Consider the following 114,793-nt stretch of genomic DNA (forward strand, 5'->3'; position numbering starts at 1 on the left):
CACCGCGGCCTCTCCCGCACCGCGGCCGACGACGCCGAGGACGCGCTCGGCCAACTGGGGCGCGTCGCCATGCTCCTGGAGGCCCACCTCCCGGAACGCGGCGCGACCCCGGTCCCGGCCGCCGCCCGCTTCGCCGACGCCCTGCGCGAGTCCACACAGCAGGGCGCGAAGGCCATCCGCGAGCGCCGGATCCCCACGTGGGACGCGGTAAGCGAGGCACTGAAGGCCTGGGAGACGGAGAAGGCGGAAGAGACAGGGAAGACAGGGAAGACGGAGAAGACAGGGAAGACGGAGAAGACGGAGAAGACGGAGAAGACGGAGGGAGTGGAGGCGGTCGAAGACGTCGTACGCAACACCGCCACCCTCATCATCGATGCCCTCACCGAACTCTCCGAGGCCCTCGACACGGCCGTACCACCGATGACGCTCGACGGAACGGCCCGCCCGCAGGAGACCCCCGAAAAGCCGGACGGGCCGCAGAACCCAAGGGATTCCGCGACCCGTTGACGCGAACCGGCGCGAGCCGACGCGACACGACTCGACGTGAATCCGGTGCCGCTGCCGGCACCGGGGCTGGGACCTCAGGACCCCAGACTCGCCGTAGGCATCCCGGACGGCAGCTTCCCGCCCTCCGCCTTCGTATACGTTTCCTCGCCGAGGCCCTCCCACGTGACCTTCAGGTTCGTGGCGTTGACGGAGTCGACCATGCCCTCGGCCCGGTCCTTGTTCCCGTCGGAACACTTCAGCTCGATCATGCGCATGCCCGAGGTCTCACCGGCGGTGCCGCTGCACACGGACCCGCCCGTCGAGAACAGCCCGGCCTCCTCACCGGTGATCACCAGCGCCACGGCCTTGCCGCCCGTGGTGGCCAGCCAACTGCCCTCCAGTGCCCCGACCTTGCCCTTGCTCTTGTCGGACCCGCCCGTGCCGTCGCCGGTGCTGTCGCCCGTACCGCCGCCGGTGTCGGCCGACGCGGACGGTGTCGAGCCGGTCGAGGAGGGGGAGTCGTCGCTCCCGCCGTCGCCGCTGCAGCCGGTCGTCAGGACGAGCGCGGCCGCCAGCCCCGCCGCCGCGGCCGCGATCCGCGCCTGTCCGCGCGAGAAGGTCGCCGAAGTCGCCGAAGTCACTGAAGCCCCCAAGGGTCTGGCCGGACGAGTCGCCGGTGCCCGCCGGGTACCGCCGATGGCGCCGATGTCACCGGGCACGACCGCAGCAAGCTACCAGGCGCCCCCTCCGGCACCCCTCCAGCGCCCCTCCACTACTTCGGGCAGGGCTTTGGGGGAGCGCTGCCGCCCTCGTCGGACACCGTTACCGGTGCGAGTGGGAGATGGAGTTGCCGAAGCGCGGCTGGGCCCCGGTCAGCATGCAGTGCGCGGACATGTGAGTGACGTACCTCTCCACTTTCGCGTTACCGATAATGGGATCCGTTTTCATATACTGGCCACATGGCACGCAACGAACTCCGTCCGGTCATCAAACTCCGGTCCACGGCCGGGACCGGCTACACGTACGTCACCCGCAAGAACCGCCGCAACGACCCCGACCGGATGACCCTGCGCAAGTACGACCCCGTCGCCGGCCGGCATGTCGACTTCCGAGAGGAGCGCTGAACGTCATGCGCGAGGGAATCCACCCGTCGTACGGTCCCGTCGTCTTCCGGGACCGGGCCGCGAACCACGCTTTCCTGACCCGCTCGACCCTCGTCGCTCCGGCGAGCGGGAAGGCGATCGAGTGGGAGGACGGCAACACCTACCCGGTCGTCGACGTCGAGATCTCGAACGTGAGCCACCCCTTCTGCACGGGGACGGCCCGCGTCATGGATACGGCAGGCCGCGTGGAGCGCTTTGAGCGACGATTCGGCAGGCGCGACGGCGAGCGCGACGACCAGCGTCGGAACCAGCGCGAAGACCAGCGTGATGACCATCGCGGGGAGCGCTGATGCTGTCCGTAGGAAGTTCATCTCCGACCGCGGCAAGATCCGCAGCCGCCGGGTCACCCGCGTGAGCGCCCAGCAACAGCGCCTGCTGGCCTGCGCGATCAAGAACGCCCGCGAGATGGCTCTCCTGCCGCACTCGTCGCGATAGGACCAGCGGCCCAGTCCCGCCAATCCCGGTGGTCCCATCAGCCCCACCAGGCCCACCAGTTCCACTGGTCTCGTCAGTCCCAGCAACCTCACGATTCACATCAGACCTTCACGACCCCGTCCGTCTCATTCATTTTGTGGGCGAGACGGGGTCGTTCTGGAACACAAAGGGCCCGGTACGCGTCTCTTACCCATATGAGGGCACCCGTTGGAACGATTCGACTCGCCGGACCGTCCAAACGTGTAATCGCAGAACCACCCCCCGTGCACGTGCATCTGCTCATGCAACTGCATATGAAGACGGCTATGATCCGGGCAGTTGACCATCACTGCATCACTGGCAACAGACGCCAATGCACCACCGGGGAGCGACCTGTGGACCACGACGTGTACAACGGCATGGCTGCCACGGAGCTGCGCGGAGCGGCCTGGCAGAAGAGTCTGCACAGCAACTCGCAGGGCTCCTGCGTGGAGTTCGCGCGGCTGCCCGGCGGCGAGGTGGCGGTGCGCAACTCGCGCTTCCCCGACGGCCCGGCTCTCGTCTACACGCGCGCCGAGATCGAGGCCATGCTCCTGGGCATCAAGGACGGCGAGTTCGACCACCTGATCGCGGGCTGACGGCGGGCCGACGCCGCCGACCCGCCTCACTCAGGGAAGTTCACGGACCGTAGACGCGCGGTAACGCGCGTAGAACCGCGGCGCGAAAAAAAGCGCCACGGTTCGTCACGCGGAGGGCAGCCGGAACAGGGCCCACACGACCTTGCCGTTGAGCGTGCCGGCCAGCGGGTGCCAACCCCAGCTGTCGGCGAAGGAGTCGACCAGGAACAGACCGCGGCCCGACTCCGCCGAGAAGTCCTCGGAGTCGCCCGCGATCGGGCTGTCGTGACTGGGATCGCGCACCGCGCACACGAGTCTCTCGGTCCACCGCATCAGGTGCAGCCGCACGGGCGCGTCCTGATCGCAGGGCCGTGGAGTGTCCGCGGGCAGCGCGTGCCGCAGCGCGTTGGTGACGAGTTCCGAGACCACCAGACAGACGTCGTCGAAGCGGTTGCCGATGTCCCACTGGTCCAGCGTGCGGCGGGTGAACTGCCGTGCGTCGCGCACCGCTTCGTAGCGGGGTGGCAGGGCGCAGGAGGCGGCGTTGGACACGGCCGCGGGGTCCAGTGGCGGAAGCCCCTGCCTTAACGGCTCGAGCATGGTCGATCCATTCGTCCCCATGCGAGGCACTCCCGGGGTTCGCGGTCGTTGCGATGCAGCGGTGGCGCGAGACCATCGTTCCGAATGCGTTCGGCAGATGCAAGGGCAGATGCACGTGCACGCGCCCGAATTGGACCTTCCCGTACCGCTTCTTGGTCATTTTTTCCGGGGTCGGCAGGCCAACTTTCTCGTGTCTGGCCTGTCTTCCTCTTGTCGATTCCCGTGTATCGCCGCCGAAACCTTGCCGTTTCCGTAATCGAACGAGTACAGCTTGGAGTGTTTTAATGGCAGACTGCGGCCCCTGAGGGACGGGTTGGGGAGGCGGACGAACGTGAGCGTGCAGGAGTCGGGATCGGTGGTACGACGCATGCTGCTCGGCTCGCACCTGAGGCGGCTGCGCGAGTCGCGCGGCATCACCAGGGAGAAGGCCGGTTACTCGATCCGCGCCTCCGAGTCGAAGATCAGCCGTATGGAGTTGGGCCGGGTGAGCTTCAAGACGAGAGACGTCGAGGATCTGCTGACGCTCTACGGGATCGCCGACGAGGCGGAGCGCAACTCGCTGCTCTCCCTCGCCAAGGAGGCGAACGTCGCGGGCTGGTGGCACAGTTACTCGGACGTCCTGCCCAGCTGGTTCCCGACGTACGTCGGCCTGGAGGGCGCCGCGTCCCTGATCCGCTCGTACGAGGTCCAGTTCGTGCACGGCCTGCTGCAGACCGAGGCGTACGCGCACGCGGTCGTGGCCCGGGGCATGAAGGGCGCGAGCCAGGCGGACATCGAGCGACGCGTGGCGCTGCGCCTGGAGCGCCAGAAGTACCTGGTGTCGGAGAACGCCCCGGACTTCCACGTCGTCCTCGACGAGGCCGCCCTGCGACGCCCGTACGGCGACCGCGAGGTGATGCGGGGACAGCTCCAGCATCTCATCGACATCTCCCAGCGCTCGAACGTGCGGCTTCAGGTCATGCCGTTCAGCTTCGGCGGGCACTCGGGCGAGAGCGGGGCCTTCACGGTGCTCAGCTTCCCCGAGTCCGACCTCTCCGACGTCGTATACCTGGAGCAGCTCACCAGTGCGCTGTATCTGGACAAGCGCGAGGACGTCACGCAGTACGAGAAGGCGATGAAGGAACTCCAGCAGGACAGCCCGGGTCCCGACGAGAGCCGCGACGTGCTCAGGGGTCTGCTGCAACTCTCCTGAGGTCTCTCCGAAACTCTCCCGAGGGTCTCTCCGACTCCCCGCTTCAACTCCCTTGACTCACCAGTACGATGACTTGTGATCAGACCGTGAAGACGATCGATCGGGTGTCTGCTTCGGCAGCAAGGGATTGTCGGCAGCAAGGGATTGAGGGATCACATGTCGTCCTACTTCACCGACCTGGCTCAGCAGTACATCGACGGCGAGTGGCGCCCGGGTACCGGCTCCTGGGACATCATCGACTTCAACCCGTACGACGGTGAGAAGCTCGCCTCGATCACGATAGCCACGGTCGACGAGGTGGATCAGGCCTACCAGGCCGCCGCCCGTGCCCAGAAGGAATGGGCCAAGACGAATCCGTACACGCGCCGTGCCGTGTTCGAGAAGGCCCTGCGGGTCATCGAGGAGCGCGAGCAGGAGATCACCGAGGTGATCATCGCGGAGCTCGGCGGTACGCATCTGAAGGCCGGCTTCGAACTGCACCTCGTCAAGGAGTTCCTGCGCGAGTCGGTCCAGCTGGCGCTGCGGCCCGAGGGCAAGATCCTCCCCTCGCCGATCGACGGCAAGGAGAACCGCGTCTACCTCGTCCCGGTCGGCGTCGTCGGTGTGATCAGCCCCTTCAACTTCCCGTTGCTGCTGTCGCTGAAGTCCGTCGCGCCCGCTCTGGCCCTCGGCAACGGCGTGGTCCTCAAGCCGCACCAGAACACCCCGATCGTGGGCGGTTCCCTGATCGCGAAGATCTTCGAGGAGGCGGGCCTGCCGGCCGGTCTGCTCAACGTCGTGATCACCGACATCGCGGAGATCGGCGACGCCTTCATCGAGCACCCGATCCCGAAGGTCATCTCCTTCACCGGCTCCGACAAGGTCGGCCGCCACGTCGCCACCGTCTGCGCCTCGAACTTCAAGCGCGCCGTCCTCGAACTCGGCGGCAACAGCGCGCTGGTGGTCCTGGACGACGCGGACATCGACTACGCCGTGGACGCCGCGGTCTTCAGCCGGTACGTGCACCAGGGCCAGGTCTGCATGGCCGCGAACCGCGTCCTCGTGGACCGCTCGATCGAGGCGGAGTTCACCGAGAAGTTCGTCGCCAAGGTGAAGACGCTGAAGGTCGGCGACCCGAGCGACCCGCAGACGATCGTCGGCCCGCTCATCAACTCCTCGCAGGCGGACGCCGTTTCGGCCGTCGTGGAGCAGGCGATCGCCGAGGGCGCCACCGCCCTCGTGCACGGCTCCACCACCGACAACCTCGTCGAGCCGAGCGTCCTGACCGGCCTGCCCGCCGACTCGGCCATCCTCCAGCAGGAGATCTTCGGCCCCGTCGCGCTCCTCGTCCCGTTCGACGGCGAGGAGGAGGCCGTACGGATCGTCAACGACACCCCGTACGGGCTGAGCGGCGCCGTGCACACCGCCGACGTCGAGCGTGGTGTCTCCTTCGCCAAGCAGATCGACACGGGCATGTTCCACGTGAACGACGGCACCGTGCACGACGAGCCACTGGTCGCCTTCGGCGGCGAGAAGTCCTCGGGCCTCGGCCGGCTGAACGGCGAGGCGACGGTCGGCGCGTTCACCACCCAGAAGTGGATCTCGGTGCAGCACGGCCGCAGCTTCTTCCCGTTCTGACCCGCTGACTCTCCGGCCTGCTGCTTTCCGGCCTGCTGCTTTCCGGCCTGTCGGCTCACCGATTCTCCGGCCGCGGGACCTGCCGACTCCTGTACGGGGCGCCCCTGCCGACTGCGGTGCGGGCGCCCCGTACCGCGTCCGGGGTGTCCTGGGCGTGCGAGGCGCGCAGGGCGGCACGGCGCGGGGCTCAGCGGCTGAGCAGGAAGGCGTCCGGCCCGTACGCGGCGGCGATGTCCTGCGCAGGGATGCCGAGCATCGTGGAGAACGCCGTCACCACCGGGAGATGGGCCGCGCCGGGCTCGTCACCGGTGAGCAGGTCCCCGACCGCGTCGCGGAGCGCGGGGCTCAGGCGCAGCTGGTCGACGGCCATCCTCGCCGTCTGCGCGGTGCCCGGCTCCTGACGGCTCAGCAGGCGGTAGAGCGCCATCGCCACCCGCCCGGTCGCCGCTCCCGCGCCCGCGTGCTCCCGCGCGTACGCCTCGGCGGAGCCGTGCGCGGCGAGGCTCAGCGCGTCCTGGATGCCGAGGGTCGTGCCGGCCGCGAGGATCGGGTGGATGTGTCCGACCGCGTCGCCGACCAGCGCGAGCCTGCCCTGCCCGTAGTGCACGCGCGGGCGGAAACCGGTCGCCGACCACGTCAGACGGCCCGCCGCCAGTGCGTCGGCCAGCGGCCGGCGCAGCAGCTCCGGCATCAGCGGGACGAAGTGACGGTGCAGATACGCGTGCAGCGCCGGCGGGCGCGGATGGGTCGGGGGCACGTCAAGGACCACCCGGATCGTGCCGGGCGCGATGGAGTAGACGGCGACGCCGTGTCCGGGCACCTCGCTCGCGACCTGGAACATGTCGTAGTCCGGCAGCCCGGGGCCGTCGAGCACGACACCGGCCGAGTGCGACACGACGGTCTGCGGGGTGTGTCCGAACAGCGCGCGGCGGACCCCGGAGGAGCGGCCGTCCGCGGCCACCACCAGATCGGCGCGCAGCCGCGTCTCGTGCCCGTCGCGGGTCAGCCGTACCGTGCCGTCCGGTGTGGCGGCGGTGACCCGGGCGCCCGTGAGCACCTCCACCCCGGGCCGCTCCACGACACTGTCCCGCAGCGCGTCCACCAGCTCCGCGTGGGGCATGGACACGGCCCGCATGCCTCGCCGGTACGGCACCACGACCGGCTCGTGCCCCTCGTCGGTCAGGTGCATGCTGACGCCCATGCCCCGCAGGTGGCCGCCCGCCGGCAGCGCGAGGCCCCAGCGCAGCAGCACGTCGGCCGCGGTCGGATGCAGCCACTCCACGGCGAACGGGGAGGTGGGCCCGCGTTCCATGCGCTCGATCACCATCACCCGGGCACCGCGGTCGGCCAGCGCGTGCGCGGCGGCGCAACCGACCGGGCCCGCCCCGATGACGATCGCGTCCACGAGCACCTGGAGGCGATGCCCGCCTTCCTCGACGGCCTCTATCTCACCGACACCCTCACCGACCTGGCGTCCGACCTCGGCCGCGGCATCCTGACACTCCCCGAGGAAGCCCTCGCGGCCCACCGGCTCTCCGAGGCCGACCTCCTCGCCTGCCGCTGGACACCGCAGGCCGAGGCACTGATCGCCGATCTGACGGAGCGGGCCCACGACTGGCTGGACCAGCCCGCGCTGCAACGGGGAGTGCACCCGGGGATGGCCGTCCTGCTCCGTACCTCCACCGACCTGTTCCGGGCCCGCGTCCGCACCGCCCGACGGCTCGGCCCCGCGCTGCTGCACCGCACCGCCGAACTCTCCCCGGCCGTACGGTTCCGGCTGTTCGCCCCCGCCCGCGTCCGTGCCGTACGCGCCTGGCGCCGGGCCGCGCTGGCCCAGCCGGCGGCCGAGCCCATGGCGACTCTGCCCGAGCCCAGGCGCGAGGCCGACCCGGCCTTCCTCCCGCCGGTCCCGCCCCGCCCCCACCCGAGCGGGGAGCGCGCGCCGGACATCCCCGCGGAGCGTCTACCGCGGCACGTGGGCATCATCATGGACGGCAACGGCCGCTGGGCCGCCCAGCAGGAACTGCCCCGCAGCGAGGGCCACCGCGTCGGCTCCGACGCCACCCGCGACGTCGTCCACGGGGCGCTGGAGCTCGGTCTGAGCCACCTGACGCTCTACGCGTTCTCCACCGAGAACTGGCGGCGCGACGCGAGCGAGGTCGCCCGGCTGTTCCGTACCATGCACGACACCCTGCGGGACGGGGACCTGCGCTCCCTCGACGTCCGGCTGCGCTGGGCGGGCAGTCCCGAGGGGCTCCCGGTGGACCTGACCGAGGCGCTCCGGCAGAGCGCGCGCGACAGCCGGCACCGGACCGGCCTGACGCTCACGCTCTGCGTCAACTACGGAGGCCGCGCAGAACTCGTCCAGGCCGCGGCGGGGTTGGCCCGCGCGGCCGTGGCAGGCGAGTTGGACCCGGACCACATCGACGAACGCCTCCTCGCCGCCCACCTGCCGCACCCCCACCTCCCGGAGGTCGACCTGCTGTGGCGCACCGGCGGTGAACACCGGATCTCCAACTTCCTTCCCTGGCACCTCAGTTACAGCGAACTCCACTTCACCGACACGCTGTGGCCCGATGTCGACCGGCGCGACCTGTGGCGGGCGGTCACCGCGTACACGCACCGCGGGCGGCGGCACGGGGCGGCTCGGACGGTCGAGGGCGCGTCCGCGTGGAAGGGTGCGGCCGTCTGAAATCCCGGCCGCGCTGACATTCCGGTCCCGCTGTAATCCCAGCGCCGCTGAAATCCTGGCGTCGCTGAAATCCCGGTCCCAATTGAGGACAGAAGCTGACCGCAAGGGTCCGTAACTTGGTTGGTGTCAGGCAGAGAGCCCCACCGCGAAAGGCGGCCCGTCATGGTCACTCACGTATCCCTGGAAGCGCACGACGACGAGCGCGGGGCGCTGCTGGCGTTCCTGGCCGAGCAGCGCGGCGGCATCCGCCGCACCCTGCTGGGCCTCACCGAGGAGCAGGCCGCGAGCCGGCCGAGCGCGAGTGAACTGTCCCTGTCCGGGCTGCTCAAGCATGTCGCCGAGGTCGAGCAGGGCTGGGTCGCGCGGGCCAAGGGCGAGCCTCCCGCCGTCGCGCGGGACGAGTCGAACTGGCACGAGTGCTTCGCCCTCGTCGACGGCGAGAGCGTCGAGTCGCAGCTCGCGTACTGGGAGAAGGTGGCCGCCGACACCGAGTCGTTCATCCGCTCGGTGCCCAGTCTCGACGACACCTTCCCGCTGCCGCCCGCCCCGTGGTTCCCGCCGGAGGGCCGGGTCTCGATGCGCTGGCTGGCCCTCCACCTGATCCGCGAGACGGCCCGGCACGCCGGCCACGCCGACATCATCCGTGAGTCCCTGGACGGGAAGACTGCCTTCGAGTTGGTTGCGCAGGAGCAGGGCGCCTCCTGGGAGTGAGTCCGGGGGTCGTCCGGGGAGGCATACCTTGGGGTGAGGCGCCACCCGGCGCCGGGGAGACGGGTCATACGCTGGCTCCATGTCAGCGATCCGTCTCCTCGTGCTCGGCGCGGTGCGCCAGCACGGCCGGGCCCACGGCTACCAGGTGCGCAACGACCTGGAGTTCTGGGGCGCGCACGAGTGGTCCAACGCCAAGCCGGGCTCGATCTACCACGCCCTCAAGCAGATGGCGAAGCAGGGACTGCTGCTCGCCCACGAGGTCGCGCCCTCCACGGCCGGTGGCCCGCCGCGTACGGAGTACGAGGTCACGGAGGCGGGCACCGAGGAGTACCTCACGCTGCTGCGCCACTACCTCACCGCGTACGACCAGAAGCCGGACGTGCTCACCGCCGCGCTCGGTTTCATGGTCGACCTGGACCGCGAGGAGGTCCTCGAACTGCTGGAGGAGCGGGTGCGGGCCATAGAAGAGTGGCGCAAGGGCGTCACCGAGTACTACACGCCTGAGGAAGGCCCCGAACAGCTGGGCCACATCGGCGAGATCATGAACTTCTGGGTCACTTCGGCGGACACCGGCGCCCAGTGGACCCGCGGCCTGATCGCACGGATCAGGGGCGGCGCATACGTCTTCTCCGGCGAGGGGGATCCGTTCGTGGGGGTGCTCGCGGAGGACGACGAGAACCCGTACGCGACGGGGGAGTCCCATCCGGGGGACGCGCGCTGAGCGAGGCACGGGCGCTCGGCGAGGGCACGCGCGCTCGGCGGGCTCGGCGGGCTCGGAGAATCTTCGCTAATCAAGTTTGACTAAATGCTCGGACGGGCATACGGTTCACCGGCGCATTAGTAGTCAAGTTTGATTACCCTGAAGTGAAGGGAGCCCGATGACCGACGTGATCGTCGTCGAGGGCGTACGGAAGCGGTACGGAGACAAGCACGCGCTGGACGGGCTCGACCTGAGTGTCGGGCGCGGCACGGTGCACGGAGTGCTCGGGCCGAACGGCGCGGGGAAGACGACTCTGGTCCGCATCCTGGCCACCCTGCTGCGGCCGGACGAGGGCCGTGTCGAGGTGGCGGGGCACGACGTGATGACCCACGCGCGCGAGGTGCGCGTCCGCATCGGACTGCTCGGCCAGCACGCGGCGCTCGACGAGGAGCTCGGCGGACGGCAGAACCTGGAGATGTTCGGCCGCCTCTACCACCTGGGCGCCCGGCACGCGCGCGTGCGTGCCGACGCCCTCCTGGAGCGCTTCGGCCTCGTGGACACGGGCCGCAAGGCGGTCAAGCAGTACAGCGGCGGCATGCGGCGCCGACTCGACCTCGCCGCCTCCCTCATCACGGAACCGGAGGTGCTCTTCCTGGACGAGCCGACGACGGGCCTCGACCCGCGCGGTCGCGCGGAGGTGTGGGCCGCGGTGCGTTCCCTGGTCGGCGGCGGCACGACCGTGCTGCTCACCACGCAGTACCTGGAGGAGGCGGACCAGCTCGCCGACCGCATCTCGGTCGTCGACCGGGGCCAGATCATCGCGGACGGTACGGCGGACGAGCTGAAGGCGAAGACGGGCGGCGACCGGATCGACATAGTCCTGCACGACGCTGGCCAACTGGGCGCCGCCGTCGCCCTGTTGCCGTTCGACAAGGCCGCCCTCCACGTGGACGCCGACCGCCGCCTCCTCAGCGCCCCGGTCACCGACCGCATGACGGCGCTCGCCGGGGCCGTACGCGCCCTGGAGGAGGCCGGGATCGAGCCGGAGGACATCGCGCTGCGACGGCCGACGCTGGACGAGGTCTTCCTGCACCTGACCGGCAAGCCCGAGGAGGCCGCGTGAGTACGTCGATGAGCTGGGCCGTCACCGACTCCTGGACCATGACCTGGCGTGAACTCGCCCACTGGGTACGGCACCCCGTACAGGTCGTCGTGGGGCTGGCGTTCCCCGTGATGCTCCTGCTGATGTTCGGCTACCTGATGGGCGGGGGCAGCGGCATCGCGGGCGACTACCGCGAGTATCTGGTGCCGGGCATGTTCGCGCTGACCATGGCCTTCGGCCTGGACGCCACCATGGTCGCGGTCACCCAGGACCTCAACAAGGGAGTGATCGACCGGTTCCGCTCGATGCCGATGGTGAGCGGCGCCGTACTCGTGGGCCGCTCGGCCGCGGACATGCTCCAGTCTGCGGTCTCCCTGGTGGTCCTGGTCGGCGTCGGGCGCGCGGTCGGCTGGGCCTGGCACGGTTCGTTCGCGGCCTTCCTGGGCGCGCTCGGCCTGCTGCTCCTGCTGCGGTTCGCGATGCTGTGGATGGGCATCTACCTGTCCATGGTCGCGGGCAAGCCCGAGCTGGTGACCACCGTGCAGATCCTGGTCTGGCCGGTGAGCTTCCTGTCCAACGCCTTCGCCACCCCCGAGTCCATGCCGGGCTGGCTGGGGGCGACCGTCGAGTGGAACCCCATGTCGGCGACGGCCACGGCGGTACGCGACCTGTTCGGCAACGAGGGCGGCGCGGTCAGCACGTCCTGGGCGGCGCAGCACGCCGAACTACTGGCGGTGGCCTGGCCACTGGCCCTGCTCACGGTGTTCTTTCCGCTGGCGGTACGGAGGTTCGGGGCGCTGAGCAAGTAGGAGCTCCAGCGGGTGCCGGCAGGAGGTGGGTGCCGGTACGAGGCGGGTGCCGGTACGAGGCGGGTTCCGGTTCGAGATGGACGGCCGGTACGGGGTTGGGCGCCGGTACGAGTCTGAAGCACGGGAGGCATGGGAGGCCCGGGAGGTACGGGAGGCACCCCCACGGCGAAGTCGTCGGGGCGAAGTGGGAACCCGATCGCGGCGAGCGGTGTACCAGAAGCAGACGCTGCGCGGGGAGCGCGGCGGGCGTCGGTTCGTCGGCTCGTCGCTGATCGGGGGATTCCATGGGGTGGTTGGGGCTGAGGAGGAGGGCCGCGGCGGTTCTGGCCGCGCTGCTCGGGGTGGCGGCGTTGATCGGGGTGGCGGCGTTCCTGGGGGCGTGCGCCCAGGCGGATCCGGGAGGGGGGCGGCGGTTCCCCGGCGGGCCCCGCGAGATCCTCGTCCGCAGGGCCTGCCGGGGTAGTGCCTCCTCGGGCGACGGGAGGAGCGTCGGAAGGGCCGATGACGGAACGGCCGGTGACGGAGAGGCTGGTAACGAAAGGGCCGGTGGCGGGACGGCAGACTCAGTGATGAAAGCCGGTAGCCGTCCCCTTGTCCCGGATCAGCGGATGCGACTGCTGGCGCAGTTCGGGCAGCAGACTGCCCAGGTCCTCCACGAACAGCTCGGCGAGGTCGGACGAGAACCCGTTGCGGCACACCACCCGCAGCACGGACAGGTCCTCACGGTTCTCGGGGAAGGTGTACGCGGGCAGCAGCCAGCCACGCTCCCGCATGCGCCGGGACACGTCGAAGACGTCGTACGCGGTGATGTCCGGAGCCGTGGTGAAGGCGAACACCGGCAAGTGATCGCCCCGGGTGATCAGACGGAAGTCGTCGAGCGCCTCGACCTGCTCGGCGAGCCCCTGCGCGACGTCCCGCGTCGTCTGCTGCACGGCCCGATAGCCGTCGCGGCCCAGCCGCAGGAACGTGTAGTACTGGGCCACGACCTGCGCCCCCGGCCGGGAGAAGTTGAGCGCGAAGGTCGGCATGTCACCGCCCAGGTAGTTGACCCGGAAGACCAGCTCCTCGGGCAGCTCGGCGGCCGAGCGCCACAGTGCCCAGCCGACACCCGGGTAGACGAGGCCGTACTTGTGTCCCGAGGTGTTGATGGAGGAGACCCGCGGCAGCCGGAAGTCCCAGACCAGGTCCTCGTCGAGGAAGGGAGCGACCATCGCGCCGGACGCGCCGTCGACGTGGACGGGGATGTCCAGACCCGTGCGCGACTGCAACTCGTCCAGGGCGGCGCAGAGTTCGGCGATCGGCTCGTACGACCCGTCGAAGGTGGAGCCGAGGATGCCGACGACGCCGATGGTGTTCTCGTCGCACAGCTCGGCGGCGGCCTGCGGATCGAGGTGGAACCGGTCGCCCTCCATGGGTACCAGGCGCGGCTCGACCTCCCAGAAATTGCAGAACTTGTCCCAGCAGACCTGGACGTTGATGCCCATGACGAGATTGGGGCGGGCACCCGGATACCGGTCCGCGTTCCGTTTGGCCCAGCGGCGCTTGAGCGCCATGCCGGCGAGCATGCACGCCTCGCTGGACCCCGTCGTCGAACAGCCCACGGCGGCGGACGGATCGGGCGCGTTCCACAGATCGGCGAGCATCGCCACACACCGCCGCTCCAGTTCGGCCGTGCGCGGGTACTCGTCCTTGTCGATCATGTTCTTGTCGCTGCACTCGGCCATCAGCACCCTGGCCTGGGGTTCCATCCAGGTGGTGACGAAGGTGGCGAGGTTGAGGCGGGAGTTGCCGTCCAGCATCAGCTCGTCGTGCACCAGCTGATACGCGGTGGAGGGTGGCAGCGGCCCGTCCGGCAGCCGGTGCTGGGGAGGAGCCTCGGTCATGCCGCCGACCGGATTCGCCTCCCCGTAGAAGGGGTTGACGGTCGCGGGACGCTTGTCGGGCTGCTCGGGGCCTTTGTGCAGCGGCATGGGTCCTCCGGTCGGTGGGGTCGGGCCTCCATGGTGGGCCACCACTCCGCCATAAGCGGGTAAAACCGGCATGGCGCCCGGTGGATTCGCGTCCGGTTGGATTCGGCCGGTGGATTCCGGCTTGCACCTCACGTGACGTGAGGCCTCAGCCTGGGACGCGTACCGAAAAGGAGGGAGCGGAGACGATGAGCTACTCCGTTGGACAGGTCGCCGGTTTCGCCGGGGTGACGGTGCGGACGCTGCACCACTACGACGAGATCGGGCTGCTCGTACCGAGCGAGCGCAGCCACGCGGGTCACCGGCGCTACAGCGACGTCGACCTCGACCGGCTGCAGCAGATCCTGTTCTACCGGGAGTTGGGCTTTCCGCTCGACGAGGTCGCGGCCCTGCTCGACGACCCGGAGGCGGACCCGCGCGCGCATCTGCGCCGCCAGCACGAATTGCTGACCGCCCGGATCGAGAAGCTGCAGAAGATGGCCGCGGCCGTGGAGCACGCCATGGAGGCACGCACGATGGGCATCAATCTCACACCCGAGGAGAAGTTCGAGGTCTTCGGCGACAAGGACCCCGAGGAACACGCGGAGGAGGCCGAGCGCCGCTGGGGCGGCACGGAGGCGTACGCGGAATCGCAGCGCCGCGCCGCCCGCTACACCAAGGACGACTGGAAGCGCATGCAGGCCGAGGTCGCCTCCTGGGGCGAGCGCTACGACGCCCTCATGGAGGCCGGCGAGCCCGCCACGGGGGAGCGGGCCATGGACATGGCCGAGGAACACCGGCAGCACATCAGCCAGTGGTTCTACGACTGCTCGTACGAGACCCACCGGGGACTCGGCGAGATGTACATGTCGGACGAGCGGTTCAAGGCGTTCTACGACTCCATGCGCCCCGGGCTCGCCGAGCACCTGAGGGACGCGATCGAAGCGAACGCGGCACGCCACGAGGCCTGACGGCGGGCGGCGCCGAGCCCGAGGTGATCGTCGCGAAGCCCGGGCGACCCGGCGAGTGCCTGCCAGTAGAGGGCTGTAAGGGGCGTTCGCAGTGGCGGGCGCCCCTTACCCCCGTACCGCCGTCGCCCTACTCCTTGACCATCACCACGGCCGTGCCGTACGCGCACACCTCCGTCCCGACATCCGACGCCTCGGTCACGTCGAAGCGGAACGCCAGCACACCGTTGGCGCCCCGCGCGCGTGCCTGCTCGACGAGCCGTTCCATCGCCTGGTTACGGGTCTCCACCAGAGTCTTCGTGAGGCCCTTCAGCTCGCCGCCGATCATCGACTTCAGACCCGCGCCGATCTGGCTGCCCAGGTGCCTGGAGCGCACGGTCAGCCCGAAGACCTCACCGATGACCTGTTCGACCCGGTAGCCGGGCACGTCGTTCGTCGTCACGACCAGCACATCGGGCTGGGGGTCCTGGCCGCCGCCGTACTCTTCGATTCCCATGGCTCACAGCTTTGTCCCAGTCGGGGCACAGTGCATCCTGTAAGAGTCGGTGGAACCTGGTCACGTCATGCTGCGTTGATAACTTTGGCCGGCCAGACCCTCGCCTGCCGCATATCCACCACCTTCAGGAGTCCGGAATCGTGACGACGACGCTTGCCATCGGCCCAAGCTGGTTGGATCCGGACTACCTTCTCGACTCGTTCGGCATCTGGGGCCTGCTCCTCATCGTCTTCGCCGAGTCCGGCCTGCTCATCGGCTTCTTCCTGCCGGGTGACTCCCTGCTGTTCACGGCGGGTCTGCTGATCACGTCGAACCAACTGGACTTCCCGCTGTGGGCGGCCATCGTCCTGATCTGCGTCGCAGCGATCCTCGGCGACCAGGCGGGTTACATGTTCGGCAAGAAGGTCGGCCCGGCGCTCTTCACCCGACCGGACTCCCGCCTCTTCAAACAGGAGAACGTGGTCAAGGCCCACGACTTCTTCGAGAAGTACGGGCCCAAGTCCCTGGTCCTGGCCCGCTTCGTGCCCATCGTGCGTACGTTCACGCCGATCATCGCCGGCGTCAGCGGTATGAAGTACCGCTCGTTCCTGATCTTCAACGTGATCGGCGGCATCCTCTGGGGCGCGGGCGTCACGCTGCTCGGCTCCTGGCTGGGCCAGATCGACTTCGTGAAGAAGAACATCGAGCCGATCCTGCTCCTGATCGTCTTCATCTCGGTGGTCCCGATCGTCATCGAGTTCATGCGGGCCCGCAGTAAGTCCAAGAAGACCCCGCAGCAGCCCCCGGCGGCCCACATGCCCCCGACGGCCCCCACGATGGACGACCAGACGACCCAGCTCCGCCAAGTCCCCCCGACCCACCAGAACGGCCAGAACGACTACTACTACGGCAACAACGGCAACAACGGCAACGGCGGCAACGGCGGCCAGAACCAGCAGTACCAACAGCAGCCCTACACCCCGAACCAGGGCTACGACGGCTACCCCCAGACCCAGACCCAGGACCAGTACGCCCAGCAGTACCCCCAGGGTTACCCGCCCCAGAACCAGCAGCAGTACCCCCAGGATCCGTATCCCCAGGACCCGTATCCCCAGAGCCAGCCCTACCCGTACGACCAGAACTACCCACAGAACTGAGCAACTGGGTCCGACTGAAACGCGCCCCATAAGGGGCGCGGGGAACTGCGCGACCAGCCACAACCAACCGGCACCCGGCCACGATCAAGGCCACCCACGATCAAGGCCACCCACGATCAAGGCCGCACCCGCCGGAGGCACCCGCACCCGCGGCTCAGAACCCCCGGGTCCTCTTCGCAGCCCTCCGCGCCCCCGCGGAAGCCCCCGGCACACGCAGGAACAGCCTGGAAATCTCAGACCCCAGATTCACCCCGATCGCGATGGCCATCGCAAGGGCGGCAGCCTTCGTCAGCGACACCAACCCCTCATCAACATCGTTCTGAGCGATCGCCAGCAGCCCGAAATACGTGGCCGACCCTGGCAACAGGGGCCCGATTGCCGCGGTGGTGTACGGCAACGCCGACGCGAACCGATACCGCGACATCAGCTGCCCGAACAGCCCCACGAGCCCGGCCGCCGCGGCCGTGGAGGCGACGGGCGAGATCCCGCCCGCGTAGTGCATCGACCCGTACACGCTCCACGCCACACCCCCGTTGAGCGTCACGATCAGCACGGTGGATCGTTCCTGCTGGAGCAGCACGGCGAAGGTGAGCGTCAGGAGCATCGACGCGGCGATCTGCCAGTACGGCCGCTCGGCGGACTGCAGGGCGGTGTCCGGATTGAGTTCGGCGCCCAGTGTCACGCCGAAGTACAGGATCACGAGGACACCGATGACGATGCCGACGTAGAAGTACATGACCTCCAGGAGCCGGGCCGCCGCGGTGATGTAGTAGCCGGTCAGCCCGTCCTGTACGCCCGCCACCAGCGCCCGCCCGGGCAGCAGCGCGAACAGCCCACCGGTGATCACCGCGGACGCCCGCACGTCGACGTGCGCGATCGTGAGCGCGGCACCCATCGCGGCGGCCGGCATCGCGGCCACCGTGAACTGGTAGAACTCCGGCAGCCCGCGCCCCGCGCACAGCCACGCCAGCCGGTCGCCCAGCATCGCGCCGATGGCAGCCGCGACGAACACGATCGCGTCGCCGCCGACGAGCACGGAGGCCGCGCCCGCGAGCAGCCCGGTCGCGAGGGTCAGCACCCAGCCGCTGTACGGGTGCCGGTTGCGGCGGATCTCCGCGAGCCGCCGGTAGGACTCCTCCAGGGAGACCTCGGTCTGGTCGTCGCTGATGTCGTCGACGAGTTGGTAGACGGCCGCCAGGCGCGTGTAGTCGGTTCCCCGGCGCCGTACGGTCCGCGAGGCGGTCACCGGATCGTCGACCAGCGACGGCTGGTACGAGATGGACAGCAGCGTGAAGGTGACGCCCGGCTCGCAGCGGTCCAGCCCGTAGGAACGGCAGACGGCGAACATCGCTGCCTCCACGTCCTCGGCGCCCTCCCCGCCCGCGAGCAGCAACTCGCCGATGCGCAGGGTCAGGTCGAGCACGCGCGGGACAGCCGGACCCTCGTCCTCGGCCTTCTGCACGGTCTCGGGCAGGGGCCGCTCGGCGACCGGCATGCGCAGCATCGTGCGCATCCGGTCCTGCCAGGGCACGTTCTGGGCGGCGAGCTCGACCCGCGGTATGCCGGTCGGCGGAGTGAAGGCGGACGGTGGGAACTTGGCGCTGTACGTCCTCGGCGTGCTGAACGCCGACCCCTCCGACTCGACGACGGGCACCTGCGGGACGCCGAGCCCCTTGGGAACCGCGAACTCGGAGGTCGTCGAGGACTCCTCCTCGACCACCGATGTCTGCGCCACCACACCGGCCGGCGGGGCGAACGCACTCCTCGCCTCGTCCGACTGCGGCTTACGGTCCTCCGCCTCCGGCTCCCTCACCCACGACTCCCGAATCGCATCTCCCAGTACGCCTCAGTATGCGCACGGGGCAGACAAAGGGGCCGCGCGACCCCGTCGGGGTCACGCGGCCCGCAGGTCACAGGGGAGATCAGTGACCGCCCTGCTCCTCGGCACGCTTGTACGACCGCTCGATCTCGGCCTCGGCGTCCGTACGGCCCACCCAGTTGGCGCCCTCGACGGACTTGCCGGGCTCCAGGTCCTTGTAGACCTCGAAGAAGTGCTGGATCTCCAGACGGTCGAACTCCGACACGTGGTGGATGTCGCGCAGGTGCTCCACACGCGGGTCGTGCGCGGGCACGCACAGCAGCTTGTCGTCGCCGCCGGCCTCGTCCGTCATACGGAACATGCCGATCGTGCGGCACTGGATGAGGCAGCCGGGGAAGGTCGGCTCGTCCAGGATGACCAGCGCGTCCAGCGGGTCGCCGTCCTCGCCGAGGGTGTTCTCGACGAAGCCGTAGTCGGCCGGGTAGCTGGTCGAGGTGAACAGGCGACGGTCCAGGCGGATCCGACCGGTCTCGTGGTCCACCTCGTACTTGTTCCGTGAACCCTTCGGAATCTCGATCGTGACGTCGAACTCCACCGGTGGCTCCTCCATGATCAACACATAGTTCTGGTGGTTAAGTGTCCCTCACGCAGGTGTGTGATCGCGAAAGGGGCTGGTGGTCGTGCCAGAGCTGAAGGCTTGGCGGGCCGCGAGACCGCATGTGGTGCGGGTCGCGCGATCCGTGAGACCTCAACTCGTACGGGCCGTGGGAGCCGTGAAGCCACCGCTCGTACGAGCCGCGGGAACCGTGAAACCGCAACTTGTCCGCGCCGCGGAAACGGTGAAACCGCTGGTCACACGGCCGTCGACCGTGCAGCTCACGGCGGGCTCCGCCACCCTCGGACTCGTCGTGGCGGCCACCGTGGTCACCGCGGCCGGACCCTGGGACTCCACCGGTCAGCGTACGGCGGAGCGCGACTGGGCCGCATCGCGGGAGCGCTCAGGTGGCGCAGATCACGGTCATGTGTCCGGTACGTCCGGAAAGGCGCCGGCGCCCGCCCCCAGCGCCGCGTCCGTGCTCAGCGCACTCGGCGGACTCGGCGGCTCCGTCGGCGCCGGGCCGTCCCCCACGGAGAAGGCCCTCGCCGACGTCCTCGGCCCGCTCCTCAACGAAGCCGCGCTGGGCCCCGAACGTGCGGCCGCCGTCGTCGACATGGCCACCGGCAAACGCCTGTACGGCCGGGCCGCGGGCACCGCGCTGACCCCGGCGTCCACCACGAAGATCGCCACAGCTGTCGCGGCCCTCAGCGCGGCGGGCGCCGACCACCGCATCGCGACCCGCACGGTCCTCGAACCCGACACCACCGAACTCGTCCTGGTCGGCGGCGGCGACCCCACGCTGACCGCCCGCAAGGACGCGGAGGGCAACGCGAGTCTGCGCACCCTCGCCGACGCCACCGCCCGCGCCCTCAAGGACCGTAAGACCAAAGACGTGACGCTCTCGTACGACACCTCGCTGTACGAGGGCCCCGGCGCGCACCCGATCGGGGCCGACAACACCAACCTCGCCCCGGTCAGCGCCCTGATGGCCGACGAGGGCCGACTCGACGACTCCTCCAGCGGCATCGCCGACCGCAGTAGGAACCCGGCGGCCGACGCGACGAAGAAGTTCGCGGACCTGCTGAAGGAGCGCGGCATCAAGGCCACGGCCCCCGGCCCCTCCAAGGCGACCGACCGCGCCAAGGCCCTCGCCACCGTGCAGTCCCCGCCCCTGTCCGCCCTGGTCGAGCGCATGCTGACCACCAGCGACAACGACATCGCGGAGGCCCTGGCCCGCCAGACGGCCCTCGCCGCGGGCGAACCGGCGAGCTTCAAGGGCGGCGGCACCGCCATCCGCAAGCAGCTGAAGAAGCTCGAACTGCCCCTCAAGGGCACGACATTCGCCGACGGCAGCGGCCTGGACCGCGCCGACCGGCTCACCGCGGACCTGCTTACCGCCCTGCTGGCCAAGGCCGCCGACCCCGCCCACCCCGAGCTCCGCGCCACCCTCACGGGGCTTCCCGTGGCCGGCTTCACCGGCACCCTGAGCACGCGTTACGCGGGCCGGCCCGGCACCGGCCTCGTACGAGCCAAGACGGGCACCCTGACCGGCGTACACGCCCTCGCGGGCACGGTCGTCGACACCGACGGCCACCTCCTCGCCTTCGCCTTCCTGACCTCGTCCGACCGACCCACGGACCGCACGGCCACCCAGCAGACCCTGGACCGCCTGGCGTCAACCCTGGCGACCTGCGGCTGCAGCTGAGATTTCGACCGGCGACCGTTGTCGGCGCGCCCCGTCAGGGGCCGCCGCCAGGGGCGCGGGGCTGTGTCGATTTGCGGCTCCTCCCCCACTCTCGGCTCCTCCCCCACTCTCGGCTTCTTCCCCACTCTCGGCTTCGCTCGAGCGGGGGGACCCCCATGAGCGGGGGGACCCCCATCGTGGGCGCGCTCAGCCACAGCCGACCCGCACGGTCTCCACAAGGGGCACCCCTACGGTCCACTCCCTGCCCCAAGCGGCAGCGCTCACGTACGGTTGACTGCATGACGAGCATCCGTGGTGCGGAGATGGTCGACTGGAATCTCGCGGTGGCGACCGCGACCCGGCTCGTACGGCCGGGCCCAGAGGTGAGCCGCGACGAGGCCAGGGCCGTCGTCGCAGAGCTGCGCCGGCATGCAAAGGCGTCGGAGGAGCATGTCCGCGGCTTCACGCGGATGGGCGGCGACGACCTCCATGACACTCCCATCCTCGTCGTCGACCGTCCGGGCTGGGTCCGGGCGAACGTCGCCGGGTTCCGGGAACTCCTCAAACCGCTGCTCGACAAGATGCAGGAACGTCGCGGCAGCACTCCAGGCGGAGCCGTCCTCGGCGCCGTCGGCGGCAAGGTCACCGGCGTCGAGCTGGGCATGCTGCTGTCCTTCCTCTCCTCCCGGGTCCTCGGCCAGTACGAGACCTTCGCCCCGGCCACCCGCGAACTCCCGGCGGGTGAGAACGGCGGCGGACGCCTCCTCCTGGTGGCGCCCAACATCGTGCACGTGGAGCGGGAACTCGACGTCCAGCCCCACGACTTCCGGCTCTGGGTCTGCCTCCACGAGGAGACCCACCGCACGCAGTTCACGGCGGTGCCCTGGCTGCGCGATCACCTTGAGGGTGAAATCCAGTCTTTCTTGGGCGAGACCGAGGTCGACCCCATGACCGTCCTGGAACGCATCCGCGAGGCCGCCCAGTCCCTCGCGGGCGGCCGCCCCGAGGGCGAGGAGGGCGACGACCAGCGCTCCATCGTCGAAATCGTGCAGACCCCGGCCCAGCGCGAGATCCTCGGCCGGCTCACCGCCGTGATGTCCCTCCTGGAGGGCCACGCCGACTTCGTGATGGACGGCGTCGGCCCCGCCGTGGTCCCGTCCGTCGCCGAGATCCGCGAGAAGTTCCAGCAGCGGCGCGCCCGCGGCGCCTCCCGCCTCGACCTGGCCCTGCGCAAGCTGCTCGGCCTCGACGCCAAGCTGCGCCAGTACCGCGACGGGGAGCGATTCGTCCGCGCGGTCGTGGACGAGGTGGGCATGGACGGCTTCAACCGCGTGTGGACCTCTCCGAACACGCTCCCCACCAAGACAGAGATCGCCAAACCGGCGGACTGGGTCGCGCGGGTGCACCGTAAGGCAGAGTCGTGAAATGAATCCGGCCGACGGCAGGTGAACGCCCCTCCAATCACCCGTCCGAGGGACCGTGAGCGATGGGTAGGCGTGCAATGCTCGGGGAACGTCCCGGTTCTGTCACCATCTACACACTCTGAGTGACCGATCCCGGGCTCACCCCCCGACAATTTCATGAAGGGAACCGGACATGGGTCCCCATCCTGCGGTCGCGGCGATACGCCTGGCGGTCCGCCGCGTGCTCCACGACGTTCTCACCGACCACACACCCGCCGCTCACGCCAATTCCGTTCACGCCGATTCCACTCGCGTCAGTTCCGCCGCATCCGTCAGTTCCGCCACTTCGCACCAGCCGCCGCCCCCGCCGCTCGTGCTCGTGGCATGCTCCGGCGGCGCCGACTCCATGGCGCTCGCCTCCGCACTCGCCTTCGAAGCCCCCAAACTCGGCATCCGCGCCGGCGCCGTCACCGTGGACCACGGTCTGCAGTCCGGCTCCGATCTGCGCGCCGCCGAGGTGGTGCTGCGCCTCACCGAACTCGGCCTGGACCCTGTCGAGTCCGTCGCCGTCACCGTCGGCCGCGACGGCGGACCCGAGGCAGCCGCCCGCGACGCCCGCTACGGCGCCCTGGACGAAGCCGCCGAGCGTCATGGAGCCGCCTCGGTCCTGCTGGGCCACACCCGCGACGACCAAGCCGAAACCGTCCTGCTCGGCCTGGCCCGCGGCTCCGGAATCCGCTCCCTGTCCGGAATGGCCGCTGTCTCCGGTGGGCCGGGAGCCGCCCGCCGCTACCGCCGCCCCTTCCTGCACCTCGATCGGCAGACCGCCCGCAAGGCCTGCATGGCCCAGTCCCTGCCCGTCTGGGACGACCCCCACAACGCGGACCCGGCGTACACCCGCTCCCGGCTGCGCCACGAGGGTCTGCCCGCCCTGGAGAAGGCGCTCGGCAAGGGCGTCGTCGAAGCCCTTGCCCGTACGGCCCAGCTGTCGCGTGACGACGCCGACGCGCTCGACACATGGGCGGGCCAGGCCGAGGCCTCCGTGCGCGACGCCACGGGTCTCCTGGAGTGCGCCAAGCTGTACGCCCTGCCGCCCGCCGTGCGCCGACGCATCCTGCGCCGCGCAGCCATCGAGGCCGGGGCGCCCGCCGGTTCGCTGTTCGCTCGGCACATCGAAGAGGTCGACCGGCTGATCACCGGCTGGCGCGGTCAGGGAGCCATCAACCTCCCGGGCAAAGTCGTCGCCCAGCGGCAGGGTGGCAGACTGGTGATTCGGCAAGGCTGAAAAAGGGTTCCCCTTCGGGGAGCGACCCGCCCCGGAGGGCAACCCCTTCGGGGAGCGGCTCCTCTTCGGGGAGGGCCGGGAAGCAGCCGGTGGGACGACCGAAAGTGATGCGGGTGGACGCGAAAGACCTGGGCACCGACCTCAAGTCGGTGCTCATCACCAAGGAAGAGATCGACGCGAAGCTGGGCGAGCTGGCCGCGAAGATCGACGCGGAGTACGCGGGCAAGGACCTGCTGATCGTCGGTGTCCTGAAGGGCGCCGTGATGGTCATGGCGGACCTGGCGCGTGCCCTGTCCACCCCCGTCACCATGGACTGGATGGCCGTGTCCTCGTACGGGGCGGGCACCCAGTCCTCCGGCGTGGTGCGGATCCTCAAGGACCTCGACACCGACATCAAGGGCAAGCACGTCCTGATCGTCGAGGACATCATCGACTCGGGACTCACGCTGTCCTGGCTGATCTCCAACCTCGGCTCCCGCGAGCCCGCGTCCCTCAAGGTGTGCACGCTGCTGCGCAAGCCGGAGGCCGCGAAGGTCGCGATCGAAGTGGAGTGGGTCGGCTTCGACATTCCCAACGAGTTCGTCATCGGGTACGGCCTCGACTACGCGGAGAAGTACCGGAACCTGCCGTTCGTCGGTACGCTCGCGCCTCACGTCTACGGCGGCTGAGGCACCCTGGAGGGACGGCGTCCCACTGGCGGGGGACCAACCCCTGTAGGACGTCCGGGAACCCCAGCGGGTTTCGCGCCGTTGGAGCATGCGTAGACGGGTTTGTCAGCCGGGCCGTGCGACTTCGGGTGACAATGCTGAGGTACCGTCCGAAGAACAGTCTTATCAAACTCACTATGGCAGGAGGGACGGGGCGACACCGCTCCGTATGGATGGACGTGAAGCGATACTTCCGTGGGCCGGTCATGTGGATCGTGCTGGCCGTCCTTGCCGTGGTCGTGTTGATGCAGGTCGTCGGCTCGTCCGGCGGCTACAAGACGGTGGACACCGGCCAGGTCGTCCAGGCGATCAATGACAACAAGGTCCAACAGGCCAAGATCACCACCGGCGACGAGCAGATCGTCAAGATCGAGCTCAAGGACGGCGAAAAGGTCGAGGGCAGCTCGAAGATCCAGGCGAGCTACATCGGCGACCAGGGCGTTTCCCTGGCCACCACCCTTCAGGGCAAGTACCAGAACAAGGAGATCCCGGACGGCTACACGGTCTCGCCGACCAAGCAGAACGCTTTCGTCGGCATCCTGCTGTCCCTGCTCCCCTTCGTCCTCATCGTCGTCGTCTTCCTGTTCCTGATGAATCAGATGCAGGGCGGCGGCTCCCGGGTCATGAACTTCGGGAAGTCCAAGGCGAAGCTCATCACCAAGGACACCCCGAAGACGACGTTCGCCGACGTGGCGGGCTCGGACGAGGCCGTCGAGGAGCTCCACGAGATCAAGGAGTTCCTCCAGGAGCCGGCGAAGTTCCAGGCCGTCGGCGCGAAGATCCCCAAGGGCGTGCTCCTGTACGGGCCTCCCGGTACGGGTAAGACGCTGCTCGCGCGTGCTGTCGCGGGCGAGGCGGGCGTCCCCTTCTACTCGATCTCCGGTTCCGACTTCGTCGAGATGTTCGTCGGTGTCGGTGCCTCCCGGGTCCGCGACCTGTTCGAGCAGGCCAAGGCGAACGCCCCGGCGATCGTCTTCGTCGACGAGATCGACGCGGTCGGCCGCCATCGCGGCGCCGGCCTCGGCGGCGGTCACGACGAGCGCGAGCAGACGCTGAACCAGCTGCTCGTCGAGATGGACGGCTTCGACGTCAAGGGCGGTGTGATTCTCATCGCTGCCACGAACCGTCCTGACATCCTCGACCCGGCCCTCCTGCGGCCCGGCCGCTTCGACCGCCAGATCGCGGTCGACCGCCCGGACATGCAGGGCCGTCTGGAGATCCTCAAGGTCCACCAGAAGGGCAAGCCGGTCGCTCCGGACGTCGACCTGGGCGCGGTTGCCCGGCGTACGCCCGGCTTCACGGGCGCGGACCTGTCGAATGTGCTGAACGAAGCCGCGCTGCTCACCGCGCGCAGCAACCTGAAGCTCATCGACAACAACATGCTCGACGAGGCGATCGACCGTGTGGTCGCGGGCCCGCAGAAGCGGACCCGGATCATGTCGGACAAGGAGAAGAAGATCACCGCGTACCACGAGGGCGGACACGCCCTGGTCGCGGCGGCCTCTCCGAACTCCGACCCGGTCCACAAGATCACGATCCTCTCCCGAGGACGTGCTCTGGGCTACACGATGGTCCTGCCGGACGAGGACAAGTACTCCACGACCCGCAACGAAATGCTCGACCAGCTGGCATACATGCTGGGCGGGCGCGCGGCCGAGGAGCTCGTCTTCCACGACCCGACCACGGGTGCCGCGAACGACATCGAGAAGGCCACCGCCACGGCCCGCGCGATGGTCACGCAGTACGGCATGACCGAGCGCCTCGGCGCGATCAAGTTCGGCGGCGACAACACCGAGCCCTTCCTGGGCCGGGAGATGTCGCACCCGCGCGACTACTCGGAAGAGGTCGCCGCGCTCGTCGACGAAGAGGTCAAGAAGCTCATCGAGAACGCGCACAACGAGGCCTGGGAGATCCTGGTCGAGAACCGCGACGTCCTCGATGCGCTGGTCCTTCAGCTGCTGGAGAAGGAGACGCTGAGCAAGGAGCAGATCGCCGAGGTCTTCGCTCCCCTCGTCAAGCGTCCGGCCCGCCCCGCGTGGACCGGTTCCTCCCGGCGCACGCCGTCCACCCGCCCGCCGGTGCTCTCCCCCAGGGAGCTGTCACTGACGAACGGGACGAACGGCGCCAGCCCCGCGATCACCGCGAACACCAGTGCCTCCGCCGAGGCGCTCCCGGTGACCGAGTCGGCCCCCGAGGACCGTTCCGAGAGCTGATCCAGGCCCCGGTGAGGTACGCCTCACCAGGCCCGGAACGAATGCCGCGCCCCCCAGGTCTTAGCCTGGGGGGCGCGGCATCTTTGTATGCCGAACATGAGACGCGTGATCCGTATGCGTCGAAGGCTCAGGAACGAGGCACGAGATGACCGATCCCGTGACGCTGGACGGCGAGGGCACGATCGGCGAATTCGACGAGAAACGCGCCGAGCACGCCGTACGAGAACTGCTGATCGCGATCGGTGAGGACCCGGACCGGGAGGGACTGCGGGAGACGCCGGGGCGGGTGGCCAGGGCATACAAGGAGATCTTCGCGGGGTTGTGGCAGACGCCCGAGGAGGTCCTGACGACGACGTTCGATCTCGGCCACGACGAGATGATCCTGGTCAAGGACATCGAAGTGTTCTCGACATGTGAGCATCATCTGGTGCCGTTCAGGGGTGTCGCGCACGTCGGCTACATCCCGAGCACGAGCGGAAAGATCACCGGGCTGTCCAAGCTGGCCCGGCTCGTGGACGTCTATGCCAGGCGGCCGCAGGTGCAGGAACGACTCACCACGCAGATCGCCGAATCGCTGATGGAGATTCTGGAGCCGCGTGGCGTGATCGTCGTGGTCGAGTGCGAGCACATGTGCATGTCGATGCGGGGGATTCGTAAGCCGGGGGCCAAGACCATAACGTCGGCCGTTCGCGGGCAGCTGCGGGATGCTGCGACCCGGAATGAGGCCATGAGTCTGATCATGGCTCGGTAGCACGGATCGACCCCGGTCTGCCGGTCGCGTTTGCCGTTTGCGCCGCGGGAGGTGTGGTGCGTCGGCGGGTGCGGGCCGGTGAGGGCCTGTCGCGCAGTTCCCCGCGCCCCTGGACTACGGGCGGCGCCTCACTATGCCGCCCGGGCCGTGCCGCCGTTCGTGTCGTCGTCCTCCGGGAGTTTGCAGACGCGTTCCAGGAAGAAGGCGGCCGCTATGACGGCGATGCCCGCGAGGACCGAGAAGCCGGCGTAGATGGCCTGGTCGCGGCGGGCCGGGATGTCGAGGGACTCCAGGAGGAAGACGCCCGTGCCGCCGTACATACCGGCGACGAGGGCGGCGACCAGGGCGCTGGCCTGGCCGAAAACGACCGCTCGGGCCGCCATCAGCGGGTCGACGCCCTTGGCGCCGGGGCGGCGCTCGCGCTGGGCCTTCAGCCGCGCCCGGAGGGAGAGCGCCGTGGCCAGGAGCACCGCGGCGATCAGCGCGAGGACGATGGGGGCGGCCAGGGGGACCCGGGGGAGTGTCCCGACCGAGTTCCACAGGCGGGCACCCGCCCAGGACAGCACTCCGGCGATGAAGAACACCGCGGCCAGCGTCCTGATGCGCAGCTCTTTCACTCAGTTCCTCTCGCGATCGCGTGTCCTGGCTCACGGTGTCTCGGCCGGGCTCCTGGGAGTGTCCCCGGGGCAGACGCGGCCGCATCGCCCCTTCGGCCGACCCGCTTGTGTGCGTCTCGACCTTAACGACTACTCGGGTAGCTGGAGTTCCAGGTCGGCGCGGGGCGCGACACCTTCCTGGGGGACCTCGGCGAGCAGGTGCGCCACGGGGCCGCGGCCGGGGAGCTGGGCCTCGGGCTCCACGTCGTACCAGGGAGCCAGGACGAAGGCGCGTTCGTGGGCCCGGGGGTGGGGGAGGGTCAGGACCGGGTCGTCGGAGACCATGTCCGCGTACGCCACGATGTCCACGTCGATCGTGCGCGGACCCCAGCGCTCGTCCCGTACGCGGTGGAAGGCCTCCTCGACCGCGTGGGCCCGCTCCAGGAGCGAGGAGGGCGGGAGGGTCGTCTTCAGCACGATCACCGCGTTGAAGTACGTCGGCTGGCTGCCCGGGTCCACGCCCCACGGCTCCGTCTCGTACACCGGAGAGACCAGTTTGACGCGGACGCCCGGGGTGTCCTCCAGGGCGTCGATGGCGCCCTGGATGGTCTCCAGGCGGTTGCCGAGGTTCGAGCCGAGGGAGAGCACGGCGCGCCTGGGGTTCTGCAGGGTCGTGTCCGCGGCGTCGACGCGCTCCACCACGGAGGCGGGCACCGGCTGTACGGTCGGGTCGCTCTGGCCCTCGGTGAACGCGGTCATACTCGGCTCCGGGTGATGGTGACGGTCACGTCGTCGAAGGGGACCGTGATCGGGGCGTCCGGCTTGTGGACGCACACCTCGACCTCCTGGACCCCGTCGTGCTTGAGGCACGTCCGGGCGATGCGCTCGGCGAGCGTCTCGATGAGGTTCACCGGCTCGCCCTCGACGACGGCCACGACCTCCTCCGCCACGATGCCGTAGTGCACGGTCTTCGTGAGGTCGTCGTCAGCTGCGGCCGGCCGGGTGTCCAGGCCCAGCGTGAGGTCCACGATGAAGGTCTGGCCCTCTTCGCGTTCCCTGGGAAAGACACCGTGGTGCCCACGGGCCCTGAGGCCGCGCAGCGCGACACGATCCACGCGAATCACTCCTGCAGTCGTCGGTAACGGCGGGTTCGTCCCGCGTGCGGTCGGCACACCGGCCTCAACCGAATCTACCTGCGAGCACTGACAAGGCTCGCCCACCGGGGGCTCGCCCCGCGCGGGGGCGAGCAGGGTTCATCGAGTGTTTTCCTGGGGGAATGCGACGGCTCACGGGCTGGTAGCCGCGCATACCCAGGGCCTGGTGATCTCAATCTCTAACGGGCCCCTACCCACTCAAGCGGGTGACTCGTCGTCTTCTTCCTCGCCGGATTCGGCCAGTACGGGAGAGGCGTGGTGCGACCAGAGTTTCCAGCCCTCGGGTGTGCGGCGGAACACGTTCGTGGCGACGACGAGCTGGCCGACGAGCGGCCCGAGTTCATCGCTGTTCTCGGGCGCCGGGCCGCCGCTGAGGATGTTCTCCGTACAGGTCACCAGGGCGGTGTCGCCGGTGACCGAAACATGCACGTCGGTCAGGAAGAACTGGATGTACTCGGTGTTCGCCATGATCAGCGCGTACGACCTCAGGACCTCGCCGCGGCCGTTGAGAACCGGCCAGCCGGGGTGGACGCAGGAGACCTCGCCGGCCTGTGCGGGGTCGTGGTACTCCTCGTCGTGGCCCAGGTCGGACGGGGTCAGCCAGATCGACGACAGTTCCTCGAAGTCGCCCCGCTCCATCGCCTCGTAGAAGGCGGTGTTGGCCAGTTCGACCTGCTCGACGTCCGTGTGGGGGGCGCTCACCGGTCTCCCTCTGCGGTCCGGTCTCCCCCTGCGGTCCGGGCACCCTCCACGGCCCGGGCACCCTCCACGGCCCGGGCGACCCGGACGGCGTCGGCGGTGGCCCGTACCTCGTGGACACGGACGGCCCACGCGCCCTGATGGGCGGCGAGCGCGGAGACGGCCGCGGTGGCGGCGTCCCGCTCCCGGGCGGGCGGCGGGGCACCCTCGGGGCCCGCCAGCACGCGGCCCAGGAACCGCTTGCGGGAGGCGGCCACCAGCACGGGGTGCCCGAGCTCCCGGAGACGGTCGAGGTGGGCGAGCAGGATCAGGTCGTGCTCGGCCTCCTTGGAGAAGCCGAGGCCCGGGTCGACGACTATGCGGTCCGCGGCGACGCCGCCCGCCAGAACGGCCTCCACGCGCGCGTGGAGCTCGTCGACGACTTCGGAGACGACGTCCTCGTACGTCCCTCGTACGGTGCTGCCCTGGAGGAAGCCGCGCCAGTGCATGACCACGAAGGGGGCGCCCGCGGCCGCGACGGCCGGGATCATCGCGGGGTCGGCGAGGCCGCCGCTGACGTCGTTGACGAGAGCGGCGCCCGCGGCGAGCGAGCGCTCGGCGACGGAGGCGCGCATCGTGTCCACGGAGACGGTGACGCCTTCGGAGACGAGGCCCCGCACGACCGGGATGACGCGCTTGAGCTCCTCCGCCTCGTCGACGCGGGCGGCGCCGGGGCGGGTGGACTCGCCGCCCACGTCGACCAGGTCCGCGCCTTCCGCGACCAGGTCGAGGCCGTGTTTGACCGCCGCGGTGGTGTCGAACCAGTGTCCGCCGTCCGAGAAGGAATCGGGGGTCACGTTCACGACGCCCATGACCGCGCAGCGGTCCCACACCGGGAGACCTGCGACTTGGCCGCGCCCGCTCTTCTTGCTCATGACCTCAAGCCTAGGCCCCCGGCGGTGAGCGGATGGTCGCCCTGGGTGGGTGGGGATGCTCCCGCACGTTCCGTTTTCGGGCGCGGGTTGTGTCGGGCTGGTCGCGCGCACGCGGCGGAGCCGCACATGTCACAGCCCCGCGCCCCTGACGGGGCACGCGAACCGGCCGCCGCGCGGCGCGGGGGTGGGCGTCGCGAGGCGGCCGGGGCTGTGGTGCGGGGACGGGAGTGCGGGGGCCTGAGTGCGGGGGCGGTTACGCCGCTCGTACGTCGCGTTGTTCCGCCACCGCGTGTGCGCAGGGGCGCGGAGCCCGTGCCCGGCGGCGTACGAGGCGCGGGAGGGCGACGTTCACGAAGCCCTCGGCCTGCATCGCGGCGAAGCCGATGCGGGGGAGGTCGCGGGAGGAGCGGTAGACGACGAAGCGGGGCTCCCAGTAGGGACGGAACTTCGCGTTGAACTTGTAGAGCGACTCGATCTGGAACCAGCGGGAGAGGAACACCAACAGGCCGCGCCAGGCCCGCAGGACCGGGCCCGCGCCGATCTTCTCGCCGCGGGCGAGGGCCGCGCGGAACATCGCGAAGTTCAGGGAGACGCGGGTGATGCCCAGGCGGGGGGCCGCCTGGAGGGAGGCCACGATGAGGAGTTCGTTCATACCGGGGTCCGCCGAGCGGTCGCGGCGCATGAGGTCCAGGGAGACCCCGTCCGTGCCCCAGGGGACGAAGTGGAGTACGGCCTTCAGGTCGCCGTACGGGCCCGGATCGGTGTCTTCCTTGTGGGCCGTCGCGATGAGGCAGTCGCCGTCGGCCGGGTCGCCGATGCGGCCGAGCGCCATGGAGAAGCCGCGCTCGGTGTCCGTGCCGCGCCAGTCCTCCGCGGCGAGCCGGATCCGGTCCAGCTCGCCCTCGCTCAGGTCACGGATGCGCCGTACGCGGGTCTCGTAGCCGGCTCGCTCGATGCGCTTCACCATCTGGCGCACGTTTCGCATCGCGCGCCCGGCAAGGGAGAAATCCGCGGTGTTCACCACCGCCTCGTCGCCCAGTTCGAGGGCGTCGAGGCCGGTCTCGCGGGTCCAGACCTCGCCGCCCGTCTCGGAGCAGCCCATCACGGCGGGCGTCCAGGAGTGGGCCTTCGCCTCGTCCATGAAGCGTTCGATCGCGCCGGGCCAGGCCTCGACGTCGCCGATCGGGTCGCCGCTGGCCAGCATCACCCCGGACACGACGCGGTACGTCACCGCCGCCTTGCCGCTCGGCGAGAAGACGACCGCCTTGTCGCGGCGGAGTGCGAAGTGGCCGAGCGAGTCGCGGCCGCCGTGCTTCTCCAGGAGGGCGCGCAGCCGTGCCTCGTCGTCCTCGGTCAGGCGTGCGGCCGGGTGTTCGGGGCGGAAGGCCAGATAGATCGTGGTCACGGCGGTCAGCAGGCCGAGCGCGCCGAGCGAGAAGGCCACCGTCCAGGACGTGTTGCCCTGGTATTCGATCGGGCCCTCGAAGCCGAACAGGCCGTACAGCACGTGGCTGATGCGGTCCGCGAGGCTCGGGTCGCCGACCAGCCGGTTCGGGTGGGCGCTGACGATGACCAGGCCGAGGAGGAGTGAACCCGCGCCCATAAGGACGAAGTTGGCGAGCGCGAGCCAGCGGCTGCGCGGGTCGGGCAGCGCCGCGAACTCCCTCCGGTGGCGCAGCAGCAGGGCGAGCAGCGCCAGTGAGATGAAGAAGCCGATGAGCGAGTGCCGGTAGGTGAACTGGGCGAGGGCGCCCGCCGGGAGCAGCACCACCGCGGCCCGCCATGCCCTCCGCTTGTGGCGGCGCAGACCGTGGGCGAGCAGCAGCAACAAGACGCCCGTGCTGAGCGACAGGGCGGCGGCGAACGGACCGAGCGCGCCCGGCAGCACCTCGGCGAGCGTGTGCATGCGGCTGTGGCGGAAGCGCGGAAAGACACCCGCGGCGATGTCCAGCAGCCCGACGAGCGTGCAGGCCCTGGCGACCAGGGCGGGAACGGCCTCCGGGCGCGGACCACGGAGTACGCCCCGCAGCCTGCTCGTTCGAGCCGCAACCTCGCCCGACATTTCCCCATCTATCCTGACAGACATCGCATCCCGTAGTTCCGCGAGAGACCGTGAATCCGGTGCCAATCCGGCATCCGGCGACATTGCGCCCTCTAGGACGGTGTCTTGAGGCAACAGGTTCACTCCTCATCGGAAAACAGCTTCAAAGGGCAGGGAAAGTCCGGGACAAGGTGCCGTGAAGGAAGCGGCGCCCGACACCGGCCGGAAAGCGCAGGCAGGAAGAGTCCATGGGTCTCACGAGCAACAAGGTGCTGGCGGTCGCGGTGCTCTTCGCGGTGCTGCTGTTCGTCGGCACGGTGTGGTGGTGGCCGCGGCTCGCGCGCCGCAACTGGCGCGCCGTTTCAGGGCGGATCGGTTTACTGCTGGCCACTCAGGTCGCGGTCTTCGTGTCGGTCGGCCTCGGCGCCAACCAGGCCTTCGGCTTCTACGCCACCTGGGCCGACCTCTTCGGTCAGGAGTCGGGCCAGGGAGTCGTGGTCGACCATGACGCGGGGGGTACGAGCGGTCCGCTCCAGGTGGTGGACAAGCGGCAGGTAAACGTTTCCGGCGGGGCTCGGCGGCAGATCGGCGGGCAGATCCAGAAGGTCGACATCGTGGGCCGGCAGACCCGTATCGCTTCTCCCGCGTACGTCTATCTGCCGCCGGAGTACTTCCAACCTCAGTACCGCACCCGTACGTTCCCGGCGACCGTCGTGCTGACCGGTTATCCGGGCACCGCCGAGGCGCTCATCAAGGGCCTGCACTTTCCGCAGACAGCTCACAAGCTGGCCAAGAACGGCACGATGCGGCCGATGATCCTGGTCATGATGCGCCCGACCGTCGCACCGCCGCGCGACACGGAGTGCGTGGACGTTCCCGGCGGCCCGCGGACCGAGTCGTTCTTCGCCAAGGACCTGCCCGACGCGGTATCGCACCACTACAGGGTGGGCAAAAAGCCCGGGAGCTGGGGAATCATCGGCGACTCGACGGGTGGCTACTGCGCGTTGAAGCTCGCGATCCACCACCCGAAGACATATGGCGCCGCGGCGGGACTGTCCCCCTACTACAAGGCGCCGACCGACCCCACGACGGGCGATCTCTTCCACGGGGACAAGGAGTTGGAGAACAGCGCCGATCTGTTCTGGTACCTGAAGCACAGGCCCGCGCCCGATACCTCGCTGCTCGTCACCAGCAGCAAACAGGGGGAGACCAACTACAAGAAGACGCTGCGGTTCATAGACCTGGTGGAGGCGAAGGAGCCGACCCGGATCTCGTCGATCATCCTCGACAGCGGCGGGCACAACTTCAACACCTGGCGGCGCGAGATCCCGGCGACCCTGCGGTGGATCAGCGGGCGGCTGGGCGGCCGTTGACGGGGCGGCAGGGCTGCAATCGCAGCCCTGCCCGAACAGACATCGCCGTTCTGCCCGAACAGGAGGCGATTGCCGCTGAATTTCGCGACCCGTGGGAGAACGGCCCGAACGCGAAGCAAGACCCTGATCGACTCCGAATTCCGAATGGGGATCTAATCGGAGGCGGGTACGTGGTCGATGCAGCGGCTGATGACGTGGCCGTTGTAGCGGTGATGTCGTGACGATGAAGTGGCTGGTGCGGCGCGAAGGTCTCGGTGTGGTTGTGTTTTTGCCACACGGGGCACCACGATTCGCCTACGCGCGGTAAGTTTCTGGCCATGCCACGAGGACGTCATCGCCATTCCCCACCTCTGCACCGGCTGTTGCCCCCCTCGGCGATCGCAGGCGTCTCCGCCGTCTGCGCCGCGGGGCCATGGCTGTTCTCCGAACCGTTGGTGCTCCGAGGGCTTGCCGCGGGTGCCGCGGCGACGGCTGTCATGGGCGCGGTCGTCATGCGCCGCTGGGACGCGGCGGCGGGCAAACGCGTCGCGGACCTCACGCGCGCGCGGGCGAGCGACGAGTGGCGTCACGAGGAGCGGGCCGCCGAACTGGAGACCGATCTCGAAGAGTCGCGCGAGCTGCGTACCAAGCTGGAGCACCGGCTCCGCTCGAAGCGGGCCGAGTTGCAGGGCCTGCGCAACGAACACGCCGCGCTGCTGCGGCGGTACGCCACGGCGGAGACCGAGCGTGCCACCGCGCTGGAGGGCCGTCGGCTCCTCGCGATAGAGGCGGCGGTTCCGGACCCGGCGGAGTTGGCCGCGGCGGATTCGATACCACCGGAGGGCGAGGAGACGGCATCCGCCGCTCCCGGATCCGCCCACGCGGCGTCCCAGGAAGAGGTTCCGGAGGCGACCGCGGCGACGGTCCAGGCCGCCCTCGCGGCCTCCGCGGCGGCCTCGGTCCTCTACGTGAAGGCGAACGCGGCGCTGGACCGGCTCGCGAAGGCCGGTGCACCCGGTGTACTTGGTGCGGCCGGTGCGGCCGATGCCGTACGTCCGGCCGACGCCGTCGATACGGCCGGTGCGGCCGGAGTGTCCGATGACACCGGTTCGGCGGGCGACTCCGCGGAGGACGCGTCCGAGGACGCTGAGTCTGTGAACGCTGCTCCTGCGGAGGGCGGTTCGGCGACAGGCCGTTCGGCGACGGACGGCTCCACGAAGGACGGCTCCACGAAGGACGGCTTCACGAAGGACGGCTTCACGGCGGACTCGGAGACGGACGGCTCGACAGCCGCCGAGGTCGAAGAGGCAGCTCCCGAAGTCGCAGCCCCCGAAAAGGCAGCCCCCAAAGACACGGCCCCGGGAGCGGCCGACTCCGTCTCCGCGTCCGCCGAGGACAGTTCGGCGCCGGGCGAGGTGGCGACGGCCGACTCCGTCCAGGAGGCTCCGGCGCCCATGGGCGGCCCCGTCGCAGGCGCGTCCGCGAAGGCCGGTGCCGCCAAGGGGGCCTCCGCGAAGGGCGGTGCCCCGAAGGGTTCGCCCTCGCCGGGTGGCCCCGGCAAGCGGGCGCCCCGGCCGAACGGTTCCCAGAACGGCTCCCCCAAGGGCGCGTCCGCGGCCGGCGGGACGACCGTGACGGATGCCCCCGCCAAGAGCGATGCCGGGCAGGAGGGCGAGACGCGGGGAAAGTCCCAGGCGGTCGGCGGTCACAAGCGCACGGCCGCCGCGACCACACCGAAATCCACTCAGCCCGCTCATGCCACACCTTCCGCTCAGTCCGCTCAGTCCGCGAAGAGCAGTGCGCGTCCGCGCGCGAGGTCCAAGGTCGCGACTGACGTGACGCCCGCGAAGTCCACCGTGACCGATGCGACGCCCCCGCGATCCACGGCGATCGACGTGACGTCCCTGCAGTCCACGGCGACCCGCACGGCACCCCTGCCCGAGCCCGTCACCACGCACACGTCGACGCCCGCGCCCGCCTCCGAGGCGTCGCCGGGCACCGCTCTCGCGCGGCCCACCCCGTCGGAAGTGGCCCGCGTACAGCGGCGGCCCGCGTCCGGAGCGACGGCACCCTCCCCGACGAGCGCGGCCGCACTCACCCCCGCCGCGCGGCCCGCAGGGCACTTCACCGTACCCACGGCCGTAGCCGTCGCGCCGACCTCGCCCGTGCTACGCCCCTCCGTAGAGGGCGGTTTCGACTTCTTCGGGACGCAGCAGGGCGAGGAAGCGCTGGAGGCCGTACAGAACGAGGACCTCGCCGACGTGGTGGGCCCGGAGGCGCTCGCGCTCCACAAGGCCGAGTCCGAGGCCGAGTTCAAGCCCGCGAGCGAGGAGTCCCGCGGTGCCGGCCAGGTCATCGACCTGACCGCGCACGACGAGACGGAGCAGATCAACCTGACGGAACTGCGGAGCGCGGCTTCGTAAGGGCCTCGACGGTTCACGTACGTGAGGGCAGTGGCAACCCGCCACTGCCCTCACGCCGTTCAGGCCCCACCTGCCCCGTGACTCTGCCTCACCGGAAGCCAGGCAGGCGAACCCCTCAGGCCATCCACCGGTCCGGCCGGGCCTCCCGCCGCCCCGTACGCGACCGGTCCGCCTGCCCGTACAGCAGCTCCGCCGCCTCTGAGGCGTCCCTCAGCCGGGCCGTCACGGTCTTGTTGGCCCCGGTGTCCACGCGGACGTCGGCCAGCCCCTGGTGGCGCTGCCACGGCCCCTGCTCCAGGCGCACGCTCTGCACCTTGGCGTGCGGCACGAGCGAGATGCTGCGGCGCAGCAGCCCGTGCCGGGCCACGAAGACGGTGTCGGTCACGGCGAGTCCGTACCCCCGCCACCAGAACGGCACGCACCAGCCCGCCCGCCGCGGCGGGCGCGCCAGCGAGGCGGGCACGGTCACCCCCGGCAGCACGCGCGCGATGACCGCGTCGGCGACCTCGCGCGGAGCGACCGGCACGAGCACGGAGTTGGACGATCCGGCCACGTCCAGCTCGACCCGGACCCACCCGCGCCGCCGCCAGAGCAGCGGCTCGACGATGCGTACGGTCTGGACGCGCCCGGGCGGCACCGTCTCGTGCGTACGGTCCAGCAGCCCGTGGTCGATACGGAGGCCGTCCGGGGACTCGCCCACGGTCCAGTCGTACTCGCCGACGAACCGTCCCACGCTGCTCGCGCCCGCCGCGCCGAGCAGCGGAAGCGCCGTCGCGAGGACCGTCCACACGCTGTGGGTGGCGAACCACAAGAGCGGCGGTACGACGAGCGCGGCGGCCAGCGTCCCCCAGGTGGCCGCGGTCAGGACCAGCGACACGGCGAGGACACGGGCGGGTACGTGGAGCAGCTGCCGGACCGGCGCCTCGCCCACCTCGTGCGCCGTCTCGGGCGCGAAACCGGCGGCCCGCGCGAGCAGTTCGGCCCGCAGTACCCGGGCCTCCTCCTGGCCCAGATAGGCCAGCTCGTCCTTCTTGTCCGTTCCGACGACGTCGAGTTTGAGCTTGGACACCCCGGCCACGCGGGCCAGCAGCGGCTGGGTGATGTCCACGGCCTGGAGGCGTTCGAGCCGGATGTGCGCGGTGCGCCGGAACACCAGGCCCGTACGGATGCGCAGTTCGGTGTCGGTCACCGCGAAGTGCGTGAACCACCAGCTCAGAAAGCCGTAGAGGGCGGCTCCCAGGACGGCTGCGGCAAAGGCGGCCAGCAGCGTGGTCGTCGCGAGCCGCGTCAGCTGCCGCTGGGCCTGGTCGGGGTCGTGAACGGCCCACCCGGCGATCACGGCGACGGGCGCCCACGCGCGCCGCAGCGGCGTCACGGGGTGCAGCCGCCGCTCGCGCGTCCCGGCCGGGTCCCGCGCTGCCCCGGCCGCGTCCCCTATGGCCTGCGGCTCGTCCCGTACGTCCTTGGCGTCGGCCTCCTCCGGTAGGGGTCCGGTGGCGTCCCGTACGTCCTTGGAGGCGCCCGGCGTTGTCACAGGCCCGCCGATCGGGCTTCGCCGAGTTCCGTGAGCCGGTCGCGCAAGCGTTCCGCCTCGGCCGGGTCCAGCCCCGGAATGCGCGCGTCCGTCGCCGCGGCGGCCGTGTGCAACTGCACGCTCGCCAGCCCGAAGTGACGTTCGACGGGGCCGGAGGTGACCTCGACCAGCTGCATGCGCCCGTACGGCACGACGGTCTCCTCGTGCCACAGCACGCCCCGGCTGATCAGCAGGTCGTCCGCGCGCTCGGCGTACCGCCAGGACCGCCAGTTGCGCCCCAGCATCGGCCAGCCCCAGAGCAGCACCGCGAGCGGCAGCAGGGCGAAGGCCGCCCAGCCGGGTCCCGCGAGCAGGCCCAGCAGCAGACCCGTACCAATGGTCAGCAGCCCCAGCCACACCACCAGCAACAGCCGTCGCATCCTCAGCAGCCCCGGCGGAAGCCCGATCCACACCGGCTCGCCCGCTGCCTGCCCCGCCGTCTGCCCCGCGTTTTCCGAGGTCCCCGTCTCCATGCCGCAAGCGTACGTACGCGACACTGTTCCCATGACTCCTACGACGGGTCCCACGGAAACCACAGTCGGTATCGGCGGCGCCGCGGAGAGCACCGACATGGTGCTCAACATCGGGCCCCAGCACCCGTCCACGCACGGTGTGCTGCGGCTGCGGCTCGTCCTCGACGGTGAGCGGATCCAGCACGCGGAGCCGGTGATCGGCTATATGCACCGCGGCGCCGAGAAGCTCTTCGAGGCGCGCGACTACCGCCAGATCATCATGCTCGCCAACCGCCACGACTGGCTCTCCGCCTTCTCGAACGAGCTGGGCGTGGTCCTCGGTGTCGAGCGGATGCTCGGCATGGAGGTCCCCGAGCGCGCGGTGTGGACGCGCACGCTGCTCGCGGAGCTGAACCGGGTCCTGAACCACCTGATGTTCCTGGGGTCGTACCCCCTGGAGCTGGGCGGGATCACGCCGATCTTCTACGCCTTCACGGAGCGCGAGGAACTCCAGCACGTCATGGAGGAGATCTCCGGCGGGCGCATGCACTACATGTTCAACCGGGTCGGCGGCCTCAAGGAGGACATGCCCGCAGGGTGGACCGCACGCGCGCGTGCGTCCGTTTCCGGAGTGCGCTCCCGCATGGACCGCTTCGACGACCTGGTGCTCGGCAACGAGATCTTCCGCGGACGTACGAGGGATGTCGGCGTCCTCTCCCCGGAGGCCGTGCACGCCTACGGAGTGAGCGGTCCCATCGCCCGCGCCTCCGGTGTCGACTTCGACCTGCGCCGGGACGAGCCGTACCTCGCGTACGCGGAACTCCAGGACACCCTGAAGGTCGTCACCCGCCAGGAGGGCGACTGCCTGGCCCGCTTCGAGTGCCTCCTGGAGCAGACCCACGTCGCGCTCGACCTCGCCGACGCCTGTCTGGACCGGCTGGCCGAGCTGCCCCCGGGCCCCGTCAACCAGCGGCTCCCGAAGGTCCTGAAGGCCCCGGAGGGCCACACGTACGCCTGGACCGAGAACCCCCTCGGCATCAACGGCTACTACCTCGTCAGCAAGGGCGAGAAGACCCCGTACCGGCTGAAGCTGCGCTCGGCCTCCTACAACAACATCCAGGCCCTGGCGGAACTGCTGCCGGGGACGCTGGTCGCGGACATGGTGGCGATTCTGGGGTCGCTGTTCTTCGTGGTCGGCGACATCGACAAGTAGGACCGAGGAACGGGAGGGCGGGTCGGCCCTCCAGGAAACCGGGCTCTACGGAACCGGGCTCTACGAAACCGGGCTCTACGTAGAGGGCTGTTCTCCGGCGGGGAGCGGGTTCGGAATTCCCACCGGCTGGGCCAGCCACCCGAAGTCGCCCAGCCCGCCCCGGGCGGTCAGCTCGGCGGCCTCACCCGCACCCGCGAGGGCCCGTACGTACGCCGCCGGATCCGTGGAGGCCAGGGTCAGTGACGGCCGTGCCCCGCTCACTCCCAGCGCGCCCAGCGCCTCCCGCTGGTTCAGCAGCCGCGCGCCGGGCAGGGCGCACGCGTCCAGTGCCACATGCGCGGTGATGTCGCAGGAGCCGTCGGGCACGGGTGTCGTCTCCCGGCCCTCCTTGAAACCGGTCAGCGTCCCGAAGGGCGGCCGTGCCCCCGCGAAGTGCGCGTAGTCGACGGCCACGGCGAGGCCCCGGCCGAGGGCGCCCACCGCGGCGGCCCACGCGGTGTCCCTGGGGAGCCCGATCTCGGCGCGGAGGCCCGCGGCGGCCTCGGTGGGGTGTCGGACGCCCTCGGCCGGCGGCGGGCCGTCCGGCGCTCCCGTGAGGGGCCACCACCGCGCCAGCCACTCCGCGTCCGGCCCCGCCACCGGCTCCCCGAGGGACTCCGTCCCGTCCTCCCGTACGAGAACGAGCCGTACCGTCCCCTCCGCGTCCACCTCGGCCACGTCCAGAGGCACGTTGTCGAGCCACTCGTTGGCGAACAGGAGGCCCGTGACGCCCGGCGGAGGCTCCGGGAGCCACTCGATACGGTGATCGAGTCCGATGGGGCGGGCGGCTCGTTCGACGGCGTACCCACGCGCGCGGGAGGCCACTTCGGCGGGGAGGGCCTTCAGGACACCGGTCACCAGCTCACCGCGGCCCGCGCCCATGTCGACGAAGGCGAGTTCGGCGGGGTGGGCCAGCGCCTCGTCGACGCGGCACAGGAGCCGGGCCACGGCCCCCGCGAACAGCGGTGACGCGTGCACCGAGGTGCGGAAATGGCCCGCGGGCCCCTCGGGGCGGCGATAGAAACCGGAGGGCCCGTACAGCGCCTCCTCGGTCGCCGGGCGCCACCCGCGCGGCTCGCCCGCCTTCTCACGCATCGCCGCGCTCACCACCGCTCCCGACCGCTTCCACCGCGTCAGGTTAAGCGCCGAGTCGAACCGGGTCTCCACCTTGGGGAGTACGAGCACCGGTTACGGATCGACCCTCCGGTTGACCCCTGCACACAGCACGCTTCCCTACGCTGGGTTACGTGCAGCGCCTCTATGACTTTCTCCGCAGGCACCCGATGTGGGTCGACGGCTTCTGGGCCGTCTTCCTCCTCGGGATCTCTGTCGTGAGCTCAACAGCCGGCCAGGAGGCCGCCGGGACCGACCTCCCGGTTGTCATCATCCCGATCACCCTGCTCCTCTGCCTGGTGATCGCGCTGCGCAGGCGTATGCCCGAGAAGATGCTGCTGCTGGCCGTGGCCTCGGGCGTGGCACAGCTGACGCTGGACATGTCGGTGGTGCCGGCCGACTTCGCACTGCTGGTGATCACCTACACGGTGGCGTCGAACGGCACCCGCTGGGCCTCCCGGCTCGCCCTGACCGCCGGTCTGTGCGCGGCGCCCCTGTCACAGCTGCGCTGGCCGAACGAGAGCACGAGCGGCGGCGGCCACGTCGCGATCGTGGTCTTCCAGATGGTCCCGTTCGCGCTCGCCTGGGTTCTCGGCGACTCGCTGCGCACCCGCCGCGCCTACTTCGCCCAGCTGGAGGAGCGCGCCGCCCGCCTGGAGAAGGAGCGCGAGGCCCAGGCCAAGGTCGCCGTCGCCGCCGAGCGCGCCCGGATCGCCCGCGAGCTGCACGACGTGGTCGCGCACAACGTCTCGGTGATGGTGGTCCAGGCCGACGGCGCCGCGTACGTCCTCGACTCCGCGCCCGACCAGGCCAAGAAGGCCCTGGAGACCATCTCCGGGACGGGCCGGCAGGCCCTCGCCGAGATGCGCCGCCTCCTCGGCGTCCTGCGCACCGGCGAACACCAGGAGTCCGGCGAGTACGTGCCGCAGCCCGACGTGGAGCAGCTCGACGAGCTCGTGGAGCAGTGCCGCAGCTCCGGCCTGCCCGTCGACTTCAAGATCGAGGGGACCCCGCGCCCCCTGCCCAGCGGCGTCGAGCTCACGGCGTACCGCATCGTGCAGGAGGCCCTCACCAACACCCGTAAGCACGGGGGGCCGAACACGGGCGCGAGTGTGCGCCTGGTCTACTTCGACGACGGCCTCGGCCTGCTCGTCGAGGACGACGGCAAGGGCGCCCCGCACGAGCTGTACGAGGAGGGCGGCGCCGACGGCCGGGGCCATGGCCTGATCGGGATGCGTGAGCGCGTCGGTATGGTCGGCGGCACCCTGGACGCGGGGCCGCGGCCCGGCGGAGGCTTCCGCGTCAGCGCCCTGCTTCCGCTCAAGCCGGCCCACTGACACGTGCACGCTTCAGCTCCACGAACCGACCGGAGGACCTTCCCATGCCGATCCGCGTGATGCTCGTCGACGACCAGGTGCTGCTGCGCACCGGGTTCCGGATGGTGCTCGCCGCCCAGCCGGACATGGAGGTCGTGGGGGAGGCGGGCGACGGCGTCGAGGCCCTCCAGGTGCTGCGCACGACCGAGGTCGACGTGGTGCTGATGGACGTCCGTATGCCGAAGCTCGACGGGGTGGAGACCACCCGCCGCATCTGCCAGGACGAGAACCCGCCGAAGGTGCTGATCCTGACCACCTTCGACCTCGACGAGTACGCCTTCTCGGGGCTCAAGGCCGGCGCCTCCGGCTTCATGCTCAAGGACGTGCCGCCCGGCGAGCTCCTCGCCGCGATCCGCTCCGTGCACAGCGGCGACGCGGTGGTCGCGCCCTCCACGACCCGGCGCCTGCTCGACCGGTTCGCGCCGATGCTGCCGAACGCCGGCAAGGAGCCCCAGTACAAGGAGCTGGAGCGGCTCACCGAGCGCGAGCGCGAGGTGATGATCCTGGTCGCCCAGGGGCTGTCGAACGGCGAGATCGCGGCCCGGCTCGTCCTCTCCGAGGCGACGGTCAAGACCCACGTGGGCCGCATCCTCACGAAGCTGGGCCTGCGCGACCGCGTCCAGGTCGTCGTCCTCGCGTACGAGACGGGTCTGGTACGGGCCGGGGGCGGCGGGGGCGCAGGACAGGGCTGAGGCGTCCGGAAGCGGGGCAGGGGCACAAGCCCGGCCGCTCGGCCGCTCGGCCGCTCGGCCGACCATGCCGTGCCGGTCAGCCCTCGTCCGTGCCGGTCGGCCGTTGACCGTGTCATTGAGCGGGGAAGCCGGGCCACGAAGCTCTTCCCTGGGGAAGCGGGCCACGAAGTCCGTCAGTGGGGAAGCCGGGCCGCGAAGTCCGTGACCGCGGTCCGTACGTCGTCCGGCGTCCACTCCAGGCCCGGCGCGCCCACCGTGACCTCGGTGAAGGCCAGCCCGGGGCCGCCCCGGACCCAGGGCTGCGGGAACAGGCTGGTCCTCGTCTCCTCGGCCTGCAGTGTCCCCGTGTCGGTCAGGACGTCGGCGTCGTACGGCAGCCAGACCTGGAACTGGTGCGTGTGCGGTTCCTCGGGGTGGACCCGCGCCCAGGGCACCCCGGCCGCGGCGAACCCCTCGCGCAGCGCCGCGGCGACCACGCGCGCGTGGGCCACGTATTCCGGGAGCCGCGGCAGCTCCTTCTCCAGGCCGATCAGCGCGGACAGGACGGTGGGGAACTGCTGGAGGATCTGCCCGCCGTACCGGTGGCGCCAGGCCTTCGCCTCGTCGACGAGTGTCTTCGGGCCCGCGAGTGCGGCGCCGCCGAATCCGTCGAGCGACTTGTAGAACGACACGTAGACGCTGTCCGCGAGGTCCGCGATCTCGTCCAGGGAGCGGCCGAAGTGGGTGGTGCACTCCCACAGGCGGGCCCCGTCGACGTGCACCACGGCGTCGCGTTCGCGCGCCGCCTCCGTGACGGCGACCAGTTCCTCCCAGGACGGGAGGACGAAACCGGCCTCCCTGAGGGGCAGTTCGAGGAACAGCGTCCCGAAGGGCTCCTCCAGGTCGCGTATTTCGTCGGCTGAGGGCATCCGCGGTTCCCGTGTCGGATGGACGGTCCGCAGGCCGCTGAGCGTGCCCAAGGAATGGCGTTCGTGGACCTCCGGGTGGGAGAGGGGATGCATCGCCACCGTCGTACTGCACGTACGGCCCGCCCAGCAGCGCAGTGCGACCTGCTGGGCCATGGTGCCCGAGGGGAAGAAGGCGGCGGCCTCCGTGCCGAGCAGGCCGGCGACCCGCTCCTCCAGGGTCTCGACGATCCCGTCGCCGTACATGTCCACCGGCTTGTCCAGGTCGTACACGTCCGGGGCGGAGTCCGTCAGCCGGGTCAGCAGCTCACCGACCGTGGAGCGGAAACCGGGACGCCACAGCACCCGCCGCGCCCCTCGCCAGGCGACCCTGCGCCGCTCACGCCGCCGCTCGGCCGTCTCTTCGGTCGTCTCGTCTCCGGTCGTCTCGTCTTCGGCAGTCTCGTGAGTCGTCTCTTCGGTTGTCGCCTCCGCCCCCTCCACGCCCTTTGTCGGCAGTCCCGCCGATCCGTCCGCCGCCCGCCCCGTCGTATCGCTCATGCTCCGGATCATGCAGGACACCACGGCGGCCGGTCATACGAATTCCCCACAGCCTGTGGACAAGAAAACGGGCCCCGGACCAATCGCGTTAACATGACGAGAAATCGTCCGGTACCCGGAGCGGACTGGAACGGAAGGCCGCCGTCGAGTGAGTACATTCCCTCAGCCAGACCCCAAGGACCGCCCCGCGCGGCTCACCGTCGGTGTGGTCGGTGCCGGTCGTGTGGGCCCCGCCCTGGCCGCGTCGCTGCAGCTCGCCGGACACCGCCCGGTGGCCGTCTCCGGTGTCTCCGACGCCTCCCGGCGCCGTGCCGCGCAACTGCTGCCCGACGTGCCGCTGGTGACCCCCGAGCAGGTCCTGGAGCGGTCCGACCTGGTGCTCCTGACCGTCCCGGACGACGCCCTGCCTGGACTCGTGGAGGGCCTCGCCGAGACCGGTGCCGTACGGCCGGGACAGCTTGTCGTGCACACCTCCGGGCGGTACGGCACAAGGGTCCTGGACCCCGCGCTGCGGGCCGGGGCGCTGCCGCTCGCGCTGCACCCCGCGATGACGTTCACCGGGACCCCGGTCGACGTCCAGCGCCTCGCCGGATGCTCCTTCGGGGTCACCGCGCCCGAGGAGCTGCGCCTCGCCGCCGAGGCCCTGGTCATCGAGATGGGCGGCGAGCCCGAGTGGGTCGCCGAGGCCTCCAGGCCGCTGTACCACGCGGCCCTCGCGCTCGGCGCCAACCACCTGGTGACGCTGGTCGCCGAGTCGATGGAACTGCTGCGCGCGGCGGGCGTCGAGGCCCCCGACCGGATGCTCGGCCCGCTGCTCGGCGCCGCCCTGGACAACGCTCTGAGGTCGGGCGACGCGGCCCTCACGGGACCGGTGGCGCGCGGCGACGCGGGCACGGTCGCCGTGCACGTCGCCGAGTTGCGCAAGCACGCGCCCCAGACCGTCGCCGGCTACCTGGCGATGGCCCGCGCGACCGCCGACCGGGCCCTCGCCCACGGCCTGCTCAAGCCGGAGCTCGCCGAGGACCTCCTCGATGTACTCGCCAACGGCACCGCCGGAGTCGCGGGCACGGGCGGAAGCGGCGGGACCGGCGGAAGCGGAGGGTCCGGCGGGGCGAGTGGCGCCGACGGAACCGACGGGACCAACGGGACCGAAGGAGACGCCCGGTGACGCGCACAGGTGCCGAGAGCGGAGACCCCCGATGACCACCACCACCGTGCTGCGCACCGCCGACGAGCTCCACGCGCGCGTGCGCACCGGCCGCCGTGCCGTCGTGATGACCATGGGCGCCCTGCACGAGGGCCACGCCACCCTGATCCGCACCGCCCGCGAGATCGCGGGCGACGGAGAGGTCGTCGTCACCGTCTTCGTGAACCCCCTCCAGTTCGGCGCGGGCGAGGACCTCGACCGCTACCCGCGCACCCTGGACGCCGACGTCAAGATCGCCGAACGGACGGGCGCGGACACCGTGTTCGCCCCCTCCGTGGACGAGGTCTACCCGGGCGGCGAACCCCAGGTCCGCATCAGCGCGGGCCCCATGGGCGAGCGACTGGAGGGCTCGACGCGCCCCGGGCACTTCGACGGCATGCTCACCGTCGTCGCCAAGCTGCTGCACCTCACCCGCCCCGACATGGCGCTGTTCGGGCAGAAGGACGCCCAGCAGCTCGCCCTGATCCGCCGCATGGTGCGCGACCTGAACTTCGGCGTGGAGATCGTCGGCGTCCCGACCGTGCGCGAGGCCGACGGCCTGGCCCTGTCCAGCCGCAACCGCTACCTGTCGGCCACCGAGCGCCGCACCGCGCTCGCCCTCTCCCAGGCCCTGTTCGCGGGCAGCGACCGGCACGCCGCCCAGGAGGCCCTGCGCGCGCGTGCCCGTGAGGTGCCCGCCACGCACGCGCGTGCCGAGGCCCTCAGCGCCATCGGCGAGTCCCGCGCCGCGGCCGACACGCACGCCGTCGCCAAGGCGGTCCCCGGCGGCCCCGCCGCGGTCCGCGCCGCCGCCCGCCTCGTCCTCGACGACGCGGCCCGCCTCAACCCGCCGCTCGCGCTGGACTACCTGGCGCTGGTCGATCCGTCCGACTTCACCGAGATCCCGGACGATCACACCGGCGAGGCGGTCCTCGCCGTCGCCGCCCGGGTCGGGACGACCCGGCTGATCGACAACATTCCTCTGACCTTCGGAGCCGCCTCGTGACCAGCACAGGCACCAGCACAGGCATACGCCCGCCCGTCGCCCACCACCACCCTCAACCGAGAGCACTTCGCGCTCGCCTCCCTCGACTGCACGCGCCCGCACCAGGCTGGTCCATCGCCGCCGACGTCGTGGTCGTCGGCTCCGGAGTCGCCGGACTCACCGCGGCCCTGCGCTGCGACGCCGCCGGTCTGCGCACCGTCGTCGTCACCAAGGCCCGCCTCGACGACGGCTCCACCCGCTGGGCCCAGGGCGGCATAGCCGCGGCCCTCGGCGAGGGCGACACCCCCGAGCAGCACCTCGACGACACGCTGGTGGCGGGCGTGGGCCTGTGCGACGAGGACGCCGTCCGCATCCTCGTCACCGAGGGCCCCGACGCCGTACGCCGCCTCATCGAGACCGGCGCCCACTTCGACGAGTCCGAAGGGGGCGTCCTGGAGCTGACCCGGGAGGGCGGCCACCACCGCCGCCGCATCGCCCACGCGGGCGGCGACGCGACCGGCGCCGAGATCTCCCGGGCCCTGGTCGAGGCGGTACGCGCGCGTGGCCTGCGTACGGTCGAGAACGCGCTCGTCCTGGACCTCCTCACGGACGCCGACGGACGCACCGCGGGTGTGACCCTGCACGTCATGGGAGAGGGCCAGCACGACGGCGTGGGAGCCGTCCACGCGCCCGCCGTGGTCCTCGCGACCGGCGGCATGGGCCAGGTCTTCTCGGCGACCACCAACCCCTCCGTCTCCACCGGCGACGGCGTGGCACTCGCCCTGCGCGCCGGTGCCGAGGTCAGCGACCTCGAATTCGTGCAGTTCCACCCGACCGTGCTGTTCCTCGGCCCGGACGCCGAGGGCCAGCAGCCCCTGGTCTCCGAGGCGGTCCGCGGCGAGGGCGCCCACCTGGTCGACGCGGCCGGCGTGCGCTTCATGGCCGGCCAGCACGAACTGGCCGAGCTCGCCCCCCGCGACATCGTCGCCAAGGGCATCATGCGGCGCATGCAGGAGCAGGACGCCGAGCACATGTACCTGGACGCCCGGCACTTCGGCGCCCCCATGTGGGAGCACCGCTTCCCGACGATCCTCGCCGCCTGCCGCGCCCACGGCATCGACCCCGTCACCGAGCCCGTCCCGGTCGCCCCCGCCGCCCACTACGCCTCCGGAGGCGTCCGTACGGACTCCCGGGGCCGTACGACCGTCCCCGGCCTGTACGCGTGCGGCGAGGTCGCCTGCACCGGTGTCCACGGCGCCAACCGGCTCGCCTCCAACTCCCTCCTGGAGGGCCTGGTCTACGCCGAGCGCATCGCGGCCGACATCGTGGGCGGCCACAAGGAGAACCGCCTCCACGCGCGCGTGCCCGCGCCGGTCGCCCACCCGGAGAAGCCCGCCCATCCGCTGCTCGCCGCCGAGGCACGCTTCGCGATCCAGCGGATCATGACCGACGGCGCCGGGGTCCTCCGCTCGGCCGCCTCCCTGGAGACCGCGGCCGAGCGCATCCGGCGGCTGCACACCGACGCCCGCGACGCCCTCGACGAGAACGGCAAGACGGCCGAGCCCGGCGTCGACACCTGGGAGGCCACCAACCTCCTGTGCGTGGCCCGCGTGCTCGTCGCCGCCGCCCGGCTGCGCGAGGAGACCCGCGGCTGCCACTGGCGCGAGGACAAAGGCGAACGGGACGACACGAACTGGCGGCGCCACATCGTCGTGCGGCTGAATCCCGACCGGACGCTCGCGGTACACACCACCGACACCCCAGACTTCCCCCCGACACAGCAGTCCCGTCCCCAGGAGCAGTGACAGAAGTGAGCACCCCCGACCTTCCCCTCCTCACCGGCGGTGGCTGCGGCGACGGCTGCGGCTGCGGCGCCGCAGGGGAGTACGACGTCGACTCCCCCGAATTCGCGGCGTACGCCGAGTGCGGGCTCGACCCGGCCCTCGCGCAGCTCCTCGCCGACGCCGGGCTCGACCCCGTAGAGATCGAGGACATCGCGCATCTGGCCATCGAGGAGGACCTCGACCACGGCGTGGACGTGACCACGGTCGCGACCATCCCCGAAGAGGCCGTCTCCACCGCCGACTTCACGGCCCGCGAGGCCGGTGTCGTGGCGGGCCTCAGGGTCGCCGAGGCGGTCGTCTCCGTGGTCTGCACGGACGAGTTCGAGGTCGAGCGGCACGTCGACGACGGCGACCGCGTCGAGGCCGGTCAGAAGCTCCTGAGCGTCACGACCCGCACCCGCGACCTGCTGACGGCCGAGCGCAGCGCGCTGAACCTCCTGTGCCGTCTCTCCGGCATCGCGACGGCCACGCGCGCGTGGGCCGACGTTCTGGAGGGCACCAACACGCGCGTGCGCGACACCCGCAAGACGACACCGGGACTGCGCTCCCTGGAGAAGTTCGCGGTCCGCATGGGCGGTGGCGTCAACCACCGCATGTCCCTCTCGGACGCGGCCCTCGTCAAGGACAACCACGTGGTCGCCGCGGGCGGCGTCGCCCAGGCCTTCAACGCCGTACGGGAGACCTTCCCGGACGTGCCGATCGAGGTCGAGGTCGACACCCTGCACCAGCTCCGCGAGGTCGTGGACGCGGGCGCCGACCTGATCCTCCTCGACAACTTCACGCCCGGCGAGTGCGAGGAGGCCGTGGCCATCGTGGACGGCCGCGCCCTCCTGGAGGCCTCCGGCCGCCTCACCCTGGACACCGCCCCGACGTACGCGAAGACCGGCGTCAACTTCCTCGCGGTGGGCGCCCTCACCCACTCCTCGCCCATCCTGGACATCGGCCTCGACCTGCGCGAAGACACCGAGGCGTCCCAGGCGTCCCAGGCCTCCGACGGCTCCGAAGCCTCCGACGCGTCGACGACGAGCGAGGCTGAGTAGGCATGCTGCTCACGATCGACGTAGGCAACACGCACACCGTCCTCGGCCTCTTCGACGGCGAGGACATCGTCGAGCACTGGCGCATCTCCACGGACGCCCGCCGCACCGCGGACGAGCTGGCCGTACTCCTCCAGGGCCTGATGGGCATGCACCCCCTCCTCGGCGAGGAACTGAGCGACGGCATCGACGGCATCGCTATCTGCGCGACGGTCCCCTCGGTCCTGCACGAGCTCCGCGAGGTGACCCGCCGCTACTACGGCGACGTCCCCGCGGTCCTCGTCGAACCGGGCGTGAAGACGGGCGTACCGATCCTCACGGACAACCCCAAAGAGGTCGGCGCCGACCGCATCATCAACGCGGTCGCGGCCGTGGAGCTCTACGGCGGCCCCGCGATCGTCGTCGACTTCGGTACGGCGACGACGTTCGACGCGGTGAGCGCGCGCGGCGAGTACATCGGCGGCGTCATCGCCCCCGGCATCGAGATCTCCGTCGAGGCCCTCGGCGTTCGGGGCGCCCAACTCCGCAAGATCGAGGTGGCCCGCCCGCGCAGCGTCATCGGCAAGAACACGGTCGAGGCCATGCAGTCGGGCATCATCTACGGCTTCGCGGGCCAGGTCGACGGCGTCGTCAACCGCATGGCCCGCGAACTCGCCGAGGACCCCGACGACGTCACCGTGATCGCGACGGGCGGCCTGGCCCCCATGGTCCTGGGCGAGTCCTCGGTGATCGACGAACACGAACCCTGGCTGACCCTGATCGGCCTCCGCCTGGTCTACGAAAGAAACGTGTCCCGCACGTAGGCGCCCCGAAGGGGCGCGGGGCTGTGCCGATTTGCGGCTCCTCCCCCACTCTCGGCTTCTCCCCCACTCTCGGCTTCGCTCGAGCGGGGGGACCCCCATGAGCGGGGGGACCCCCATCGTGGGCGCGACCAGCCCCCACCCGCACTCACCCACACCCCCCTCGGTGGCACCCCCGTCAGCACGGCGAGGCGAAGCCACGCCACACCGGTACCCGATCTACGGATTTTGTCTGATTAGCGCGTATCGTCGCGAGCATGCCCACGCCCTATGGATCCCGCGGCGGCATGGCGTTCGGTGCGGAGGAGCTGCGTGTGCTCCGACGTGCGCTCGCTCTCGCCCTCCACCCCAGCCCCGTCTCGGCCGAGGACGTCCAGGACTGTCTCCGCCTGGCCGAGGCAGTCGACGAGGCGGCCCGCGAGGGCGCCCGCCTGCGCGCCTTCCTGCTGGCCGACCTCGCCCGCTACCGCGCCGCACTGCCCGGCACGGCTGCCGGCTACCTGACGCTCCTGGAGGAGGCCCTGGGGGCCGGCTACCGCCCGGCCGCCGACGACCTCACCGCGCTGCGCGCCCTGCGCGGCAACCCCGTAGCGGCCACCCTCCTCGACCGCTGCCACGCCCTCGCGGAGCAGGACGTACGCACCCGTCTCGCCCTCGGCACGGTCCCGACCCCGACCCCGGTCACGGACTCGGTCCCGCTCCCGGCCTCCCGGAGCCGTGCGCGCACCCGCCTGACGGCCCTCCCGGGCGGACTCGCGGCCGCCACGGGGGATCCGGGCAGGAAGCCCGCGGAAAAGCCCGCCGAGAAACCCGCCGAGAAGCCGGCCGCCCCCCAGCCCAAGCCGCAGTCCCCGCGCCGCGACCGCCCCATCCCCACCCCGGGCGAGGTCTTCCCTCCGAGGCGCAAACCGGCCGCCCCACCCGCGAACCCGCCGCACCAGCTCGCTGCGGTCTAGCCCGCCCCGCCCTCGGACCGCCCCGCCCCCGGACCACCCCGCGGCCCTGGCTACTCTGGACGGCATGGACTACGTCTCCGCGCTCGTGCCCCCGGTAGTCATGGCCGTGTTCTTCACCGGTCTGATCGTGACGATCGTGAAGTCCCAGGGTGGTGCCAACAAGGCCAAGGAGGACGCGATGGTCGACGCGGCCCTCGCCCGTGCCGAGCACACCCGCCAGGCCACCCGCGACACCGGCGCCTGAGCTTCCGAGCTTCACCGGGGCGCCGAACGGCGCCCGCTTCATGGCGTACGACTCATCAGTTTTTCGAGTCGTACGCCCTTTTTGTTGCTGTTTGTCATCCAAAGCCACGTCCACCACGTGATCGGCGACATCTCCCCCTATTGTTCTGAGCTGTGCCTCGCCCATTGGGAGAACTCGAAGACGCGGTCATGACGCGGGTGTGGAAGTGGAACCGCCCGGTGACCGTTCGGGAAGTCCTGGAAGACCTTCAGCAGGAGCGGTCCATCGCGTACACCACGGTGATGACCGTTTTGGACAATCTCCATCAGAAGGGCTGGGTGCGCCGCGAAGCCGAAGGCCGGGCCTATCGATATGAGGCGGTCTCCACCCGTGCCGCCTACGCGGCGGCACTGATGAACGAAGCCTGGACCCAGAGCGACAACCCCGCCGCCGCTCTCGTCGCCTTCTTCGGCATGATGTCCCCGGAACAGCGCGAAGCACTGCGCGATGCCGTGCGTATGGTCCAAGGGCCGGAGGAAACCTCCGCGCCACGGAACCCGGCGGCCGAGAAGCCCGCAGTCGAGAACCCGGTAGTGGAGAACCCTCCGGTCGAGAACCCCGTCGGCGAGAACCCCGCCGCCCCTGGGGGCATGACCGGGCGATAGCGTCCGGTCATGCCAGCAGAGCAGCCCGAAGCCACCACTAAAGTCCTCACCGTCCGCCGGGCCAGGACCAGCGATGTCCCGGCGGTTCGACGCCTCCTCGACGCCTACGTCCGCGGCGGCATCCTGCTCGACAAAGCGACAGTGACGCTTTACGAGGACATCCAGGAGTTCTGGGTCGCGGAACGCGAGACCGGTTCAACTACCGAGGTCGTGGGCTGCGGCGCTCTGCACGTGATGTGGGAAGACCTCGCGGAAGTCCGCACTCTCGCCGTGGACACCGCGATGAAGGGCGCCGGCGTCGGCCATCAGTTGCTGGGGAAGTTGCTGGAGACGGCCCGCTGGCTCGGTGTTCGACGCGTATTCTGCCTGACCTTCGAAGTCGACTTCTTCGCGAAGCACGGCTTCGTGGAGATCGGTGAGACGCCTGTTGACACCGATGTCTACGCCGAGCTCTTGCGTTCCTATGACGAGGGCGTGGCCGAGTTCCTCGGTCTCGAACGAGTGAAACCGAACACCTTGGGCAACAGCCGGATGCTTCTGCATCTGTGATCGTCACCGCGTAATACCCCCGGCATACCTTCACCACTACACCGGCGGCCGTTGCCCAGGGGTCCTATGTCCGAAACGCGCATGTTTCCGGTCTCCCCGGTCCCGTCGGTCTCTCCCAGGGGTTTGTGTTTTTCCAGCAAAAGCGGTTTGCTTTCCGACGTACTGCAGTAGTGCATATAACTAGGGGCGTGAAACAGCGGCAGCCGCCGCGGACCCCGTCCCTGAAGATATCGATGAAAGGAAATCCGGTGGCACAGAAGGTTCAGGTCCTTCTTGTCGACGACCTCGACGGTGGCGAGGCGGACGAGACCGTGACGTTCGCGTTGGACGGCAAGACGTACGAGATCGATCTCACGACTGCCAATGCGGACAAGCTCCGTGGACTTCTTGAGGCGTACGTCAAGGGCGGTCGTCGTACCGGAGGCCGTGCCTCGGGGAGTCGTGGAAAGGCGCGCGCCGCTTCCGGTGGCAGCCAGGACACCGCGCAGATCCGTGCCTGGGCGAAGGAGAACGGTTACGAGGTCAATGACCGCGGTCGCGTTCCCGCGTCCATTCGCGAGGCGTACGAGAAGGCCAACGGCTGAACACAGCTCTACGAGAAGGCCAACGGCTGAACACAGGAACGGCGCAGCCGGAGGCGATGGCACTCCGTCGCCATCGTGTCCACGAGTCGTACGAGATCGGGGGCGCCCCCAACGCCCCCGCCGAGCGCCGACAGCGTCGGCAGCGACGGCTCCACCTCGCAGCCTGGCTCAGGGGGCCGCAGCCACAGAGCGGCCCCCTGCGAGCTGTTCGCGGGGATATTGACGGGGATGCGTGCGGGGATGTTCGTGGGGATGCGCGCAGGGGTGGGCGTGGGCACGGGGGTCCCCGCGGGTCGCGCCGTGCCGGGCGGCAGTGGCGCCTCGATGCGCCCGCCCTCGCCGATCGCCCTGAGATCCGGCGCGAGAGCCCCCCACTCCAGCCAGTCGAGCAGCCCCGGCAGTTCGTCCGCGCTGCCCGCCGCCACCAGAATCCGCATCCGGTCCGCCCGTACGGCCACCGGAGAGCCCGGCCCCAGATGCCGCAGCGCCGCGTAGCCCGCCTCCACGGGTGCGTCCAGGACGTCGAAACGCAGCCCCGTCGGCAGGTCGACGGGCGTGCCGGGCACGGTCGGCCAGCCCAGTTCGTTCTCGTACCAATGCCGGACCGCGCGACTTACGTGGACCGCGTGGACCGCGTGGCTTGCGCGACTCGGGTGGCTCGGGTTGCTCGGGCGGCTCGTGTCGAGCGGCCGACGAGGAGAGGGGACCATGGAGACCATGCAGGGCCAACCGCTGGAACGGCGTTCGAGTTACGCTGGGTGGCTGCGCGTGCGCGCAGGGTGTCCGGAATGCGGGCGCTCGGGGGCCGTCGGCGGCGCAAGGTTGTTCGCCCGTAGCGGAGGGAACCGGTGTGCTCGGCATGGAGTGTCAGTGCGTACGGGTAAGACATCCCTAGTGGGAGGGGCGACACGCAAGGCTCGGGCATCTCACGTTCGCCATCGGCGTACAGATGGTGGGGGTATCTGTCTGGCCTGCGGGAACATCGTCTCGCACCATCAGGTTGGAGCAGATGTCGGCGTTCGGGGTCAGGAGGCCAAGGACGGTGTCGGCAGTTGGAATGAGCGGTCCCCGCTTGCGGGACTAAGCTGCGGAAGGACAGGGAGGGGAGCGTCCCCTTACTGCCTGACCGCTCTGAGGAGCGATTAACGATGTTCGAGAGGTTCACCGACCGCGCGCGGCGGGTTGTCGTCCTGGCTCAGGAAGAAGCCCGGATGCTCAACCACAACTACATCGGCACCGAGCACATCCTCCTGGGCCTGATCCACGAGGGTGAGGGTGTCGCCGCTAAGGCCCTGGAGAGCCTCGGGATTTCGCTCGAGGCGGTCCGCCAGCAGGTGGAGGAGATCATCGGGCAGGGTCAGCAGGCCCCGTCCGGGCACATTCCCTTCACCCCCCGTGCCAAGAAGGTCCTGGAGCTGTCGCTCCGCGAGGCCCTTCAGCTGGGCCACAACTACATCGGCACGGAACACATCCTGCTCGGCCTGATCCGGGAGGGCGAGGGCGTCGCCGCCCAGGTCCTGGTCAAGCTGGGCGCAGACCTCAACCGGGTGCGGCAGCAGGTCATCCAGCTGCTCTCCGGCTACCAGGGCAAGGAGACCGCCGGCGCAAGCGGTGGTCCCGCCGAGGGCACTCCCTCGACGTCCCTGGTCCTCGACCAGTTCGGCCGGAATCTCACCCAGGCCGCTCGTGAGTCCAAGCTCGACCCGGTCATCGGGCGCGAGAAGGAGATCGAGCGGGTCATGCAGGTGCTGTCCCGGCGTACGAAGAACAACCCGGTCCTGATCGGTGAGCCCGGCGTCGGCAAGACCGCCGTCGTCGAGGGTCTCGCCCAGGCCATCGTCAAGGGTGAGGTGCCCGAGACCCTCAAGGACAAGCACCTCTACACCCTGGACCTCGGCGCCCTGGTCGCCGGCTCCCGCTACCGCGGTGACTTCGAGGAGCGCCTGAAGAAGGTCCTCAAGGAGATCCGCACCCGCGGCGACATCATCCTGTTCATCGACGAGCTGCACACGCTCGTGGGTGCGGGTGCCGCGGAAGGCGCCATCGACGCGGCTTCGATCCTGAAGCCCATGCTGGCGCGCGGCGAGCTCCAGACCATCGGTGCCACCACGCTCGACGAGTACCGCAAGCACCTGGAGAAGGACGCCGCGCTGGAGCGCCGCTTCCAGCCGATCCAGGTCGCGGAGCCGTCGCTGCCGCACACCATCGAGATCCTCAAGGGTCTGCGCGACCGCTACGAGGCGCACCACCGCGTGTCCATCACGGACGAGGCCCTGGTGCAGGCGGCGACGCTCGCCGACCGGTACATCTCGGACCGCTTCCTGCCGGACAAGGCGATCGATCTGATCGACGAGGCCGGCTCCCGGATGCGTATCCGCCGGATGACCGCGCCGCCGGACCTCCGCGAGTTCGACGAGAAGATCGCCGGTGTGCGGAGGGACAAGGAGTCGGCCATCGACTCCCAGGACTTCGAGAAGGCGGCCTCCCTCCGCGACAAGGAGAAGCAGCTTCTCGCCGCGAAGGCCAAGCGGGAGAAGGAGTGGAAGGCCGGCGACATGGACGTCGTCGCCGAGGTCGACGGCGAGCTGATCGCCGAGGTCCTCGCGACCGCCACCGGCATCCCGGTCTTCAAGCTGACCGAGGAGGAGTCGAGCCGCCTGCTGCGCATGGAGGACGAGCTCCACAAGCGGGTCATCGGCCAGGTCGACGCGGTCAAGGCGCTCTCGAAGGCGATCCGTCGTACGCGCGCCGGTCTGAAGGACCCGAAGCGTCCCGGTGGATCGTTCATCTTCGCCGGTCCGTCCGGTGTCGGTAAGACCGAGCTGTCCAAGGCGCTCGCCGAGTTCCTCTTCGGTGACGAGGACGCGCTGATCTCCCTCGACATGTCGGAGTTCAGCGAGAAGCACACGGTCTCGCGTCTCTTCGGTTCGCCTCCCGGTTACGTGGGCTACGAAGAGGGCGGTCAGCTGACGGAGAAGGTCCGCCGCAAGCCGTTCTCGGTGGTCCTGTTCGACGAGGTCGAGAAGGCCCACCCGGACATCTTCAACTCGCTGCTGCAGATCCTGGAGGACGGTCGCCTGACCGACTCCCAGGGCCGGGTCGTGGACTTCAAGAACACGGTCATCATCATGACGACCAACCTCGGCACCCGGGACATCTCCAAAGGCTTCAACCTTGGCTTCGCGGCCTCGGGCGACAAGAAGACCAACTACGAGCGCATGAAGAACAAGGTCTCGGACGAGCTCAAGCAGCACTTCCGGCCCGAGTTCCTCAACCGCGTCGACGACGTGGTCGTCTTCCCGCAGCTGACCCAGGAGGACATCCTCACGATCGTCGACCTGATGATCGGCAAGGTGGACGAGCGACTCAAGGACCGGGACATGGGCATCGAGCTCTCCCAGTCCGCGAAGGAGCTGCTGGCGCAGAAGGGTTACGACCCGGTGCTGGGCGCGCGTCCGCTGCGGCGCACGATCCAGCGCGAGGTCGAGGACTCCCTGTCGGAGAAGATCCTCTTCGGCGAGCTGCGTCCCGGCCACATCGTGGTCGTCGACACGGAGGGCGAGGGCGAGGCCAAGACCTTCACCTTCCGCGGTGAGGAGAAGTCGGCGCTGCCCGACGTCCCGCCGATCGAGCAGGCGGCCGGCGGAGCCGGTCCCAACCTCAGCAAGGACGCGTGACCCTGCGGGGTTCCGCCTGAGACTGAGTCCTGAGACTGAGTCCTGAGAACGACCGAAGGGGCCGGTGCCATCAAGGCATCGGCCCCTTCGTCATGCCAGGCCCTGGCTACGACAACTGGCCGTCGTCACAGGCCCCGGTTACGACAACTGGCCGTCGTCACAGGCCCCGGTTACGACAACTGACCGTCGTAGTCCGGCAGCTTGTACGTCTTCTCGGCGTGCCCGCCCGACAGGTCGGTGGCGCTGTTGCCGATGTTCGCGATGATCGTGTAGCCGTTGGCCTCGATGGCCGCGCGCTGGGCCGTCTTGTACTCGGCCACGTCCCTGAACAGGTCGATGAAGTTGCGGACGTACAGGCCGGAGACCTGGTAGCCGACGTACTTGAGGTTGTACTCCGTCAACGACTTGATGATGTCCGGGCGGGCGGTGACGAAGAACAGGGCGACGCCGCGGTCCTGGGCGTACTTGGCCACGTCGAGGACGGGCGCGTTGGCCGGCGACGGGTAGCTGAAGCCGAAGTCGGTCTCCAGCGTGGTGTTGTCGATGTCGAAGACGATGGCCTGCTTCTCGCCGGCGGACGCGTCGGCGATACGTTCCTTCAGGTAGGGCAGTGCCTCGGCCATGATGGCCCGGCAGTCCTTCTGCCAGGTGTCGTAGTCCACGTCCGCCGCGGCGGCGGTCACCGCGGCGGTGGCCGCGGCGGGGGCGGCGGCCGGGGCCGCGGCGGTGGCAGGGATCGCCAGGGCCGCGGTGACGGCGGTGGCGGCGGCGGTCACGCCTATCAGGCGCTGCCAGCTTCTTCCTGTCATGGGTTGGGGAGTTCCTCTCGCATCGGAGCGCTGCGGACATGGCTCGTGGTGCATGCTCGTGGGCGTGTGAGGCCACAGGGAAGCGAAGAGATTACTGGTCGGTAACTGTAGGGCGCCCGGGTGGGGTTGGGCTAGGCCCTGGATCCCGCCGGACAAGCCGGAGAGCCCCGCGGAGAGGCCGGAGATCCCGCCGGACAGGTCCTAGAGGATGGTGTCCGTCTTCAGGACGGTGTGTGAGTCCGGGAAGCGGGCGAGGATATGTTCCGGTACCTCGGTCGTGTCTGTGGCAAGGGCGAAGGTGATCGAGCGCAGCCCGGGAAACAGGGTCGATACCGCCGAGAGATCTTCGTTTCCGGTGAATTTGTTGAGGCGGAGTCGCCTGACGCTCGGTAGCGCGGGTCCTTCTGTCCATGGGGCCGTGGCCCAGTCGAGGCGCAATTCCTCCAGTTCCGGAAGCAGTGCCACCTCTTCGCGGTCCTCGGGAGTGAGCGGTTCGGCCAGTTCCGCCAGGCTCAGCGTCTGGAGCGAGCGCATACGGCGCAAGCCGCGCAGTCCCGTGAACCGGAGGGCATTCTCGGCGAATCGCAGATAGGTCAGCGTCAGTCCCTGGGGAAGCGCGGTGTCGAGAGAACTCCCCAGGAGCGGGACGGCGGTGTCGAGTTCGCGCAGGGTCGCCGATGCCGAGAGCGGCGCCAGCGCATTCGGCCTTTCCAGACCGGGCATGAGATCCAGCGAAAGCCATTTCAAAGGCAGTTCGGCCAGCGGGGTCAGATCCCTGACATTGGGGCAGCCGCTGATGTCCAGACGCCTGAGCCCGCGCAGCGCCGAGAGACAGTCCAGGTCGCGCAGTGCGATGTTGAACCGCATGGCGAGCAGCATGGTGGTCTCCGGGGTGAGGAAGGGCCTCAGGTCCGCGGGCTCGATGTCTCCGGTGAGCTGAAGCCCGCGCCGGCCCCCGAGTGCGTGCAGGAAGCGCAGCTGGGCCGCCGAGTGGACGGCGAAGTAGAGGTCGTCCTCGGGGAGGTGGGCGATGACTTCGGTGGCGTACCGGTCGGAGTCGAACCGGCGCCAGGACCAGGTGAGTTGGGCGCGCACCGGCAGCGAGGGGTGGCGGCGGAAGCGGGCCAGGACCGGGAGGGCCGCGTCCGTGCCGATGAGGGACGCGGTGACGACGACGGCCCGGGCCTCCGCGTCGGACAGCCCCTCCGGACCGGGCAGCAGCTCCAGGACCAGCGGGCCGACCGAGGCCAGCTCCCTGGCCTCCGCCACCGTCCGTGGCGGAATGAGCGCGGCGGCCTGTTCCTCCACGGCGGCCCGGACCCGCGGGTCGAGTTCCGTGGCGTGTTCGAGGCCGGCCAGGGCGAGGAGGCGGATCCGGGTACTCGCGGCGGGGTCGGTGTGTTCGGCGGCGGCCGTCAGCAACTGGCCCAGGAATTCGGCCCGTTCGCGCGGGCGGGCGTGGGCGACGGCCATGCGGATCACGTCGGACCACTGGTGGTCGGCGGCGTTGCGGACGAGGAGCCCGAAGTCGCCGTCCTCCACCGCCGCCTTCGCGCCGAGGTAGTCCTGGAAGGTCCGGTGCACGAACTCGACGGTTCCCAGGACCGGTTCGCGCAACAGCCCGCTGCGTACGAGGAGATGGCGGTAGACCGCGGGGGCGTCGCCCTGGCTCGCCACGGACGGCAGGGAGGGCAGCGCGTCGGCGATGATGCGCTCGGCGCGCTCGCGGTCCATCTCCAGCCGGGCGTTGCGCACGAGCCAGTAGGCCAGCCGCTGGAGGAGCTGGATCTGCGGGAGTTCGGTGAGCCGGATCGCGTCGGGTGATCCGTGCGGTCCCCCGGGAATCCCCTCGGGGATCATGTCCCGCTCCTGGTCGCGGCGCGAGAGCAGCATGGAGAGGGCGGCGTCGTACAACTCCTGCCGCCCGTGCGGAAGATAGCCGCGCCGGTCGCGGTGCAGGGCGCAGACGAGGCCGCACATCAGGGGGTTGGTGGCGAGCCGGCCGAGATCCGGCTTCGTGCGTACGGCGTCGAGGAGCGAGGTCTCGTACGCGGTGAGGCGTTCCGTGTCCGGGGCGTCGATACGGGCCGCCGTGTGCCAGCGCTCGATGAACGCCGTGACGTCCGCGTCGCTCATCGGCGCGAGCGCCAGCTCGGTGAAACCGTCCGCGGCGAGCCAGTCCTCACGTACGGCCGCGGGACGGGACGTGACCAGCCACTGGTTGCCCGGATAGGCGTCGATCAGGTCGCGCAGCCAGCGGCGGGTGCGCTCGCGGTCGGGTTCCGGGATCTCGTCGATGCCGTCGACGAGCAGCAGCCCGCGGCCCGCCGAGAGCACCCGGTCCGGCCAGCCGTCCGGGGCGACGCCATGGAACGGGACGCGTACGGCGGTGAGAAAGTCGGTGGGCGCCGGCAGTCCGCCGGGACGCCGTACGAGCGTCCGCAGCGGCAGGACGAACGGGATCCGGTCCCCGCGCTCGCCCCGCGCCGCCGTCACGGCGAGCCACTGCACCAGCGTCGTCTTGCCCGAGCCGGCCACGCCCCGCAGCAGCACCAGGTCCTGTTCGGCCAGCGCCGCCTCGGCGGGCAGCGAGGTGCCGGGCGAGGCGAGGTACCGGCCGTCCTCGTCACTCGTCGCGGGGCGCAGGGCCTGGAGGGTGAGGTAGGCGGCGTCCAGCGGCCAGCGGTCCGGGGTGTTGGCCAAGTCGATGCCGTAGATGGTCAGTTGGCTGTGCTTCGTGGCCGTGTACGCGAGATAGCGCTGCTCGAACGTCGTGTCCCCGTCGCCGGGCCGTGGCGTCCGGGCGATCAACTCGTCGATCTTGGCGATGAGTTCGGACTGGCGCCGGGTCTGCTCGACGAGCGTCCGGGCCACGAACGTCGAACGCTGGGTGAAGAAGTGCAGGATGTGCAGACAGGCCGTGTCGAGGAGCCGTTCGTAGAAGAGCGTCGCGTCGAATTCGAGGTCCCGGTCCGGGTTTCCGGCGGCATGGCGGAGATGGAGGGCGAGGCCCGAGTGGCCGAGTGCGACGGCCTGGGCGTCCGTCATGGTGATGTCGCCGAGGGCGTGGAGAGTGTCGGCCAGGGCGTGGACGACGGGTTGCTCGTCGGCGGCGGGGATGGGGCGTTCGTCGGCGTCCTTCAGCGCCCGCTTGACCAGTTCGGCGGCGAGCCTGCCGACGTCCTTCTCGCCGAGCGTGCGCCGCTCGCCCTTGAAGGAGACGCGGGACGAGATGCGTACGGGCCGGTCGACCAGCCCCGCGCCCGGCCCCTCCGGCACGAAGAGCTTCTTGATGAGCGGCGTGGCCACGCTGGACGCCAGCCGCACTCCGACGGTCGCTGGTTCCATGGCGCTCCCCCGAGGGCATGGTGGGTGGTCGGTCGGCCAGCGTAGCCGCCGGGGCGCTCCCCTGGCAGTGGATCTTGGGGCGATCCCGGGGTGCTCTTGGAGCGATCTCGGGGCGACCTTGGGGGGCGATCCTGGGGCGGCAAAAACCGGTGGCCGTGGCGTCCAGTTGAGCGGGATGATCCGCGATGACCGAACTGTCTGCAGAGGGGGCCGTGATGGGCGTCGACGAACCCGAAGTCCGTACGACAGCGGGCGTGGTGCGGGGAGCCGGAGAGGCGTCGGGATCGGCGGTGTTCAAGGGGATCCCGTTCGCCGAACCACCCGTCGGCGCCCTGCGGTTCGGGGCGCCGCGGCCCGTGCGGAGTTGGGACGGCGTACGGAAGGCGGTCGAGTACGGGACGCCGCCTCCGCAGTCCGCGGCGTTCGGCATGGACGCGCTGGTGTCCGGCGACGCGGTGGACGAAGGGGACTGGCTGAGCCTCAACGTCTGGACGCCCGATCCCGCGCCCGGCGCGGGACTGCCGGTGATCGTCTGGATGCACGGCGGCGGGTACGTCATCGGGATGTCGGGCCTGCCCGAGTACGACGGCGGCCGGCTGGCGCGGGAGGGTGCCGTCGTCGTGGTGACGCTCAACTACCGGGTCGGCATCGAGGGGTTCGCGCACATCGAGGGAGCGCCCGCCAACCGGGGCCTGCTCGACCAGGTCGCCGCGCTGGAGTGGGTGCGGGACAACATCCGTGCCTTCGGCGGCGATCCGGACCGTGTCACGATCGTCGGCCAGTCGGCGGGCGCGGGTTCGGTGGCCGCGCTGCTCGCGATGGAGCGTGCGGCAGGGCTGTTCGGGCGGGCCGTCGCGCAGAGCGTGCCCGGTGTGTTCTTCTCGCCCGAGCTCGCCGCCGACATCGCCCGGGAGTTCGCGGCCGAGCTGGGCGTGCGGCCGACGGTGGAGGGCCTGGGGGCGGTGGCGCCGCGACGGCTGCCCGCGGTGGTGGACGCGGTCGGCGCGAGGGGCGGGGAGTTCGCGGAGCGGTGGGGGCCGGCGGCGCATGCGTTGATCCCGGTTGCGCCCGTCGTCGACGGCGAGGTGCTGCCCCGCGCCCCCTGGGAGGCGCTGGCCTCCGGCGCGGGCCGGGACGTCGAACTCGTGGTCGGCCACACGCGTGACGAGTTCCGGCTGATGATGATGCTGCGTGGACTGATCGGTGAGGTGACGGAGGATCAGGCGGAGGCAGCGCTGCGGACATTCGGGCCGGGAGGCTCTGTGGGTGACTCCGGGGGCGGTTCTGCGGCTGGTTCTGCGGCTGGCTCCGGGGGTGGCTCGGCGGGCGGCTCGGCGGGCGGCGACGCCTACCGTGCCGCGTTCCCGGCCGCGAGCGCCGAGGAGCTCTACGAACTCGTCCAGTCCGACTGGGTGTTCCGCATGCCGTCACTCCATCTGGCCGAGGCACAGATCGCGGGCGGCGGTCGCGCGCACGTCTACGAGCTGGTCTGGGAGGCGCCGGGCATGGGCGGAATACTGGGCGCCTGCCACGGGCTCGACGTGCCGCTGGTGTTCGGCAACCTCGGCGAAGGGCTGCCGGCGCTGCTCCTCGGCGAGGAACCGCCCGCGGCGGCAGAGGAGTTGTCACGGCTGGTCCGGGCGGCCTGGACCGGGTTCGCGGCGGGGGAGAAGCCGGGGTGGTCCCCGTACGACATCGAGCGACGGTCGGTCCGACTCTTCGACGCGATCCCGAGTGAGGCGGCGTATCCGGAGGAGGTGTCGCGGGGGCTCTGGCGGGAGCATGTGTTCGGGGCGCTGCCGCTGCGCGGCTAGTCCCGTGAACGGGTGCTCACCGGGTTGACCTGAGGTGAGGCGCGGCTCGCGGCCGGTTGCGGCCCGAGTCGCGCCGCGTATCGAGATCAGAGCAACCCGTGTTGCCGACACCAGGTGTCGATGCCGCGGCTGTCGCTCTCGGCTTGGCCCGCGTCTTTGTCCTCACTCGCGCGCTCGATGGCCTTTCGCCAGGACTCGTCGTCGGTGATCGCCTCCGGGACCGAGGGATGGATCGAGAAGACCCGGTGGAGACCGGTGATCCGGAAAATCCGGAGGAGCCGGTCATTGTCGATCACGAGCGTGAGCGAGCCTTCCCGCATGCGGAGCCGCTTCAGGCTGCCCACCAGAGCGCCCAGGCCGGTCGAGTCCAGGAACTCCACGCACCGCATGTCCGCGATGACGTGACGCGTGTCCTTGTCGAGGAGATCGATCACGCCGTCACGGAGTTTCGGAGCCGTGTACACGTCGATTTCGCCGCTGATCCGGAGGACGGCGCAGTTGCCGCCCGCAGTGATGGAACTCAGGTGAAAATCCCGCACTTCAGCCCCCGTTGCCTCGCGGTCCGATGGTCCGTAACTGTGGATGAGTCACGTCATTGTCATTGTGTGGAGTGACGATGAGTCGCATGGAATTACAGTAGGGCGTGCATCGAGGTTTGTCAACGCCAGCGTTGCGCTGTCATCATCTATAATGACGCATGGGGTTGTGGGGGATGACGCGAGGGAGTAAGGGTGCGGGTCGAAGAGGCCATCGGGCAGCAGATCGCTCGGTTCAGGGAAGCGCGGCGACTGTCGCTCACCGAACTGGGTGAGCTCATGGGGCGATACCTGGACCGGCCCTGGAGTCGACAGGCCGTCCATCAGGCCGAGCGGGGCCGCCGCGCCTTCACCGCTGCCGAGTTGACCGCCATCGCCCTGGTTCTGGACACGTCGATCCCGGCTCTGTTCCTCGCGGAAAGCGAACCGATCGAACTGCCGGGCGAGACCATCTCGCCCGAGGAGTACCGGGGAGTCCTCCTGTACGCGGGCAAGGACGCCCCCCTTGACGGAGTCGAAGAGCTGATCGTGGCCCTGCACGACATCGGAGAGGTCCTGGCGCGGCCTTCCCTGGCCCGCCTCGCCAGGATCGGAGCCGCGGCCGAGCAGGTGGCTGCTCCGGCGGCGGAGCGGGGGGTGGGGGCGGCCGAACCCAGGGGGCCGGAGCGGTCGCGGCGCTAGGCGTTCCGACGCCTGTATTTCTCACGGCTCTTGCGCCTGCTGCGCCTGCTGCGCCTGCTGCGGCTCCGGCGGCTTCGGTGGCTCCGACGGTTCTGGCGGCTGTACGGCGTCGATGGCGTCCTGGACGACGCGGTTCAAGTCCTCCTCTGTGGGGACGAGTTCGCGGTCGGCGGGGGACAGAGTCGAGTAGTTGGTCACGGCGAGTGGGTTGTTGCTGGCGTCGAGAGCGAGCTGAACGGCCGCCTTGTTGTGCCGGGTTCCGACGAGGAAGCCGATCGTCGGGTCGTCGCGCTCCTCGTCGCGGACCATCTTGTCGACGACGCTCACATAGAAGTTGAGCTTGCCGACGTGTTCGGGGCGTACGTCCTTCGTCTTGAGCTCGAAGACGAAGTAACGGTGCAGTTTGAGGTGGTAGAAGAGCAGGTCGATGCGGTACTCCTCGCCGCCGATGAGTACGGGGTACTGGCGGCCCACGAAGGCGAACCCGACGCCGAGTTCCGTGAGAAAGCGGACCATGTTGGCGACGATCGCCTCTTCGAGCTCGTGCTCGGCGTGGTGCTTGTCGAGGCCCAGGAAGTCGAGACGGTACGGGTCTCGGGCGAGGTCCTTGAGCGCGGCGGAACCTTCCGGGACGGTCACAGCGAAGTTGGTGGCGGCCGAGCCCTGCGAGAGGTGCAGATCCTGGTGGACGAAGCGGCTGAGGAGGTCTCGGGACCAGCCGTTCCGGACGGCTTCTGTGGCGTAGAAGTCCAGGTCGGGGCGGGTGTCGAGCTTGTCCAGCAGGAGCATGATGTGACCCCACGGCAATTGTGCAGCAGGCTGCTGCACAATTGGCTCCGGCCAGGTGCGGGCCAACTTGTGCATGTACATCAGGTTGCGACGGGAGAAGCCCCGCTGGTTCGGGAACGCCGCCTTCAGGTCCGCGGCGAGCCGTCCCACGACTTTGGTGCCCCAGCCCTCTTGTTCCTGGCGGGCCAGGATGAGCTTGCCGATCTGCCAGTACATCTGGACCAGTTCGGTGTTGACGGCTCGTTGAGCGCGGAGGCGTGCGCCCGCGACTGTTTCCTTGACCTCGCCGAGAAGGTCCCCGTACCAGGAGGGCAGGGTGCCGAGCTGGGCGGGGATGGTGGCTTCGGCCTCGGTGTTCCTGTGCATGGGGTGAGGCTTGCGCACGGTGATCTTTGGGTGGGGGCGAATGGGGTCAGGTCACCCGAACGTGTGGGTTTGCGGTGAGTGTTCGTATGAGGGCCGCGAGAGTGGCGGGTGTGGTGGTGAGGCTGACGGTGGGGGTGTCGCTTTCGCGGAGGTGGATGGTGCCGGTGGGGGTGGCGGCGACGTACAGGCAGTTGTCGCCGGCGCCGTCACTGAAGGAGGACTTCTGCCAGGTGAGTTCAGTCATGGCGCTCCCTAGTACGTGTAGAGGACGTGGTGGATGAGCCCCCAGGAGTCCCGGTGCTCGTGACTGCCGGGAGGGCCGTCTGCCGTCACTGGTGAGAGGGCGTTACGGCTGAGGGTGTCGAAGGTGCCTTTGTAGCGGGCGATGGACTCGGCGTCGCCCAGGCGGAGGGGTTCGGCCGGGTGTTCAAGGATGACCGTCTCCAGTCCGTGGGCCGTTGAGTCGAGGACCAGGAGTGGCGTGCCGAACCAGGCATGGGCTCCAGCGTCGAACGGCAGGATCTGGATGGTGGTTCCTGGGCGTTGCGCGGCCCGGAGCAGATGGGTCAGCTGGCCGCGCATCACCTCCGCGCCGCCGACGGTAATGCGCAGAGCTGCCTCGTGGATGACAGCGTGGGCTTTGGTGGGGGAGTCCTCCGAGAGGATCTGTTGGCGTGCCCGGCGGTAGCTGACCAGAGTCTCGATCTCGGCCGGAGAGGCGCCGGGGCGCGATCTGAGGAACAGGGCTCGCATGTAGGCCTCGGTCTGAAGCAGACCGGGGATCAGGAGGGTTTCGTAGCTCTGGATTCCGGTGGCGAGGGACTCCAACTCGGCCAGGTCCAGGCTGCGTTGGGGCAGCGTCTTGCGGTACTCGGTCCACCAGCCCTTGCCTTTGCTCGCCGCGAGGTTCACTAGAGCCTCGATGTACTCCTCATTACTGCATCCGTACGCCTTGGTGAGGTCGCGAAGGCGCTGGGCCGGGATTCCGGTGCGACCGGCCTCGATGTGTGTGAGGTGAGGGCCGCCCATAGCGATCAGGCGACTGCCCTCGGTTACGGAAAGTCCCGCCTGCTGGCGCAACTTGCGCAGCTCGGCCCCGACTCGTCGCTGGCGCTCGCTGATGTTGGTTCGCAGTGCCACGTGCAACCTTCCCCGCTTGGTTGAGCCCAAGTGTGTCGACGTGGTGCCGCTTGGTCCACTCGTTACTGGAAGCAGGTTGCAGAACTGTGGAGTCAATCCCTACTCTGAGTACGGCGACGCTCACGCAGAGATGTCGGAAGCCTCGCTGTCGACGTATGCGCATGCGCGCGCCGTGTCGTGGAAGAGCACCGCCGGATTCTCGGGCCCATTCCGGGTGGGCCCGTGGCCCATGGGGGCGGTAGAGCCACCGCGACCGGCGCCCGTCGACGAGCCACAGGCATTCCGAGTGCTTCCCGGATCCACGTCCAGCGTTCAGCGCCCTGGAGGCGTCAGCCATGGAACTTCCGCTCAGCTACTCCCTGTTCACCCCTGCCGTCGTGACCTCGCCAAAGGTCTGCCGGGACTTTGTGCGTTCCACCTTGAAGACGCTGGGGCTCGGCGAACTCGCCGACACGGCCGCGCTCTGCACCTCCGAGCTGGTGACGAACGTGCACCGGTACGCGGAGGGCGACGTACACCTCAGAGCGGCCATCGAGCCGACTCATGTCCGCGTCGCCGGGTACGACGGGAGCACGCGGCTGCCCTCGCCCCGCCGGGCGTCGGCCGGAGACGACGGCGGGCGGGGTCTGTTCCTCGTCACCGCGCTGTCGGACGTGTGCGGGGTGACGCCGACGGAGCAGGGTAAAGGGGTGTGGTTTCAGCTCAATCGGCGCTGATCGTTTCCCGGCCCGGGACGCCGAAGGAGCCGCACACCGAAGTGTGCGGCTCCTTGTTGGGCGACGCCCGGCGGTCAGGGTCGGCCGGCCGGATGCCCGGTCTGGGCTGGTCAGTCCCAGCCGGACACCCGGTCGCGGATCAGCCGCAGTGGCCGGTGCCCTTCGTGGAGTAGGTGGTGATGCCGCCCTCCCACGTGACGCACTCCCCGGGAGCCTCGATGTAGACAGGCCCCGCGTACGTCGTGAAGCGGCCCTTGTCGGTGGCCGTTCCGCCCGTCTTCGAGCTGAGGCGGGCGAACATGTTCACTGCCGCCCCGGGGCTGGTGCGGACGGTGACCACGCAGTTCTCGCCGGTCGTGCTGTTGTAGGTGAGGAAGGTGGTGCCGAGGTTCTCCATGTTGGCGGAGTCGATCACCTTGTGACCGGCACCGCAGGCGCCGTTGTACTTTGCGACCGGGGCCTCCGACGGGGCCGTGACCGGGGCCGCCTTGGCCGCCATGGGCGCCGACGCGGAGGCCGACGAGGGTGCCGACGCGGAGGCGGGCGCCGCGAAAGCGAGGGCACCACCAGTGACGGCGACGACGGCGACGGCGGCTGCGTGACGGACGAGCTTCATTTCTGTTCCCCCAGTTTGGTGTGGTCGTGCGGTTTGGTGCTGTCGTGAATCTGTTTCCGATGGCGCGTCCGGCCGGTCATTGCCGTCCGCCCCATGCAAGGTGAGACCAGGGGACCCGGGGGTTGGTTGTGGCCTCTTTTGTCACCGTTCTGTCGCCACATGTCACCGTTCTGTCACCACGCGGCTCGCGTACGCAGGGTCAACTGGGCCGGGAGCGGGGGGTGATGAGTTCGATCCAGGGCGGCACCTGCCGCGCTGTGAAGGCGCTCACCTCAGTTGCCACCCGGACTCTCTCAAGACGGGGAAACGCCGAGAGCCATGCCAGTCCCTCGACTGGATGTGGTGTTTCCAGGAAGAGACGGACGAGTCGCTCCCGCACGATGAGTTCCGTGAGGTCCTCGACCCGGTAGGCGCCGAGAACTCGTATGTCCTCCCAGCCGCCGAGAGCACGGAGCGTACGGAGATCCTCGGCGCCGCGTACGGTCACGCGGCGCTGCTGTGGCAGATGCGCGAGGATGTCGCGCGCGTAGAGGGCTCGATCGAAGCGCGGCCAGCATGCGGCCAGCGTCGTCTGGACCTCCGGGCTCGGGTGTTCTCGGAAGCGGGTCAGGAAGTGCAGTGCGGCCTCGTTGCCCAGGTGGCTCGCTGCCTGAACCACATGGTGTGCCGTCCGGCCGTCCACTCTCTCCGGACCCGGTAGGAGAGCGAGCACCAAATCACCCCCGGCCCGTCCCAACTCCTCGGCTTCCGTGATCGAGCGCGGCGGGATCAGCGACCCGACCCCCTCCTCCACAAGCTCCCGCACAGAAGGCTCCACCTCCGCCGCGTACCGCAACCCCGCTGCGGCCAGCAGTTTCCCGCGTGGCATGCCTCGTCCCACCAGCCGCCGCAGCATCTGCTCCGCCTCCTTCGGCCGTGCGTGCGCGATGGCCAGCAGGATGACGTCCTCCCATTCGTCATGCTGCGAGTGGTTCACCAGTAGATCGAAGTCCAGCTCCTGCACAGCGAGACGTCCACCCAGGTAGTCCTGGAAGGTCCGATGCAGGAAGTCCACCCGTCCGTCGGCCGGCTCGCGCAGCAGCCCAGACCGCAGCAGGAGTGACCTGTAGACGTCCTCGGCGTCGCCGTTCAGGCTCATCGACGGCATCGCCTGCCCGATGATGTGCAACGCGTCCGAACGGTCCATCTCCGCCCGGCTGTTGCGGATCAGCCACCACGCCAGTTTCTGCAGCAGTTGCACCTGGGTCGCGTACGGGATGCGCAGCCCGTCGGGGTGGTCCAACTCCCGCTCGCGGTCCCGCCGTTCTAGGAGCATGGTCAGGGCGGCCTCGTACAGGGACTTCCTGTCCTGCGGCAGGAAGCCGCGCCGGTCGCGGTGGAGCGCGCAGAGCATGCCGCACATCAGCGGGTTGGTGGCCAGCCGGTTCAGCTCGGGCGTGGTCCGCACTGCATGTAGCAGTGAAGTCCCTTCGGTCTCGTCCACTCCGGCGGCGCGGTGCCAGCGCCGTACGAACGTGGCGACATCGTCGCTTGCCATGGGGGAGAGCGTGAGTTCGTGGAAGTCCGCCGTACCCAGCCAGCTCTCCGGGACGGCCGACGGGCGCGAGGTGACGAGCCACAGGTTTCCCGGGAAGGCCCGGGTCAGCTCGCGCAGCCAGCGCCGGGCCGCGTTCCGGCGGTCACCGGCGATCTCGTCTATTCCGTCGACCAGGAGAACACCTCGCCCGGCCCGGAGCACCCGCTCCGCCCAGCCGGTCGGCTGCTCCCCGGTGACCGGGCAGCCGACGGCCTTCAGGAAGTCCCCAGGGATGGGAAACTCCGTCCCCGGGCGCACGATCCTGCGCATCGGGAGGACGAACGGCACCCTCCCGATGAGGTACGCCAGACCGTGGTCGTACGAACGACTCGCCGTTGTCACCGCGAGCCATTGGACGAGGGTCGTCTTTCCGGAGCCCGCGACCCCGCGCAGCAGCACTTGGTCGTGCTGCGCCAATACCTGCTCGGAGGACACCTGAAGTCCGCCGCCCAGCCCGCCGCCCTGTCCTGCCGGCTCCCGCGTCGCTTCCAGGCTGAGATACGCGGTGTCGAGCGACCATTCGTTCGCTCCGGCATCCAGTCCGTAGATGGTCAGCGTTCCGTACCGTCCGGTGATGTGGTCCGCGTACCGCTCCTCGAACCCCGCGTCCTCGGCCGACTGTGACGGCAGGCGCTCCAGCAGGACGTCCACGGCCCGTACCAGCTGGGCTAGCTGTCGACTCTGCGTGGTCTGCTGCCGGGCGATGTACGTGGAGCGCTGGGTGAAGAAGTTCAGGATGTGCAACGCAGCCGTGTGGAGCAGCTGCTCGTAGAAGAGCTCCCCGTCGCGGCTGAGCCCATGGGAGATAACGGCCGCGTGGGAATGGAGCGTGCGAGCGAACTCCTCAGGCCCGAGGTCCACGGCTTCGCAGTCCTCGATCGTGATGCTTCCGAGCGCGGCGAGTGAATGCCCGAGGGCATGGGTGACCGCCGTCGCCTCCTCGGCCGTCACCGGCGGTTCGCTCCGCTCGGCCGTGCTGAGTGCCCTGCGGACCAGTTCCGTCGCGATCTTCTCGGCGTCCTTCGGCGTGACGCTTCGCTTCTCTCGCCCGAACGACACCAGCGCCGATATCCGTACCGGCTTGCTCACCAGTCCGGCCCCCGGCTGGTCCTTCACGAAGAGCTTCTTCACGAGCGGTGCGACCGCGCTGGACGCGATGCGGGCCCCTAGCACTCCGACGTCAGCCATGTACCGAGCGTAGGTGAACCATCTGGCCCCCTGTGTAGCCCCCGCCACATTCCCAGGGCCCTGGATCCCGCCCTCCGGTGACATGACGCACAGGCGAAATGTCCGGTACTAGGGCGAGTAGTGGTGGCCCCGATATGGACAAAAAGGACCTTTGGTTCATGGGGTGTGGTGGGGGTGGTCGGCCCGGGGGGCGGGCCCGGAGTTACGTCTTCCGGGCCGCAGTGGACGGCCGTGAAGTGGGGTTAAACCAGACTTCTGACAGAAAACACGGAGGATTTCGTCCTAGGTGTGCTCCTTGTCAAGGAGTCGGAAGTTTCAGGGTCAAGTACGACTTGAGGTCGTAGATGGGGCTTTTGTGGGATGACGGGGGTGCGGGTTACCAAGGGATGCCTCGCCCGGCGCGTCGACTGCGTGCCGGGTGCGTTGATGTCCGTCCCCCTGGAGGTAGTCCCCATGTCGCAGCGCATCACGTCCCACCTTCCCGGCACGCCCAAGCTCCGCGTCCGGGCGGCCGCCATGGCTCTCGGCCTGGGAGTCTCGGCCGCGCTCGGAGCCGGGGTCGCGGTCGCCGCCGACACCAAGGCGAGCGCCGTCGCGCTGCCTGGCTCTGCCGCCGTCGCGGTGCAGCAGCAGGCCGCCGCGCAGGCCAAGGCCGCGGCTCAGACGAAGGCCAAGAACAAGGCGGCCGCCAAGAAGGCCGCCGCCAAGCCCGTCGTGGCCAAGAAGGCCGCCTCCTGGGTCGATCCGGTCAAGAAGTACAAGCTCTCCGCGAGCTTCGCCCAGGCCGGGAACCTCTGGTCGTCCACGCACTCCGGCCAGGACTTCGCCGTCGCCTCCGGCACGCAGGTCGTCGCCGCGCACGGCGGGACCGTCGTGAAGGCCGGCGGCAACGGCGCCGGTGACGGACCCGCGTACGGCAACGCCATCGTGATCAAGCACGGCAGCGGTACGTACTCCCAGTACGCGCACCTGTCCCGGGTGGACGTGAAGGTCGGCCAGATAGTGAAGACCGGCCAGCGCATCGCCCTGTCCGGCAACACCGGCAACTCCAGCGGGCCGCACCTGCACTTCGAGATCCGTACGACGGCCAACTACGGCTCGGCCGTCGACCCCGTCGCCTTCCTGCGCACCAAGGGCGTGACCGTCTAAGAGGCGGCACGGCCCGTGGCCCGTGGCCCATGGCCCATGGCCCACGGCCCATGGGCCACGGGCCACGGGCCGTGCCGCCCATGCCTCATGGACCCACGCTCAGGGCTACTCGGGGGCGGCGCCGCCATGTGCCCGCGTGACCAGATCGATGGCGACCTCCAGGACGGCCTTCCGCTTCTCTTCGGGGTCGCCTTTCAAGTCCTTGAGGGCGAACATCCCGGCGTGCATCGTGAACAGCGCGCTCACGCACCGGACCTGGTCCGTCAGTGCGGCGTCCGGCTCCTTGATGATGGCAAGCATCCCGAGCAAGCGGTCCTTGAACGACTCGCCGATGCTCAGCTCGCGGATCGTCGCCTGGTTCTCCTGCATGAAGCGGAAGAGGGGCGCCGCGTCGTTGAGCGCCTCGCTGTAGCGGCGCAGCAGCTCCTGCTTGGTGTCGAGGGTGTGCGGTTGGCCCTTGCCCCACTCGATCAGGTCGTCCATCGGCCTCGTCAGGTCCTGGAAGAGGCTGATCAGGATGTCTTCCTTGGTCTTGAAGTGGTAGTAGAGCGCCGCCTTCGTGACGTCCAGCCGTTCGGCGATCTCCCGCAACGACGTCTTCTCGTACCCCTGCTCGGCGAAGAGTTCGATGGCCACGTCCTGGATGCGCTGCCGGGTGTCCCCGCGCCGCCGCTGCCTGCTGCCGCCCATCGTGGCCGCTCCTCGTCCTTGTCGTCCCTACGTGTCGTAGGTGCTCGCCGTAAGGTAAAGAAAAACTTACTTGACGCCCGGCTAGTTACGGGTCTACTTTTCCCCAGTGTAGTCAACTTGCCGGTCGGCAAGTAAGTGCCAGTAAGTGCAAGTAGGTAGCAGTGCAGTACCCAGGGGAGTGGGGACAGTGACGGACACCAAGGCGGCCAAGGCGGCCAAGGCGGCCAAGGCGGAGAACGCGGCGGAGGCGCCGGAAGACGGGGGCAAACAGCCGAGGAGCGCACGGGTCGTCCTGCTTGCGTTGATGATCGCGATGCTCCTCGCGATGCTGGACAACATGATCGTCGGCACTGCCATGCCGACCATCGTGGGGGAGCTGGGCGGGCTCGAACACCTGTCGTGGGTCGTCACGGCCTACACGCTCGCGACCGCCGCCTCCACCCCGATCTGGGGCAAGCTCGGCGACATGTACGGGCGCAAGGGCGTCTTCATGACCTCGATCGTGCTCTTCCTGATCGGGTCGGCCCTGAGCGGCATGGCCCAGGACATGGGCCAGCTCATCGGGTTCCGCGCGATCCAGGGGCTCGGCGCCGGCGGTCTGATGGTCGGCGTCATGGCGATCATCGGGGACCTGATTCCGCCGCGGGAGCGCGGCAAGTACCAGGGCATGATGGGCGGTGTGATGGCCCTCGCCATGATCGGCGGGCCGCTCGTCGGCGGCACCATCACCGACCACTGGGGCTGGCGCTGGTCCTTCTACATCAACCTGCCCCTCGGTGTCGTGGCGCTGGTCGCCATCAGCGCCGTACTGCATCTGCCCAAGAAGCGGGCGCAGGCACGGATCGACTACCTCGGCGCGGCGCTGCTCACCGCGGGCATCACCGCGATCGTGCTCGTCACCACCTGGGGCGGGACCGAGTACGCCTGGGGCTCCGCCATGATCATGGAGCTGATCGGTATCGGGGTCGCGTCGCTCGTCGGGTTCCTGTTCTGGCAGACCAAGGCGGCCGCGCCGGTCATGCCGCTGCACATCTTCCGGAGCCGCAACTTCTCGCTGATGTCCGTCATCGGCTTCATCGCCGGGTTCGTGATGTTCGGCGCGGTGCTGTTCCTGCCGCTGTACCAGCAGTCCGTGCAGGGCGCGTCCGCGACCAACTCCGGGTTGCTGCTGCTGCCGATGCTCGGCGCGATGCTCGTCACCTCGATGGTCGCCGGGCGGGTCACCACCAGCACCGGGCGCTACAAGGCCTTCCCGATCGTGGGCAGTGCGCTGATGGCCGTCGGGCTGTACCTGCTGTCGCTCATGGACACGGATACGTCGCGACTGACGTCCGGGGTGTACATGGCCGTGGTCGGCGCCGGCATGGGCTGTCTGATGCAGATCACCATGCTGGTCTCGCAGAACAGCGTCGAGATGAAGGACATGGGCGTCGCCTCGTCCAGCACCACGCTGTTCCGTACGCTCGGGGCGTCCTTCGGGGTCGCGATCATGGGGGCGCTGTTCAACAGCCGGGTCCAGGACGTGATGTCCGAGCGGGCGGGGGCGCTAGGCTCGAAGGTCACGGAGCAGTCGGCACAACTGGACGCGGCGAGCCTGGCGAAGCTGCCGGCGGCGGCGCGGGAGGCGTACCAGCACGCGGTGTCCGCCGGTACGCACTCGGCGTTCCTCCTGGGGGCCGTGGTCGCGGTCGTCGCCCTGGCCGCGGCGGTGTTCGTGAAGGAGGTTCCCCTGCGGGGAGCGGGCGCCTCCGGCGAGGACACACCGAGTGACTCGGCCCCGGCGCCGAAGGCAACGGTGACCGAGACGGTCTGAGCCCCTGGACGGCCCGCAGCGACTTCGACTGCGGGCCGTCGGTGGCTGGTCGCGCAGTTCCCCGCGCCCCTAGATGATCGATTCCAAGGGATCGTGCAGGTCGCCGGTAGATGGATAGCCTGCCGGGATGTCCTCGGTGAACCTGCGTCACTCAGTCCGCGCGGTCGTCCTCGATGAGGGCGACCGCATCCTGCTGTGCCGCTTCGCCATTCCCAAGCCGGCCGGCACGGTGGTCGTGTGGGCGGCTCCCGGTGGCGGTGTCGAGCGCGGCGAGACGCCGCTTGCCGCGCTACGTCGCGAGTTGCACGAAGAGGTAGGGCTGGCCGTCGAAACCGACCCGCCACATGTGTGGCACCAGCAGGTCGTCGCCCCCGGACACGCAGCAGGCTACGACGGAGTGGTCAACGACTACTTCCTTGTCCGCACCGCATCGTTCCCTCCACGCGGCGCGATGTCCGACGACGAACTCGCCGCCGAGAACATCGATGGCTTCCGCTGGTGGCGCCTTCGGGATATCGCCGACTACCGCGGTTCCGAGCTGTTCTCACCCCGCGACCTCGCCACACCGTTGGCGGTGCTGATCGCCGAGGGCGTTCCGGCCAGACCGGTGCCGCTCGGCCTGTGAGCCTCGCATCCGACCCTCGGACACAGGCCCGGCCGCTGACGGGAACCTGCAGATCGCCTGCACACATGAGGCGAGGGAGCCCAACGTCAGTGTGTGAAGACAGAGCTGGACTCCCTCGCGACCGCACTTTACGTGAAGACCGACGACCTGCTGAAGGACTCACCGCATCTCGCACCACGGCGGCCGGCCGTGGGCATCACCCCGAAGCTCACCGACGCCGAACTGGTCACCCTGGCGATGATGCAGGCCATGCTTGGCTTCACCTCCGAGGCCCGGTGGCTCCGCCACGCCCGTTCCCATCTGCGCCATCTCTTCCCGTACCTGCCCCAGCAGTCCGGCTACAACAAGCGTCTGCGCAAGGCCGCCGACCTGCTTCGCCAGGTCACCCGGCTGCTGGCCACCGACACCAGTGTGTGGAGAGACGACGTATGGATCGTGGACTCCACGCCGGTTGAATGCGGCCGTTCACGCGAGACCGTGAAACGCTCCGACCTGGCCGGATGGGCCGAGTACGGCTACTGCGCCAGCCACAGCCGCTTCTTCTGGGGCCTGCGCCTGCATCTGGTGTGCACCCTCCAGGGCCTGCCCGTCGCCTTCGCCCTGACCGGGGCCAAGGCCGACGAACGCGAGACCCTGCTGGACCTCCTCTCCGCCGAACCCGGCCTCGTCGCCGCACGTCCTGCCCAGACACTGATCGGCGACAAGAACTACTTCGGCCGCGACTTCGAACACCAACTGGCTGAACAGGACATCCGGCTACTGCGGCCGGCCCGAAAGGGCGAGCCAGAGCGTCCCGGAGCACCGCTGTTCAAGCCATTGCGGCAGGTCATCGAGTCGGTCAACCAGACCTTCAAGGGCCAACTCGATCTCGAACAGCACCGAGGACGCACACCCGGCGGTGTCGTCGCCCGCGTCATGCAGCGAATCCTCGCGATGACCGCAGCGATCTGGCACAACGACCACACCGGACAACCCGTCCTGCGCTCACTGACCGCCTATGACCACTGACCCCTTGGAATCGATCATCTAGGGCGGCCTCGCGTTGTGTTCTGCGTGCGGGCGATCCGTGGCTGAGCGCGCAGTTCCCCGCGCCCCTGAAAGACGGCCCGTCGGCCGCGCCCCGCAAGGGGCGCGGGGAACTGCGCGACCAGCCCCCGACTGCCCGCACCCACCCACGCACAGGCACATACCCCGCGCACCCCAGCGGAGCGTCACGGCAGCACCGGAAAGCTCCCCGAGTTGGTAGGCGCATGTTCCGGCAGCCACAGCACCGCGACCGCGCCCTCCACCGGCCCCGAGCCCATGTCGAGCCCCACATTGCGGAAGGTCAGCCGCGCGCCGAGCACCCGTGCCTGGCCTGCCGCGATGGTGAGGCCGAGGCCGTGGCCGTGCCCCGCCCGGTCGCTGCTGCCCGTACGGAAACGGCTCGGCCCCTCCGCGAGCAGATCCGCCGGAAAACCGGGCCCGTGATCGCGGACCCGGATGACCCGGCCCTCCACGGAGATCTCGATGGGCGGCTTGCCGTGCTTGGCGGCATTGGCGAGGAGGTTGCCGACGACGCGCTCCAGACGGCGCGGATCCGTCGTGACCTCCGACTCGTGCACCACCCGCACCTCGACATCCGGGTGCGTCGAGGCGACCCGCCGGACGATGAACTCGCCGAGGTTGATGTCCTGCAACTCGGCCCGCTCGGACGCACCGTCGAGCCGCGCCACCTCCAGCACGTCCTCGACGAGCGTACGCATCGCCTGTGCCCGGTCCTTGACCAGCTCGGACGGCCGTCCCGGTGGCAGCAGCTCGGCCGCGGTGAGCAGCCCCGTCACCGGGGTGCGCAGCTCGTGCGCGATGTCGGCGGTGACCCGGCGCTCGGCCTCGTACCGCTGCTTCAACGCGTCGGCCATGGCGTCCACCGCCTCCGCGAGGTCGTCCGTCTCGTCCCGGATGGCAGAGCCGATCGCGTCGCCCACCCGTACGTCGCTCTGCCGCTGCGCGACCAGGTGCGCGGCGCTCGCCGCCTGGCGGAGGCGGCCCGAGAGCTGGCCGCCGACCAGTACGCCGAGGGCGCAGCCGCCGAAGATGACCGCGATCGAACCGATCATCAGGGCCTGGTCGAGGTCTTCCATGACGTTGGCGCTGCGGTCCGTGAAGCGGGTGTGCAGGGACAGGACCCGGCCGTCCCGCGTGGGCATGGCCGCCCAGATGTCGGGCGCCCCGCCGGAGTTGTCCTGTACGAAGGTGGCCCGCCGCCCGTCCTTGACCTTGCGCAGCAGTTCCTTCGGCAGCTCCGGATCGTCCACCCGGGTGCCCAGGCGGGCCGCCCCGCTGGTGGTGTCGTAGTACCGCGCCGCGATCTGCAGCCGCTCGTCCTGCACATCGCGGGCGTTGTCCAGCATGGTGACCCGGGCGGCGTTGTGCACGACGATGCTGAGCGCCAGGGCCACCAACGCGCTGACCAGCGTGATCGCCGCGCTCAGCTTCCAGCGCAGCCCGATCCGCAGCCCCTTGGACAGCACCGCGAGCCTCATCCCTTGAGCTTGTAGCCGAAGCCGCGGACCGTCTCGATCCGGTCCTGGCCGATCTTCGTACGCAGCCGCTGCACATGGACGTCGACGACGCGGGTGTCCCCGCCCCAGCCGTAGTCCCAGACCCGCTCCAGGAGCTTGTCGCGCGACAGGACCGTACCCGGCGCGGACGAGAACTCCAGGAGCAGCCGCATCTCGGTGGGGGTCAGCGCCACCGGCGTACCGCCCTTGCGCACCTCCATGCCCACGGTGTCGATCTCCAGTACGCCGGCACCGTCACCGAAGGACAGCACGCCGCCGGCGGGGACGGACGAGCCGCCCTCCGTCTCCCCTGCGGACCGCGGCCCGCTCGCGTGCCCGAAGCGCCGCAGCACCGCACGGATCCGCGCGACCAGGACGGCGCCGTCGAACGGCTTCGTCACGTAGTCGTCGGCGCCCGCCTCCAGGCCCAGGACGACGTCGATCGAGTCCGCGCGGGCCGACAGCATGATCACCGGCACGGTCGACTCGTCCCGGATCCGACGGCACAGCGACACACCGTCGAGCCCCGGCACCATCACGTCGAGGAGCGCGATGTCGGGCCGGTCGGCGCGGAACGCCTCAAGCCCGGACAGTCCGTCAGGCATCGCGGTCACCACGAAGCCGTCGCGCTCCAGCGCGAGCTGGGTGGCCTCGCGGATGACGTCGTCGTCCTCGACGAACAGGACGTGGGTCTGCTCTGCCATCCGCTGCTCTCAGTTTCTCGGTCGGTCGGTCGGTCGATCGGTTGGACGGACGGAGGGACGATCGGGTCGGGCTTATTTCTCGGTCAGGCGGTCAGGCGGTCAGGCGGTCAGGCGGTCAGGCGGTCAGCCGGGCCCATGTCTCGGTCAGGCGGTCAGGCCGGCCTACTTCTCGGTCGGCAACGGCGTCTCGCCGCCCACCACCTTGCTGTAGTCGTTCGTGATCCGGCCCCGCTCCGCGAAGCGGTTCGCCATCCAGCGGTACGTGACCACTTCCTCGCCGGACGGATTCTCCAGCGAGTCGCCCTTCTCGTACACCTGCTGGGTGACCACCAGGTCGCCCCGGTCGATCTCCGCGTAGACCGGGGGCTCCTCGGCCCGGAAGACATTCTTGTACGCGTCGCCCTCCTCGCGATACACGTACGAGCCGACGCCGACCGCTTCGTCGCAGGTCATCACGTTGACCAGGATGTCGTGCGTGGACCCGCCGGTGAGTTTTCCGTACGACACGTCGACCGGGTACTCGTCGCCGAAGCAGGGCTTCAGGTCGCGCTTGACCGCCGGGCTGACCCCTGGGTCGGCCCGGACGAGTCTGATCGCCTCCGCGCGGTCCTGGGCCCGGGGCGGGGAGGGGGTGACGGCCTCGGCCTCCACGCCGCCGCCCGCCGACACCGCGTCGGAGGCCGGACCCTCGTCCCGGGCGCCGGTGCCGCCCGTGCCGCAGCCGGACACCAAAAGGCCGAGGGCGGCGAGCACGGCCACCGCCGCGATCACCGCCTTCTGGGCTCTGCCGGCCCGTGGAACCGTCGTGCCTACGCCGCGCAACGCTCCCGCTCCTCACGCTCCGACGCACCCGCGCCGAGCTCGTCCTGCTCGTCGGCGGCTCGGCGCTCCAGCTCCTCGCGGAGCCGGGCGAGCGCCCGGTGCAGTGTGCTCTTGACCGTGCCGGCCGACATACCGAGGGCGGCGGCGGTCTCCTCCGTGGACATCTGCTCCCAGTGTCGCAGCACGACGACGCTGCGTTGCTTCGGAGCCAGCACCTTCATGATGTCCATCAGGAGCGCGCGGTCGGCGTGCTGCTCGGTGGAGTCGTCCACACTCGCGTCCGGGAGCTGCTCGGTGGGGACTTCCTCCAGCTTGCGGGCCCGCCACCACTCCGTACGCGTGTTGATCATGACGCGGCGCAGATAGGCGTCGGCGAGACGCTTGTCGGCGATGCCCTCCCAGCGGCCGTACGTCCGCACCAGCGCGGTCTGCAGGAGGTCCTGCGCGTCGACAGGGTCGGGGACCAGACGGCGTGCGCTGCGCAGCAGCGCGTCCTGCCGAGTACGTACGTACTCCTCGAACTCGAGTACCTCGCCGTGCGCCATTCCAACCGCCTCCATCCCCATTTCCGACCTGTCTGCTGCCGGCTGTCCGTTACCTGCGAACCGCTGATCCGCGGTACGGCACTGAAGTTACGGAGCGGTTGTCACGGGGCTGTCCGAACGAGCCTGCGGTGAGCGCTCGGCTGTCCGTCGGTTGTGTAACGGAAGTAGGGAATGGGTAAGGCGAGGTGGTGACTGGGCAGGTTATGGGGCGGTTTGCCCACCGGGAGTTGTAAAGAGGAACTGTCACGGACCCCGGTGGAACCTGTGCGTCAGCTCAGCGGGAGCCGGTACCGGCCGCCCGCGAGGGGCTCGACCAGTCCGTCGGCGACCAGCCCGTCCAGGGCACGGGCGCGCTGGACCGGCTCCTCCCACACCCGGTCGAGGGCGGACTGCGGGACCGGCGAGACCGCCTCGCGCAGCACGGCGAGCAGCCGGCCCCGTACCTGCCGGTCCGTGCCCGCGTACGTCTGGCCGCGCCGCGGCGGCCCCTCGTGCGCGGGCTTGCCCGCCAGCCGCCACGCGCACCGGGCCGCGATCGGGCACCGCACGCAACTCTCGTTCCGCGCCGTGCAGATGAGCGCGCCGAGCTCCATGGAGGCGGCGGCCCAGCGCGAGGCCGTGTGCTCGTCGCCGGGCAACAGGGCGCGGGCGAGCTTGCGTTCGGCGGCGGTCGTGGCGTTCGGCGGGTACTGGACACCGGTGACGGCCCGCGCGAACACGCGCCGCACGTTCGTGTCGAGGACGGCGTGCCGCTGCCCGTACGCGAAGGAGGCCACCGCCGCCGCCGTGTACTCACCGATGCCGGGCAGCGCGAGCAGCTGGGCGTGCTCTGTCGGTACGTCGCCGCCGTGCCGCTCCGTTATGGCGAGCGCGGCGCCGTGCAGGCGCAGCGCGCGGCGAGGGTAGCCGAGCCGGCCCCAGGCGCGGACGGCCTCGCCCGGCGCGTCCTCGGCGAGGTCGGCGGGCCGCGGCCAGCGGGCGAGCCACTGCTCGTACACCGGCAGTACCCGGCTCACCGGCGTCTGCTGCAACATGAACTCGCTGACCATCACCCCCCACGGGCCCGCGTCGGGGCGTCGCCACGGGAGGTCGCGGGCGTGCTCCTCGAACCAGTCGATGACGGGTGTGTGCAGGTGGTCGCCGACGGTTTCGTACGCGTCGGCCTGGGCACTGGATGTGGGTTTCGTGGGCGCAGTCATGGCACGTCCGATCCTCCCACGCGGTGGTGCCTCCGGCGGTTTGGCTGGGGGTTGCGTCGTGTGTTGTCTGCGGGTGGGTGGGGGCTGGTCGCGCAGTTCCCCGCACCCTACGGGGCGCCTGCCGAGATGATGATCGGAAAAAGTTGAGGGCCTGAGCGGCGGGTGGGGCCAGTGAACTCCCCGATCTCTCGTACAGTTTGCGCCGTGGGATCTCTGCGCAATCCGGTCGGGCCGCTTCCCTCCTCCATCTACTGGCGACGGAGGACCGTTCTGCTGTCCTTGCTCGCCGTGGTGGCGTTGCTGATCGCCTGGGTGGTCGCCTCCGGCGGCGGAGGCGGCGGCAAGAAGAGCGCGGGCGGGTCCAACGGCAAGAACCCCACCGCCTCGATCACGCCGGGCCCCTCCGGCTCCGAGCCCGCGATCAGCCAAGCCCCGGGCGGGCGCGACGAGTCGGACGACGGAAGCGGCGACGGTTCCGGGGAGTCAGGCGGCTCGGCGGGCTCAGCCGGCTCGGGCGGTTCCGGTGGCTCGGACGGTTCCACGTCCGGCGGGTCCGCCTCGGGCAGCGGCGGCGTGGCCGACGGCGAGGGCGGCGGAGGTTCCGGCGACACGGTTCCGGCCGGGTCCGCCCTGCCCGACTGCGCCGCGGGAGCCGTGAAGCTGACGCTGCGCAGCGTCAACAACGAGTACGCGCCGGGCGAGAAGCCCACCTTCGAACTGATCGCCAGGAATTCCACCGGCAGCGACTGCAAGCTGGATCTCGGCCCGAAGAACGCGGTCGTGACCATCACCCAGGCAGAGAGCGACGACGAGATCTGGTCCTCGGCCGACTGCCCGACGGGCGCTTCCAGCGTCCTCTTCCGCATCCCGGCCAACGACCGAGTAACCCGCACCATCGCCTGGAACCGCAAGGCCAGCGCCCCCGAGTGCGCCACCCCACCGGCCATCACGGCAACACCGGGCACGTACCTGGTAGAGGCCAAGGCCCCGGGCCTGACAAAGACCCAGACATCATTCGTCCTGAAGAAGGACTGACGAGAAAACGGCCTCAGAGTCGGCGCGCTCCTTTAGGGGCGCGGGGAACTGCGCGACCAGCCCCCACCCACCCGCACCCAAAACACAACGCGCCCCCGTTATGTTTTCCGCGGTCCTGCAAGAGGGCCGCTGGCCTCCGGGCCCGGCATGACTGTGTCCCCCTGTCGAACGGATGACCTGGGGGGTGGTGTCACCGGGCCCGGGAGGTGCCGTCGGAGACGCTGATGAGAGGTCCGGCCACCGCCCGGTCCGGCGCAATGCCGGGCAGTTCGCGGGCGGCAGGTCTGCATAACGTGGATGCGCGCGTACGACACCACTGCCGAGGCCGGCACGTTCAACTTCCCTGGAAGGGCGCGATGTTCGACACCCAAGACGTGGGCGTATTCCTCGGCCTGGACGTCGGCAAGAGCGCCCATCACGGCCATGGGCTCACGCCAGCCGGGAAGAAGGTCCTCGACAAGCAGCTGCCCAACAGCGAGCCGAAACTACGGGCCGTCTTCGACAAGCTGACCGCGAAGTTCGGCACCGTGCTGGTGATCGTGGACCAGCCCGCCTCGATCGGGGCTCTCCCCCTGACCGTGGCCCGGGACGCCGGCTGCGAGGTCGCCTACCTGCCCGGCCTGGCCATGCGGCGGATCGCCGACCTGTACCCGGGTGAGGCCAAGACCGACGCGAAGGACGCCGCGGTGATCGCGGATGCGGCCCGCACCATGCCGCACACCCTGCGCTCGCTGGAGCTCACCGACGAGATCACCGCCGAACTCACGGTCCTCGTGGGCTTCGACCAGGACCTCGCCGCTGAGGCCACCCGCACGTCCAACCGGATACGCGGCCTGCTCACCCAGTTCCACCCGTCGCTGGAACGCGTTCTGGGCCCCCGCCTCGACCACCAGGCCGTCACCTGGCTGCTGGAGCGCTACGGCTCCCCGGCCGCACTGCGCAAAGCCGGCCGCCGCAGGCTCGTCGAGCTCATCCGGCCCAAGGCCCCGCGCATGGCCCAGCGGCTGATCGACGATGTCTTCGAGGCGTTGGACGAGCAGACCGTCGTGGTCCCGGGCACCGGCACCCTCGACATCGTCGTGCCCTCCCTGGCCCGCTCTCTCGCCGCTGTCCACGAACAGCGCCGGGCCCTGGAAGCCCAGATCAACGCCCTGCTGGAGGCCCACCCTCTTTCCCCGGTCCTGACGTCGATGCCCGGCGTCGGCGTCAGGACCGCCGCCGTCCTGCTGGTCACCGTCGGCGACGGCACCAGCTTCCCGAGCGCCGCCCACCTGGCCTCCTACGCCGGACTCGCCCCGACCACGAAGTCGTCGGGCACCTCGATCCATGGCGAACACGCACCCCGAGGCGGCAACCGCCAGCTCAAACGCGCCATGTTCCTGTCCGCCTTTGCCTGCATGAACGCCGATCCCGCCTCCCGCACCTACTACGACAAGTGCCGGGCCCGCGGAAAGACCCACACCCAGGCCATCCTCCGCCTCGCCCGCCAACGCATCAGCGTTCTGTTCGCCATGCTCCGCGACGGCACCTTCTACGAACCCCGCCTTCCCCAAGCGACAGCTGCATGAACCAGCCCACAGGCAGGTCGATTCAGGTCAACGCCTTGTGTCGTCTGTCCACGCCGAGATATCTGCGGCAGCCCGTCGGACAGCGTCCTCCTGGTCCCGGGCGAGGTTCGCGCAGGCCGCTGCGACGTCCGGCACACCGTCCGGTCCCACGAGCGCGTCATGCACCCCGGTCTGCAGCCAGTCAGCCTGGTTGTCGTCAGCCTCGGCAACCGCGAGAGCGATGAGCCTTACGGCGGCCACCGTCCCCACCCGGGCCAGGGCCTCTGCCGTCTGTCGGATCACCGCCGTGTCCTCGACGTCCAGCAGCAGCCCCACCAGCGCTTCCGCAGCCTCAGAAACATCAGCGAAGGAAGCAAGGTCGCGCCCGGCACGAACACGTTGCGTCCACGAAGGAGACGACGCCTCAGCCAAGGCCGCCTCCAACCCACTCATCATCTCTGGCACGACCAGACAGTCTCATGCCCCACGAAGAAGAACGGACCCCAAGCCGAAGCTGCCCACACGCTTGACGAAGAACATAGAGGCACCCCCCCGCCAAACCGCCGGACGGCTACACGTACCGCTCAAGAATCGAAGACTCCGCCAACCGAGAAAGCCCCTCCCGCACACTCCGGGCCCGAGCCTCCCCCACCCCGTCCACGGTCTGCAGATCATCCACGCTCGCGGCGAGAAGCTTCTGCAACCCACCGAAGTGCTCGACAAGCCGGTCGATAATGGCCCCCGGCAACCGCGGCACCTTGGCCAACAACCGGAACCCGCGGGGCGAAACCGCGGAGTCGAGCGCCTCGGGCGACCCCGTGTACCCCAACGCCCGTGCCACCGTGGGCAGTTCAAGAAGCTCCGCATGCGTGAGCGCGTCGAGCTCGAACAGCGCCTCGTCAACGGTCCGCGACCGCTTGGCCGTCGGTTCGGGCACATAGTCCCGCACGACAAGCTCCCGCTCGGGCTCGACCCCGGCGATCAACTCGTCCAGCTGGAGCGCGAGCAACCGCCCGTCCGTGCCCAACTCGACCACGTACTCGGCGATCTCCGTGGCGATCCGGCGCACCATCTCCAGCCGCTGGGCCACCGCCGAAACATCCCGAACGGTGACAAGGTCCTCGATTTCGAGGGCCGACAACGTGCCCGCGACCTCGTCGAGGCGGAGCTTGTACCGCTCCAGCGTGGCCAGCGCCTGGTTCGCGCGGGAGAGGATCGCGGCCGAGTCCTCCAGGACCCGCCGCTGCCCGTCCACGTACAGCGCGATCAGCCGCATGGACTGGGAGACGGAGACGACGGGGAAGCCGACCTGCTTGCTCACCCGGTCCGCCGTGCGGTGACGGGTGCCCGTCTCCTCCGTCGCGATGGTGGGGTCGGGCACCAATTGCACACCGGCCCGCAGGATCTTGGTGATGTCCTTGTCGACGATGATGCCGCCGTCGAGCTTGCACAGCTCGCGCAGCCGGGTCGCCGTGAACTCGACGTCCAGCACGAAACCGCCGCTGCACATCGCCTCGACGGTCTTGTCCCAGCCGAGCACGATGAGCCCGCCGGTGTTGCCGCGGAGGATGCGCTCCAGGCCGTCACGCAGTCCGGTTCCGGGTGCCACGGCGCTGAGTGAGGTGCGCATCAGGCCTTCGGCACCGGAACTCCCGCCGGACTTGCCGGGAACTGCTGCCCGGTCGTTGGCTGCCACTGCACTCCTCCGGTCGCAGGTGTCTGGGGGCGCCCTGAGTTCGTACGGACGGGCGAGACCTGGGCAAAGTCTACCGGCGCTCTTCCTCGTCCCGTGGGGCCTCTCGCCGACGCGACCTCGGGAGGACTCTCAGCGCGTCCCCCATGTCGCCGACTTCCAGGACCTTCATGCCGGCAGGGATCTTGCCCGGGTCGCCCGGAACGAGGGCGTGGGTGAAGCCCAGACGGTGGGCTTCGGCGAGTCTGCGCTGGACGCCCGTGACCCGTCTGACCTCGCCCGCCAGGCCTACTTCGCCGATCGCGACGAGGTTCTTGGGCAGTGGGGTGTCACTCGCGGCGCTGGCCAGCGCGAGCGCGATCGCCAGGTCCGCGGCGGGCTCGGTGAGCTTCACACCGCCGACCGTCGCGGTGTAGATGTCCCGCTTCCCGATGGCGCTGATCCGGCCGCGCTGCTCCAGAACGGCGAGCATCATCTGGACCCGGGAGGTCTCCAGACCGGAGGTCGTACGCCTCGGGGTGGGGATCTGGGTGTCCACGGTGAGCGCCTGGACCTCGGCCACCAAGGGGCGGCGGCCTTCGAGGGTGACGGTCAGACAGGTGCCGGGGACGGGCTCGGCACGGCGGGTGAGGAACAGGCCGCTCGGGTCGGTCAGGCCGGTGATGCCCTCGTCGTGCAGTTCGAAGCAGCCGACCTCGTCCGTCGTCCCGTAACGGTTCTTGACGCCCCGTACGAGCCGAAGGCGCGCGTGCCGGTCGCCCTCGAAGCTCAGGACGACGTCCACGAGGTGCTCCAGGAGCCGCGGTCCCGCGATGGCACCGTCCTTGGTGACATGGCCCACAAGCAGGGTGGCCATGCCGCGCTCCTTGGAGGCGCGGATCAGGGCCCCGGCCACCTCACGGACCTGGGACATGCCTCCGGGGGCACCGTCGATCTCCGGAGAGGCCACCGTCTGCACGGAGTCGACGATGAGCAGGGACGGCTTCACCGCGTCCAAGTGGCCGAGGACCGTGGCCAGATCGGTCTCCGCCGCCAGATACAGGTGGTCGTCGATCGCCTTGATGCGGTCGGCGCGCAGCCGGACCTGGCTCGCCGACTCCTCGCCCGTGATGTAGAGCGTGCGGTGTTCGTCACTCGCCGCCTTCGCCGCCACGTCCAGCAGCAGCGTGGACTTGCCGACGCCCGGCTCGCCCGCCACGAGCACCACCGCGCCCGGCACGAGCCCGCCGCCGAGCACCCGGTCCAGCTCGGGCACGCCGGTCGAGCGGGCGGTCGCCTGCCTGCCGTCGACCTGGCCGATGGGCAGCGCGGACGTGGTGACCCGGCCGGGGGCCGTCGTACGCACCGCGGGCGCGCCGTACTCGTCGATCGTCCCCCATGCCTGGCATTCGGGGCAGCGACCGAGCCACTTGGCCGCCTGCCAGCCGCACTCGGTGCAGCGGTAGGACGGCCGGTCCTTCGCGGTCTTCGTACGGGCAGCCATGACACGAACCGTAACCGCCCCCACTGACAGCGCGACGCCGGTCCGTTCCGCACCCGGTGCCGATAACCGGGCACCCTTCGCAAACCGGCCACGACTCGTCAGGAACACGCCACGGAATCCACGGTTCCTGTCCCCTTATGAGGGATCGTTTCACCCGTACGGATTAATTGTGCGCAAGCCGGAAGTAGGGGCCGCCGCCCGGCCTCTACGGTCGCACGGGTGATGAGCCGCAGTCCCGAGACCTCGACCCGTACCTTCGGCGCACACCGAGCGCACCGTGAGGCGCGTGACCGGGCGGCGGCGCGCACGCTGGCGCAGTGCCCGCCCCCGCGCTACGAGCCGTACCTGGACGGCCTGTTCACCTATTGCCTGTCCGTGCTGTGCGACCACGACACGGCGACCGCCGCCCTCGGCGACGTCCTCGCGCTCGCCGAGCGCCGCGGCCAGCGCGGCCCGGAGGCGCCCGACGACCGCAGGGCCTGGCTGTACGCCCTCGCCCGCTGGTCGTGCCTGCGCAAACTCGCCGAGGCCAAGCAGAAACGTCATGGCGCGCACGCCTCGGGGCGCACCGAGGCCACGCACGGCCTGGGCCGTTCCCAGGGCGCGCACGTCGACGGTCGTCCTCAAGGTGCGTACGTCGACGGTCGTCCTCAAGGTGCGTACGTCGACGGCCGTTCCCAGGGCCGGTACGCGGAAGGGCAGTCGCAGGGCGGCCATGCCGCCGCCCACCGCACCTTCGCCGCGGGTCCCGACCGCCCCGGTGGCCAGACGGGCGACCGGACCGCCGACCTCCTCGCCGCCGCCGAGGAGGACCGTCGTCGTCGCGAACTCGCCCTGCTGGCCTGGCCGGAGGCCGCCGGTACGACGCCCGAACAGCGTGAGGCGCTCGAACTCGCCGTACGGCACCAGCTCGCCGTTCACGAGGTCGCCGCCGTCATTGGCATGGACCCGACCGCCGCCCGCGAACTCCTCGCGACGGCCGCCTGCGAGGTCGAGCGCACCCGCGCGGCCCTCGCCGTCGTCGAGACCGGCACCTGTCCGGGAGTCACCCGGCTCACCGGCGACAACCACCTCGTCCTCAGCGCCGCCGTGCGCCGCGAACTGGTCCGGCACGTCGACGACTGCCCCCGCTGCCGCCGTACCGCCGAGCGCGCGGTCCCCGGCTCCTGGCCCGGCACCAGCGTCACGCCCGCCGCGCTGCCCGTACTCGACGCCCCGCGCGCGGCCCTCCACCGGGCGATGACGCATGTCCCACGCGCGCGGGGCGGCGGTCCGCGCTTCGACCGGCGCGGTTTCCCGCTGGATCCCAAGGACCACGCGGCCCGTCGCGACCGACTGCGCGCGCGTGCCGTCACCACCACCGTCGTCGCCACCGTCGTGGCGGCCCCCGTGCTCGCCCTCTGGGCGGCCTACCGCGGCGCGCCCCTCATCGGCGAGGGAGCGGACGGCCGCCCGGTCACCGCGAGCGAGGCACACGACTCCGACTCCGACGGACTAGACAGCGAGGCGCCCGGCTACGAGAACGCCGGCAACACCAGCACCAGACCCGACCCCCGCTTCGCCCCGGTCAGTGGTACGTCCGACGTCTCCGTGGAGGTCATCGGCGTGGCCTCGGGGCAGCGCAAAAGCGGCCTCTCCGTAGAGGCCGGTTCCAGCGGCGACACGACGCTCATCACCCTCAGGGCGACCGGGAGTTCACCGGTACCGGTCCACTGGTCCGCGTACACCGGGGCGTCCTGGCTCTACCTGAGCCAGTCGTCCGGAACGCTGGAGCCGGGCGAGTCGTTGACGATCAAGGTGTACGTCGACCATCTGCGCGAGCCGATCGGCCCCTGGAGCGCCAGTGTGTCGGTCGCACCCGCGGGCGCGGTGGTCACGATCGACGGCTACGGGACGGCGGGCCCGAGCCCGACGCACCCCGGTCCGCGCCCGGACCCGCCGACGCCGACCGGTCCTGGCCCGACCAACCCAGGTCCGGGTCCGGGGCCTGGTCCGGGCCCGGGTCCAGGGCCGGGTCCTGAGCCCACGCCGAGCGAGCCGTCGCCCTCCAGCCCCGACCCCGAGCCCACGCCCAGCGGGCCGGGGCCGTCGGACCCCGAGCCGGAACCCCCGCCGGGCTCCTCCAGAGGTTCTACCGGTACTACGCCGCCGCCCAGTGGCCGTGCGGCTCCGAGTGGCAGTGGCGTCCCGAGTCCGTCGGGCGGCTGAACGCTTCCCGCGCGGGGCGTTGTCGTCTGCGGGCCGGTGGGGGCTGGTCGCGCAGTTCCCCGCGCCCCTTGTAGGGCGCCCCCTGCTTGTGGGGTGCAGCCCGTTCCGAGGCGCGGAAGGAATCGCGCGGCATGGCCCCTCAGCCGCGGGGCGGGTCCGCCGGATGCGGGGCCAGCAACGGCAGCTGCGATGCCAGGCGCTCCTCGCAGAGTTCGACCAGGCGGTCGTATCCCGCCTTGCCCATCAGTTCGACCAGTTCCGGCCGGTACGAGACGTACACCGGATCGCCCGCGCCGTGCGCCGAGGTCGCCGACGTGCACCACCAGTGCAGGTCGTGCCCGCCAGGACCCCAGCCGCGGCGGTCGTACTCGCCGATCGAGACCTGGAGTACCCGGGTGTCGTCGGGCCGGTCGATCCACTCGTACGTACGCCGCACCGGCAGCTGCCAGCAGACGTCCGGCTTGGTCTCCAGGGGCTCGCGGCCCTCCTTGATGGCCAGGATGTGCAGCGAGCAGCCCGCGCCGCCCGCGAAACCCGGCCGGTTCTGGAAGATGCACGAGCCCTCGTACGGCCTGGTCTGGCGGTCGCCGTCCTCGTCCTGGGAGACCCAGCCCGACTCGGTGCCCACGTCATGGTGCTGCCAGATCTCCGGCGTGAGCCTCGCCACATGTCCGGCGACGCGCTTCTCGTCGTCCTCGTCCGAGAAGTGGGCGCCCAGCGTGCAGCACCCGTCGTCCGCGCGGCCCGCCTGGATGCCCTGGCAACCGCTTCCGAAGATGCAGTTCCAGCGAGAGGTGAGCCATGTCAGATCGCAGCGGAAGACCTGCTCGTCGTCGGCCGGATCCGGGAACTCCACCCACGCGCGCGCGAAGTCGAGCCCCTTCTCGTCGCCCTGTTTCGGAACCACCGGGGACTTCTTGGACTTGGACGCCGCCTTGGAGGACTTGGCGGACGCTGCCGACTTGTCGGCCTTTGCCTTTTTCGTCTTTGGCACGAGACCAGAGTAAATGGCCAGGAACCCATCCGGGGACTGCCGGCCGTTCCGCGCGCAGTAGCGTTCTGTACATGAGACTCGGTGTCCTCGACGTGGGTTCGAACACGGTGCATCTGCTGGTGGTGGATGCACACCCTGGCGCGCGCCCGTTGCCCGCGCATTCGCACAAGGCGGAGTTGCGGCTCGCCGAACTCCTCGACGAGAGCGGCGCGATCGATTCCGTAGGAGTCGACAAACTGATCGCCGTCGTCCAGGAGGCGCTCCAGGCCGCCGAGGACAAGGGCGTCGAGGACCTGCTGCCGTTCGCGACCTCCGCGGTGCGCGAGGCCAGCAACGCCGACGACGTGCTCGCCCGGGTCCGCGCCGAGACCGGCGTCGAGCTCCAGGTCCTCACCGGCGCCGAGGAGGCGCGGCTCACCTTCCTCGCAGCCCGCCGCTGGTTCGGCTGGTCGGCGGGGAAGCTGCTCGTCCTCGACATCGGCGGCGGCTCCCTGGAGATCGCGTACGGCATCGACGAGGAGCCGGACGCGGCGGCCTCCCTGCCGCTGGGCGCGGGCCGGCTCACCGCGGGCTGGCTGCCGAACGACCCCGCGGACCCGGAGGACATCAGGGCCCTGCGCCGCCATGTGAGGGCCCAGATCGCCCGTACGGTCGGGGAGTTCAGCCGCTTCGGTGCCCCCGACCACGTGGTCGCGACCTCCAAGACCTTCCGGCAGCTCGCGCGCATCGCGGGTGCCGCGCGCTCGGCCGACGGCCTGTACGTCCAGCGCGAACTCAAGCGCCGCTCCCTGGAGGACTGGGTCCCGCGCCTCGCCTCCATGACCGCCGCCGAACGCGCCGAACTCCCCGGTGTCTCTGACGGCCGCGCCGGCCAGCTCCTGGCCGGCGCCATCGTCGCCGCGGGCGCCATGGACCTCTTCGGCGTGGAAACCCTCGAAATCTGCCCCTGGGCCCTCAGAGAGGGCGTAATCCTCCGAAGCCTGGACCAGATGGCTTCCCCGTAGACCGCCCCGTGCCCCATGAGGGGCGCGGGGAACGGCGCAATCTTTTAGTGGCGCGGGGAACTGCGCGAGCAACCCAAACGAACCCGCAGCCAACACCGACCCCAGCCCCCATCCCCCAGGGGCGCGGGGAACTGCGCGACAAGCCACACCCAACCCGCACCCAACCCGCACCGGCCCTCCGGCCAATACCCACAACGGCGCGACCCACCACCCCCCGGCCAAAGCCCCCCACCCGAACACAACCAACAGAACCACCCCGTAACCTGTCCCCGTGGCAGAACCAGTCGTGCGGATCCCGGATGCGAAGGTCGCCCTGTCCACGGCCTCCGTGTACCCCGAGTCGACGGCGACCGCCTTCGAGATCGCCGCACGCCTCGGCTACGACGGCGTCGAGGTCATGGTGTGGACCGACCCGGTCAGCCAGGACATCGAGGCCCTCCGCCGCCTCAGCGACTACCACCAGGTCCCGATCCTCGCGATTCACGCCCCCTGCCTGCTCATCACCCAGCGCGTCTGGTCCACCGACCCGTGGATCAAGCTCCAGCGCGCCCGGGCGGCCGCCGAGAAGCTCGGGGCGAGCACGGTCGTCGTACACCCCCCGTTCCGCTGGCAGCGCCAGTACGCGCGTGACTTCGTCACCGGGATCTGGCAGATGGCGAACGAGACAGATGTGCGGTTCGCCGTCGAAAACATGTACCCCTGGCGCTACCGCGACCGCGAGATGCTCGCCTACGCCCCGGACTGGGACGTCACGAAGGACGACTACCGCCACTTCACGATCGACCTCAGCCACACCGCGACCGCCCGCACGGACGCACTCCAGATGATCGACCGCATGAGCGACCGCCTGGGCCACGTCCATCTCGCCGACGGCAACGGCTCCAACAAGGACGAGCACCTCGTCCCCGGCCGCGGCACACAGCCCTGCGCCGAGCTGCTGGAACGCCTCGCCCTGTCCGGTTTCGACGGTCACGTCGTCATCGAGGTCAACACCCGCCGAGCCATGTCCAGCGCCGAACGCGAGGCCGACCTCGCGGAGGCCCTCGCCTTCACCCGGCTCCACCTGGCCTCGGCCGTCAGAGCTGTCCCCGGCGGGGGACCGCGCCCGTGACCAACGCCGCCCCGCGCCGCCGGGGACGCCCCTCCCACGCGGACTCCGCGGACACTCCGGCCGCCCGCGACCGCATCCTGGCGGCGGCTCGCGAGGAGTTCTCCGAGCGGGGGTACGAGAAGACGTCCGTACGCGGCATCGCCAAGGCCGCGGGCGTGGACTCCGCGCTCGTGCACCACTACTTCGGCACCAAGGAACAGGTCTTCGAGGCGTCCATCGAGGTCGCCTTCGGGCCCCTCCTGAGCGCCCCGGGCTCGATCGCGGAAGGCCCCCTCGACGGTGTCGGAGAGCGGCTGGCCCGCTTCTTCTTCGGGGTCTGGGAGAACCCGGCCACCCGCAAGGCGCTGCTCGCGATCATCCGCTCAGCCGTGAACAACGAGGTCGCGGCCTCGGTCTTCCGCCGCCTCATCTCGGCCCAGCTGCTGCGCCGCGTCGCCGCCCAGCTGGACACGCCGGACGCCGAACTGCGTGCCGAGCTCGCGGCGGCCCAGCTCGTGGGCATCGCGATGCTGCGGTACGTGATCAAGGTCGAGCCCCTGGCCTCGGCGAACCCGGAGCAGATCATCGAGAGGGTGGCCCCGGCGATCCAGGCCCACCTGGCCGCGCCCCGTCCTTAGGGGCGCGGGGCTGTGACAAGCCCCCACCGGACCCGCAGCCGAAAACCGAGACGCCCATCCCGTATTCCGGACGCCGTGTCCAACCCCTGGATGACCGGCGTACGCTCGACGTGAGTCATTACTCTCCGAAGGAGCGAGCGACGATGCCCGAGCTGAGGTCCCGCACAGTCACCCACGGCCGCAACATGGCGGGCGCACGCGCCCTTATGCGCGCCTCCGGTGTACCGGGCGCGGACATCGGCCGCAAGCCGATCATCGCGGTCGCCAACTCCTTCACGGAGTTCGTGCCCGGCCACACCCACCTCCAGCCGGTCGGCCGGATCGTGAGCGAGGCCATCACAGCGGCCGGCGGCATCCCGCGCGAGTTCAACACGATCGCCGTCGACGACGGCATCGCGATGGGCCACGGCGGCATGCTCTACAGCCTCCCCTCCCGCGACCTGATCGCGGACAGCGTGGAGTACATGGTGGAGGCCCACTGCGCCGACGCCCTGATCTGCATCTCGAACTGCGACAAGATCACGCCCGGCATGCTGATGGCGGCCCTGCGCCTGAACATCCCGACGGTCTTCGTCTCCGGCGGCCCCATGGAGTCCGGCCGCGCCACTTTGGTCGACGGCACGGTCCGTACGCTCGACCTGGTCGACGCGATCTCCGACGCCGTGAACGACAAGATCTCGGACGAGGACATCCTCCGTATCGAGGAGAACGCCTGTCCGACCTGCGGTTCCTGTTCCGGCATGTTCACGGCCAACTCCATGAACTGCCTGACGGAGGCCATCGGCCTCTCGCTCCCCGGCAACGGCTCGGTCCTCGCCACGCACACCGCCCGCAAGGCGCTGTACGAGGACGCGGGACGCACGGTGATGGACATCACCCGCCGCTACTACGAGCAGAACGACGAGACGGTCCTGCCCCGCACCATCGCCTCCATCGCGGCCTTCGAGAACGCCATGGCGCTCGACATCGCCATGGGCGGTTCGACCAACACGATCCTGCACCTGCTGGCCGCGGCCCAGGAGGCGGGCGTCCCCTTCGGCCTCGACGAGATCAACGCGGTCTCGCGCCGTGTGCCCTGCCTCGCCAAGGTCGCCCCGAACGTGGCGAAGGACCGGACGTACTACATGGAGGACGTACACCGGGCCGGAGGTATCCCCGCTCTGCTCGGCGAACTCCACCGCGCGGGCCTCCTGAACGAGGACGTGCACTCGGTGCACAGCCCGTCCCTGGCGGACTGGCTGAAGACCTGGGACGTCCGCGGCGGCTCGCCGTCCCCGGAGGCCCTGGAGCTGTGGCACGCGGCGCCCGGCTGCGTCCGTTCCGCCGAGGCCTTCTCCCAGTCCGAGCGCTGGGAGGCCCTCGACGAGGACGCGGAGGGCGGCTGCATCCGCTCGGCGGAGCACGCGTACTCGAAGGACGGCGGCCTGGCGGTTCTGAAGGGCAACCTCGCCGTCGACGGCTGTGTCGTGAAGACGGCAGGCGTGGACGAGTCGATCTGGACCTTCGAGGGCCCTGCGGTCGTCTGCGAGTCGCAGGAGGAGGCCGTCGACAAGATCCTCAAGAAGGAGATCACGCACGGCGACGTCGTCGTCATCCGCTACGAGGGCCCCAAGGGCGGCCCCGGCATGCAGGAGATGCTTTACCCGACGTCCTTCCTGAAGGGCCGCGGCCTCGGCAAGACCTGCGCCCTGATCACCGACGGCCGCTTCTCCGGCGGCACGTCCGGCCTCTCCATCGGCCACGCCTCCCCGGAGGCGGCCTCCGGCGGCACGATCGCCCTCGTCCAGGACGGCGACCGCATCCGCATCGACATCCCGAACCGCGGCATCGAGCTCCTGGTCTCCGACGAGGAACTCGCCACCCGCCGCGAGGCCCTGAACGGCGTGTACGCCCCGGCCGCCCGCGACCGCAAGGTCTCGGCCGCCCTCCGCGCGTACGCGGCGATGGCCACCAGCGCCGACAGGGGCGCGGTCCGCGACGTCTCCAAACTCGGCTAGGCCCGTACCCGGACAAACTCGGTCAGGGCTGTACAGTCCCTGGCCCGCACCACCCAGTCACGTGGGCCCGCCCGGTCCTCACCACCGGGCGGGTTCGCCCAGTTCACGGGGCTCAGTGCCTACCAGTCGGCGGGCTTGCCGGCATCCACCGCGAAGACACTCCCGTCGGGCGCGCTTCCGTAGACCCGGTCGCCCACCACCAAGGGTGCGGGCACCTCGGCGACGACGCCCGCGGTTCCGCCGTTACTGAGCCGCGGACGGGTCTGCCCCAGGAGCCTGCCCGTACGGGCGTCGACCGCGAGCAGCCGGCCGTCAGGAGCGGTGACGTACAGGGTCCGGCCGTCGGCGGTCGGCTCCGACCCCCTGCTGACCGAGGTCTCCAGCCGCCACCGCTGCTTGCCGGCCTCGACGTCCACCGCCACCAGCGCCCCTCCCGTGGCCAGTAAAGAGACCGTCCCGTCGTGCAGGGCGGCCGTGGTGGACGGGAGCCGAAGGGCGAGGGGGATCCGCCGTACGTCGCCGGTGCCGGACGTGTAGCCGACGACGCTCACCGTCTCCTGGTAGGAGTTCTCCTCGGTCAGCCAGAGCGTGCCTTCCTCGACCCCGACGGGACTGAGCACCCCGTCGAGGCGGTGACGCCACCGGATGTCCCCGGTCCGCAGATCCACCGCGATCACCTGCGTACTCACGTTGTCGGCGCCCAGCGTCGTCGCGTACGCGAGCTCACCGCCGAAGTACGCGAACGGGGGCTGGGCCGCGCCGGCCACGCGCTCCCGCCACAGCCGGTCCCCGGTCTTCCCGTCGACACCGGTGACCATGCCGTCGGGCGAGGTCAGCAGAACCGTGTCGCCCGCGTGCTGCACACTGCCGTTGTACGCGGAAAGGTCCAGCGTCCAGCGGGTCCTGCCCGTGTCGGGGTCGAGCGCGACGAGTTGTGCGCGGTCCGGGGTGACGACGTGCACCAGCCCACCCGACAGGACGGGCGCGACCGTCGTACCGTCCCCTGCGCCCTCGGCCTTCCGCGTCCACCGCACCTTGCCGTCGAGCGGATCGATGGAGGCGGCGAGCACACCCGGCGCGGCACAGCGCAGCGCCCCGCCGCCGTACGCGCACTTGGACATGCCCGCCTGTGCCGTACCCACCTTCGTGACCCACGGGCGGAACGTGTCGGCGACGGCCCGGCGTCCCGTACCCGGATCCGAACGACCGCCGGAGTCACCGCCGACCTCCGGCACACCGAAGACGAGCGCACCGCCCACCGCCAGTACGGCCACGACACCGGCGCCGCCGAAGAAAAGCACCCGACGACGGCGCCGACGGGTACGCGACGAGGGACCACTGGAACTGTCCGACAGACCCCTGGAACCGACGGACGAGGCAAGCCCGGAAGGCTCGGACGACCCGGCCACGACATCGCCGCCGCCCGGGCCGCGCACGTGAGTCGCACCGTCTCCGGTCAGAGACTCGTGCCCGGGCCCGGGCACGAGCCCGGAGACACCCTCGGCCCCGGCTTCGGCCTCCAGTTCTGCCTCTGTCCCTGCCTCTGTCCCCGACCCTTTTTCTGCTTCTGGTTCCGGTGTGCGCTGCGCGGGGATGAACGCCTGCGTGTCGTAAAGGGAGGAGACGAGCCGCAGTTCCCCCATGAGTTCGTCGGGCGTGGGCCGTTCGTCCGGCTCCTTGGCGAGGCAGCGGACGATGAGCGGAGCCAGATCGTCGGGGACGCCGGTCAAGTCCGGCTCATCGTGCACCACTTGATACGCGACGATGTAGGGACTGTCGGAGTCGAAGGGCCCCCGCCCGGTGGCCGCGTGGACCAGGACCGACCCGAGGGCGAAGATATCGGCTGCCGGACCCACCTCGCGAGGGCGGCGGAACTGCTCGGGGGCCATGAAGGGCGGGGTACCGATCAGCTTGCCGGTCTCCGTGCGCAGTTCGCTGTCGGATGGCCGGGAGATGCCGAAGTCGATGACTTTGGGCCCGTCCTCGGCGAGCAGGACGTTGCTCGGCTTGAGGTCGCGGTGCACCACACCGGCACGGTGGATGTCGCGCAACGCCTCGGCGAGGCCGGCCATGACCTGACGCAACTGCGCGCTCGACAATGAACCGTTCCGCTTCACATGCTCGGCCAGCGTCAGCCCCGGTATGAACAGGGTGGCCATCCAGGGCCGGTCGGCCTCGGGGTCGGCGTCCACGACCGGTGCGGTGAAGGCACCGCTGACCCGGCGCGCGGCCGCGATCTCCTGCCGGAACCGCCCCCTGAACTCGGGGTCCTTGGCGAACTCGGCATGTACGACCTTCACCGCGAGCCGCAGCCCCGAGGTCGAGCGCGCCAGATGGACAACACCCATACCGCCCGAGCCCAGGCATGACTCAAGGCGGTACTGCCCGGCGTATTCGGGAAGTTCCGCTTCGGCACCGGTTCCGGCGCTGCGTCGTGGCGGCATGGCCCACCCCCGTGAATTACGTACGCACGCGCGACGCACGGAGCCTAGTCGATGGTTCGTATGAGACCCACGCGGCTTGCTAGCCTCCGCGTGCACAAAGACAAGAAAGCGTTTCAAGCCAACGCGTTCGCGACGATCAAGACAGAGCGTCCCAACGCATCCAACGGGGAGGCCCATATGGCTGTTGAAGAGATAGAGAGCGCGGACGAGAGTACGGGCGCGAGGGCGGAGACGACCGCCACCGCGACCCAGAAGCTCTACTCGATCGCACCCGGCTACACCGTGAACGTCCGCAGTGGCCCCGGCACCCAGTACCGCCTGATCCGCACCCTGCCGGTGGGCTCCAAGGTCCCGATCTTCTGCCAGCGCCCGGGCGAGACGATCAGCGGCCCCTACGGCACGACGAACATCTGGGACAACATCAAGGTCGGGGAGTACGTCTCCGACGCCTACGTGAATACGGGCAGCGACGGCTACGTGGCACCGCGCTGCAGCTGACCGCGCAGGGCGCCCCGGCCCGCGGGTCCACGGACCAGCGGACCGGGCCGCTCCGCCCGGCCGCCACTACTCCGCCACCACTCCGCCACACCACATCGGTACTCCCGCCGCACGGAGCGATAATCGAGCGGTGAGCGAAGAAACCGGCACCCCCACTGGCCCCCGCCCCGAACCGATCCGTTTCTTCGGTACGACCTGGGTGGACCACGACGGCGGTTACGCGGCCCGTCGCGCGGCCGTGGCCGCCGGCTCACTCGCGGCGGCGGTGCTGAGCTGCCTGGTCCTCCGCTTCGCGTACGAGGGCCTGGAGATCGCGGCCGTGGGCAGCCTGGTCACCCTCCTCGTCGCCGTGATGTTCGCGATCTGCAGCGCGATCGCTTTCCGCCGCACGTGGGTAGGCTTCACCGAGCGACCCGACCCCGACACCCAGGCATCCCTCCGCGGCCTCCTCACCATCGGCTTTGTAGGCGCCCTCCTGGCCTACTTCTTCCGCTCCCTCACCGAGGCCCCCGGCGAGCAACTCCACCGCCAGGAGTACGAGGCGGCGCGCACCGAACACGCCCGCCGGACCTCCCGCCGCACCGGAAACCCATCCCGCAAGCGCCGCCGCTAGGGGCTCCGCCCCAGGTCCCGTCGGGTGGGTTGTCGGGTGCGGGTTGGGTGTGGCTGGTCGCGCAGTTCCCCGCGCCCCTTGGGTATCTCGGCCCTGAGGTGTGCCTTTCAGCCCTCCGGCGTTTGAGGAGCGGGGGTTCGGGCGCTGGCCCCCGAGTAAAGATGGGAATGGGTAGGGGCGGCGGGGGCGAAAACCTCCCCGCCCTCACCCCAACCTCTTACCGAGGCCCACTGTCCCCTGCCCCCACCCAAGGCCACCATGGCGACATGACCGCCTCCTCACGCGCTCACCACCACACTCGAGCCCACTCCTTCAACGCCGCCGCAGCCCAGTACGCCGCGAACCGCCCCTCCTACCCACCCACCCTCTTCGACGCGATAGAGAACGCCACAGGCCGCCCCCTCGCGGGCGCCCGAGCAATCGACGTGGGCGCGGGCACCGGCATCGCAACCACCCTGTTGCACGCCCGAGGCGCGAACGTCGTGGCGGTAGAGCCCGGCGACGGCATGGCACGTCAATTCCGCCACACCCTCCCGGACATCCCCCTCGTACGCGGCGACGGCAACGCCCTCCCCTTCACCGACTCCTCCGCCGACTTCGTGACATACGCCCAGGCCTGGCACTGGACAGAGCCCGCCCGGGCCGCCCCGGAAGCGATGCGCGTCCTGCGCCCGGGCGGTGCCCTCGCCCTCTGGTGGAACATCGACGCCGTGGACGTCCCGTGGATCGCCGACCAGGAGCGCCGCGTCGAGCGGTACTTCGGCGGTGGCGACGCCCTCAGCAAGAGGGTCGGCACCGCCGCCCGTGCCGAGACCGCCCTCGCCGACGCGATCACCGTCCCGGACGTCACACACCACCAGGTCCGCTGGAGCCGCAGCGTCCCTCTCGACACCCACCTCGCCAACATGGGCAGCCACTCGATCTTCCTCGTCCTCGGCGAGAAGGGCACCGCGGTCTTCCTCGCCGAGGAGCGCGAGCATCTCCTGGAGGTGTTCCCGGACGGCGTCGTCGAGGAGACCTACAACGTCGACCTCCTGATCGCACGCCGCCCCTGACTCCGAACACCACACGGCACAACACCCACGTGCCTCACCAGCTATCTCCCCCTCCCAGCCGCCTCCCCCCCAAGGCCACGAAGAGGGCTCCAAGAAGGCCGCAAGAGCCCGCCCAGACTTGACGCCTCCACCCACCCAGGCGCATTATTCATCACATGATGAATTACTCGCCCGATCCACCCACCACCCAGGACCCCTCCACGGCCCCTGCGGCTGCCACGGCCCCCTCGGCCGCCACCACCGGAACCCCCGCAGTCCAAGCCACCGCCCTCACCGTCGTCCGCGGCACCCGCCAAGTCCTCCGCGGACTCGACTTCGAGGTTCCCCGAGGCCAGATCACCGGCCTGCTCGGCCCCTCGGGATGCGGCAAGTCCACCCTGATGAGGTCGATCGTCGGCACCCAGGCCAAGGTCACCGGCACCCTGGACGTCCTCGGCCTCCCCGCGGGCCACGCCGCACTCCGCTCCCGTATCGGCTACGTCACCCAAGCCCCCTCCGTCTACGACGACCTGACCGTCCGCCAGAACCTGGACTACTTCGCCGCGATTCTCGACCCCGGCCGCGCTGCCGCACAGCGCCGCCACGAGAACGTCACCCACGCCATCGCCGACGTGGACCTCACCTCCCACGCAGCCGCCCTCGCGGGCAACCTCTCCGGCGGCCAGCGCAGCCGCGTCTCCCTCGCCGTCGCCCTCCTCGGCACCCCCGAACTCCTCGTCCTGGACGAACCCACGGTCGGCCTCGACCCCGTACTCCGCCGCGACCTGTGGCAGCTCTTCCACACCATCGCCGCCGACCGGGGCGCCACCCTCCTCGTCTCCTCCCACGTCATGGACGAGGCCGAGCGCTGCCACCGCCTGCTCCTGATGCGCGAGGGCGAGATCCTCGCCGACGACACCCCGGACGCCCTGCGCACCCAGACCGGCAGCCACACCGTCGAGGCCGCCTTCCTCCATCTCGTCGACGAGGCGATCGCGGCCGGCAACCAGCGCGGCAAGGAGTCCGCCCGATGAGCACCCCGACCCCGACCACGACCACCCGCACGGGCGCGGCCAAGCCCCCGAGGACAAGCGCGATCAACTACGCCCGCACCCTCGCCACCGCGGCCCGGGTCCTGCGCCAGCTCCGCCACGACCCGCGCTCGATCGCGCTGATGATCCTCATCCCGTGCGTGATGCTCCTGCTGCTCCGCTACGTCTTCGACGGCAGCCCGCGCACCTTCGACTCCATCGGCGCCTCACTGCTCGGCATCTTCCCCCTCATCACGATGTTCCTGGTGACCTCCATCGCCACCCTCCGCGAACGCACCTCCGGCACCCTGGAACGCCTCCTCGCCATGCCCCTCGGCAAGGGGGACCTCATCGCCGGCTACGCCCTCGCCTTCGGCGCGCTCGCCATCGTCCAGTCGGCCCTCGCCACCGGTCTCGCCGTCTGGACCCTCGGTCTGGACGTCACGGGCTCGGCCTGGCTCCTCCTTCTGGTGGCTCTCCTGGACGCCCTGCTGGGCACCGCCCTCGGCCTCTTCGTCTCGGCCTTCGCGTCCTCGGAGTTCCAGGCCGTCCAGTTCATGCCTGCCGTGATCTTCCCCCAGCTCCTCCTCTGCGGCCTGTTCACCCCGCGCCCCGACATGCACCCCGTACTCGAAGGCATCTCCAACGTCCTCCCCATGTCGTATGCCGTCGACGGCATGAACGAAGTCCTCAAGCACACCGACGTCACCGCCAACTTCGTCCGCGACGCCCTGATCGTCGCGGCCTGCGCCTTCCTCGTCCTGACCCTCGGCGCGGCAACCCTCCGCCGCCGCACCGCGTAACACCGAGCACTACCCCCGCCCACCCGTCGGTCGCGTCCCGCCCACCGGACAAAGCAGCCCGCGCCCGTGCCCGGTGCGAGGATGGGCCTCGGACGACGCACCCCCGGAGGGCAACCGAACATGACCCAGAAAGTCGCAGTGCTCGGCACCGGCAAGATCGGCGAGGCCCTGCTCAGCGGAATGATCCGAGCCGGCTGGGCCCCCGCCGACCTCCTGGTCACGACCCGCCGCCCCGAGCGCGCCAAGGAACTCCAGGAGCGCCACGGCGTCACCCCGGTCACCAACGCCGAGGCGGCCAAGAGCGCCGACACCCTGATCCTCACGGTCAAGCCCCAGGACATGGGCACCCTCCTCGACGAACTCGCCCCGCACGTCCCCGCCGACCGCCTGGTCATCAGCGGCGCCGCGGGCATCCCCACCTCCTTCTTCGAGGAGCGCCTCGCTAAGAACACCCCCGTCGTCCGTGTCATGACGAACACCCCCGCCCTGGTCGACGAGGCCATGTCCGTCATCTCCGCCGGCAGCCACGCCACCGCAGAGCACCTCGCCCACGCCGAGGAGATCTTCGGCGCGGTCGGCAAGACCCTCCGCGTCCCCGAGTCCCAGCAGGACGCCTGCACCGCACTCTCCGGCTCGGGCCCGGCGTACTTCTTCTACCTGGTCGAGGCCATGACCGACGCCGGCATCCTGCTCGGCCTGCCCCGCGACAAGGCGCACGACCTCATCGTCCAGTCCGCGATCGGCGCCGCCGTAATGCTCCGCGACAGCGGCGAACACCCCGTGAAGCTCCGCGAGAACGTCACGTCTCCCGCGGGCACCACGATCAACGCCATCCGCGAACTCGAGAACCACGGCGTACGCGCAGCCCTCATCGCCGCCCTGGAAGCAGCCCGCGACCGCAGCCGCGAACTGGCCTCCGGCAACAGCTAGGAGCCCCGGGGCCGGGCCCGCCCCCGGCCCCACCGCTCCTCTCACATCGCCGGCAGCAACCCGATCGCCCGGTACGCCGCGTCCACCCTCGGCTTCGCCATCTCCCTCGCCTTCTCCGCACCCTCCCGCAACACCCCTTCCACGTACGCAGGATCCGCGCACAACTCCTTGTGCCTCTGCTGTACGGGCCTGAGGAGCTCCACCACTGCCTCGGCAGTGTCCTTCTTCAAAGATCCGTACGACTCATATACACCGGCCAACGCCTCGGGGTTCCCACTTCCACACGCCGCGAGAATCTCCAGCAGATTCGAGATCCCAGGCCGGGCCTCCCGGTCGTACGACACGTCCCGCCCGCTGTCGGTCACGGCCCGCATGACCTTCTTCCGGATCACCTCCGGCTCGTCGAGCAGATAGACGATCCCGGTCCCGACGTCGTCGGACTTCCCCATCTTCGACGTCGGCTCCTGCAGATTCATGACCCGGGCCGCCACCTCGGGATGCGTGGCCCGCGGCACCACGAACGTATGCCCGTACCGCTGGTTGAACCGCACCGCCAGATCCCGGGTCAGCTCCACGTGCTGCGACTGGTCGTCCCCCACGGGCACCTCGTCCGTCCCGTACGCCAGGATGTCCGCCGCCATCAGCACGGGATACGTCAGCAGCGACAGCCGCACACTCCCGCCCCGCACCCGCTCGGCCGCGGCCTTCTCCTTGTACTGGATCATCCGCCGCATCTCGCCGTCCGTGGCCACGCACTCCAGTAGATACGACAGCCGCGCGTGCTCATCCACATGACTCTGTACGAAGACGGTGCACAGCTTCGGATCGAGCCCCGCGGCCAGCAGCAGCGTGGCCGCCTGCCTACTGAGCCGGCGTACCCGGCCGGGATCGTGGTCCACGGTCAGCGAGTGCAGGTCGACGACGCAGAACAGCGCGTCGGCCTCACGCTGATCGACCGCGGCCCACCGCCGCATCGCCCCCAGGTAGTTCCCCAACGTCAGATGCCCGGTCGGCTTGACCCCGCTGAAGACCCGCTTCATTCCTCTACCTCCTGGTCGAGACCGCCACCACCGCCGGCCGGCGCTCCAGGAGGGAGATACGAAAACGGCCGCCGAGGCGGCGGCCGTTGAGTACACGCGTATGTACGGCCGCCGTCAGGCGGCCCACCACAGTTGGGTGCACGCGTGTGTAGACATGCCCCGAGGGTACGCCTCCGGGCGGCTCCTGGAGTCAAGTTGACACGCCCTGGACCGCTACGTAGTGTTCTCCGAGTTGTCCGACGTGAGCGCCGACTCCGGTTGGTCCCCGGACAGCCATTCCGCAACAAGCACACAACGAGCGACGATCCGTCGTCGGCCCGTTCTCATGCGCGTTTGCGGAATGAGGAATCCGCGTTCGAAAGGGCGCGACCCCGATTAGCTCGGGGGCCAGGATTCCGCTAAAGTCTCACTCGTCGGAACGGCCCAACAACCGCGAAGACAGCCCGCTCTGACCGGGAATCAGGCCCGAAAGGATCTGATAGAGTCGGAACCGCCGGAAAGGGAAACGCGAAAGCGAAAACCTGGAAAGCACCGAGGAAATCGGATCGGAAAACGGTCTGATAGAGTCGGAAACGCAAGATCGCAAGACCGAAGGGAAGCGCCCGGAGGAAAGCCCGAGAGGGTGAGTACGAAGGAAGCGTCCGTTCCTTGAGAACTCAACAGCGTGCCAAAAATCAACGCCAGATATGTTGATACCCCGTCCACCGCATTATGTGGTGGGTGGAGGTTCCTTTGAAAAAGTCCTGCCGGGCATGGTCCTGGCAGGCGCACAGCGAGGACGTTGTGAACAGCCGGGCTTATTCCGTCCGACTGTTCCGCTCTCGTGGTGTTGTCCCGATTACGGGAATACATTCACGGAGAGTTTGATCCTGGCTCAGGACGAACGCTGGCGGCGTGCTTAACACATGCAAGTCGAACGATGAAGCCCTTCGGGGTGGATTAGTGGCGAACGGGTGAGTAACACGTGGGCAATCTGCCCTTCACTCTGGGACAAGCCCTGGAAACGGGGTCTAATACCGGATAACACTCCTGCCCGCATGGGTGGGGGTTGAAAGCTCCGGCGGTGAGGGATGAGCCCGCGGCCTATCAGCTTGTTGGTGAGGTAGAAGCTCACCAAGGCGACGACGGGTAGCCGGCCTGAGAGGGCGACCGGCCACACTGGGACTGAGACACGGCCCAGACTCCTACGGGAGGCAGCAGTGGGGAATATTGCACAATGGGCGGAAGCCTGATGCAGCGACGCCGCGTGAGGGATGACGGCCTTCGGGTTGTAAACCTCTTTCAGCAGGGAAGAAGCGCAAGTGACGGTACCTGCAGAAGAAGCGCCGGCTAACTACGTGCCAGCAGCCGCGGTAATACGTAGGGCGCAAGCGTTGTCCGGAATTATTGGGCGTAAAGAGCTCGTAGGCGGTCTGTCGCGTCGGATGTGAAAGCCCGGGGCTTAACCCCGGGTCTGCATTCGATACGGGCAGACTAGAGTGTGGTAGGGGAGATCGGAATTCCTGGTGTAGCGGTGAAATGCGCAGATATCAGGAGGAACACCGGTGGCGAAGGCGGATCTCTGGGCCATTACTGACGCTGAGGAGCGAAAGCGTGGGGAGCGAACAGGATTAGATACCCTGGTAGTCCACGCCGTAAACGGTGGGAACTAGGTGTTGGCGACATTCCACGTCGTCGGTGCCGCAGCTAACGCATTAAGTTCCCCGCCTGGGGAGTACGGCCGCAAGGCTAAAACTCAAAGGAATTGACGGGGGCCCGCACAAGCAGCGGAGCATGTGGCTTAATTCGACGCAACGCGAAGAACCTTACCAAGGCTTGACATCGCCCGGAAAGCATCAGAGATGGTGCCCCCCTTGTGGTCGGGTGACAGGTGGTGCATGGCTGTCGTCAGCTCGTGTCGTGAGATGTTGGGTTAAGTCCCGCAACGAGCGCAACCCTTGTTCTGTGTTGCCAGCAACTCCTTCGGGAGGTTGGGGACTCACAGGAGACTGCCGGGGTCAACTCGGAGGAAGGTGGGGACGACGTCAAGTCATCATGCCCCTTATGTCTTGGGCTGCACACGTGCTACAATGGCAGGTACAATGAGCTGCGATGTCGCAAGGCGGAGCGAATCTCAAAAAGCCTGTCTCAGTTCGGATTGGGGTCTGCAACTCGACCCCATGAAGTCGGAGTTGCTAGTAATCGCAGATCAGCATTGCTGCGGTGAATACGTTCCCGGGCCTTGTACACACCGCCCGTCACGTCACGAAAGTCGGTAACACCCGAAGCCGGTGGCCCAACCCCCTTGTGGGGAGGGAGCTGTCGAAGGTGGGACTGGCGATTGGGACGAAGTCGTAACAAGGTAGCCGTACCGGAAGGTGCGGCTGGATCACCTCCTTTCTAAGGAGCATCTAGGCCGCCGGGTTCACTTGGTGGTCCAGGGCCATTACGTCGGCACACGTCCGACGGTGGTTGCTCATGGGTGGAACGTTGATTATTCGGCACTCTCAGTCATCTCGGCTGCCAGTACTGTCCTTCGGGGCGTGGAAAGCTGATCACGAGTGGCGAGGGTGCCGGGCACGCTGTTGGGTGTCTGAGGGTACGGCCGGTTGATTGGCTGCCTTCAGTGCCGGCCCCAGTGAACTCGCCCGTGAGGGTGGGGTGGTGGGTGGTTGGTCGTTGTTTGAGAACTGCACAGTGGACGCGAGCATCTGTGGCCAAGTTTTTAAGGGCGCACGGTGGATGCCTTGGTACCAGGAACCGATGAAGGACGTGGGAGGCCACGATAGTCCCCGGGGAGTCGTCAACCAGGCTTTGATCCGGGGGTTTCCGAATGGGGAAACCCGGCAGTCGTCATGGGCTGTCACCCACATCTGAACACATAGGGTGTGTGGAGGGAACGCGGGGAAGTGAAACATCTCAGTACCCGCAGGAAGAGAAAACAACCGTGATTCCGGGAGTAGTGGCGAGCGAAACCGGATGAGGCCAAACCGTATACGTGTGAGACCCGGCAGGGGTTGCGTATGCGGGGTTGTGGGATCTCTCTTCTGTCGTCTGCCGGCGACAGGACGAGTCAGAAACCGTTGATGTAGGCGAAGGACATGCGAAAGGTCCGGCGTAGAGGGTAAGACCCCCGTAGTCGAAACATCAACGGCTCGTTTGAGAGACACCCAAGTAGCACGGGGCCCGAGAAATCCCGTGTGAATCTGGCGGGACCACCCGCTAAGCCTAAATATTCCCTGGTGACCGATAGCGGATAGTACCGTGAGGGAATGGTGAAAAGTACCGCGGGAGCGGAGTGAAATAGTACCTGAAACCGTGTGCCTACAAGCCGTGGGAGCGTCGCGCAAGGAACTTGTTCCTTGCGTCGTGACTGCGTGCCTTTTGAAGAATGAGCCTGCGAGTTTGCGGTGTGTTGCGAGGTTAACCCGTGTGGGGAAGCCGTAGCGAAAGCGAGTCCGAACAGGGCGGTTTAGTAGCGCGCTCAAGACCCGAAGCGGAGTGATCTAGCCATGGGCAGGTTGAAGCGGCTGTAAGAGGTCGTGGAGGACCGAACCCACCAGGGTTGAAAACCTGGGGGATGACCTGTGGTTAGGGGTGAAAGGCCAATCAAACTCCGTGATAGCTGGTTCTCCCCGAAATGCATTTAGGTGCAGCGTCGTGTGTTTCTTGCCGGAGGTAGAGCACTGGATAGGCGATGGGCCCTACCGGGTTACTGACCTTAGCCAAACTCCGAATGCCGGTAAGTGAGAGCGCGGCAGTGAGACTGTGGGGGATAAGCTCCATGGTCGAGAGGGAAACAGCCCAGAGCATCGACTAAGGCCCCTAAGCGTACGCTAAGTGGGAAAGGATGTGGAGTCGCAGAGACAACCAGGAGGTTGGCTTAGAAGCAGCCACCCTTGAAAGAGTGCGTAATAGCTCACTGGTCTAGTGATTCCGCGCCGACAATGTAGCGGGGCTCAAGCGTACCGCCGAAGTCGTGTCAATCCAGCATGAGGGCCAACGCCCGCTGGGTTGGGTAGGGGAGCGTCGTGTGCCGGGTGAAGCCGCAGCGGAAGCTAGTGGTGGACGGTTCACGAGTGAGAATGCAGGCATGAGTAGCGATACACACGTGAGAAACGTGTGCGCCGATTGACTAAGGGTTCCTGGGTCAAGCTGATCTGCCCAGGGTAAGTCGGGACCTAAGGCGAGGCCGACAGGCGTAGTCGATGGATAACCGGTTGATATTCCGGTACCCGCTGTGAAGCGTCAAACATCGAACCTTCTGATGCTAAGACCGTGAAGCCGTTCCGGACCCTTCGGGGAAAGGAAAGTGGTGGAGCCGTCGGCCCAAGGTGGTAGTAGGTGAGTGATGGGGTGACGCAGGAAGGTAGTCCAGCCCGGGCGGTGGTTGTCCCGGGGTAAGGGTGTAGGCCGTGTGGCAGGTAAATCCGTCACACATTGAGGCTGAGACCTGATGCCGAGCCGATTGTGGTGAAGTGGATGATCCTATGCTGTCGAGAAAAGCCTCTAGCGAGTTTCATGGCGGCCCGTACCCTAAACCGACTCAGGTGGTCAGGTAGAGAATACCGAGGCGTTCGGGTGAACTATGGTTAAGGAACTCGGCAAAATGCCCCCGTAACTTCGGGAGAAGGGGGGCCATCACTGGTGATAGCACTTGCTGCTTGAGCTGGGGGTGGCCGCAGAGACCAGCGAGAAGCGACTGTTTACTAAAAACACAGGTCCGTGCGAAGCCGTAAGGCGATGTATACGGACTGACGCCTGCCCGGTGCTGGAACGTTAAGGGGACCGGTTAGTCACATTTCGGTGTGGCGAAGCTGAGAACTTAAGCGCCAGTAAACGGCGGTGGTAACTATAACCATCCTAAGGTAGCGAAATTCCTTGTCGGGTAAGTTCCGACCTGCACGAATGGCGTAACGACTTCTCGACTGTCTCAACCATAGGCCCGGTGAAATTGCACTACGAGTAAAGATGCTCGTTTCGCGCAGCAGGACGGAAAGACCCCGGGACCTTTACTACAGTTTGATATTGGTGTTCGGTTCGGCTTGTGTAGGATAGCTGGGAGACTGTGAAGCGGGCACGCCAGTGTCTGTGGAGTCGTCGTTGAAATACCAGTCTGGTCGTGCTGGATGTCTAACCTGGGTCCGTGATCCGGATCAGGGACAGTGTCTGATGGGTAGTTTAACTGGGGCGGTTGCCTCCCAAAGGGTAACGGAGGCGCCCAAAGGTTCCCTCAGCCTGGTTGGTAATCAGGTGTTGAGTGTAAGTGCACAAGGGAGCTTGACTGTGAGACCGACGGGTCGAGCAGGGACGAAAGTCGGGACTAGTGATCCGGCGGTGGCTTGTGGAAGCGCCGTCGCTCAACGGATAAAAGGTACCCCGGGGATAACAGGCTGATCTTCCCCAAGAGTCCATATCGACGGGATGGTTTGGCACCTCGATGTCGGCTCGTCGCATCCTGGGGCTGGAGTCGGTCCCAAGGGTTGGGCTGTTCGCCCATTAAAGCGGTACGCGAGCTGGGTTTAGAACGTCGTGAGACAGTTCGGTCCCTATCCGCTGTGCGCGTAGGAGTCTTGAGAAGGGCTGTCCCTAGTACGAGAGGACCGGGACGGACGAACCTCTGGTGTGCCAGTTGTCCTGCCAAGGGCATGGCTGGTTGGCTACGTTCGGGAGGGATAACCGCTGAAAGCATCTAAGCGGGAAGCCTGCTTCGAGATGAGGGCTCCCACCCACTTGATGGGTTAAGGCTCCCAGTAGACGACTGGGTTGATAGGCCGGATGTGGAAGCCTCGTAAGGGGTGAAGCTGACCGGTACTAATAGGCCGAGGGCTTGTCCTCAGTTGCTCGCGTCCACTGTGTTGGTTCTGAAACCACGAACAACCGTTGTAGCCATGGTCACGGCTCCGGTTTGTCAGTTTCATAGTGTTTCGGTGGTCATAGCGTGAGGGAAACGCCCGGTTACATTCCGAACCCGGAAGCTAAGCCTTACAGCGCCGATGGTACTGCAGGGGGGACCCTGTGGGAGAGTAGGACGCCGCCGAACGAATATTGCAGAAAGCCCCCGCACTTCGGTGCGGGGGCTTTCTTGCGTTTAGGGTCTTTGCTATGCGCTATGACCTGGTGATCTTCGACAACGACGGCGTCCTCGTGGACAGCGAGCCCATTTCCAACACGCTGCTGGCCGCCTATCTCACCGAGTTGGGGCACCCCACCTCGTACGAGGACTCCCTGCGCGACTACATGGGCGCCGCCATGCACCGCGTACACGATCTGGTCGAGGAGCGGACCGGGGAGCGGTTGCCGGTGGACTTTGACGATGTCCTTCATGCGCGGGTGTTCGCCGCCTTCGAGCGGGAGTTGGAGCCGGTGGCCGGGGTCGCGGAGGTGCTGGAGAAGCTGGCCGCGGACGGAGTTCCGTACTGTGTGGCGTCGTCCGGGAGTCATGAGCGGATCCGGGTGGGGCATCGGAAGACCGGTCTTGACCGGTGGTTCGACGACGGGCGGATCTTCAGTTCGCAGGATGTGGGGCGGGGGAAGCCCGCGCCGGATCTGTTCCTTCACGCGGCTGAGCGCATGGGGGTGCCGCCGGAGAAGTGCCTTGTCGTCGAGGACAGTCCGCTCGGGGTGCGGGCGGCCGTCGCGGCCGGGATGGATGTGTACGGGTTTACGGCGATGACGCCGGCGGAACGGTTGGCCGGGGCGGACCGGCTCTTCGGAGATATGGGAGAGTTGATCGACCTGCTCCAGGGCTGAACCCGTCGACTTCATGGCACTCATGGCCGCTTGGTTGATCTTGTTGTGTCAGAGTTGAATAAAATTCATCTTTGAACGGTCTACCCACGAGTAAGTCTGAGCCCTACGCTGAGCCGCCATGACAGATGTGCTGCGGCGTGGCCGGGCTTCGTTGGCATTCAGTTTCTTCGCCCAGGGCGTCGCCTTCGCGCTGCTCGTGACACGAATACCGGCGATTCAGGACCGGTACGGGGTATCCGACGCGTTGCTGCCCGCCTTCCTGGCCGCCGTGCCGACCCTCGCCGGCGTCGGCAGCGTCTGCACCGAGCAGTTGGTGAAGCGGGTGCCGCCCAGCCACGTACTGCGGTGGTCTCAGCCGGTCGTGGTGCTCTCCCTGCTCGGGGTGGCGGCCGGCGACGGGCTGTGGGAACTCGGGCTGTCGCTGGCCGCCTTCGGGCTGGCCGTCGGGGCGCTCGACGCGTCCATGAACATGCTCGGCGTGAGCCTCCAGCACACCTACGGGCGCAGCATCATGCTCGGGTTCCACGCCGCGTACAGCCTGGGCGGAATCATCGGGGCGTCGCTCGCCTGGGTGGGGGCGCACTGGGACCTCGCGCTGTTCGTGTCGTATCTGCCCGTCGCGGTGGTGCTGTTGCCCGCCGCGTTCCTGGGGAGCCGGTGGTACGTCGACGGTGGTGGCCCCGGGGCCGAGGAGAAGGAGACGGCCGAGGGGAAAGGGCAGGGCGGGGGCGTCGGGTTCAAGTTGCTGCTGCCGTTGTGTCTGGTGATGGCCGTCGCGTACATCGGGGATTCGACCGTCTCCAACTGGAGCGCCAAGTATCTGCAGGATGTGCTCGGCAGTTCGGAGCAGATGGCGACCGTTCCGTACAACGTCTATATGGTCACCACGCTGCTCGGGCGGACCGTCGGGGACTTCGGGGTGCGGCGGTTCGGGGCCGTGGCGGTGGTGCGGGCCGGCGCGGTGATCGCGGCGGTCGGGTTCGCGGTGGTCGCGGGGGCGCCGGGGGCCTGGGTCGGGATGCTCGGCTTCACGTTGCTGGGGTTCGGGTTGTGCGTGATCGTGCCGCAGACCTTCGCGGCGGCCGGGAGGCTGTTCCCCGGGGCCGCGGACACTGCCATCGCTCGACTGAATATCTTCAACTATGTGGGGTTCTTGATCGGTTCGCCCCTGGTGGGGGCTCTGGGCGATGCGTGGAGCTATCGGGGGGCGATGCTCGTACCGATGGTGCTTGTGCTCGTGACCCTGGTGTACGCCAAGTCGTTCGCTCCTGAACCTTCCCGATACGGTGACGGGCATGAGCGGCCGCGCACAGCTGATGTGGGACGAGGCAGTAACGGGATATGACTTCGGCCCGGACCATCCGATGGATCCGGTCCGGTTGACGCTGACCCGGCGCCTGGTCGATGCCTTCGGGCTCGACCGGGAGGCGGAGGTCGTCGCGGCCAAGGCCGCCGGGGACTCGACCCTGCGGCTTGTGCACCGGGAGGACTACATCGAGGCGGTCAAGGCCGCCTCCGTGGATCCGAGGGCCGCGGACGGGGCGTACGGGCTGGGGACCATGGACGATCCAGCCTTCGCCGGGATGCACGAGGTGTCCGCGCTGATCGCCGGGCAGTCGGTGGCTGCCGCCGAGGCCGTCTGGCGGGGCGAGGCGCTGCACGCGGTGAACTTCGCGGGCGGGCTGCATCATGCGATGCCTGGCGGTGCGTCGGGGTTCTGCATCTACAACGATGCTTCCTTGGCCATCGCCCGGTTGCTGGAGCTCGGGGCCGAGCGGGTCGTGTACGTGGATGTGGACGTGCATCATGGGGATGGGGTGCAGGCCGCGTTCTGGGAGGATCCGCGGGTTCTGACCGTGTCGTTGCACGAGCATCCGCGGACGCTGTTTCCGCAGACGGGGTGGCCCGAGGAGACCGGGGCCGGGTCGGCGGAGGGGTCCGCCGTGAACGTCGCTCTGCCGGCGGGGACCGGGGACGCGGGGTGGCTGCGGGCCTTTCACGCCGTGGTGCCGGAGTTGGTCGCGGACTTTCGGCCGCAGGTGCTGGTGACTCAGCACGGGGCCGATACGCACTTCGAGGATCCGCTCGCTCATCTTGCGGTGTCGTTGGATGCGCAGCGGGCTGTGCAGGTGGCCTGTCATGAGTTGGCGCATGAGTACGCCGAGGGGCGGTGGGTCGCTCTCGGTGGGGGTGGGTACGCCGTGGTGGATGTCGTGCCTCGGTCCTGGACGCATCTGGTGGCCATTGTTGCGGGGCGGGAGATCGCGCCCGAGGCGGAGATTCCTGAGAGTTGGCGGCAGGAGGTCTTTGCTCGTACGCGGCAGTTGGGGCCTGCGCGGATGACTGATGGGCGGTGGCCTGTGGAGTGGCGGGGGTGGGAGTCGGGGTATGACCCCGCCGACCGTCTTGACCAGGCTGTGCTGGCTGCGCGGCGGGCTGTGTTTCCGTTGCGGGGGTTGTTGGCGTAGGGCTCCGCCGGGGTGGGGTGGGGTTTTTCTCGCCCCCGCCGCCCTTACCCGTTCCCATCCCTTCTGGGGGCTCCGCCCCCAGGCCCCTGTATCGCGCTGAACGCGCTCGTCCTCAAACGCCGGACGGGCTGGTAGTCGGCCCCTCCCGCGTCTGAAGAGCGGGGCGGCCGCCATCGATCCGTTACGCCAACTGTGCGGCGTTTCCCCTGTTTTGAGGGTGCAGGGTCGGTATGTGCGTCAGCATCGGGGCGTGTTGAGTACCGGAGCGTTGCGGGCGCATCTGCTGGCGGCGAGGTTGGCCGGGACCGTGGCCACCTCGCGGGAGGCGAGTCTCAGGAGCTATCGGCTGTTCGCCGCACGGGATCCGCGGGTGACGATCGGGCTTGACCCCGAATGGGCATGGGACCAACCGGATCTGATCGCTTTGATGGCGGACAAGTGTGGAGTTTCCGCCGATCCACGACATACGTCCGGACTCGATGTGATCGATCCCGAGCGCACGCTGGCGGCCCTTGACGCCTTCGCCGCCCGGCTTGCGGAAGCCGCGCGGAACCGTTCCCCGGTGCTGCTCGGCACCGGACATCCGCACCGACTGATCGGTTTCTACGCCGCCTTGGCGGACGCTCTGTCGGCGGCGGGGTGTACCGTCCTCACCCCTGCGCATGGTGACTCTGTCGACATAACGACCCGGTTCGGTCTACGCACGTACAACCTTGACTACGTACGAGGAGTCGCGCTGGTACGCGAACCAGGGGCGTGGGCCGCCGGTCGTGAGACCGGCGCACACACGCACTCCCCCCTCCCGGTTCGCACCGCTCTGGCCGCCGCGGCGGAGGCCGGCGGGCCCCTCCCCGAGCTCGTGGTGGGAGACCACGGCTGGGTCTGCGGGGCAGGTCAGCTGGGGTTCGAGGCCATCGGCCTGGGGGACACCGACGATCCCGCGCTGTTCGTCGGAGAGGCAGAGGGGCGGGTGTCCGTCGCCGTTCCACTTGATGACGCTGTGCGGTCTGATTACTACCGACCGCTTACTCGCTATGTACTCAATCGAGCGTGTCTGTCACAGTAGGCCGCCGATGGCCCCTCCTCTTCCCCACTCGCATCACACGCCCCTACTCTGGGGAGTGAGCACGCAACGACGAAGTGTCACCGGAAGGGGAAGCCGGTGACCGTCGAGTGCGGAAGGTTCAGGTGTGTCATGGCTGCTGGCGAGAGGCCTCTGAACGAGGTTCAGTTCCTTACCGTGGCGGAAGTCGCCTCGGTGATGCGAGTGTCGAAGATGACCGTGTACCGCTTGGTGCACAGCGGTCATCTGCCCGCGATCCGGGTCGGGAGGTCATTCCGCGTCCCGGAGCAAGCGGTTCACGAGTACCTTCGCGAGTCATACGTGGGGGTGGAGACAGCCTGACGGCGTTCCGGGGAGGTCCCGGGGCGGCTCCATGGCGTCCCCGGGATTTCACCCGGAACTCCTCGATTACGACCTCGGCGCTCAGACGGGTAGGCTGGCCCCTCATAAGTCGTGTGGGCCCATGCAGCCCAGCAACGAGTAAAGAGAAGTGAGCGAGGGTAGTCGTGGGCTCTGTTATCAAGAAGCGGCGCAAGCGGATGGCCAAGAAGAAGCACCGCAAGCTGCTCAAGCGCACTCGCGTTCAGCGTCGCAACAAGAAGTAAGTCGCGACGGACAGTGGTCATCCGCCACAAGCAGGGCAGACGGCGGGCGACGACGCTGTGACAGTGCGCTCTGTGGCCCCCCACCGGTCGGTGGGGGGCCATAGTCGTACCCGGCGGTCGAAGTCCGTGTTCCGCCGCGGCGGTCGGCCCGGCGAACGCCGTGCGTGTGTCTGTGCGTACGTCTGGTGCGGCGAATGGCTTGGTCTGATCGTACGTCCGGAGGTGCCGTCACTTCGTGCATCGGGCGGTCATCACAGCGCAACACCGACCCGCTAACGTGGCCGTCACGGGGAACACGGCAGAGTACGAACGGCACAGTACGAGCAGGATGTCGTCGACGGCTGGAAGGAAGGCGCTGATCTTGGGGAAGGTCGTGCTCGTGACCGGAGTGGCCCGCCAGCTGGGGGGCCGGTTCGTACGACGGATCCAGCGTGACCCCGAGGTGGACCGGGTGGTCGCCGTGGACGCGGTCCCGCCGGAGCATCACCTGGGCGGTGCCGATTTCGTGCGGGCCGACATAAGGCAGCCCGCCATCGCCAGGGTGCTGGCCGAGCACTCCGTGGACACCGTGGTGCACCTGGACGTGACGGCCACCCCGCTGGGCGGCGGCAGCCGGACCACGGTCAAGGAGACCAACGTCATCGGCACCATGCAGTTGTTGGGTGCCTGCCAGAAGTCGCCGACGGTCAAGCGGCTCGTCGTGAAGTCCAGTACCAACGTGTACGGGTCGGCCCCGCGCGATCCGGCCGTCTTCACCGAGACGACCCCGCCCAAGTCGCTGCCCAGCGGCGGCTTCGCGAAGGACACGGTGGAGGTCGAGGGGTATGTGCGCGGGTTCGCTCGGCGGCGGCCCGACGTCGCCGTGTGCGTGCTGCGGTTCGCGAACATCCTCGGGCCGAGCGCTGACTCGCCGCTCGCCTCGTACTTCTCGCTGCCCGTGCTGCCGACCGTGCTCGGCTACGACCCGCGGCTGCAGTTCGTGCACGAGGACGACGTGATCGAGGTGCTGCGGATCGCCTCGCACGAGCCGGAGCGCGGCACGCTCAACAGCGGTACGTTCAACATCGCCGGCGACGGTGTTCTGCTGCTCTCGCAGTGCGCGCGGCGGCTCGGCCGGCCCACGGTTCCCGTGCTGATGCCCGCGGTGAGCTGGCTGGGCTCGACGCTGCGTACGCTGGGGATGACGGACTTCTCGCCCGAGCAGCTGCGGCTGCTCACCCACGGCCGGGTCGTGGCCACCCGGCAGATGCGCGAGACGCTCGGCTACCGTCCCAAGTACACGACCGCGGAGACCTTCGCGGACTTCGCACGCAGCCGAGGGCCTGGACTCCTGCCCCCCGAGGCCCTTGCGGGGGCCGTCGACCGGATCGCCGCACTGCCCGTACTGGGCGGCGGCCACCTCCCGACGCAGAGCGCCAACTGAGGAGCGCATCAACGATGGCGGATGCCAAGGTCATTCCGTTCGACGACGACCGGT

Annotated in this window: 101 protein-coding genes, 3 rRNA genes and 2 pseudogenes (2 of these 106 only partly in view); 67 read left to right on the forward strand and 39 right to left on the reverse strand. The window is 69.3% G+C overall.

All coding sequences use genetic code 11. From position 1 onward, the window contains the following. Positions 1–507: the end of an FUSC family protein gene (locus OHA11_RS26170; RefSeq protein WP_266500306.1), read on the forward strand. The gene continues 1,959 nt to the left of window position 1, outside the view; the window shows 507 of its 2,466 coding nt (coding positions 1,960–2,466); its start codon lies off the left edge, out of view; it ends in the stop codon at positions 505–507. Positions 508–581: 74 nt separating this feature from the next. Here OHA11_RS26170 and OHA11_RS26175 read toward each other — a convergent pair whose 3' ends face one another. Together OHA11_RS26175 and OHA11_RS26180 are read right to left on the reverse strand one after the other, a co-directional pair. Next, entirely contained in the window at positions 582–1,127 is a 546-nt protein-coding gene (locus OHA11_RS26175) for a hypothetical protein (protein WP_266500308.1), read from the reverse strand. A 184-nt stretch (positions 1,128–1,311) separates the two neighbouring features. After that, a pseudogene (locus OHA11_RS26180) lies at positions 1,312–1,380 on the reverse strand (bL28 family ribosomal protein); the annotation flags it as partial. Positions 1,381–1,445: 65 nt separating this feature from the next. Here OHA11_RS26180 and rpmG point away from each other — a divergent pair. The 4 genes from rpmG (at position 1,446) to OHA11_RS26200 (ending at position 2,701) form a co-directional block, all read left to right on the forward strand. Then, positions 1,446–1,610 carry a 50S ribosomal protein L33 gene (rpmG, locus tag OHA11_RS26185; protein ID WP_030573688.1) on the forward strand — a complete coding sequence of 55 codons (165 nt, stop codon included), beginning with the start codon at positions 1,446–1,448 and terminating at the stop codon, positions 1,608–1,610. A gap of 5 nt (positions 1,611–1,615) precedes the next feature. Then, positions 1,616–1,939, forward strand: a complete 324-nt coding sequence (locus OHA11_RS26190; protein WP_266500321.1) for a type B 50S ribosomal protein L31 — start codon at positions 1,616–1,618, stop codon at positions 1,937–1,939. Further along, a complete protein-coding gene (rpsR, locus tag OHA11_RS26195; RefSeq protein ID WP_266507458.1) occupies positions 1,821–2,084 on the forward strand; it encodes a 30S ribosomal protein S18 in 264 nt (87 codons plus the stop codon). The genes OHA11_RS26190 and rpsR overlap by 119 nt, the downstream gene beginning before the upstream one ends. 398 nt (positions 2,085–2,482) lie before the next feature. Continuing rightward, positions 2,483–2,701, forward strand: coding sequence for a DUF397 domain-containing protein (locus OHA11_RS26200; RefSeq protein ID WP_266507460.1), 219 nt, complete (start codon positions 2,483–2,485; stop codon positions 2,699–2,701). Positions 2,702–2,806: 105 nt separating this feature from the next. Here the strand turns inward: OHA11_RS26200 and OHA11_RS26205 are convergent, their stop codons facing one another. Next, positions 2,807–3,280 carry an ATP-binding protein gene (locus OHA11_RS26205; RefSeq protein WP_266500323.1) on the reverse strand — a complete coding sequence of 158 codons (474 nt, stop codon included), beginning with the start codon at positions 3,278–3,280 and terminating at the stop codon, positions 2,807–2,809. Positions 3,281–3,647: 367 nt separating this feature from the next. Here OHA11_RS26205 and OHA11_RS26210 point away from each other — a divergent pair, with 367 nt between their 5' ends. Together OHA11_RS26210 and OHA11_RS26215 are read left to right on the forward strand one after the other, a co-directional pair. Continuing rightward, on the forward strand, positions 3,648–4,472 hold the full coding sequence (locus tag OHA11_RS26210; protein WP_266507462.1) for a helix-turn-helix transcriptional regulator: 825 nt from the start codon (positions 3,648–3,650) through the stop codon (positions 4,470–4,472). Between the two features lie 156 nt (positions 4,473–4,628). Then, entirely contained in the window at positions 4,629–6,089 is a 1,461-nt protein-coding gene (locus tag OHA11_RS26215) for an aldehyde dehydrogenase family protein (protein ID WP_266500324.1), read from the forward strand. Positions 6,090–6,276: 187 nt separating this feature from the next. Here OHA11_RS26215 and OHA11_RS26220 read toward each other — a convergent pair whose 3' ends face one another. Further along, entirely contained in the window at positions 6,277–7,494 is a 1,218-nt protein-coding gene (locus tag OHA11_RS26220; RefSeq protein WP_266500327.1) for an NAD(P)/FAD-dependent oxidoreductase, read from the reverse strand. Between OHA11_RS26220 and uppS the strand changes: the two genes are divergently transcribed. The 5 genes from uppS to OHA11_RS26245 all read left to right on the forward strand — a co-directional run bounded on the left by uppS (position 7,444) and on the right by OHA11_RS26245 (position 12,103). Next, a complete protein-coding gene (uppS, locus tag OHA11_RS26225; RefSeq protein ID WP_266500330.1) occupies positions 7,444–8,781 on the forward strand; it encodes a polyprenyl diphosphate synthase in 1,338 nt (445 codons plus the stop codon). The genes OHA11_RS26220 and uppS overlap by 51 nt on opposite strands. 162 nt (positions 8,782–8,943) lie before the next feature. Then, on the forward strand, positions 8,944–9,492 hold the full coding sequence (locus OHA11_RS26230; RefSeq protein ID WP_266500333.1) for a DinB family protein: 549 nt from the start codon (positions 8,944–8,946) through the stop codon (positions 9,490–9,492). 79 nt (positions 9,493–9,571) lie between these two features. Continuing rightward, entirely contained in the window at positions 9,572–10,213 is a 642-nt protein-coding gene (locus OHA11_RS26235) for a PadR family transcriptional regulator (protein WP_266500336.1), read from the forward strand. Positions 10,214–10,370: 157 nt separating this feature from the next. Then, complete coding sequence (locus OHA11_RS26240) at positions 10,371–11,315, forward strand: ATP-binding cassette domain-containing protein (RefSeq protein WP_266500339.1); 945 nt, start codon at positions 10,371–10,373, stop codon at positions 11,313–11,315. A gap of 8 nt (positions 11,316–11,323) precedes the next feature. Further along, positions 11,324–12,103: an ABC transporter permease gene (locus OHA11_RS26245; RefSeq protein ID WP_266507464.1), complete on the forward strand. Its 780-nt coding sequence runs from the start codon at positions 11,324–11,326 to the stop codon at positions 12,101–12,103. 563 nt (positions 12,104–12,666) lie between these two features. Here the strand turns inward: OHA11_RS26245 and OHA11_RS26250 are convergent. Next, entirely contained in the window at positions 12,667–14,073 is a 1,407-nt protein-coding gene (locus tag OHA11_RS26250; protein WP_266500342.1) for a glutamate decarboxylase, read from the reverse strand. Between the two features lie 185 nt (positions 14,074–14,258). Here OHA11_RS26250 and OHA11_RS26255 point away from each other — a divergent pair, with 185 nt between their 5' ends. Further along, complete coding sequence (locus tag OHA11_RS26255) at positions 14,259–15,020, forward strand: MerR family transcriptional regulator (RefSeq protein WP_266500344.1); 762 nt, start codon at positions 14,259–14,261, stop codon at positions 15,018–15,020. 127 nt (positions 15,021–15,147) lie between these two features. On the opposite strand, the gene OHA11_RS26260 is transcribed toward OHA11_RS26255, so the two are convergent. After that, positions 15,148–15,513 carry a YbjQ family protein gene (locus tag OHA11_RS26260; RefSeq protein ID WP_266500346.1) on the reverse strand — a complete coding sequence of 122 codons (366 nt, stop codon included), beginning with the start codon at positions 15,511–15,513 and terminating at the stop codon, positions 15,148–15,150. A 140-nt stretch (positions 15,514–15,653) separates the two neighbouring features. Here OHA11_RS26260 and OHA11_RS26265 point away from each other — a divergent pair, with 140 nt between their 5' ends. After that, positions 15,654–16,649, forward strand: a complete 996-nt coding sequence (locus tag OHA11_RS26265; RefSeq protein ID WP_266500348.1) for a DedA family protein — start codon at positions 15,654–15,656, stop codon at positions 16,647–16,649. A gap of 154 nt (positions 16,650–16,803) precedes the next feature. On the opposite strand, the gene OHA11_RS26270 is transcribed toward OHA11_RS26265, so the two are convergent. Both OHA11_RS26270 and OHA11_RS26275 read right to left on the reverse strand, forming a co-directional pair. Beyond that, entirely contained in the window at positions 16,804–18,462 is a 1,659-nt protein-coding gene (locus OHA11_RS26270) for a threonine/serine exporter ThrE family protein (protein WP_266500350.1), read from the reverse strand. 109 nt (positions 18,463–18,571) lie between these two features. Next, entirely contained in the window at positions 18,572–19,063 is a 492-nt protein-coding gene (locus tag OHA11_RS26275; protein WP_266507466.1) for an inorganic diphosphatase, read from the reverse strand. A 79-nt stretch (positions 19,064–19,142) separates the two neighbouring features. On the opposite strand from OHA11_RS26275, the gene dacB reads away from it, so the two are divergent. The 6 genes from dacB (at position 19,143) to folE (ending at position 27,109) form a co-directional block, all read left to right on the forward strand. Continuing rightward, positions 19,143–20,771, forward strand: coding sequence for a D-alanyl-D-alanine carboxypeptidase/D-alanyl-D-alanine-endopeptidase (gene dacB, locus OHA11_RS26280; RefSeq protein ID WP_266500353.1), 1,629 nt, complete (start codon positions 19,143–19,145; stop codon positions 20,769–20,771). A 278-nt stretch (positions 20,772–21,049) separates the two neighbouring features. Then, the gene (locus OHA11_RS26285) at positions 21,050–22,174 is read left to right on the forward strand and encodes a zinc-dependent metalloprotease (protein WP_266500355.1); all 1,125 of its coding nucleotides are present in this window, start codon (positions 21,050–21,052) and stop codon (positions 22,172–22,174) included. Positions 22,175–22,346: 172 nt separating this feature from the next. Then, positions 22,347–23,438 (forward strand): tRNA lysidine(34) synthetase TilS, encoded by a 1,092-nt coding sequence (gene tilS, locus OHA11_RS26290; protein ID WP_266500356.1) that lies wholly within the window; start codon positions 22,347–22,349, stop codon positions 23,436–23,438. A gap of 107 nt (positions 23,439–23,545) precedes the next feature. Next, positions 23,546–24,106, forward strand: a complete 561-nt coding sequence (hpt, locus tag OHA11_RS26295) for a hypoxanthine phosphoribosyltransferase (RefSeq protein WP_266507467.1) — start codon at positions 23,546–23,548, stop codon at positions 24,104–24,106. A 212-nt stretch (positions 24,107–24,318) separates the two neighbouring features. Beyond that, positions 24,319–26,358, forward strand: coding sequence for an ATP-dependent zinc metalloprotease FtsH (gene ftsH, locus OHA11_RS26300; protein ID WP_266500358.1), 2,040 nt, complete (start codon positions 24,319–24,321; stop codon positions 26,356–26,358). 145 nt (positions 26,359–26,503) lie between these two features. Next, positions 26,504–27,109, forward strand: coding sequence for a GTP cyclohydrolase I FolE (gene folE / locus OHA11_RS26305; RefSeq protein WP_266500361.1), 606 nt, complete (start codon positions 26,504–26,506; stop codon positions 27,107–27,109). A gap of 131 nt (positions 27,110–27,240) precedes the next feature. On the opposite strand, the gene OHA11_RS26310 is transcribed toward folE, so the two are convergent. The 6 genes from OHA11_RS26310 to OHA11_RS26335 all read right to left on the reverse strand — a co-directional run bounded on the left by OHA11_RS26310 (position 27,241) and on the right by OHA11_RS26335 (position 32,534). After that, entirely contained in the window at positions 27,241–27,726 is a 486-nt protein-coding gene (locus OHA11_RS26310; RefSeq protein ID WP_266500364.1) for a DUF3180 domain-containing protein, read from the reverse strand. Between the two features lie 129 nt (positions 27,727–27,855). Further along, a complete protein-coding gene (gene folK / locus OHA11_RS26315) occupies positions 27,856–28,464 on the reverse strand; it encodes a 2-amino-4-hydroxy-6-hydroxymethyldihydropteridine diphosphokinase (protein WP_266500367.1) in 609 nt (202 codons plus the stop codon). Next, positions 28,461–28,820, reverse strand: a complete 360-nt coding sequence (gene folB, locus OHA11_RS26320; RefSeq protein WP_266500370.1) for a dihydroneopterin aldolase — start codon at positions 28,818–28,820, stop codon at positions 28,461–28,463. The genes folK and folB overlap by 4 nt, the downstream gene beginning before the upstream one ends. Before the next feature lie 237 nt (positions 28,821–29,057). Continuing rightward, positions 29,058–29,561 (reverse strand): nuclear transport factor 2 family protein, encoded by a 504-nt coding sequence (locus OHA11_RS26325; RefSeq protein WP_266500372.1) that lies wholly within the window; start codon positions 29,559–29,561, stop codon positions 29,058–29,060. Then, complete coding sequence (gene folP, locus OHA11_RS26330; protein ID WP_266500374.1) at positions 29,558–30,472, reverse strand: dihydropteroate synthase; 915 nt, start codon at positions 30,470–30,472, stop codon at positions 29,558–29,560. Before folP ends, OHA11_RS26325 begins: the two co-directional genes overlap by 4 nt. Positions 30,473–30,725: 253 nt before the next feature. Beyond that, a complete protein-coding gene (locus tag OHA11_RS26335; protein ID WP_266500377.1) occupies positions 30,726–32,534 on the reverse strand; it encodes a phosphatidylglycerol lysyltransferase domain-containing protein in 1,809 nt (602 codons plus the stop codon). 227 nt (positions 32,535–32,761) lie between these two features. Between OHA11_RS26335 and OHA11_RS26340 the strand changes: the two genes are divergently transcribed. Together OHA11_RS26340 and OHA11_RS26345 are read left to right on the forward strand one after the other, a co-directional pair. Further along, positions 32,762–33,886 (forward strand): esterase family protein, encoded by a 1,125-nt coding sequence (locus tag OHA11_RS26340; protein WP_266500379.1) that lies wholly within the window; start codon positions 32,762–32,764, stop codon positions 33,884–33,886. 317 nt (positions 33,887–34,203) lie between these two features. Beyond that, positions 34,204–36,288 carry a hypothetical protein gene (locus OHA11_RS26345; RefSeq protein WP_266500381.1) on the forward strand — a complete coding sequence of 695 codons (2,085 nt, stop codon included), beginning with the start codon at positions 34,204–34,206 and terminating at the stop codon, positions 36,286–36,288. 115 nt (positions 36,289–36,403) lie between these two features. On the opposite strand, the gene OHA11_RS26350 is transcribed toward OHA11_RS26345, so the two are convergent. Both OHA11_RS26350 and OHA11_RS26355 read right to left on the reverse strand, forming a co-directional pair. After that, positions 36,404–37,726 carry a PH domain-containing protein gene (locus OHA11_RS26350; protein ID WP_266507468.1) on the reverse strand — a complete coding sequence of 441 codons (1,323 nt, stop codon included), beginning with the start codon at positions 37,724–37,726 and terminating at the stop codon, positions 36,404–36,406. A 92-nt stretch (positions 37,727–37,818) separates the two neighbouring features. Further along, complete coding sequence (locus OHA11_RS26355) at positions 37,819–38,334, reverse strand: PH domain-containing protein (RefSeq protein WP_266500389.1); 516 nt, start codon at positions 38,332–38,334, stop codon at positions 37,819–37,821. A 31-nt stretch (positions 38,335–38,365) separates the two neighbouring features. On the opposite strand from OHA11_RS26355, the gene OHA11_RS26360 reads away from it, so the two are divergent. Next, positions 38,366–39,526: an NADH-quinone oxidoreductase subunit D gene (locus OHA11_RS26360; RefSeq protein WP_266500391.1), complete on the forward strand. Its 1,161-nt coding sequence runs from the start codon at positions 38,366–38,368 to the stop codon at positions 39,524–39,526. Positions 39,527–39,601: 75 nt separating this feature from the next. On the opposite strand, the gene OHA11_RS26365 is transcribed toward OHA11_RS26360, so the two are convergent. Beyond that, a complete protein-coding gene (locus OHA11_RS26365; protein WP_266507469.1) occupies positions 39,602–40,660 on the reverse strand; it encodes an SAM-dependent methyltransferase in 1,059 nt (352 codons plus the stop codon). 152 nt (positions 40,661–40,812) lie between these two features. On the opposite strand from OHA11_RS26365, the gene OHA11_RS26370 reads away from it, so the two are divergent. Beyond that, positions 40,813–42,015 carry a sensor histidine kinase gene (locus OHA11_RS26370; protein ID WP_266500393.1) on the forward strand — a complete coding sequence of 401 codons (1,203 nt, stop codon included), beginning with the start codon at positions 40,813–40,815 and terminating at the stop codon, positions 42,013–42,015. Positions 42,016–42,059: 44 nt separating this feature from the next. Continuing rightward, a complete protein-coding gene (locus OHA11_RS26375; RefSeq protein WP_266500396.1) occupies positions 42,060–42,746 on the forward strand; it encodes a response regulator transcription factor in 687 nt (228 codons plus the stop codon). 173 nt (positions 42,747–42,919) lie between these two features. Here OHA11_RS26375 and OHA11_RS26380 read toward each other — a convergent pair whose 3' ends face one another. Next, the gene (locus OHA11_RS26380; protein WP_266500399.1) at positions 42,920–44,191 is read right to left on the reverse strand and encodes a low specificity L-threonine aldolase; all 1,272 of its coding nucleotides are present in this window, start codon (positions 44,189–44,191) and stop codon (positions 42,920–42,922) included. Positions 44,192–44,339: 148 nt separating this feature from the next. Between OHA11_RS26380 and OHA11_RS26385 the strand changes: the two genes are divergently transcribed. The 10 genes from OHA11_RS26385 to OHA11_RS26430 all read left to right on the forward strand — a co-directional run bounded on the left by OHA11_RS26385 (position 44,340) and on the right by OHA11_RS26430 (position 53,020). After that, positions 44,340–45,359, forward strand: coding sequence for a Rossmann-like and DUF2520 domain-containing protein (locus OHA11_RS26385; protein WP_266500402.1), 1,020 nt, complete (start codon positions 44,340–44,342; stop codon positions 45,357–45,359). Positions 45,360–45,390: 31 nt separating this feature from the next. Further along, a complete protein-coding gene (panC, locus tag OHA11_RS26390; protein WP_266500405.1) occupies positions 45,391–46,383 on the forward strand; it encodes a pantoate--beta-alanine ligase in 993 nt (330 codons plus the stop codon). Between the two features lie 23 nt (positions 46,384–46,406). Then, on the forward strand, positions 46,407–48,167 hold the full coding sequence (locus OHA11_RS26395; protein ID WP_266507471.1) for an L-aspartate oxidase: 1,761 nt from the start codon (positions 46,407–46,409) through the stop codon (positions 48,165–48,167). Positions 48,168–48,172: 5 nt separating this feature from the next. Continuing rightward, positions 48,173–49,246, forward strand: coding sequence for a carboxylating nicotinate-nucleotide diphosphorylase (gene nadC, locus OHA11_RS26400; RefSeq protein ID WP_266500406.1), 1,074 nt, complete (start codon positions 48,173–48,175; stop codon positions 49,244–49,246). Between the two features lie 2 nt (positions 49,247–49,248). Then, positions 49,249–50,046 (forward strand): type III pantothenate kinase, encoded by a 798-nt coding sequence (locus OHA11_RS26405; RefSeq protein ID WP_266500408.1) that lies wholly within the window; start codon positions 49,249–49,251, stop codon positions 50,044–50,046. A 284-nt stretch (positions 50,047–50,330) separates the two neighbouring features. Then, on the forward strand, positions 50,331–50,999 hold the full coding sequence (locus tag OHA11_RS26410) for a hypothetical protein (RefSeq protein WP_266507473.1): 669 nt from the start codon (positions 50,331–50,333) through the stop codon (positions 50,997–50,999). Between the two features lie 64 nt (positions 51,000–51,063). Then, positions 51,064–51,243, forward strand: a complete 180-nt coding sequence (locus tag OHA11_RS26415; RefSeq protein ID WP_266500410.1) for a hypothetical protein — start codon at positions 51,064–51,066, stop codon at positions 51,241–51,243. A 152-nt stretch (positions 51,244–51,395) separates the two neighbouring features. Next, entirely contained in the window at positions 51,396–51,887 is a 492-nt protein-coding gene (locus OHA11_RS26420) for a BlaI/MecI/CopY family transcriptional regulator (RefSeq protein ID WP_266500412.1), read from the forward strand. A gap of 9 nt (positions 51,888–51,896) precedes the next feature. Next, the gene (locus OHA11_RS26425; RefSeq protein ID WP_266500414.1) at positions 51,897–52,436 is read left to right on the forward strand and encodes an amino-acid N-acetyltransferase; all 540 of its coding nucleotides are present in this window, start codon (positions 51,897–51,899) and stop codon (positions 52,434–52,436) included. 248 nt (positions 52,437–52,684) lie between these two features. Continuing rightward, positions 52,685–53,020, forward strand: a complete 336-nt coding sequence (locus OHA11_RS26430; RefSeq protein ID WP_266500417.1) for an Lsr2 family protein — start codon at positions 52,685–52,687, stop codon at positions 53,018–53,020. Positions 53,021–53,028: 8 nt separating this feature from the next. Here OHA11_RS26430 and OHA11_RS26435 read toward each other — a convergent pair whose 3' ends face one another. Further along, the gene (locus tag OHA11_RS26435) at positions 53,029–53,739 is read right to left on the reverse strand and encodes an SCO3374 family protein (RefSeq protein WP_266500418.1); all 711 of its coding nucleotides are present in this window, start codon (positions 53,737–53,739) and stop codon (positions 53,029–53,031) included. A gap of 429 nt (positions 53,740–54,168) precedes the next feature. Here OHA11_RS26435 and OHA11_RS26440 point away from each other — a divergent pair, with 429 nt between their 5' ends. Continuing rightward, a complete protein-coding gene (locus tag OHA11_RS26440) occupies positions 54,169–56,697 on the forward strand; it encodes an ATP-dependent Clp protease ATP-binding subunit (protein WP_266500421.1) in 2,529 nt (842 codons plus the stop codon). A gap of 170 nt (positions 56,698–56,867) precedes the next feature. Here OHA11_RS26440 and OHA11_RS26445 read toward each other — a convergent pair whose 3' ends face one another. Next, positions 56,868–57,506 carry an HAD family acid phosphatase gene (locus tag OHA11_RS26445; RefSeq protein ID WP_266500423.1) on the reverse strand — a complete coding sequence of 213 codons (639 nt, stop codon included), beginning with the start codon at positions 57,504–57,506 and terminating at the stop codon, positions 56,868–56,870. A gap of 201 nt (positions 57,507–57,707) precedes the next feature. Continuing rightward, complete coding sequence (locus tag OHA11_RS26450) at positions 57,708–60,854, reverse strand: NACHT domain-containing NTPase (RefSeq protein WP_266500424.1); 3,147 nt, start codon at positions 60,852–60,854, stop codon at positions 57,708–57,710. A 185-nt stretch (positions 60,855–61,039) separates the two neighbouring features. On the opposite strand from OHA11_RS26450, the gene OHA11_RS26455 reads away from it, so the two are divergent. Then, positions 61,040–62,668 (forward strand): carboxylesterase/lipase family protein, encoded by a 1,629-nt coding sequence (locus OHA11_RS26455; protein WP_266500428.1) that lies wholly within the window; start codon positions 61,040–61,042, stop codon positions 62,666–62,668. A 194-nt stretch (positions 62,669–62,862) separates the two neighbouring features. On the opposite strand, the pseudogene OHA11_RS26460 reads toward OHA11_RS26455, so the two are convergent. Further along, positions 62,863–63,192 (reverse strand): annotated as a pseudogene (locus OHA11_RS26460) (STAS domain-containing protein); the annotation flags it as partial. A 207-nt stretch (positions 63,193–63,399) separates the two neighbouring features. Between OHA11_RS26460 and OHA11_RS26465 the strand changes: the two are divergent. Then, complete coding sequence (locus OHA11_RS26465; protein ID WP_266500431.1) at positions 63,400–63,885, forward strand: helix-turn-helix domain-containing protein; 486 nt, start codon at positions 63,400–63,402, stop codon at positions 63,883–63,885. Between the two features lie 21 nt (positions 63,886–63,906). On the opposite strand, the gene OHA11_RS26470 is transcribed toward OHA11_RS26465, so the two are convergent. The 3 genes from OHA11_RS26470 to OHA11_RS26480 are packed head-to-tail and all read right to left on the reverse strand — an operon-like array spanning position 63,907 to position 66,180. Beyond that, positions 63,907–65,040 carry a YhcG family protein gene (locus tag OHA11_RS26470; protein ID WP_266500433.1) on the reverse strand — a complete coding sequence of 378 codons (1,134 nt, stop codon included), beginning with the start codon at positions 65,038–65,040 and terminating at the stop codon, positions 63,907–63,909. A 46-nt stretch (positions 65,041–65,086) separates the two neighbouring features. Further along, complete coding sequence (locus tag OHA11_RS26475; RefSeq protein ID WP_266500436.1) at positions 65,087–65,284, reverse strand: DUF397 domain-containing protein; 198 nt, start codon at positions 65,282–65,284, stop codon at positions 65,087–65,089. Between the two features lie 8 nt (positions 65,285–65,292). After that, complete coding sequence (locus OHA11_RS26480; RefSeq protein ID WP_266500439.1) at positions 65,293–66,180, reverse strand: helix-turn-helix transcriptional regulator; 888 nt, start codon at positions 66,178–66,180, stop codon at positions 65,293–65,295. Positions 66,181–66,515: 335 nt separating this feature from the next. Here OHA11_RS26480 and OHA11_RS26485 point away from each other — a divergent pair, with 335 nt between their 5' ends. After that, a complete protein-coding gene (locus OHA11_RS26485) occupies positions 66,516–66,896 on the forward strand; it encodes an ATP-binding protein (RefSeq protein WP_266500442.1) in 381 nt (126 codons plus the stop codon). A 139-nt stretch (positions 66,897–67,035) separates the two neighbouring features. On the opposite strand, the gene OHA11_RS26490 is transcribed toward OHA11_RS26485, so the two are convergent. Both OHA11_RS26490 and OHA11_RS26495 read right to left on the reverse strand, forming a co-directional pair. Beyond that, positions 67,036–67,512, reverse strand: a complete 477-nt coding sequence (locus OHA11_RS26490; RefSeq protein ID WP_266500444.1) for a spore-associated protein A — start codon at positions 67,510–67,512, stop codon at positions 67,036–67,038. A 199-nt stretch (positions 67,513–67,711) separates the two neighbouring features. Then, positions 67,712–70,276: an NACHT domain-containing NTPase gene (locus OHA11_RS26495; RefSeq protein WP_266500447.1), complete on the reverse strand. Its 2,565-nt coding sequence runs from the start codon at positions 70,274–70,276 to the stop codon at positions 67,712–67,714. A 453-nt stretch (positions 70,277–70,729) separates the two neighbouring features. On the opposite strand from OHA11_RS26495, the gene OHA11_RS26500 reads away from it, so the two are divergent. Further along, entirely contained in the window at positions 70,730–71,425 is a 696-nt protein-coding gene (locus tag OHA11_RS26500) for a M23 family metallopeptidase (protein WP_266500449.1), read from the forward strand. Between the two features lie 105 nt (positions 71,426–71,530). On the opposite strand, the gene OHA11_RS26505 is transcribed toward OHA11_RS26500, so the two are convergent. Further along, positions 71,531–72,115, reverse strand: a complete 585-nt coding sequence (locus OHA11_RS26505) for a TetR/AcrR family transcriptional regulator (RefSeq protein ID WP_266500452.1) — start codon at positions 72,113–72,115, stop codon at positions 71,531–71,533. A gap of 187 nt (positions 72,116–72,302) precedes the next feature. Here OHA11_RS26505 and OHA11_RS26510 point away from each other — a divergent pair, with 187 nt between their 5' ends. From OHA11_RS26510 to OHA11_RS26520, 3 genes are all read left to right on the forward strand, one after another. Continuing rightward, the gene (locus tag OHA11_RS26510) at positions 72,303–73,928 is read left to right on the forward strand and encodes an MDR family MFS transporter (RefSeq protein WP_266500454.1); all 1,626 of its coding nucleotides are present in this window, start codon (positions 72,303–72,305) and stop codon (positions 73,926–73,928) included. A 127-nt stretch (positions 73,929–74,055) separates the two neighbouring features. Continuing rightward, positions 74,056–74,553 (forward strand): NUDIX hydrolase, encoded by a 498-nt coding sequence (locus OHA11_RS26515; protein WP_266500456.1) that lies wholly within the window; start codon positions 74,056–74,058, stop codon positions 74,551–74,553. 93 nt (positions 74,554–74,646) lie between these two features. Beyond that, positions 74,647–75,561 carry an IS982 family transposase gene (locus OHA11_RS26520; RefSeq protein ID WP_266500459.1) on the forward strand — a complete coding sequence of 305 codons (915 nt, stop codon included), beginning with the start codon at positions 74,647–74,649 and terminating at the stop codon, positions 75,559–75,561. A 203-nt stretch (positions 75,562–75,764) separates the two neighbouring features. On the opposite strand, the gene cseC is transcribed toward OHA11_RS26520, so the two are convergent. The 5 genes from cseC to OHA11_RS26545 form a co-directional block, all read right to left on the reverse strand. Next, positions 75,765–77,078: a two-component system sensor histidine kinase CseC gene (cseC, locus tag OHA11_RS26525; protein WP_266500461.1), complete on the reverse strand. Its 1,314-nt coding sequence runs from the start codon at positions 77,076–77,078 to the stop codon at positions 75,765–75,767. Continuing rightward, positions 77,075–77,800 (reverse strand): two-component system response regulator CseB, encoded by a 726-nt coding sequence (gene cseB, locus OHA11_RS26530; protein ID WP_266500462.1) that lies wholly within the window; start codon positions 77,798–77,800, stop codon positions 77,075–77,077. Before cseB ends, cseC begins: the two co-directional genes overlap by 4 nt. Before the next feature lie 162 nt (positions 77,801–77,962). Next, positions 77,963–78,622 (reverse strand): hypothetical protein, encoded by a 660-nt coding sequence (locus OHA11_RS26535; protein WP_266500464.1) that lies wholly within the window; start codon positions 78,620–78,622, stop codon positions 77,963–77,965. Further along, a complete protein-coding gene (locus OHA11_RS26540) occupies positions 78,610–79,167 on the reverse strand; it encodes a SigE family RNA polymerase sigma factor (protein WP_266500467.1) in 558 nt (185 codons plus the stop codon). The genes OHA11_RS26535 and OHA11_RS26540 overlap by 13 nt, the downstream gene beginning before the upstream one ends. A 269-nt stretch (positions 79,168–79,436) precedes the next feature. Further along, positions 79,437–80,366 (reverse strand): A/G-specific adenine glycosylase, encoded by a 930-nt coding sequence (locus OHA11_RS26545; RefSeq protein WP_266500469.1) that lies wholly within the window; start codon positions 80,364–80,366, stop codon positions 79,437–79,439. A gap of 204 nt (positions 80,367–80,570) precedes the next feature. Here OHA11_RS26545 and OHA11_RS26550 point away from each other — a divergent pair, with 204 nt between their 5' ends. Continuing rightward, positions 80,571–81,401, forward strand: a complete 831-nt coding sequence (locus OHA11_RS26550) for a hypothetical protein (protein WP_266500472.1) — start codon at positions 80,571–80,573, stop codon at positions 81,399–81,401. A gap of 356 nt (positions 81,402–81,757) precedes the next feature. Continuing rightward, positions 81,758–82,969 carry an IS110 family transposase gene (locus OHA11_RS26555; RefSeq protein WP_266492891.1) on the forward strand — a complete coding sequence of 404 codons (1,212 nt, stop codon included), beginning with the start codon at positions 81,758–81,760 and terminating at the stop codon, positions 82,967–82,969. A 27-nt stretch (positions 82,970–82,996) separates the two neighbouring features. Here OHA11_RS26555 and OHA11_RS26560 read toward each other — a convergent pair whose 3' ends face one another. From OHA11_RS26560 to radA, 3 genes are all read right to left on the reverse strand, one after another. Continuing rightward, positions 82,997–83,404 carry a hypothetical protein gene (locus OHA11_RS26560; protein ID WP_266507475.1) on the reverse strand — a complete coding sequence of 136 codons (408 nt, stop codon included), beginning with the start codon at positions 83,402–83,404 and terminating at the stop codon, positions 82,997–82,999. A gap of 115 nt (positions 83,405–83,519) precedes the next feature. Further along, complete coding sequence (disA, locus tag OHA11_RS26565; protein ID WP_266500475.1) at positions 83,520–84,644, reverse strand: DNA integrity scanning diadenylate cyclase DisA; 1,125 nt, start codon at positions 84,642–84,644, stop codon at positions 83,520–83,522. Positions 84,645–84,714: 70 nt separating this feature from the next. Further along, positions 84,715–86,124 carry a DNA repair protein RadA gene (radA, locus tag OHA11_RS26570; protein WP_266500477.1) on the reverse strand — a complete coding sequence of 470 codons (1,410 nt, stop codon included), beginning with the start codon at positions 86,122–86,124 and terminating at the stop codon, positions 84,715–84,717. Positions 86,125–86,346: 222 nt separating this feature from the next. Between radA and OHA11_RS26575 the strand changes: the two genes are divergently transcribed. Continuing rightward, complete coding sequence (locus OHA11_RS26575; protein WP_266500480.1) at positions 86,347–88,332, forward strand: hypothetical protein; 1,986 nt, start codon at positions 86,347–86,349, stop codon at positions 88,330–88,332. 139 nt (positions 88,333–88,471) lie between these two features. On the opposite strand, the gene OHA11_RS26580 is transcribed toward OHA11_RS26575, so the two are convergent. Beyond that, the gene (locus OHA11_RS26580; RefSeq protein ID WP_266507477.1) at positions 88,472–89,239 is read right to left on the reverse strand and encodes a hypothetical protein; all 768 of its coding nucleotides are present in this window, start codon (positions 89,237–89,239) and stop codon (positions 88,472–88,474) included. A 158-nt stretch (positions 89,240–89,397) separates the two neighbouring features. Between OHA11_RS26580 and OHA11_RS26585 the strand changes: the two genes are divergently transcribed. The 4 genes from OHA11_RS26585 (at position 89,398) to ilvD (ending at position 94,055) form a co-directional block, all read left to right on the forward strand. Continuing rightward, positions 89,398–90,330, forward strand: coding sequence for a Ppx/GppA phosphatase family protein (locus OHA11_RS26585; RefSeq protein ID WP_266500483.1), 933 nt, complete (start codon positions 89,398–89,400; stop codon positions 90,328–90,330). 271 nt (positions 90,331–90,601) lie between these two features. After that, positions 90,602–91,441, forward strand: a complete 840-nt coding sequence (locus OHA11_RS26590; RefSeq protein ID WP_266500486.1) for a sugar phosphate isomerase/epimerase — start codon at positions 90,602–90,604, stop codon at positions 91,439–91,441. Continuing rightward, a complete protein-coding gene (locus tag OHA11_RS26595; RefSeq protein WP_266500489.1) occupies positions 91,438–92,058 on the forward strand; it encodes a TetR/AcrR family transcriptional regulator in 621 nt (206 codons plus the stop codon). The genes OHA11_RS26590 and OHA11_RS26595 overlap by 4 nt, the downstream gene beginning before the upstream one ends. A 143-nt stretch (positions 92,059–92,201) precedes the next feature. Beyond that, positions 92,202–94,055 (forward strand): dihydroxy-acid dehydratase, encoded by a 1,854-nt coding sequence (ilvD, locus tag OHA11_RS26600; RefSeq protein ID WP_266500492.1) that lies wholly within the window; start codon positions 92,202–92,204, stop codon positions 94,053–94,055. A 119-nt stretch (positions 94,056–94,174) separates the two neighbouring features. On the opposite strand, the gene OHA11_RS26605 is transcribed toward ilvD, so the two are convergent. Further along, a complete protein-coding gene (locus tag OHA11_RS26605; protein WP_266500495.1) occupies positions 94,175–96,499 on the reverse strand; it encodes a serine/threonine-protein kinase in 2,325 nt (774 codons plus the stop codon). Between the two features lie 177 nt (positions 96,500–96,676). On the opposite strand from OHA11_RS26605, the gene OHA11_RS26610 reads away from it, so the two are divergent. The 6 genes from OHA11_RS26610 (at position 96,677) to proC (ending at position 101,408) form a co-directional block, all read left to right on the forward strand. Continuing rightward, positions 96,677–96,997 carry an SH3 domain-containing protein gene (locus OHA11_RS26610; protein ID WP_266500498.1) on the forward strand — a complete coding sequence of 107 codons (321 nt, stop codon included), beginning with the start codon at positions 96,677–96,679 and terminating at the stop codon, positions 96,995–96,997. A 130-nt stretch (positions 96,998–97,127) separates the two neighbouring features. Beyond that, a complete protein-coding gene (locus tag OHA11_RS26615; protein WP_266500501.1) occupies positions 97,128–97,610 on the forward strand; it encodes an EamA/RhaT family transporter in 483 nt (160 codons plus the stop codon). A 266-nt stretch (positions 97,611–97,876) separates the two neighbouring features. Further along, on the forward strand, positions 97,877–98,665 hold the full coding sequence (locus OHA11_RS26620) for a class I SAM-dependent methyltransferase (RefSeq protein WP_266500504.1): 789 nt from the start codon (positions 97,877–97,879) through the stop codon (positions 98,663–98,665). Positions 98,666–98,820: 155 nt separating this feature from the next. After that, complete coding sequence (locus OHA11_RS26625; protein WP_266500507.1) at positions 98,821–99,678, forward strand: ABC transporter ATP-binding protein; 858 nt, start codon at positions 98,821–98,823, stop codon at positions 99,676–99,678. Beyond that, positions 99,675–100,478, forward strand: coding sequence for an ABC transporter permease (locus tag OHA11_RS26630; RefSeq protein WP_266500510.1), 804 nt, complete (start codon positions 99,675–99,677; stop codon positions 100,476–100,478). The genes OHA11_RS26625 and OHA11_RS26630 overlap by 4 nt, the downstream gene beginning before the upstream one ends. Before the next feature lie 120 nt (positions 100,479–100,598). Then, positions 100,599–101,408, forward strand: a complete 810-nt coding sequence (proC, locus tag OHA11_RS26635) for a pyrroline-5-carboxylate reductase (RefSeq protein WP_266500514.1) — start codon at positions 100,599–100,601, stop codon at positions 101,406–101,408. Between the two features lie 41 nt (positions 101,409–101,449). Here proC and trpS read toward each other — a convergent pair whose 3' ends face one another. Next, the gene (trpS, locus tag OHA11_RS26640; protein WP_266500517.1) at positions 101,450–102,448 is read right to left on the reverse strand and encodes a tryptophan--tRNA ligase; all 999 of its coding nucleotides are present in this window, start codon (positions 102,446–102,448) and stop codon (positions 101,450–101,452) included. An 851-nt stretch (positions 102,449–103,299) separates the two neighbouring features. Between trpS and OHA11_RS26645 the strand changes: the two genes are divergently transcribed. The 11 genes from OHA11_RS26645 to OHA11_RS26695 all read left to right on the forward strand — a co-directional run. Further along, a 16S ribosomal RNA gene (locus OHA11_RS26645) occupies positions 103,300–104,827 on the forward strand. A gap of 315 nt (positions 104,828–105,142) precedes the next feature. Beyond that, positions 105,143–108,265: ribosomal RNA gene (locus tag OHA11_RS26650) — 23S ribosomal RNA — on the forward strand. Positions 108,266–108,353: 88 nt separating this feature from the next. Continuing rightward, a 5S ribosomal RNA gene (rrf, locus tag OHA11_RS26655) occupies positions 108,354–108,470 on the forward strand. Together the 16S, 23S and 5S rRNA genes form the textbook arrangement of a ribosomal RNA operon. Positions 108,471–108,532: 62 nt before the next feature. Then, positions 108,533–109,180, forward strand: a complete 648-nt coding sequence (locus OHA11_RS26660; RefSeq protein WP_266500520.1) for an HAD family phosphatase — start codon at positions 108,533–108,535, stop codon at positions 109,178–109,180. A 118-nt stretch (positions 109,181–109,298) separates the two neighbouring features. Then, complete coding sequence (locus OHA11_RS26665; RefSeq protein WP_266500523.1) at positions 109,299–110,525, forward strand: MFS transporter; 1,227 nt, start codon at positions 109,299–109,301, stop codon at positions 110,523–110,525. After that, positions 110,476–111,648, forward strand: a complete 1,173-nt coding sequence (locus tag OHA11_RS26670; protein ID WP_266500526.1) for an acetoin utilization protein AcuC — start codon at positions 110,476–110,478, stop codon at positions 111,646–111,648. Before OHA11_RS26665 ends, OHA11_RS26670 begins: the two co-directional genes overlap by 50 nt. A 250-nt stretch (positions 111,649–111,898) precedes the next feature. Next, the gene (locus tag OHA11_RS26675; protein WP_266500529.1) at positions 111,899–112,714 is read left to right on the forward strand and encodes a phosphatase; all 816 of its coding nucleotides are present in this window, start codon (positions 111,899–111,901) and stop codon (positions 112,712–112,714) included. 129 nt (positions 112,715–112,843) lie between these two features. After that, positions 112,844–113,053 (forward strand): helix-turn-helix domain-containing protein, encoded by a 210-nt coding sequence (locus OHA11_RS26680; protein WP_093781815.1) that lies wholly within the window; start codon positions 112,844–112,846, stop codon positions 113,051–113,053. A gap of 164 nt (positions 113,054–113,217) precedes the next feature. Continuing rightward, positions 113,218–113,316: an AURKAIP1/COX24 domain-containing protein gene (locus OHA11_RS26685; protein ID WP_003948845.1), complete on the forward strand. Its 99-nt coding sequence runs from the start codon at positions 113,218–113,220 to the stop codon at positions 113,314–113,316. A 361-nt stretch (positions 113,317–113,677) separates the two neighbouring features. Then, on the forward strand, positions 113,678–114,739 hold the full coding sequence (locus OHA11_RS26690) for an NAD-dependent epimerase/dehydratase family protein (protein WP_266500532.1): 1,062 nt from the start codon (positions 113,678–113,680) through the stop codon (positions 114,737–114,739). Positions 114,740–114,753: 14 nt separating this feature from the next. Further along, positions 114,754–114,793: the 5' end (the start) of a lysophospholipid acyltransferase family protein gene (locus OHA11_RS26695; protein WP_266500535.1), read on the forward strand. The gene runs 1,010 nt beyond the window's last position; 40 of the gene's 1,050 nt are visible here — the first part of the coding sequence; the start codon lies at positions 114,754–114,756; its stop codon lies beyond the right edge, outside the window.

This window comes from Streptomyces sp. NBC_00878, from assembly GCF_026341515.1.
Taxonomy (GTDB): domain Bacteria; phylum Actinomycetota; class Actinomycetes; order Streptomycetales; family Streptomycetaceae; genus Streptomyces.

Coding starts and splice junctions, on each gene's coding strand:
- rpmG (WP_030573688.1), top strand. CDS start 1,446: ATGGCACGCAACGAACTCCGTCCGGTCATCAAACTCCGGTCCACGGCC.
- OHA11_RS26190 (WP_266500321.1), top strand. CDS start 1,616: ATGCGCGAGGGAATCCACCCGTCGTACGGTCCCGTCGTCTTCCGGGAC.
- OHA11_RS26200 (WP_266507460.1), top strand. CDS start 2,483: ATGGCTGCCACGGAGCTGCGCGGAGCGGCCTGGCAGAAGAGTCTGCAC.
- OHA11_RS26205 (WP_266500323.1), bottom strand. CDS start 3,280: ATGCTCGAGCCGTTAAGGCAGGGGCTTCCGCCACTGGACCCCGCGGCC.
- OHA11_RS26210 (WP_266507462.1), top strand. CDS start 3,648: ATGCTGCTCGGCTCGCACCTGAGGCGGCTGCGCGAGTCGCGCGGCATC.
- OHA11_RS26215 (WP_266500324.1), top strand. CDS start 4,629: ATGTCGTCCTACTTCACCGACCTGGCTCAGCAGTACATCGACGGCGAG.
- OHA11_RS26230 (WP_266500333.1), top strand. CDS start 8,944: ATGGTCACTCACGTATCCCTGGAAGCGCACGACGACGAGCGCGGGGCG.
- OHA11_RS26235 (WP_266500336.1), top strand. CDS start 9,572: ATGTCAGCGATCCGTCTCCTCGTGCTCGGCGCGGTGCGCCAGCACGGC.
- OHA11_RS26240 (WP_266500339.1), top strand. CDS start 10,371: ATGACCGACGTGATCGTCGTCGAGGGCGTACGGAAGCGGTACGGAGAC.
- OHA11_RS26245 (WP_266507464.1), top strand. CDS start 11,324: ATGAGCTGGGCCGTCACCGACTCCTGGACCATGACCTGGCGTGAACTC.
- OHA11_RS26250 (WP_266500342.1), bottom strand. CDS start 14,073: ATGCCGCTGCACAAAGGCCCCGAGCAGCCCGACAAGCGTCCCGCGACC.
- OHA11_RS26255 (WP_266500344.1), top strand. CDS start 14,259: ATGAGCTACTCCGTTGGACAGGTCGCCGGTTTCGCCGGGGTGACGGTG.
- OHA11_RS26260 (WP_266500346.1), bottom strand. CDS start 15,513: ATGGGAATCGAAGAGTACGGCGGCGGCCAGGACCCCCAGCCCGATGTG.
- OHA11_RS26285 (WP_266500355.1), top strand. CDS start 21,050: ATGACGAGCATCCGTGGTGCGGAGATGGTCGACTGGAATCTCGCGGTG.
- tilS (WP_266500356.1), top strand. CDS start 22,347: ATGGGTCCCCATCCTGCGGTCGCGGCGATACGCCTGGCGGTCCGCCGC.
- hpt (WP_266507467.1), top strand. CDS start 23,546: ATGCGGGTGGACGCGAAAGACCTGGGCACCGACCTCAAGTCGGTGCTC.
- ftsH (WP_266500358.1), top strand. CDS start 24,319: ATGGACGTGAAGCGATACTTCCGTGGGCCGGTCATGTGGATCGTGCTG.
- folE (WP_266500361.1), top strand. CDS start 26,504: ATGACCGATCCCGTGACGCTGGACGGCGAGGGCACGATCGGCGAATTC.
- folK (WP_266500367.1), bottom strand. CDS start 28,464: ATGACCGCGTTCACCGAGGGCCAGAGCGACCCGACCGTACAGCCGGTG.
- folP (WP_266500374.1), bottom strand. CDS start 30,472: ATGAGCAAGAAGAGCGGGCGCGGCCAAGTCGCAGGTCTCCCGGTGTGG.
- OHA11_RS26335 (WP_266500377.1), bottom strand. CDS start 32,534: ATGTCGGGCGAGGTTGCGGCTCGAACGAGCAGGCTGCGGGGCGTACTC.
- OHA11_RS26340 (WP_266500379.1), top strand. CDS start 32,762: ATGGGTCTCACGAGCAACAAGGTGCTGGCGGTCGCGGTGCTCTTCGCG.
- OHA11_RS26345 (WP_266500381.1), top strand. CDS start 34,204: ATGCCACGAGGACGTCATCGCCATTCCCCACCTCTGCACCGGCTGTTG.
- OHA11_RS26355 (WP_266500389.1), bottom strand. CDS start 38,334: ATGGAGACGGGGACCTCGGAAAACGCGGGGCAGACGGCGGGGCAGGCA.
- OHA11_RS26360 (WP_266500391.1), top strand. CDS start 38,366: ATGACTCCTACGACGGGTCCCACGGAAACCACAGTCGGTATCGGCGGC.
- OHA11_RS26365 (WP_266507469.1), bottom strand. CDS start 40,660: ATGCGTGAGAAGGCGGGCGAGCCGCGCGGGTGGCGCCCGGCGACCGAG.
- OHA11_RS26375 (WP_266500396.1), top strand. CDS start 42,060: ATGCCGATCCGCGTGATGCTCGTCGACGACCAGGTGCTGCTGCGCACC.
- OHA11_RS26380 (WP_266500399.1), bottom strand. CDS start 44,191: ATGAGCGATACGACGGGGCGGGCGGCGGACGGATCGGCGGGACTGCCG.
- panC (WP_266500405.1), top strand. CDS start 45,391: ATGACCACCACCACCGTGCTGCGCACCGCCGACGAGCTCCACGCGCGC.
- OHA11_RS26405 (WP_266500408.1), top strand. CDS start 49,249: ATGCTGCTCACGATCGACGTAGGCAACACGCACACCGTCCTCGGCCTC.
- OHA11_RS26410 (WP_266507473.1), top strand. CDS start 50,331: ATGGCGTTCGGTGCGGAGGAGCTGCGTGTGCTCCGACGTGCGCTCGCT.
- OHA11_RS26415 (WP_266500410.1), top strand. CDS start 51,064: ATGGACTACGTCTCCGCGCTCGTGCCCCCGGTAGTCATGGCCGTGTTC.
- OHA11_RS26425 (WP_266500414.1), top strand. CDS start 51,897: ATGCCAGCAGAGCAGCCCGAAGCCACCACTAAAGTCCTCACCGTCCGC.
- OHA11_RS26435 (WP_266500418.1), bottom strand. CDS start 53,739: ATGGTCTCCATGGTCCCCTCTCCTCGTCGGCCGCTCGACACGAGCCGC.
- OHA11_RS26440 (WP_266500421.1), top strand. CDS start 54,169: ATGTTCGAGAGGTTCACCGACCGCGCGCGGCGGGTTGTCGTCCTGGCT.
- OHA11_RS26445 (WP_266500423.1), bottom strand. CDS start 57,506: ATGACAGGAAGAAGCTGGCAGCGCCTGATAGGCGTGACCGCCGCCGCC.
- OHA11_RS26450 (WP_266500424.1), bottom strand. CDS start 60,854: ATGGAACCAGCGACCGTCGGAGTGCGGCTGGCGTCCAGCGTGGCCACG.
- OHA11_RS26455 (WP_266500428.1), top strand. CDS start 61,040: ATGACCGAACTGTCTGCAGAGGGGGCCGTGATGGGCGTCGACGAACCC.
- OHA11_RS26470 (WP_266500433.1), bottom strand. CDS start 65,040: ATGCACAGGAACACCGAGGCCGAAGCCACCATCCCCGCCCAGCTCGGC.
- OHA11_RS26475 (WP_266500436.1), bottom strand. CDS start 65,284: ATGACTGAACTCACCTGGCAGAAGTCCTCCTTCAGTGACGGCGCCGGC.
- OHA11_RS26485 (WP_266500442.1), top strand. CDS start 66,516: ATGGAACTTCCGCTCAGCTACTCCCTGTTCACCCCTGCCGTCGTGACC.
- OHA11_RS26490 (WP_266500444.1), bottom strand. CDS start 67,512: ATGAAGCTCGTCCGTCACGCAGCCGCCGTCGCCGTCGTCGCCGTCACT.
- OHA11_RS26495 (WP_266500447.1), bottom strand. CDS start 70,276: ATGGCTGACGTCGGAGTGCTAGGGGCCCGCATCGCGTCCAGCGCGGTC.
- OHA11_RS26500 (WP_266500449.1), top strand. CDS start 70,730: ATGTCGCAGCGCATCACGTCCCACCTTCCCGGCACGCCCAAGCTCCGC.
- OHA11_RS26505 (WP_266500452.1), bottom strand. CDS start 72,115: ATGGGCGGCAGCAGGCAGCGGCGGCGCGGGGACACCCGGCAGCGCATC.
- OHA11_RS26515 (WP_266500456.1), top strand. CDS start 74,056: ATGTCCTCGGTGAACCTGCGTCACTCAGTCCGCGCGGTCGTCCTCGAT.
- cseC (WP_266500461.1), bottom strand. CDS start 77,078: ATGAGGCTCGCGGTGCTGTCCAAGGGGCTGCGGATCGGGCTGCGCTGG.
- cseB (WP_266500462.1), bottom strand. CDS start 77,800: ATGGCAGAGCAGACCCACGTCCTGTTCGTCGAGGACGACGACGTCATC.
- OHA11_RS26540 (WP_266500467.1), bottom strand. CDS start 79,167: ATGGCGCACGGCGAGGTACTCGAGTTCGAGGAGTACGTACGTACTCGG.
- OHA11_RS26545 (WP_266500469.1), bottom strand. CDS start 80,366: ATGACTGCGCCCACGAAACCCACATCCAGTGCCCAGGCCGACGCGTAC.
- OHA11_RS26555 (WP_266492891.1), top strand. CDS start 81,758: ATGTTCGACACCCAAGACGTGGGCGTATTCCTCGGCCTGGACGTCGGC.
- OHA11_RS26560 (WP_266507475.1), bottom strand. CDS start 83,404: ATGATGAGTGGGTTGGAGGCGGCCTTGGCTGAGGCGTCGTCTCCTTCG.
- radA (WP_266500477.1), bottom strand. CDS start 86,124: ATGGCTGCCCGTACGAAGACCGCGAAGGACCGGCCGTCCTACCGCTGC.
- OHA11_RS26575 (WP_266500480.1), top strand. CDS start 86,347: ATGAGCCGCAGTCCCGAGACCTCGACCCGTACCTTCGGCGCACACCGA.
- OHA11_RS26585 (WP_266500483.1), top strand. CDS start 89,398: ATGAGACTCGGTGTCCTCGACGTGGGTTCGAACACGGTGCATCTGCTG.
- ilvD (WP_266500492.1), top strand. CDS start 92,202: ATGCCCGAGCTGAGGTCCCGCACAGTCACCCACGGCCGCAACATGGCG.
- OHA11_RS26605 (WP_266500495.1), bottom strand. CDS start 96,499: ATGCCGCCACGACGCAGCGCCGGAACCGGTGCCGAAGCGGAACTTCCC.
- OHA11_RS26610 (WP_266500498.1), top strand. CDS start 96,677: ATGGCTGTTGAAGAGATAGAGAGCGCGGACGAGAGTACGGGCGCGAGG.
- OHA11_RS26620 (WP_266500504.1), top strand. CDS start 97,877: ATGACCGCCTCCTCACGCGCTCACCACCACACTCGAGCCCACTCCTTC.
- OHA11_RS26625 (WP_266500507.1), top strand. CDS start 98,821: ATGATGAATTACTCGCCCGATCCACCCACCACCCAGGACCCCTCCACG.
- OHA11_RS26630 (WP_266500510.1), top strand. CDS start 99,675: ATGAGCACCCCGACCCCGACCACGACCACCCGCACGGGCGCGGCCAAG.
- proC (WP_266500514.1), top strand. CDS start 100,599: ATGACCCAGAAAGTCGCAGTGCTCGGCACCGGCAAGATCGGCGAGGCC.
- trpS (WP_266500517.1), bottom strand. CDS start 102,448: ATGAAGCGGGTCTTCAGCGGGGTCAAGCCGACCGGGCATCTGACGTTG.
- OHA11_RS26660 (WP_266500520.1), top strand. CDS start 108,533: ATGCGCTATGACCTGGTGATCTTCGACAACGACGGCGTCCTCGTGGAC.
- OHA11_RS26665 (WP_266500523.1), top strand. CDS start 109,299: ATGACAGATGTGCTGCGGCGTGGCCGGGCTTCGTTGGCATTCAGTTTC.
- OHA11_RS26670 (WP_266500526.1), top strand. CDS start 110,476: ATGAGCGGCCGCGCACAGCTGATGTGGGACGAGGCAGTAACGGGATAT.
- OHA11_RS26680 (WP_093781815.1), top strand. CDS start 112,844: ATGGCTGCTGGCGAGAGGCCTCTGAACGAGGTTCAGTTCCTTACCGTG.